This is a genomic window from Lysobacterales bacterium (genome assembly GCA_014946745.1).
Lineage (GTDB): Bacteria > Pseudomonadota > Gammaproteobacteria > Xanthomonadales > Xanthomonadaceae > Aquimonas.
On record JADCRD010000001.1, the window covers coordinates 2,868,406 to 2,983,748 of the forward strand.

The window sequence follows — 115,343 nt, forward strand, 5'->3', positions numbered from 1 at the left end:
GGCCACGCGCTTGACGTGACCGGCGAACCGATACGCGCTGCTCGCCTTGCGAGCGCGAGCCGCCGCCCACACACTTGGCCGATGGACACGACTCTGATTCTGCTGATCCTTCTGGGCCTCGGCCTCTACACGTGGGCCCGCGCCCGCGACGCGGCCGAGCTTGCACGTCGGCACGGGCTGGAGGCCTGCGAGCGCGCCGGCGTGCAGCTGCTCGATCACTCGGTCGCGCTCGTCAAGCTCGCGCTCAAGCGCTCCGAAGACGGACGACTCGGCATCGTTCGGCAGTACCGCTTCGACTACAGCCGCGAAGGCAACGACCGCGCCAGCGGCGCACTCGCCCTGCACGGCCTGAAGCTGCTCTGGATCACCGCCCCCGAGCCGCTGGCGCCGCCGCCAGCTGAAGTTCGCCCGGCGATCGCCCCGCGCAGCTTCGGTCACTGGGGTTGATCCTCAGTGAGGGCACCGCGCCGGGAGCCACCTGTCGACCGACAGGCACGCTCCCTACATTGATCAGCTCGAACGTCTGCTTTGGCTTCAACGGGATCCACGCAGACACGGCTGCCGAGACCTCGCGGTCGCGAGCAGCGCTCGCGGAAACACTTGCGTCGTCCGACAGCCGCCAGATTCACTTGATGACGCGGAGATGCGATCGCTTTGGCGGCGGTTCGTCGCCCTCGGGCGCAGATTGCGCGGTCGCGGCGGGGTCTTCGTCGGAAGGCTCGCTCAGGGCAGCATCGTCGGGGGGCAGCATCATCCCTTGCCCGTTTTCCTGGGCGTAGATGGCCTCCACCGCTGGCAGCGGAATCGAGAGCGCGTGGCTGGAACCCGAGAAGCGCGCCTGGAAGCGGACGCGATCATTGCCAAGGTCCAGTTGATCGACCGCGCGCATCGCGATGTTCAGAACCACCTTGCCGTCCTTGACGGCAAAGGCTGGCACCTGCACCCCCGGCTGCTGCGCATCCACCAATAGATACGGGGTCAGACCGTTATCGGTGATCCAGTCGTACATGGCTCGCAGCAGGTACGGGCGGTTCGAGCTCATGCGGGGCGTCGGCGGCGGGGTTGCGTGGTTCATGCAGGCAGTTCGCGGTAGTGGCGCTCCTCCGGCATCAAGCTGCGTGCGAAGAGGGGGCTGCGGAAGATGCGCTGCGCGTAGTCCTCGATCGGCTTGGCTTCGCGGGCGAGGTCAATGCCTGCCGCCGGCAGCCGCCAAAGAATCGGGGCCAAAGCGCAGTCGGCCAGGGAAAGCTCAGTGTTCAAGAAAAAGCGCGATGCCTTGAACAGAGGCAGCGACGCCAGCACCAGCTCGCGCATGCGTTTGCGAGCGGCTTCGGCCTCGGTCTTGCTGGAGGTGCTGATCGCTTCGAGCTCCGGCACCCACTCCTGCTCCAAGCGCGCCATGGCGAGGCGAAGCCGGGCCCGCGACAGCGGGTCGATCGGCATCAGCGGGGGATGCGGATAGCGCTCATCGATGTACTCGCTGAGCACAGAAGCGGAGTACAGGACCAGATCGCGATCGGCGAGCGTGGGCAGACTCAGCGTGGGGTTGAGGTCCAGCAGATCTTCGGGAGGCTGGGCGGGATCCACCGCGACCAGCTCGTAGCTCACGCCTTTGGCGGCCAGCACCAGGCGTATGCGGTGACAGGTCGCGCAATCGCGCGCCGAAAACAGGGTCAGCGCATTGCGCAGACGCGAACTCGAAGCCATCCCGTATCCCCCTTCCCACGCAGATCAGGGTTCGGCCGGTGCCGCATGCGACACCGGCCGCCGTACGGTCAGCTCACTTCAGTGGACATCCCGCCAGTACTCGGTCTTGAGCAGCCAGGCGAGGAAAGTGAAGACCGTGAGGAAGAGGATAACCCACACGCCGTAGGCTTCGCGCTTCAACGCCGCCGGCTCGCCGACATACGTGAGGAAAGCGCTGATATCGCGGATGGTGCGGTCGAACTCTTCCGGGCTCTGGCTGCCCGCCGGAGCCAGCTCGAAGCCGGTGACCTCGCCATGCTCGCCGTAGACCGCGCGCTGACTGCCCTGCAGGTTCCAGAGCACATTCGGCATTGAGGAGCCCACCAGCACGGTGTTGTTCCAGCCGGCCGGGCGGGTTTCGTCGACATAGAAGGACTTGAGGAAGGTGTAAGTCCAGTCCGGGCCACCGGGCTTGGCGCGCGCCACCAGGGACAGATCCGGAGCAGCCTTGCCAAACCAGGCAGAGCCGTCAGCGGGGTCCATGGCGGACTTCATGTGTTCGCCGAACTTGGCGCCGGTGAAGTTCAGGTAGGACATCACCTGCTCTTCCGTGAGACCCAGATCCTTGGCCGTTCGCGAGTAGCGCTGGAAGCCCAGAGAATGGCAGCCAGCGCAGTAGTTCATGAACAGCGCCGCGCCGCGCTGCAGCGAGGCCCGGTCGCTGATGTTCACGTGGCTTTCCAGAATCGGAGCGCCACCGGCAGCCTGGGAAACACCAGCCGCAGCCAGCAGCACGGCGCCGAGCGCCAGCGAGTAGAGACGCTTAATCATGGGTGGTCACCCGTTCCGGCACCGGCTTGTAGGAGTCCCATCTGGACCAAAGCGGCATCAAGAGGAAGAACGCGAAGTAGTAGATCGTGAAGATGCGCGCCATCAGCGTCTGCATCTCGCTGCCCGCTTGCAGGCCCAGCCAGGCGAGGCTGACGAAAGCCACCACGAAGATGCCGATGAGGATCTTGGACAGCGGGCCACGGTAGCGGACCGAGCGCACGGGGCTGCGGTCCAGCCAGGGCAGCAGGAACAGGATCATCACCGCACCGCCCATGATGATCACGCCAGACAGCTTGTCGGGCACCGCGCGCAACATCGCGTAGTACGGCGTGAAGTACCACACCGGCTTGATGTGATCGGGCGTCACCATCGGGTTCGCCGGGACGAAGTTGTCGTACTCCAGGAACAGGTCGCCGAAGGTCGGTGCGAAGAACACGATGAAGGCGGCGATGGTCAGGAAGAAGCCCGCGCCGAACAGATCCTTCACGGTGTAGTAGGGGTGGAAGGGGATGCCGTCCAGCGGCTTGCCGTCGGCACCCTTCTTCTTCTTGATGTCGACGCCGTCGGGGTTATTCGAGCCCACTTCGTGCAGGGCGCCCAGGTGCAGCACGACCAGCAGCAGCAGCACCAGCGGCAGTGCGATCACATGCAGAGCGAAAAACCGGTTGAGCGTCGCATCGGAGACCAGGAAGTCGCCGCGAATCCATTGGGTCAGATCGTCGCCAATCACCGGCACTGCGCCGAACAGATTGATGATCACCTGCGCACCGTGGTAGCTCATCTGGCCCCAGGGCAGCACGTAGCCGAGGAAGGCTTCGGCCATCAGCACGAGGAAGATCGCCACGCCGATCACCCACACCAGCTCGCGCGGTTTCTGCGAGCTGCCGTAGACGAGGCCGCGGAACATGTGCAGATAGACCACCACGAAGAACAGCGAGGCACCGGTGGAGTGCATGTAGCGGATCAGCCAGCCCCACTCGACGTCGCGCATGATGTACTCGACCGAAGCGAAGGCCTCGGTGGCGGACGGCTTGTAGTTCATCGTCAGCCAGATGCCGGTGACGATCTGATTGACCAGTACTAGCATCGCCAGCGAGCCGAAGTAGTACCAGACGTTGAAGTTTTTCGGCGCGTAGTACTGACCGACGTGCTTGTTGTAGGCGCCCTTCAGGCCGGGCGCGCGATCGTCGACCCACTGGGTGACGTTCTCGACGGTGCGATTGATCAGGTTGGACATCACGCAGCTCCCTTCGGATCGACGCCAATGATCAGCGTGTTGTCGTCGACGAAGTGGTAAGGCGGCACGCGCAGATTGGTCGGCGCAGGCACGCCTTCGAAAACGCGGCCTGCCATATCGAAGCGCGAGTTGTGGCAAGGGCAGTAGAAACCACCCTTCCAGTCGGCGTCGAAGGGCTCGGCCTGCACTTCAGGACGGAACAGCGGCACGCAGCCCAGGTGCGTACACAGGCCGACAAGCACGAGGTACTCGGGCTTGATCGAACGGTGCGGGTTCTTGGCGTAGGTCGGCTGCTGGTCGACCACGTCGGAATTCGGGTCGCGGAGACGACCGTCCAGACCCGGCAGCTGCTCGATCGTCTGCGGAGTACGCCGGATCACGAACACCGGCTGCCCGCGCCAGGTCGCGGTCAGACGCTGACCGGGCTCGAGCTTGGAGATGTTCTCAGTGACCGGGGCTCCGGCAAGCTCGGCGCGAGCGCTCGGCTGCCAGGAAGCGATGAAGGGCACGGCGGCCGCGATGGCTCCAGCGCCACCCACCACAGCGGTGGTGGCGGTCAGGAAGCGGCGGCGGCCTGGGTTGACGCCTTGGTTAGCCATACGGCTCTCCGCACTTGCGCAAAGGGAATCGGTAACAAGACCGGCGCAGCTGGCCTTGTAAAGCGGCGTAGTGTAGCGGATGGCTGAACCCAGCGACAACGCGGCCGGGCTGCGCAAGCGCCCTGCGCAGGGCACAATGCCGGCTGTCCACGCGCGCAGTCCGCCGATGTCCCGCCCTTTCCGAGTCCCGGTGTTTCTCCTGCAGAGCGCGGTCGCCGGTTTGGCACTGGCCTTCGTCGTGCTGCACTTCGCGCCGGGGCTCGTGGAGCCTTTGCGCGGAAGTGATCCCCAGGCCGCGGGGCCGGCACCGAGCAGCTACGCAGCGGCGGTCAAGCACGCCTCGCCAGCGGTGGTCAGCCTCTACGCCAATCGCATCGTGACCGAGCGTGTGCTGCTGCCGCCTGATCCGATCACCCAGCGTTTTTCGGGCCTCACGGTGGGCCCGACCGTGCGGCGCCGCGAGTCCATTCTGGGCTCGGGAGTCATCGTCAGCCAGGACGGCTACGTGCTGACCAACCACCATGTGATCACCGGCGCCCAGCAGATCCGCATCGCTCTGTGGGACGGTCGAGTGACAGACGCGCGTGTGATCGGCAGCGACGCCGAAACGGATCTGGCCGTGCTGAAGGTCGAAGGCAACGGGCTGCCGGCGTTGGGCCTGGATCCCGCGGTCACACTGGAGGTGGGCGACGTCGTGCTGGCGATCGGCAATGCCTTGGGACTCAGTCAGACGGTCACCCTGGGTATCGTTTCCGGCCTGGGGCGCACCCCGCTCAATCAGGCGATCGAGGAGGAGTTCATCCAGACCGATGCCGCCATCAACGAGGGCAACAGCGGCGGCGCCTTGATCAGCGCCGGCGGCCAGCTGGTGGGCATCAACACGTTCGTGCTGGGGCGGCGCAGCGGCGCCGAGGGCATCGGCTTCGCCATCCCGATGAGCGTCGCCGCCGACGTCTTCGCGCAGATCCGCGACACCGGCGTGGTCAGACGGGGCTGGATGGGCGTTGAGTACGGCGACGCGCCGGTGCTGCCGGGCAGTTCGGATGCGCTGAGCCCCCGCGGCGTGGCCCTGACCGAGATCTATGTGGGCGGCCCGGCCCATGCCGCAGGCCTGATGCCGGGTGACGTTCTGCTCAGCTTCGACGGCGAGTCCATCGACGACCAGGCGGCTTTGCGCGCGCGCGAGGCCGCCAAACCGCCGGGCAGTTCAGTGGAAGTGGCGGGGCTTCGAGCGGGCGTTCCCTTCGTCGCCCGTCTCGACTTGATCCAGCGTCCCAGCGCGAACCGCTGATCAGCCTTTGCCCTCGCGACTGGCCGCTGCGGCCAGCTCAGTGCGGTAGCGCGACAGCAGAACGCCCACCCGCTCGACGAAGACCTGAGTTTCGTCATAGGGCGGCACGCCGCCGAAGCGGTCGACTGCGCCTTCACCCGCGTTGTAGCCCGCCGCCGCCAGTCGGAAATCACCGTCGAAACGCTTGAGAAGCCACGCCAGATAGGCCGTGCCGCCGTGAATGTTGTCGCGTGCCGAGAACGGATCGACGACGCCGAAGCGCTCGGCGGTGGCCGGCATCAACTGCATCAGGCCTTGAGCCCCCTTGTTCGACAGCGCATTGAGCTTGAACGCTGATTCGGCGTGGATGACCGCACGCACGAAGGCTTCCTCGACCCCATGCAGGGCAGCCGCCGCGCGCACCTCGTCCGCGTAGGCGGTGAGGTTCAGGCCGACCGCATTGAAGTCGACGCTGCTGCTGACCGAGCAGGCGTAGCAGGTTTCCATGTAGCTGAAGAGCACTTCGGCGCGCTGACCCGCGGGCCGCCGATTGGTGTAGTGGACGACGCCATCGCGCTCGTAGCGATACACGGCCCCGCGCGAGACCCGGGCGCCGCTGGCCTGAGCATCGCGCGGCGCCGCGATGTCCGCACCGTCGCTGCGGGTGCGGAACTCGACCCGTCGCTCCGGATTGGGCGCAGGCGCGGCCGGAGACGCGCCGCCTGTGGCAGGCGTGCCGGCGGACGCGCCGCCCATGGCGGGCGGCTCCGGCGTTGCGGGCGGGCTTGCCGGTGTCGTCTGCGTCTGCGCCGGCGCGGCAGCGGGCGCCGCGCCGACCTGGCCCGAGTTCAGGCTGGTGGGCACATGCACGCGCTTGCAGTCGCGATAGCCCGCTGCGTCCGAGGTGAACACCGTCTCGCCCTGTTCGCCGACGCAGCGGAACAGGGTCGAAGCCTGCGCGGGGAACGCAGCGGCCAACGGCAGCAGCAGGAGCCCCCAAAGCACGCGGCGGTGACTGCCCTGCGCGCAGCGAGCGGGCGCAGCGATGAGCGGGAGGAAAGTAGTCAGGGGCATGTCATCAGTGTCAGCCACGCAGCCGGGGCTGCCAAGTCGTAGCGGGATTCGCTGCTCCGACTGCCAGCGCCGCAGCGGGTTCCATTAATTTAGACTTTTCTAATATTATGCCCCGTGCCCGCCGCAGGAACCTCCGAATGCTGCTCGCCCTTTTCGGCGCCCTTCTGATCGGCCTGGCCCTTGGGCTGCTGGGCTCCGGCGGCTCGATCCTCACCGTGCCGATCCTCGTCTATCTGGTCGGACAGCCGGAGAAACTCGCGATCGCCGGCTCGCTGGCCATTGTCGGCGGCATCGCCCTCGCGGGCGCCCTGCCCTGGACGCTGAAGCGCGAAGTCGATCTGCGCAGCCTGCTCTGGTTCGGTCTGCCCGGGATGGCCGGGACATGGGCAGGCGCCTGGGCATCGCAGTCGTTCTCCGGCGCGGCCCAGCTCGCACTGTTCGCGATGGTCATGCTGCTCGCCGCGGCGATGATGTTCCGCAGCCCCGCGTCGACGTCCGCCGGTGCGCGCCCGCCGCGCGGGCGTTTCGCGATCGTCGGCGACGGTCTCGCGATAGGCGCGATCACCGGACTGGTCGGCGTTGGCGGCGGCTTCCTGATCGTCCCGGCCCTGGTGCTGCTCGGTCGCCTGTCGATGCAGAAGGCGATCGGCACGAGCCTGTGGATCATCGCGATGAAGTCCTTCACCGGCTTCGCAGGCTACCTCCCGATGCTGGAGAAGCAGGGCCTGCAGCTCGACTGGCCGCTGATCGGCCTGTTCATCGCCATCGGCGCGGGTGGCACCCTGCTTGGCATGCAGCTGGCCAGCCGTCTGCCGCAGCAGACTCTGAAGCGCGCCTTCGCCTTCTTTCTGCTGCTGATGGGCGTCTACATCATCGCCCGCACGGCGCCGCAGCTGATCTGAACCGACCCGGAGAGCCCATGAATCCGCACATCCAGTCCTTCTTCGATAAGGACAGCTGCACCTGGACCTATCTGGTCAGCGATCCAGCCAGCGGCGCCGCCGCGGTCATCGACCCCGTGCTCGACTTCGATCCGAAATCGGGCAACACCGCAACCGCATCGGCGCAGAAGGTGCTGGACGCCGCTCGCGAGCGCGGGCTGCGCCTTGAGTGGATCCTCGAAACCCACGCCCATGCGGATCACCTCTCGGCCGGCCACTGGCTGCGCGCGCAGTACCCGGGCGCACGACTGGCCATTGGCGAAGGCATCCGCCAGGTGCAGGCGACCTTTCGCGAGATCTTCAATCTGGGCGAGCACTTCCCGGTTGACGGCTCGCAGTTTGATCGCCTGTTCCGTGACGGCGAGCGCTTCGCGCTCGGCGCCCTGGACGTGGAGGTCATCGCCACGCCCGGCCACACCAACGACAGCCTCAGCTATCGCATCGGCGATGCCGTGTTCGTGGGCGATACCCTGTTCATGCCGGACGGCGGCAGCGCTCGCTGCGACTTCCCCGGCGGCAGCGCGGCCACACTTTTCGGCTCCATCCAGCGCCTGTTCGCCTTGCCCGACGAGACGCGGCTGTTCGTCTGCCACGACTACTCTCCCGGCGGTCGGGCGGCCGCCTGCGAAACCAGCGTGGGCGCCCAGCGCGCCACCAACATCCACGTCGGCGGCGGTCGCAGCAAGGCCGAGTTCGTCGCCATGCGCGAAGCGCGCGACGCCACCCTGCCGATGCCGCGACTGATCCTGCCCTCGGTGCAGATCAACATCCGCGCCGGGCGGCTGCCCGACCCCGAGGACAACGGCGTGCGCTACCTCAAACTGCCGCTGGACCGGTTTCCAGGGGTACCCGTGTGAAGCCGGGATTCGGGATTGGGGATTGGTGTGAAGGGCGTTGGACGTCCTGGCACTGCGCTCCGAGCGCTGCAACAAGCCGAAGCGCATTGGCCTGGAAGTCTCCATGCAGAGCTCCGCGCATCGCCCAGCCCTAGCGTGCGCAGGGAATGTCGAAGTCGATGTGGTAGTGCTCGTCGTGGCGAACCCACGCCTGGCGCGGCATGAAGCTGAGGGTACGGCGCGCCCAGCGGCCGCGCTCGCTTCGCTCCAGAAGGGGCAGGTAGCGGGTGTCGAGAATGACCAGGCGGATGCCGACCCCACGCGCCTGCGCTGCGCGATGCAGTTCGTAGAGGTGCTCCGCCAAGGCCTCGAAGTCGATGCGCAGATCGTCCAGGCGCCCCGCGTCGTCGAACTCCAGGTCGTAGCCGAAGCGCGTGAACGGACTGGTCGGCACGGGCAGGCTGCGGCCGCGGGCATCGCGGACCGGCACGAAGAAATCAACCGAAGTGCCGTTCTGGTGGGTGCGGTGCGGCGCCAGTCGCCCGCCTTTCGGCCAGCTTGCCTCGCCGTAGACGAAGCGCAGCTCGGGGCGGCGGGCGGCCAGCTCGGCATAGGCCTCGACCACGATGGCTTCGACGGTGGAATGCGTATGGGTACGGCCTAGGCTGGCGGCGAGGCCGCTGAAGCTCTGGAAGTTCACCCCGCTGAGCGGCAGCTTGCGCGCGCCTTCCAGCCGGCCCGCGGCAGGCGTACCAAAGCAGCGGCTGGGCGCCTCGGCCAGCACCGGAAGCGACGCGGCAAGCAAGCCTCCCAGCAGGATGCGCCTCAGCAGACCCCGCATGCACGCAAGCGCACGTCCCTGCCTCACGGCGTCGGCACCGGCCGGCCGTGCACCTTGGCCCAGAACTCGGTGCTGATCCGGCCGATCGCCGGGCTTTCAGCGTTCAGCAGCAGGGCCAGACCGAGCTGATGCCGCGGCGACCATGCGATCTCGGCCACGTAACCCTTGACCCAGCCGCTGTGGTAGTTGAGCGGCGCGTCGCCAATGCGATACACGCGCCAGCCGAGCCCGTAGTGAGCCTCGTCCAACAGCTGGCCCCACAGGCGACGCTTCAGTTCGCGCGGCGTGCGCACCCGCGGCGTGGTCACGGCTTGGACCACCGACGGCGCGAGAACCTGCGGCTGCGCACCCATCTGCGCCAGCAGCCACTGCGCGAGGTCGCGGGCGCTGGCGTTGATGCCTGCGGCGGGTGCCAGCTGGTAGTAGCCAGGTTTGAGTTCGGCTTCGATCCAGCGGCCCGCCTCCCGGCGATGCGGACGCGCGTGGTTGGGCTCGGCGAGCAGGGCCTCCAGGCCGAAGCTGGCGCGCTGCATGCGAAGCGGCCGGAACAGGCGACGCTCGATCAGCTCGGCATAGCCGGCGCCACCGGCGCGAGCGAGGATCGGTTCGACCTGGGCGAAGGCGATGTTCTGATAGCTGTAGCAGCTGCGCGGCGCGCAGATGGCGTCCAGCTCACGGAAGCGCGGCAGGATGCGCTCCAGCGCCAGTCCATCGTCGATCAGGTTGTCGTAGGCGTTCGGCACCAGCCCGGTCGACTGCCCGAGCAGGTCTTCGACGCGCAGGCGCTGGCTCAGAGCGTCGCGCTTGAAGCGCAGCGTCGGCAGCTGCTCCGCAAGCGAGTCCGCCAGATCGATGCGCCCCTCCTGCGCCAGCTGCACCGCCAAGGGCCCAGCGAAGGTCTTGGACACCGAGGCCAGACGGAACACGGTGTCGGCGTCCACCGGCTGCGTGCCGTCCACCGCGCGCAGGCCATGGCCCTGCACCCGCAGCACGCGGCCCTGCCCGACCACCGCATAGGCGCCACCGGGTATCCCCTGCTCGACCAGCGTTTCGCGGAAGTGCTCGTCGAAAGCGTCGAGATCCGGCAATGCCGCCACCGCGCGCTGCGCGCCCACCAGAAAAAGGAACAGCAGTAGGACGCGTCGCAGCGGCTGGGCCATGGCTTCGGCTCAAAACGAATCGGGGCCGCGAGACTAGCAGGCTGTCGAAAAACAGCCTGCTAGTCAGGCCAGGGATGGCCGGGACGACGAAACAAGCGCGCAAGCGATTGATGTGTCGTGAGGCGGTACGGACCTGCGCCGGACCGCCGACTTGAAAAACTCCCCGGAAGGGAGCTTTTCAACAAGCTGCTAGAGCACGCCGACGCGCGCCGGCCCAACCGCGGATCCTGAGCGAGGACAGCGACAGGTGCGTCGCGCCGGACCCAAGCAAACGGTCACAGGGTGGGCCCCGGCCCACCGAGCGATGGACAGCGGGCTCGGTTCACCGCACTCGCGTTTCGTAGGCCCTCGCGGGGGGCGCTTTCGATTGAGCGGACCGCAGCCAGCGAGGCGCTCACGGTGGGCCCGGGCCCACCCAATGAGGAGGGGAGGGCCGGCCATGCCTCGCCTCTCGTCTCTTGCCTCTCGTCTCTTCCCTCTCGATTCCCGGCCCAAGCCCTCAGAACGCCCGGCGCGCCTCCAGCACGAACTCCACGCTCTCCAAGCGCGGATCGCTGTCGAGCGGCACCGCGATGTCGATGTGGATCAGGCGCGCGAAGGCGCTGCGGGTGTTGGACAGGCGCAGGCCCATGCCGACATTGGCAAGGCGCCCCGGATTGGGCCGATCCAGCGGGTCGCGGCCCCAGACGCGACCGACGTCGGCGAACACCGCACCGCCGACGCGGAACAGCCGCCAGGGATACCAGTCGGTGAAGTAACGCTGCTCGATGCTGAGCCGCGCAGAACTCTCGCCACCCACCCAGCGCAGCGGGTAGCCGCGCAGACCCGTATCGCCGCCCAGATAGACCCGGTTATCGAGGTCCAGATCGTGTCCGTACTGGCCCTCAAGCTCGGCAAAGAAGAGTCGGCGCGGCCCGGTCTGACGGTAGTAGCGCAGGTCGCCGGTGAGGCTGAAGTTGCGGGTGTTCCCCGCCTCCTGGCGCAGGCCGAAGTGGCTGGAGAACCGCAGCAGGTCGCCGCGCGCGAAGCGCCAGCCCCGGCTGCCCTCGCCCTCCAGCCACCAGGCATCACGATCCGCCCCCAACGACTCCTCCGAGCGGCCGAGACGCGCGCTGAGGCGAGTGCCCAGCAGCGCGTCCTCGGTAATGTCGATCTGATCGTAGTTGCGCAGCACTTCCCACTCGTCGCGGATGTACTCAAGCCCCACCCAAGGCCCCGCGAGATGGCGATCTTCCGGCACCGGGCCGAGCAGCTCGGGGTCGCGCGCCGGCAGGAAGTCGCGCTGCTGGTCGCGCAATCCCACGCTCCAGCGCAGCACGCGTCCATCGAGCAGACCGGCCGAGCGGCCCCACCAGACATCCAGATCGCGGTTGCGCTGACGGTACTCAGAGACCTCCTCGCCCAGCTCGTAGAAGCTCTCGACCTGGGTGAGGTGATCCACGCGCAGGCCCCAGGCCTCGCGGGCATCGAGGGCGTAAAAGGGCTTCTGCACTCCCACCAGAAAACCACGGCCATCGCTGTTGTTCTCGTAGGCGACGTCAACCCCGCGCCAGCGCCCCAGCTCATGGTCGTTGCGATAGCGCAGCGCCGTACTGTTGCGGTCAGCGTCGCCGCGTCTGGACAGCCGCAGCAGCGCGCCGCGGCCGGCGAGATTGCTCTCTTCCAGGTCGATGCCGAAGCTCGACTCTCCGCCGCGACGGCTGCCGGCGATGCCGGGGTTCAGCGACCACACGTCGCGGGTCTCGACTTCGACCGTGACCCGCCCGTCCACGCAGGCCACCGGCCGCAGCTCGGCCTCGCGCAGATACTCGGTGGAGCGCAGCAGACGCGCCGATTCCTGCAGCAGACGATGCCGGTACGGCTGCCCCTCTTCGATCAGCAGCGGCCGCCGCAGGGTGGACTCGCGACTCAGCCGGTGCAGGCGATTGGCCGCACGGAACAGCGCCTTGTTCTCTTCCGGCAGCTCGGTGTCGAACACATTGCGGCGCAGGAAGCGCAGCTCACCGATCACCGCGCCCGCGGCTTCCAGCGCGGCCGGATCCAGACTGCCATCGGCTGGACAGTCGGCCGCACTGGCCTGCAGCAGGGGCAGGCACGAGAGCAGCAGCGAGCAGAGCACACGTGAGGCCATCAGCAGGCGCATCCCTGATCGGAGGCGAAAACGGCTGTCGTCGTCGCCCCAATCCTGACAGATTCGGCCGCGTTGGCGTGACCCCGCCAAGCTTTACGCCGCAGGCAGCCCCGGCCCATGCAGCAGCGCGCCGGCGGCATCGACCACGCTGACCTCCACGGCAACGCCGGCGCGCACGCTTTCGGTGACTACGCAGAACTGCTCGAACTGCTGGAGGATGCGCTCCAACTGCTGGTAGCTGCCGGCCATTTCCGGCAGCAGGATCTGCGCATCCACGCGGGCCACGCGCATGCGGCCGGCCTCGTTGCGGCCCATTGTGGCGATCGCCTTCACCTGGACAGGCCCCGGGGCATTCTTGTACTTGCGCAGCGCGAACAGAAGGCTCGCGCCCATGCAGTTGGCGACTGCCGCGACCAGCATGCGCGAGGGGTTCGGGCCGCTGCCGCCGCCCAAAGGCTCGGGCTCGTCGGTCATCAGGTCGGGGATCTCGGTGCCCTCGAAACGCACGCGGAAGACGTAGTCCTGCTCCTGCTCGACGGTGATGCTGAAGCTCTGGGTTTCGCTCATGTCATTGGCCCTGGGCGTACTGCATGAAGGCGCTGCGCGCGAACTGGACGATGCCTGCAGCATTCAGCGCTCCCGACTGGCGGGCGACCTCGTTGCCGTGATGGAACAGCACCAGGGTGGGAATGCTGCGGATGCCGAAGTGCTGGCCCAGCGCCGGCTGCGCCTCGGTGTCGACCTTGGCCAGATGAAACTGCGGCTCCAGCTGCTGCGCCGCCTGCGCGAACGCGGGCGCCATCAGTCGGCAGGGCCCGCACCAGGGCGCCCAGAAGTCGACCAGCACCGGCAGCTGGGCGCGCCCGGCATGGGCCTCGAAGCTCTCGCCTGTGAGGTCGAAGGGCCGACCGGCGAAGATCGCGCCGCCGCAGCGCCCGCAGTTGGGGCCGTCGTACAGGCGCGCCTGCGGCACCCGGTTCAGGCCATGGCAGTGCGGGCAGGCCAGGATGATGCTGTCGTCACTCATGCGGCCTCCTTGCGGGCCAGAAACTTCAACCAGCTGTAGTACAGCAGCGGGATCACCACCAGGGTGAGCACGGTGGAGACGAGGATGCCGAAGATCAGCGCAATGGCAAGCCCGTTGAAGATCGGATCATCGAGGATGAAGAACGCACCCGCCATCGCCGCCAGCGCGGTGAGTGCAATCGGCTGGGCGCGCACCGCGCAGGCTTCGATTACGGCCTCGTCCAACGGCCGACCGTGGGCGATCTCGTGGTTGATGAAATCCACCAGCAGGATGGAATTGCGCACGATGATGCCGGCCAGCGCAATCATGCCGATCATGCTGGTGGCGGTGAACTGCGCGCCCAGCAGGGCATGGCCCGGCATCACACCAATCACGGTCAGCGGAATCGGCGCCATGATCACCAGCGGCACCACGTAGCTGCGGAACTGCGCGACCACCAGCAGGTAGATCAGCAGCATGCCGGCGGCATAGGCGATGCCCATATCGCGGAAGGTCTCGAAGGTGATCTGCCATTCCCCGTCCCACTTCAGGCTGAAGCCGGCTGTGCTCTCGGGCGCAGAGAAAAAGCGCTGCTCGATCGGCCAGGGCAGATCGCCGCCGTCGTTCAAGCGCGAAACCACCGAGAACATGCCGTACAGCGGGCTGTCGAGCGCGCCGGCTTCGTCGGCCATCACGTAGACCACCGGCAGCAGATCCTTGTGGTAAATCGCCGCTTCCCAGTCGGTGCGCTCGACCCGCACGACCTCCGACAGCGGCAGCAGACGTCCGTCGGCACTGCGAATGCGCAGGGCCAGCAACGCCTCCATCCGCGCCTGCTCGCCGGCCGGCAGGCGCAGGCGCACCGGCACCGGATACTTCGACGCACCGTCGCGCAGGAAGGTCGCATCGACACCGCTGACGGCGGCAGTCAAGGCCTGCGCGATCTGCGCCTGGCTGATGCCCAGCCTTGCTGCACGCTCGCGGTCGACCACCAGCACCTCACGCGAGGCCTCGGCCTCGACCGTGGTGTCGATATCGACCAGGCCTTCGGTGCCGCGGAAGACCTCGGCCACCTGCAGCGCGATGGCGCGCGCACCCCCTGCATCGGGGCCGTAGATCTCGGCGACCAGGGGCGACAGCACCGGTGGACCCGGCGGCACCTCGACGACCTTGAGCGCCGCGCCATAGCGCTGGGCGATCTGCTGCAGGGCCGGCCGAACGGCGCGGGCGATGTCGTGGCTCTTGCGGCTGCGCTCGGATTTGTCGACCAGGTTGACCTGCAGATCGCCGACGTTGGCGCCCTCGCGCAGGTAGTACTGGCGCACGAGGCCATTGAAGTTCACCGGCGCGGACGTGCCGGCATAGCCCTGCATGTCGGCCACTTCGGGCACCTGGGCCAGCGTCAGCGCCAGCTCCTGCAGCAGTGCACTGGTGCGCTCCACCGTGCTGCCCTCGGGCAGATCGACCACCACCTGGAATTCCGACTTGTTGTCGAAGGGCAGCATCTTCAGCACCACCAGCTGCACGACGGCGAGGCTCGCGGACAGCACCACCGCGCCGACGATGCCGGCGAACAACCACAGGCGTCGGCGCGCGCCGCGCTCGCGATGCAGGAAGGGCCGCAGCAGCCGCTCGAACAGACCGTGCAGGCGCGCCGCGATGCCGCTGCCGTGGGCCGCATGCCCGTCGCCATCACCGGCTGCACCGAGGTGCCGCGACAGCAGTTTGAGCGACAACCAAGGCGTGACGATCAGCGCCACGGCCAGCGACAGCAGCATGCCCACCGAAGCATTGATCGGGATCGGCCGCATATACGGGCCCATCAGCCCGCTGACGAAAGCCATCGGCAGCAGCGCCGCGATCACCGTGAAGGTCGCAAGAATCGTCGGGCTGCCCACCTCGTCCACCGCCGGCGGAATCGCTTCCAGCAATGATCTGCCGCCACGCGCCATGTGGCGATGGATGTTCTCGACCACCACGATCGCGTCGTCAACCAGGATGCCGATCGAGAAGATCAGCGCGAACAATGACACCCGGTTGATGGTGAAGCCCATCGCCCAGCTGGCGAAGAGGGTCAGAGCGAGGGTGATGATCACCGCCGTGCCGACCACCACCGCCTCGCGCCAGCCGAGCGCGAACAGCACCAGCAGCACCACCGCCATCGTCGCGAAGACCAGCTTCTGGATCAGCTGGATGGCCTTGTCGTTGGCGGTCTTGCCGTAGTCGCGAGTGATGTCGACCTGCACGCCTTCGGGAATCAGGCTGCCGCGCAGCTCGCCGATGCGGCGGGTGATCGCAGTGGTGATGTCGGAGGCATTGGCGCCAGGCTTCTTGGCGATCGCGATGGTGACGGCCGGGTGCATCGCCGAGAGCTGGCCCCGCTCGGGCTTGGCGTGCCAGACATAGCTCGCGGGCAGGTCTGCGCCACGGCGGATCTCAGCGACGTCCGACAGGTACAGCGGCCGGCCCTCGCGCAGGCCGATGACCAGCTCGGCGACCTGCTGGGCGTCAGCCAGGTAGGTGCCCGCGGTGAGCGGAATCTGCCGGCCGCCCTCGACGCGTTCGCCGGCCTGCATGACCACGTTGCTGGCCTGCAGGGCGCCGGCCAGATCGTTCATGTCGAGGCCATAGCTGGCAAGACGCTGGGCGTCGAGCTCGACCACCACCGCGCGCTCGGGCGCGCCAATCGTGTAGACATCGCGGGTGCCGGGAACGCGCTTTAGTTCCGTCTCCAGCGTGTGCGCGACCTCGGCGACTTCGACGCCGCCGCGGGCGGGGTCGTCGGTCCACACCGTCAGGCTCATCACCGGCACGTCGTCGATGCCCATCGGCCGCACCAGCGGCTGGCCGACGCCGAGGTTCGGCGGCGCCCAGTCGGCGTTCGAGTAGACCTGGTTGTACAGTCGCAGGATGGCAGCCGCCCGCGGCACACCGACGGTGAATTCGACCGTGATGACCGCCATGCCGGGCCGGCTGACCGAGTAGACATGCTTGACGCCCTCGATCTCCGACAGCACCTGCTGCAACGGATAGCTGACCAGGTTCTCGACGTCCTCGGCCGGCGCGCCCGGAAAGGGCACGAACACATTGGCCATGGTGACGTCGATCTGCGGCTCTTCCTCGCGCGGCGTGATCAGCACCGCGATCAGGCCGAGCAACAGGCCGGCGATCGCCAGGATCGGCGTCAGCGGATTGTTCTGGAAGGCCGCGGCCAGGCGGCCGGAGATGCCCATGTGCGTTGAGGCCTGCGGCTCAGCCATCGCCGCGCTCCCGGCGCTGCTGCTCCAGCCACAGGCCGGCGGCGACCGGATCGGCAGCCACGCGCTCGCCTGCACTCAGGCCGGACAGCACTTCGATGCGATCACCCATGCGGTGGCCGAGGCGCAGCTGGCGCAGAGCGAGCCCGCTCTCGCCGAGCACATAGGCCGCGGTCACCTCGCTGCGCTTGACCAGGCTGGAGGCCGGCAGCAGCAGGCGCTCGTCTTCGCCAACCACAAAGGCGACCTTGGCCGCCATGCCGGGCGAAAGGCCGGTGTCGGCCTCGGGAAGATCGACGCGCACGCTGAAGCTGTGCGTGGCGGGATCCGCGTACGGAAACACGGTGACCTTCTCGGCCTCGACGCGGCGGCCGTCGTCCAGCAGCAGCACGGCGCGACCGTTGGCGCGAATCGCCTCGACATCGGACTGCGGGACCCGCACCTGCAGGCGCAGGCGGTCCAGCGACAGGCCTGCGATCAGCGGCTGGCCGGGGCTGACCGTTTCGCCCACCTCGACGAAGCGCTGGGTGACGATGCCCGAATAGGGCGCGCGTACGACCGTGTAATCCAGGGTCTCGCTGGCCGCCTTCACCGCCGCCTGGGCCGACTCGAGCTGGGCGCGCGTGGCGTCACGGCGCGCAGTCGCCTGATCAAGCTGCGCGCGCGAGACCAGGCGACGCCCGTAGATCTCGGAGATCCGCTTGAACTCGGCCTCGGCCTCGCTGGCCGCGGCCTGCGCGGCCGCAAGCGCCGCCCGCGCCTGACGCTGCGCCGACTGTTGCTCGACGTCGGTGAAGCGCACCACCACATCGCCGGCCTTGACGTAGTCGTTGACGTCGAAGGGCAGCTCCAGCACGCGTCCGCCGGTCTGGGCGGAGAGCGTGGCCGAGTGCACGGCCTCGACCACGCCATCCCAGACCCGCTCGCGCACCGCCGTGTCGGGTATCACCGCGATCAGTTCGATATCGGGCGCCGCAGCAATGCGCGGCGCGAGCGGCGCCTCGCTGCCGCAGGCCGAGAGCAGCAGGCCTACAGCCAACGAAAGGCCAAACAAGGGCGGTGTGGTGCGCATGGCGAATTCCATCAGGCTGGACAGGGGGATCAGCGGGTGCTCTGGCCGAATGCACAGCCGGGCCTCAGCCCCAGCTTGCCCATGACGATGGCAGCGGGGCAGAAGCCGGTAAAAGCCGACTGCAGCAGGTTCAGGCCAACGAAGGTGGTGAGCAGCAGCCACCACGGCGAAACGAAGTGGGTCAGCAGCACGCTGATCAGGATCAGGCTGCCGGCGAAGACGAACATGGCGCGGTCGATGTTCATGGCTTTGCTCCGGGATTCGGGATTGGGGATTCGGGATTCGTTTCGAGCGCGTTCGGCGAAGCTCATGGGTGCGCTTCGGGCCCATGTCTGGAGCGGCTACTTCAGGCGTTCGATGCCGAGCGCCTTCAGGACGTACTTTTCGTAGACGGGCTCGGTGTTGCCGGACTTCATCTTCGCCAGGAAGTACTTCTCGAAAGCGATCTTGGCGACGTGCACCCACTTGCCGACCTTGGCCCAGGTGACATTGCGCGGCGGCATCTGCGGCAGGGCCACGAAGGCGGCTCCGGTGTCGCCCATGTCGGCGAGACAGATGGCGTTCCAGGTCGCCACTGCCTCCGGCGCCTTGCCTTCCAGCTCGGCGCGGATGTTCTCGACGATGGCGGTGACCATCGACTCGATCATGAAGCCGGTCTTGGGCGCGCCCGTTGGCACCGGAGTGACCTCGACCGGCGGAATCGCCACGCAGACCCCGGCCGAGTAGATGTTCGGGAAGGTCGGATTGCGCTGGTGGCGATCGATCTGCACGAAGCCGCGCGGATTGCACATCGTCTTGACCGCACGCACCGCGTCGACGCCGGTGAACGCCGGCAGCACCATCGAGTACTTGAAGGGCAGCGTGTGCTCGCGCGCCTTCTCGCCGGCTTCGTTCATCTCGTGCACCAGCATCTCGCCCGGCCGCACCTCGGCGATCTTCGCGTTGACGATCCACTTGATGTGGCGCTGGCGGAACTCGCTCTCCAGCAGGCCTTTGCTGTCGCCGACGCCACCCAAGCCCATGTGGCCGACATAGGGCTCGCTGCTGACATAGGTGATCGGCACGCGGTCGCGGATCTTCCGGCGGCGCAGATCGGCGTCGAGAATCATCGCGAACTCATAGGCCGGGCCGAAGCAGCTCGCGCCCTGGGCGGCGCCGACCACGATCGGGCCTGGCTCCTTGAGGAAAGCCTGGTAGGCCTCCCAGGCGGAAAGCGCATGTGGAGTGGTGCACACGGAGTGCGTGTGGCCGCCGTGCGGGCCCAGACCCGGAATCTCGTCGAACGCCAGCCGCGGGCCGGTGGTGATCACCAGATAGTCGTAGCCCAGACGTCGGCCGTCGCTGAGGATCACCGTGTTCTCACCCGGAACGATCTCGGCCGCGCCGCAGCTCTCGAAGCCAATCGACTTCTTGGCCAGATACGGCCCGATCTCGATCTGGATGTCCGAAGGCTTGCGCCAGCCCACCGCCACCCACGGGTTGGAAGGCGTGAACGAAAAACGCGGGCTGTCGCCCACCACGGTGATCGCGTGGGTCTTGCCCACGCCCCCGCGCAGCTCGTAGGCCACGCTGATGCCGCCGATACCGCCGCCCACTACGATGATCCTGGCCATGACGCGAGTCCTCCCGATCCGGCCTGTGGCATGCGTCGCGTCTCCGCCGGAGGGAGGCGTCAGCCTGGGTCTGCCGATGCAGGCGCCGAGCGTGGGCGCTTTGGCAGCGGCTGGACTTGACCAAGGGCAATTTAGATGTTTCTAATATTAGAGTCAACTTATATTTGCCAGGAGCCGTTCATGCCCAAGTCCCCCGCCGAACTGGTCGCAGAAGCCCGCGCTCGCATCGCCGAGGTCAGCGTCGAAGCCCTGGCCGCCGAAGCCCACGGCAGCTACGTGCTGATCGACGTGCGTGAACCCGGCGAGTTCGCCACCGCCCACATCGCCGGTGCGATTCCCATCCCGCGCGGCGTGCTCGAGTTCCAGGTCGAAGCCAACCCCGCCATCGCCTGCGTCACCGAGCCCGCGCTGGCCGTGCGCGAGCAGCCGATCGTCCTGTACTGCCGCACCGGCGGGCGCTCGGCGCTTGCCGCAGAAAGTCTGCAGCGGCTGGGATTCACCCGGGTGCGCTCGCTGGCCGGTGGCATCACCGCCTGGACTGCGGCAGGGATGCCGGTGACGCAGCACTGAAAGGCCGGGATTGGGGATTGGGGATTGGGGATTGGGGATTGAGAATTCGGGATTCAGGATTCGCGAGAGCCAGGGACTTCTGGCGTGGAGGGATGCCGGCTGCTCTACGGGCCGGACTCCACAGGCGTCGGCGAACCCTCTACTCTCACGCGCCGGACGTCCACGCTTCCAAGCCGGCGCTTCGGCAGCTTGGGCACGCACCGAGCCGGAATCCGCCGCGGCTCGCCCCCCCAATCCCCAATCTCCGCTCTCACGCCATGCCACCGATCGCCCCCACCGACGCCGAAGAGATGCGCGGCCACGCCACCGATGCAGCGCAGCTCCTGAAGGCCATGGCCAACGAGAAGCGCTTGATGATCCTGTGCATGCTGGCCGGCGGCGAGCAGGCGGTGTCGGACATCAACGCCGGGATGGATCTCTCGCAGTCAGCGCTCTCGCAGCACCTTGCCGTGCTGCGCGAGGAAGGCCTGGTGCAGACCCGGCGCTCGGCGCAGACGATCTTCTACTCGCTGTCACCGGGGCCTGTGCAGGAAATCATCGCAGTCCTCCATCGCATCTACTGCGGCAGCTCTGACTGACAGTGCACACAGCGCCCTCGGTCTCGACGAAACAATCCGGGCTCAGCGGACAGTTCCGTTCAGGTTGCTGCGGATCCAGACTGCAGCGAGGCCGGCGGTGCCTCAACGGCCATCGGCGCGCCGACGCCGGATTCGCGACAGGGCGACCGGCGTGATCCCAAGCCACAGCGCGATCTGCTTCTGACTCAACTCCGCCTCGATGTCTGGCCGCTGGTCCAACAGGTCCTGGTAGCGCTGCTCGGCGCTCCGGTGAACGAGGTCCGCCTCACGCTGCAGGCGCCGCGCGCTGGCCCGCAGCAGCAGCGTGAGCACGTAGTCCGCGCTCGCGGCATCGCTGCCGCGCAGCCGCTGCAACGCATCGACCTCCAGCGTCCGCACCTGACAGGCAGCAAGCGCCGCGAGGCCGGGGCCGGCTTCAACGCAGCAGTCTTCGGCACCCAAGCGCAAGGCTCCCCAGGCCCACTCGCCGGGCCCCACGAAATCGTGCGTGAACTCGCTGCCGTCCGCGCCGAGGGAAAAGCGGCGCAGCGCGCCCGATTGCAGCCACCAGACCCGGTCCTGCAGGGCCCCCGGATGCATCAGGACCTCACCCGCAGCAAGTCGTCGGAGCGGCGCGCGCTCGATGAGCTCGCGCAATCGGTCCGGCAGCTCTGAACCCGGGTTAATGCGCAGACGCTCTGGCGCATCGAAGCTGCCCGCGCCTCCGCTATCCGACTCGCTCGACATGCCTCTCCACCACTTCAATGCGCTCACCCACAGTGTGCTCCTGGCGGCACTGGCCGGGTGGCTGCTCGTCACGCGCGGCTGGACCGAGGAAGCACGACTGCTGCCCTGGCTGCTGTTTGCCTATGCGCTGCTGGGCCTGCTTGAGCGACTGCAACCGCACCGCGACGAGTGGGCTCCAAGAACAGTTGAGCTGAAGCGCGACGCGCAGGCGCTTGGATTGAATCTGCTTGCGGACACGGCGGTTGGCGCGGTACTCACGCTGGCGCTGATGAGCTTGGCCCGGCCCGCACTGGATCTTCCCCTGGGCATTCAGCTGCTGATCGCGCTGCCGCTGGCCGAGTTCGGCCCCTACTGGCTGCATCGCCTGAGCCACCGCGGCGGCTGGCTGTGGCGGGCGCACGTCCTGCACCATCGCCCGGACAAACTCAATGTGGCGAATGCACTGACCTCGCACCCGCTGAATGCCGCCTGGGACAAGCTGGCGCGACTGGCGCCGTTGCTGCTGCTGGGTTTCTCGACCGAGGCAATACTCGCGATCAGCGCATTCGCACTCACCCAGGGCTTGTGGGTACACGCCAACATCGCGCTGCCGCGGAGCAGCCGTCTCAGTCTGCTGATCGGCACGCCGGAACTGCATCGACTGCACCACAGCAGCGCCCCGGAGCAGGCGGGCAACTACGGCACCGTCCTGCCGCTCTGGGACCACGTGTTTCGCACCTACCGCCGCGGCGACGTGCAGGCGGTTGGCGTCTACGCGCCTGCGGCCTATCCGGAGGCCTTGGACCTCAGCGCACTGCTCGCCTCGCCATTCAAAAGGCGCGCGCGGCGGGATCACCACGGAAGTCTCCGCGACTGATCACCTGCCGCCGAACGTCTTCAGCCCGCGCGGCCGACGCCACCACAGCAGCAGCGCAATCGGCAGCAGGATCAGCGGCAGGGGATGCACCAGCTTCAGCCAGCCGCTGCGCTCGTCCAAGACTCGGACCCCGGCCAGGGGACGCGACTCGACGACTCGGAAGGGATCGTGGAACTGCGACTCGGCAAAGCGAGCGAGAGGCTCCTCGACGCCCAGCGCGCGGGCCGCCGCGTCACCGATCACGAGCCAGGTGTAGGCCAGCGGTGCCTGCAGCCGGATGGCATCGGGGACGATGGGCCCCAGCACCTTCGAAGTGCTGACGCCGCCCCAGAAGGCGAGATTGATCAGCAGCGAAGCGACCAGCAGCAGGAGGGCAACGACGTGCAGGGGAAAACGCATACTCGCTCCAGGGCCTAGGCGTTGCGGCCAATGCATCGATCGGATCACGGTCGGGCCAGCGCCTCGGTCGAGGACGGCCACGCCGCGCGAGGGTAGCGGAGCTCATCGAGCAAGACCATCCGCCGACAGCCGCAGGAAGGCGCAGCGCGGTCGATTGAGTCGGTGCGCGGGGCACGCCCAAGCCTGCGGGCAGTCGCGAGAATGTTCAGGCCGGCTCACACTTGTCAGCGCGCGCAAGCGTGTTACCCTCACGCCTTCATCACGCCGTGGGGAGACGGAGTGAGTCGAATCGCGAAGACCGCCTCGTCGCTGGGGTGGCTGCTGCTTGCAGCCTGTGCATCCAAACCCGTCGAGCCGCCGACGCCGATCGCCGCCGCGCAGTCGGTCAACGGGGTCGCCTATACGCTGGAGCGCTTCCGCGAAGAGCACAAGTTGCCCGCGGGACTGCAGCGCATTGTCCTCGACAACCCCTACGGCGACATCCAGCTTCGCCAGACCTCTGCCAGCGCCGTGGCTTTCGAAGGCGTCGAACAGCGCATCGGTGAACAGCCCCGAATCGCCCGCATCGAGTGGTACCAGGAGCAAGACGACAGCGGCGTGCGCGTTCGCTATCCGGGGATCGATCCGGACGCCCCCGCGGACCGCCGCAAAGGACGCGTCGATCTCTACGCCTTCGTGCCTGCGGGCATCCCTGTCTTCCTGCGCAGTGACTTCGGCGAGATCGTCGTGCGGCGTATCGACAATCCTGTGACTGCGCGCAGTCGCAGCGGTCGAATCACCGTGGCGGCGCATGGGCCGATGGATATCGAGAGTGCGACCGGCGAGCTGCGGGTCTATCCGATGTCGGCGCGCGGTGCCGGCCACAATCGCATCCGCAGTGCCGGTGGCATCGTTGTCGACGTGCACCTGATCGCGCCGCTCGAACTGAGCGCACGCGCCGCTTCGGGCGTGCGCGCCGACTTCGATTTCGACCGTCTTGAGCAGAACCCCTCCGGGGCCTGGGAGGCTGGTCTGAAGCTGCCGGACGGCAGCGGCTCAATGCCCCGCAGCTTCGATATCGAGAGCTATCGCGGCGAAATCCTGCTGCAGTCTGTGACCCCGCACCAGCCTCCCTGATCCAGCGCTTCGCGCTGAGCCCCACTGCAACCCTTTCCGATCCCGTCGGCTCACGCCGGCACCCACCCACTCCGGCACCCCCGGGAGGACGTTCAATGAAGCTCGCACCACGTGTTCTTGCCGCCGCGATTGCCAGCGGACTCGCGCTCTCCATGGCGGCGCCAGGGTATGCGGCGCAAACCAAAGGCCCGGGCCAGTCCCAGCCAGCCGACCCCCTGCATGCACCGGCAAGCACCGAGTTCCTCGGCGTGGTGCAGCCGGAAGTGCTGAGCGTGGATGTCCGCAATGATCCCGTCGGCCTGGAGTGGCAGCCTGGAGATCCCATTCGCGAGGTTCCGCGTCGACATTGGGACGACCCGGCCGTGCTTGCCGCCCAGCAGCGCGAACCGGTCAATCCGCCCGAGGCCGATCCACTGGCAGCCCTGCAGCAGGCGCTGGATGGTCTGCCGCCGCAGCGCGGCGCGGGCTTCACCACGCCGCTGCAGAATTTCGAAGGCGCGCCGGGGACCACCCTGCCGCCCGACCCGACAGGCGATATCGGCACCACCCAGTACGTGCAGGCCGTCAATGCCTCCGGCGGCTCGCGCGTTCGCGTCTACAACAAGGCGACCGGTGAGCTGCAGGCCAACTTCATCCTGGCGACGACCCTCACGGGCACCTCGCCCTGCGACAGCGGCCTCGGCGATCCCATCGTGCTGTTCGACGCCGTTGCCCGCCGCTGGGTGGTGACTGAATTCTCGCCCTCCGCCGGCCGCGCCCTCTGCGTGTACGTGAGCGCGACCGAAGACGCCGCCAACACGGCGGCCAACAACTGGTCTCGCTACACCTTCGTGATGCCGGCGTTCCCCGACTATCCCAAGTACGGCGTGTGGACGGACGCCTACTATGCGACCGCGAATGAAAACGGCACCGGCGGCGCGCGGCCCATCTACGCGTTCGAGCGCGCGGCAATGCTGCAGGGTCAGCCCGCCCGTTTCGTGCGCGTGACCGTCCCCAACCTGGCTGGATTCAACTTCCAGCTGTCGACGCCCGCGCACCTTGTCGGCGATACGCCGCCGCCAGCCAACGCGCCCGGGATCATCATGCGTCACCGCGACGACGAGGCCCACAACGCGGGGACGAACAACCCGAGCAACGACTTTCTGGAGCTTTGGCAGCTCAGCATGGACTGGGCGCCAGCCACCCCAACGGGCACGCTGACGCCGGTCCACCAGATTCCGGTCGCAGAGTTCAACTCGCGCATCAATGGCCTCACGGCGTTCAACGCCTTTCCCCAGCCCAGCGGCCAGCGTCTTGATCCGCTGCGCGAGCCGATCATGAATGTGCTGATGTACCGCAACTTCGGCACCTATGAATCGATCGTGGGCAACCACACCACCAACACCTTGACCGATCCGCAGATCCGCGGCGCCATCCGCTGGTTCGAGCTGCGGCGCACCGCGGGCACCGCAGCGACCGCCTGGCAGCTGCACGACCAGGGCACCTTCGCGCCCACCGACACCGGCGGCAACATCGATCGCTGGATGGGCGGCAGCGGCATCGACAGCGCGGGCAACATCGCGCTGGCCTATAGCGTGGTGCGTCAGGCCGGCACGCCTGCCGGCATCTTCCCCGGCCTGCGCTACACGGGTCGTCTGGCTTCGGACCCGCCGGGCGTCATGACCGGCGGCGACAACCTCATCGTCAGCGGCGAGCGCTCGCAGGGCAATGAGCGCTGGGGCGACTACCATCAGATGGGCGTCGATCCGGTGGACGGCTGCACCTTCTGGTTCACCGGCGAATACATGGGCCCCGCCGGCACCACCAACAACACGCGAATCGCCAGCTTCCGCCACGATGCCTGCGGCGAGCCTGGCTTTACTCTGAACTCCAGCCTGCGCCGTGAATCGGTCTGCGTCGCGGCGCCGCCGGTAGCCTTGCCGCCTGCGACCCTCACCATCGGCCAGATCTCGGGCTTTACCACGCCGGTTGCCTTGGCCTTCAATCCGGCCCTGCCGTCCGGCATCACGGGTGCGATCGGAACCAGCCCGGTGACGCCGCCGGGCACCTCAAGCCTCGCCTTGACCCTGGGTGCGGGCGTCGCTCCGGGCCTCAACACCGTCACGGTCCGGGGCACCTCGGGCAGTCTCGTGCGCAACCTCGACATCGAGCTCGACGTTGCGACGCAGACGCCCGGCGCGCCCGCGCCGGTGACCCCCGCGAACGGCGCCACCAATGTGCTGCTGCAGCCCACGCTGAGCTGGACTGCAGGTGCCCAGTCGAGCTCGCACACGGTTGAAGTCGCGACGGACACAGCCTTTACCAACATCGTGTTCACCGGCAACGTCAGCAGCGGCAGCAGTATCGCGGTGACTTCGGCGCTCGCTTCGAATGCCCAGCACTATTGGCGGGTGCGGCCCGCCAACGTGTGCGGCGCTGGCACCGCTTCGCCGGTGTTCAGTTTCCGCACCCAGCCGGCCCCGGGCGACTGCGCCGAAGGCTCCATCGCGAGCACCGTTTTCACGGAGAACTTCACCGCCGGCGCAGGCGGCTTCACCGTCGGCGGCACGGGCGCGCAGACCTGGGCGCTGTCGACCACCCGCCCCAGCCCGGCCTCAGGCGGCAACGCCATGCGCGCGAACGGCATTGCAACGGTCTCAGATCAGCAGCTGACCTCGCCCGCCATCAGCCTGCCGACGGGCCAGCAGCCGCTGACCCTGCGCTACCAGAACTGGCGCAATCTCGAAAACAACGCCGCCACCGGCTGTTACGACGCTGGCCTGCTGGAGATCTCCGTGGACGGCGGCGCCTTCACCCAGCTCGCGGGTACGGCATTGCTCAACGATCCTTACCGCGGCCCCATCAGCAGCAGCTTCGGCAACCCGCTGGGCGGCCGCAGCGGCTGGTGCGAGCCCGACCCGGGCCGTGCGTACGCCAACACGCTGGTGGACTTGAGCCCCTACGCGGGCAGCAGCGTCCGCCTGCGCTGGCGCGTGGGCACTGACAGTTCGGAAGGCCGCGAGGGCTGGTACGTCGACGATATCGCCGTGCAGTCGTGCGTCGCCGGGGACCCTGTCGATCTCACAGCCACGATGACAGCCCCCGCCAACGCCGTGGTCGGCAGCACAGCCAGCTTGACCGTGGCCGTGGCGAACCTGAGCACGGTTTCGGCCAGCGCGGTCACCGTGGCCCTGGCGATGGATCCCGCCTTCACGATCCAGACCGCCACAGGCACCGGCTGGACCTGCAGCATCGGCACGCCCCAGCAAGCCACCTGCACAAGGAGCTCGCTCGCCGGCGAGGCAACTTCGCCAGTCATCGCGATCGAGGCCAGCGTGAGTGCTGCGGCGATACCGGGCGCCAAGACCGTCAGCGCGACGGTATCGGCGGGCAACCCGGACCCTGTCGGCGCCAACAACACCGGCAGCGCGACGGTGACGGTGCTTGCCGCCCAGGTGTTCAGGAACGGCTTCGAGGCGACCGCCCCGAACCCGTAAACCATCCAGGGGCAGCCCTCGCGGGCCCGGCGCGCACCCGCGCTCCGGGCCCGCTTTGCTTTTCGGAGCGGCGGGCAGCGCAGATGACGAATGTCACCTGCACAAGCTGACAGCCTCCACTGCTTCGCCCTGCGGTGAATCGGGAACATGCGCCCTGCGGCAACCGCCGCCTCTGGAGATCTCGCATGCTCTCGCCATCCATCGCCCACCTGCGCTCCGCGCGAAAGACCTACGGCCCGGTCACTGCCCTCGACGGCGTCGATCTGGAACTGCGCCGCGGCGAGCTGCTCGCACTGCTCGGCAGCAATGGCGCCGGCAAGAGCACCGCGCTCGGGCTGCTGACCGGTCGCCTGGCCGCGGATGCCGGCGAGGTCAGTCTGTTTGGCGCCGACCCGCGCGAGGCCTCGGCGCGCCGGCGCATCGGCGTGATGCTGCAGGAAGCCCGGCTGCCCGAGACCCTGCGCGTGCGCGAGCTGGTGCATCTGTTCGCCAGCTACTACCCGTCGCCGCGCGCGGTGAACGAAACACTCAGCCTGGCCGGCCTGAGCGACCTCGCCGAGCGCCGCTATGCCGCCCTGTCCGGCGGCCAGCAGCGGCGCGTGCAGTTTGCGCTGGCGATCTGCGGCGCGCCCGAACTGGTGTTCGTGGATGAGCCCACCACCGGCTTGGATGTCGAAGCCCGTCGCGGCTTCTGGCAGGTGATCCACAGCCTGCGCGAGGCCGGCACCTCGATCGTGCTGACCACCCACTACCTCGAAGAGGCCGACGCACTCGCCGAGCGCGTGGTGCTGATCGAGCGCGGGCGCGTGCTGGCCGAGGGCACACCCGCGAGCCTCAAGGCCCGCGCCCGCGGCGCACGCATCCGCTGCGTGACGCGCCTGTCCGCCGCCGAGCTCGCCGCCCTGCCGGACGTGCAGTCGGTGGAGCCCGAAGGCAGCCGCATATCGATCCTCTGCAGCGACAGCGATGCCCTGCTGCGCCGCCTGCTGAATCTCGATCCGACGCTGTCGGGCATCGAGATCCGCCCGCTGAACCTGGAAGACGCCTTCCTCGCCCTGACCGGAGACGCCGCATGAACGCCCCCAGCCTGCATTCGACCCTGCCCATGTCGGCAGCGCAAACGCTGCGCCTGTACGCGCTGGAGGCCTGGTACGAGCTGCTGCGCATGGCGCGCACACCCGCCTTCGTGATTCCCACCCTCGCCTTTCCGGTGGCCTTCTACCTGATGTTCGCGGTGCTGATTCCGGGCCAGTGGGGCAGCTTCCAGAAAGCGACCTATCTGTTCGCGACCTACGGCGTGTTCGGCGTGATCGGCCCGGCCCTGTTCGGCTTCGGCGTCGGCATGGCGATGGAGCGCGAGAGCGGGCTGCTGGAGCTGAAGCGGGTGTCGCCGATGCCCATCGCCGCCTACTTCGCCGCCAAGATCGCGATGAGCCTGATCGCAGCGCTCTGCGTCGTGCTGCTGCTCAGCGCTGCGGCGATGGGGCTCGGCGATGTGCGGATGGCCTTCGCCGACTGGGCTTTGCTGCTCGGCGCACTGCTGCTGGGCGCCCTGCCCTTCTGCGCGCTGGGCCTGCTCATCGGAAGCCTGGTCAAGGGCCAGGCCGCAGTCGGCATCGTCAACCTGATCTACCTGCCGATGTCCGTGCTGTCCGGGCTGTGGATGCCGCTGTTCGCCTTTCCCGAGATCATCCAGAAGCTCGCAGTGATCTGGCCAGCCTGGCACCTCGCCCAGCTGGCACTGGGCATCAGCGGCCAGATCGAGGGCGTCAACGTGCTGCTGCACAGCGCGGTGCTGATCGGCTTCACCGTGTTCTTCCTGGCGCTCGCCGCGCTGCGGCTGCGGGGGCGCTGAAGCCATGGCACGCCTCTCCACCCCTGCCCTGATCGCCTCGCTCAGCGGTGTCGCCCTGGTCGCACTGATCGCGCTGAGCGACGGGCCGAAAGCCCCTGCGAAAGCGCCCGCCCATGACCCTGGCCCCGCGGCCTTCGTGATCCGCGGCGCGCGCGTGTTTGACGGCGACACGCTCTGGCCGCGCGCCGATGTCGCCGTGCGCGACGGCCGCATCGAAGCGATCGCCGAGTCACTGTCCACCGATGGGCTCAGCGTGATCGAAGCCGACGGCCAGACCCTGCTGCCCGGATTCATCGACGCCCACGTGCATGCCTACGGCGACGGCCGCCGCGAGGCCCTGCGCTTCGGCACCACCACCGTGCTCGACATGTTCGGCGATCCGAGCAACTTGCAAGGCGCGCGCGTCGAACGGGAGTCGCTTGAGCTCACCGACCGCGCCGACCTGTGGGGCGCGGGGTTTCTTGCGACTGCACGCGGCGGTCATGGCACCCAGTTCGGCGTGGTGGTGCCCACGCTGGACTCGCCGGACGCAGCCCCGCAGTGGGTCGCGGCGCGGCGCAGCGAAGGCTCGGACTTCATCAAGCTGGTGCGCGAGGACCTGTCCGCCTACCGCGACACCGAGCGTCTGCCCACCTTGGACGCTGCGCGCTCGCAGGCCGTGATCAGCGCCGCCCAAGCGGAGGGCCTGCGCGCGCTGGTGCACGTCTCCACCGTGGCCAATGCCATCGAGGTGCTGCAACAGGGCGCCGATGGCCTGGTGCACGTGCCCCAGGACGCGGGCGATGACCGCGCCTTCGTTGCGGCCGCCCGCGCGCGCGGCGCCTTCGTCACGCCGACGCTCTCGGTCATCGCCGCGTTCTCCGGCCGCGAGAACACTCTGGCAGAGCATCCCCGCCTGGCCGAGCGCCTGTCGGCCAACCAGCGCGGACAGCTGCGCGGACGGCCCAGCTTCGGGCCACTGGCGACCCAGCTGATCGATCGCGCCAAGGCCCGCGTTGCCGCCCTGCACGCGGCCGGGGTGCCGGTGCTGGCCGGCACCGATGCGCCGAATCCCGGCACGGCTTTCGGCGCGTCCATGCACGATGAGCTGGCCCTGCTGGTCGAGGCCGGCCTGCGCCCGATCGATGCCCTGCGTGCGGCGACGTCCGTGCCGGCACAGCACTTCGGCCTCGCCGACCGCGGGCGCATCGCGCCAGGCCTGCGCGCGGACCTCGTGCTCGTCGAGGGCGATCCCAGCGCGGACATTCGCGCCACCCGCGAGCTCGTGAACGTGTGGAAGAACGGGCGCCGCGTCGATCCGCGCCCGCCGGCCGAATCCGTGGCGAAGCTGGCCGCCGGCATGCTCGCCGATTTCGAGGAAGACGCCCTTCCGCAGACCTGGATGCCGGCGTCGGACCAGATGCAGGGCGGGCGCTCGACCGCGCGGATGGCACGCATCGAAGGCGGCGCGGCAGACAGCGCGGGCGCGCTGCGCGTCGAGGTCGAGCTCACCGAGCAGGGCGTCGGTGGCCAGCCGGCCTGGGCCGGGGTGTTCTTCAGCCCGGGTGCCACGCCCATGGCCGCGGTCGACGCCAGCTCAATATCCACGCTGCGGCTGCAGGTGCGCAGCGCGGCCCCGCTGCAGCTGCTGCTGTTCTCCGGCGAAGGCGCGCCAGCGGTGGTGCCGATCGCCGCCAGCGCCGAATGGCGAAGCGTCGAGATCGACCTGTCGACGCAGGCAGGCTTCGACCGCTCGCGCCTGCGCGGCATCAGCCTCAGTGCCACCGGCAGAGGCGCGCAGCAGTTCGATATCGACGAGGTTGAAGTCCGATAGGTGAGACATCGGCCCACGCGACCAGGGCCGTCCGCATAGGGTGGGTCTTGACCCACCAGAGCTCAACATTCGCCGCAGTCTTTGCAGCAATGCATTCACCGCACATCGTTTCGGACATCGGATTCCGCCACACCGGGGCGAGCCTTCGCTGCCACGGTGGGCCAGGGCTCGCCGCGTGAGTGCGGCGGAATACGGCGGGCCAAAGGGCTGACCGGAAGCGCTTGCTCTTTGCTTGAAGCGACACGACGACGAAGCAGAACCGAGGCGAATGTTGAGCTTATGGTGGGTCAAGACCCACCCCATGAACTCGCTTCATGCTGACTGCTTGAGGCGAGTGTTGAGCTCCGGTGGGTCAAGACCCACCCTATGGCCACGCAGCCGATCTAGGCTATCCCCATGAAACCCGCGCTCGCAGCTCCCCCGCCGCAGCACAGCCTCAACGAGCACGAGCCGCAGCGCTGGTGGGGGCTGCTGTACCTGGTGTTCGTCTTCCTGCCCCTGTTCTTCGTGCCGCAGCAGCTCGGCCGATTGCTGCTGCCCTCGCTGGCGGCCTGCGCGATCTTCCTGCCGCTGTGGCTGCGCTTCAGCGACCGCCACACTGGCGCCCGCACGCGCGACCTCTGCATCTACGGCAGCGCCGCGCTGGGGTATGCGCTGATGACGGTGAACCCGGGCGGCAACACCTTCGTGATCTATGCGATGACGATGGCGGCCACGGTGTGGGCGCCGCGGCGGGCGGTGCTGTCAGCACTGTTGTTCTGGGGGCTGATGACCGCGCAGTTCTTCCTGCAGATGCCGGACTGGCGCTATGCGCTGGGCGTGAGCATCGCGATGGCGATGATCGGCGGCATGGCCTGCGCGGGGATCCTCGCCAGCCGCACCCGCGAACGCCACCAGGCGGTGCTCAAGCTCAGCCAGGACGAAGTGCGCCGCCTCGCTGCGCTGGCCGAGCGCGAGCGCATCGGTCGCGACCTGCACGATGCGCTGGGGCATACGCTGTCGCTGGTGGTGCTGAAGACCCAGCTCGCGCGACGCCTGCTGGACCGTGATCCGCACGCGGCAGAGGAGCAGCTTGCCGAGCTTGAACAGGCCGCACGCGGCGCACTCGACCAGGTGCGCGAAGCGGTCAGCGGTATCCGCGCCGGTGGCCTGCAGTCCGAGATCGCCGCCGCCCGGCTTGCGCTGCTCAGCGCCGAGGTGAAGCTGGACGCGCAGCTGCCCGCGCTGGAGCTGCCGGCGCCGCTGGATCAGGCCTTCGCGATGGCGCTTCGCGAGGCGGTGACCAATGTGATCCGCCATGCGCGCGCCAGCCGCGTGGACATTGAGCTGCGCCGTGTCGGCAACGATGCGAACGCCGTGTGGCAGCTGCAGATCAGCGACGACGGCATCGGTGGCGCGCGCGCCCGCGACGGCCATCAGGGCGTGCCGGGATTCGCCGAGCGACTGCAGGCCATCGGCGGCCGCGTCGAGCTGGACAGCCCGCCCGGACTCGGTACACGCCTGCTGCTGAGTGCGCCCGCGACGCTACCGCAGGCCGGGTCAGCTTCTGCAAGAGGGGGCGCAATCAATGATTCGACTGGTACTCGCTGAAGACCAGGCCCTGGTGCGCGGCGCCCTGGCCGCACTGCTTGGACTTGAACACGACCTTGCGGTAGTCGCCGCATGCGCCGACGGCGATAGCGCACTCGCCGAAGTGCAGCGGCTGCAACCGGAGCTGCTGGTGACCGACATCGAGATGCCCGGCCGCACCGGGCTGGAGCTTGCGGAGGCCGTGCGCGCGCTGAACTTGCCGACCCGCGTGGTGATCGTCACCACCTTCGCCCGCGCCGGCTATCTGCGCCGCGCGCTCGATGCCGGCGTGCGCGGCTATCTGCTGAAGGACGCGCCGGCCGAGAAGCTCGCCGAGGCGCTGCGGCAAGTCCACCGCGGTGGCCGCGCCATCGATCCGCAGCTGGCGATGGCCGCCTGGGACGACGTCGATCCCTTGAATGAGCGCGAGCGCCAGGTCCTGCGTTTGGCCGGCGAAGGGGCGAAGAGCGCCGACATCGCCGCGCGCCTCCATCTGAGCCAGGGCACCGTGCGCAACTACCTGAGCGAAGCGATTGGCAAGCTCGGCGCCGAGAACCGCATCGAGGCCTACCGCGTTGCCCGCCAGCGCGGATGGCTTTGAAGAGATACGCAGCGAACTCAGACCGTTCTCCGATAAGCGCTCACCCCGGTGCGACGGGGGCATCGCTGCGTCTCGGCGGCGTTTCAGGCCAGCTCGCGACAACGGCCCCTGGCTCACGCTGATCCGCGCCTTGCTCCGCTTGAATCGCCGCAGCGTGCGTACGCTGCCGATCTGTCAGCCCAAGGCTCAGGCGCCCCTGCAGAGCGGCAGAGGGTCGTTCGGTGCATCGCGCCGGAGCGGCGAAGCTCAAGCCCGCAGCCGAATGCAGACTGGGCTGATCGCGTTGTCTGGCGTCCCAAAAAGAAACCCCGATGCCAGACGACACCGGGGCTGATGTTCTGCCGTGAGGCGACCGCGAAGTCGCCTCACGTGCGAGCTTGCAGCGCGACGCTTCAGACCACCGGAGCAGCCGGCGGCGGCACGAGCGGAGCAGCGGGCTTCTTCTTTGCCGCCGGCTTCTTGGCAGCCACCTTCTTTGCCGCAGGCTTCTTGGCAGGAGCCGCTTTCTTGGCAACAGCCTTCTTCGCAGGAGCAGCCTTCTTCGCAGCGACCTTCTTGGCGGGGGCCTTCTTGACCGCAGCCTTCTTGGCAGGAGCGGCCTTCTTGGCAACAGCCTTCTTGGCCGGCGCCTTCTTGGCCGCCACCTTCTTCACCGCGGCCTTCTTGGCCGGAGCAGCCGCCTTCTTCGCGGCAGCCTTCTTGGCCGGAGCAGCGGCCTTCTTAGCAGCGGCCTTCTTGGCCGGAGCAGCCGCCTTCTTGGCGGCAGCCTTCTTGGCCGGAGCGGCCTTCTTCGCAGCAGGTTTCTTGATAGCCATCGTCGGGTTCCTCGTCAGGGTTGATCGCAACTCTTTCAACACGCTTACTGCGGCGCGGACATCCGGTTCCGCCACCACTCCATTCCCGGACACCGCGTCCGGTTCCGCGTCTGAGCTCCTTCCCTGGATGCCCAGCCGATCACGCGCGCGAGACCACAAGTCCACGCGTCCAAACGCACGAGTCGAATGCCGCGGCGACCGCCGCGAGCAGCGTGATGCGGACCGGGTTCGGACCGCGGATCCGGCGACGTGCCGCAGGCGGCGACGTTCCGGGCGAGCGTGTTTTCCGAAGAGAACGCGGCTCCACCCTTTGCAGGGAATTGCAGAGAGTGCTCTGCCGGAGACCGCTTCGATGGCTCGCTATGTTCAACGCCATGTGTTCTGTTCTTGACACGCTGCGCGAAAACTAATCAGCGGTTTTCGCAGTGTCAACATAGTTGTCGCGCGCGCTTCGCGCAAAGCCTTCTCGCATGCGCGATTCGAAGCATCGAAAGCGCCCTGCAAGCCACTCGGGCGGACCCTATTCCGCTTCGATAAGTAGCAGAACCAAACGCCGAAAGCCTTGCGGCGCAATCGTCTTCGCGAATCAGCATCGAATGATCGCGATTTTCGCCAGCACCACTTCGTGCTGCGCCGCGAAAAGGATGCACGACCTGCTTCGGTTCATGCTCGCAGGGCCTTTAAGCGCTCCATCTGCGCGAAAGTGCGCGAACTTGCGCGAGCACTGCGCCTCGAAACGCATGCGTGTGCGAGCTGATGCGCAGCATCGACGCGGCAATCAGAGGCCTCTACGAAGGTCGCGCACCGCCACAGGCAGGCACCGGCTGGGACCTCGGACGCTGGCGACTGATCCGTGCAGATCCATGCGCCAGTTCGGACGACAGAAACGCGAACGGGGCGCTGAGCGCCCCGTTCTCTGAAGTGCATGTGACCGCCGAAGCGGGCGCCGAAGCCTCACTCTTCGATCAGCTCAGCGTACTCATCCGGGCCGAGCAGCTCTTCGAGCTGTGCGGGCTCGGAGGGCTTGAGCACGAACAGCCAACCCTTGCCGTAGGCGTCGCCGTTGATGGTCTCGGGCGCGTCGGCCAGCTCTTCATTGACCGCAACGATGGTGCCGGAGACCGGCGCATAGACGTCGCTGGCGGCCTTGACCGATTCAACCACCGCGACCCCTTTGCCGGCTTCGACTTCATCGCCGACGCCAGGCAGCTCGACGTAGACAAGGTCGCCCAGCTGAGCCTGTGCATGGTCAGAGATGCCAACGGTGACGCGACCGTCGTCCTCCAGCCGCGCCCACTCGTGGGATTTCAGGAACTTCAGGTCGCCGGGAATCTCGCTCATGGGTCTGCTCCTTGGCAGGCGGTGGTTCGGAGTGGGGCGATGCGCAGCGGCATTGCAGGCGGCGGGAGTTTATCAGTCGGATGTGTGGGTTCAGATGCCCTCGCGCGGCTTGCCCTCGCGCACGAAGGGCGGCGTCACCTGGCGGACCGCCACATCGCGACCGCGGATGTCGACGGCCAGCGGCCCGGGCTCGCCGGCCGGCACGCGCGCGAAGGCGATGGCCTTGCCCAGCGTCGGCGAGAAGGTGCCCGAGAGGATCTCGCCGTCGCCGCTCGCCGTGCGTACGGTCTGGCCGTGGCGCAGCACGCCTTTGTCATCCAGCACCAGGCCGATCAGCCGGCGCGGCGCGCCGGCAGCCTTCTGCGCTTCCAGCGCGCTGCGGCCGATGAAGTCGCGGCCTTCGTCCAGCGCGACGGTCCAGGCGAGACCCGCCTCCCAGGGCGTGGTGTCCTCGTCCATGTCCTGACCGTAGAGATTCATGCCGGCTTCCAGGCGCAGGGTGTCGCGCGCACCGAGGCCGCAGGGCTTCACGCCGACGTCGAGCAGGCGGTTCCAGAGCGCCACCGCCTCGCCCTCGGCAACGATGATCTCGAAGCCGTCCTCGCCGGTGTAGCCGGTGCGGGCGATGAAGAGCCCCTGCACCTCCGCGGCAGCGAACTTGCCGACCGGCTCGACCGCGGCACGGCCTTCCGCACTCAGCAGTCCGAGCACGCGCTCACGCGCGTTCGGGCCCTGCACAGCGATCATCGACAGCTCAGGGCGCTCGCGCACCTCGATGCCGAACGGCGCCGCCTTGGCGATGATCCAGGCCATGTCCTTGTCGCGGGTCGCGGCGTTGACCACCAGACGGAAGAAGTCGTCGGCGAGGAAATAGACGATCAGATCGTCGACCACGCCGCCGCGCTCGTTGAGCATGCAGGAGTACAGCGCCTTGCCGGGCTTCCTGAGCTTGTCGACCGAGTTGGCCAGCAGCTGCCGCAGGAAGGCGCGGACGTTCTCGCCGTGGAGATCGACTACGGTCATGTGCGAGACATCGAACATGCCGGCATCGCGACGCACCTGGTGGTGCTCTTCGATCTGCGAGCCGTAGGCGATCGGCATGTCCCAGCCGCCGAAATCGACCATGCGGGCGCCAAGTTCACGGTGGCGGGCGTTCAACACGGTCTGCTGGCTCATGAGCGGGGCTCCAATGCGGGGGGGGGTTTGGATGAAGAGGCGCGAACGGCCGCGCATTATCGAGCTTCGAACGTGCAGGTAAACCCTTCGCCGCCGTAGGGCATCCGTGCACGTATGCTCAACGCGACCCTGTCCTTGCCTGATGCGTCTGCCGTGACCGATGCCACCGTGCCCGCAGCCGATGACTGCGCGCCGTCCGATCCGCTGGCAGCGCTGGCGCGACGCGCGGCGCAGGGGGATGTGCTCGCGTTCGAGGCGCTGTACCGCGCCGAACATCGGCGCCTCTTCGCCGCGGTGTGGCGCTTGGTCGGCGGTCACGTCGCACGCGCCGAAGAACTGACCCAGGACGCCTTCGTGCGCGCCTGGAAGGCGCTGCCCGCGTTTCGCTTCGAAGCGCCGGTCGGCGCCTGGCTGCATCGCCTGGCGGTGAATACCGCGCTGATGGACCTGCGAGGGCGGCGTGAAGCCGAGGACCTCGAAGTCGACGACAGCGCGCTCACCCTGCAGGTGGCGCCGCGCCAGAGCCAGGACCATCGCATCGATCTGCAGGCCGCGATCCTCAAGCTGCCGGCCCGCGCCCGCGCCGTGCTGGTGCTGCACGACATCGAGGGTCTGACCCACGAGGAAATCGGCGAGTCGCTGGGCATCGCGCCCGGCAGCTGCAAAGCCCACCTGCACCGCGCGCGCCAGCATCTTCGGCGCGCACTTGGAGACACCGAATGAACTCCCTGCCCGATCACGACGACGACCTGGCCTGGCGCGAGCGTCTGCGCGCCGACGCGCCGGCGCCCCAGCGAACACCGGATCTGTGGCCCGGCATCGCCGCGCGGCTTGCGGTCCAAGACTCGGATGCGCGCGCCAACGCGGGCAGCGTGCCGGCGGCGGCGGTGCGCTCGGCTCGCGCCGGGCGCTGGCGGCGCCGCCGCGCCATCGCGGCCTCGCTGCTGGCCAGCGCCTGCCTGCTGGCGCTGATCGTGCTCGGCCTGCCGCTTCAGGAGCCCGCGCGAGTGGCGCCTTCGCCAATGGCGCAGACGCATCCGCTCGACACCCTGCTGCTGCGTGAGGCCAAAGGACTTGAACGCGAGTACGCCGCCGCCTTCGCCCAGTTTGAAGGCGCGCCGCTGCCGGCCGCGCTGCAGCCGGGCCTGCAGGCGCTCGATGTCGAGAGTCAACGCATTCATGCCGCGCTGGCCGAACACCCTCGACAGTCGCGTCTGCTCGACGAACTGCGGCGCCTGCACCAGCGCCGCCTCGATCTTCTGCTGCGCGGCATTGAACGCAACGCCTGAGCGCTCCGCCTGCGCGCGCCGCGCGGGCAAGACACACCGAACACGAACTGTGAGAGACCCCGCCATGTACACGCCCATCGTCCGCCGTCTCGCCCGCGCCACGCTGGCCCTGAGCCTGCTGAGCGCCCTGCCCTGCGCCTTCGCGCAGACCGCCATCGACGAAACCCGCACGCTGTCGGCCGACGCGCGGGTGTCGATCAGCAACATCAAGGGCAGCATCCGCGTGGTCGGCGGCGAGGGCGACACGCTGCGCCTGCGCGGCCAGCTGGGCGAGAACGCCCAGCTCAAACTGTCGGAGGAAGATCCGCAGGCGCTCAGCATCGAGATCGAGTACCCCAGCAGTTCGGGCTGGGGTTGGGGAATGTCCTCGGGCGGCGACACCGATCTGGAGATCGAGCTGCCAAGCGATGTCCGCCTCGACATCGAATCGGTCAGCGCCGGCGTCGACGTGCGCGGAATCAACGGCCGCAGCCTGAAGATCAGCGCGGTGAGCGGCGATATCGAACTGCGCGACAGCGCGCCGCAGCAGCTGGAGCTGGAAACCGTCAGCGGCGCGCAGCGCATCAGCGCGGGTGCGGCCGAGCTGGACGTGTCTTCGGTCAGCGGCGCCATCACGATCGAGGCCAGCGCGGCCGGCAGCCTGCGTGCCGAAGCCGTGTCGGGCGGGATCGACATCCGCCTGCTGCAAGCGATCGACGAGCTGCGTGTGGAGACTGTCTCCGGCGAGGTGCGGGCCAGCGGCGGTCCGAGCGCGAGCGGGCTGGTGCGTATCGAAACGCTGAGCGGCGCGCTGCGCCTTGAGCTGCCGGCCAGCACCTCGGCGCGGATCGAAGCCGACAGCTTCAGCGGCCGCATCCGCAGCCCGGTGGGCGAGGTCGAGCGCGAAGAGTACGGCCCCGGCTCCAGCCTCGACGCCACGCTCGGCGAAGGCGCGGCGCGGATCCGGCTGGAGACCTTTTCCGGCGCGATCGACCTCAGCGTGCAGGGCCGCTGAGGTTGCTCTTCCGGTCCGGGGACTGCGGCCTCAGCGCGGTCGCTGCGCGCGCTGGCGTCGGCACCAGGCCAAGAGGGCCATCGAGCTGGCGGGCCAGAGCAGCAGCCAGAACGGCCACCAACCGATCAGCGGATCGCTGCCGCGCAGCGGCGGAAACAGCAGGCTGGCGATCAGGCCCGTGCAGAGCCACATATAGAGCAGCGGTGCGAGCAGGTCGCAGGCGGCAGGCAGGCGCGCTGCACGCCGCGGCACCGCGGGCTCCAACGGAGAGGGCAACAGAACGCGCTGGCGCAGCAGGGACATGGCGAACTCCGGATCGCTCGGGAGCCTGGACTCTGTGTGGCCTCCATCTCAGGAGCTGAGACCTCGTCGCTGCTCCCTGGGCGCCCCGCACGTCGCCGCGCCGGGCTCAGCGCTCGCGCTGCCCGGCCTCGAAGGCATCCAGCGCGCGCTGGGTGCACTGTCGGCCCAGCTCGATCAGCTCGGCGGCGCGCCAGAACTCGTAGAAGGTGCAGCGGTCGCGCGGCATGCGGATCAAGAGGTCCGGGGGATCCAGCGCCAGCTGCATGCGCGCGATCTGCGCCTGCATGGTGTCCAGCGAACGCCCCATCAGATCAATGAGGCCGGGCTGGGCCTTGGCCTGCTCCACGCTGGCCTCGCTGCGCTTGGCATCCGAGAAGCTGGCGCTCAAGGATTCGATAAAGGCAGCGATCCGGGCGCGGTAGCCGATCGCGTCCTCGGCGGCGACGGCGGGCGCCGCAGCGGCCACGGGCTCTGCGCGCGCCATCCGCGCCGCCGGCGGGCCGTTCACATCGATGGCGATCACCAGATCCGCGCGCACCTGGCGCGTCGCCGCGATCGGCACCGGCGCCAGCAGGCCGCCGTCGACCAGGTCACGGCCTTCAAGCCGGTAGGGCGTGAACACCATCGGGATGGCGATCGAGGCGCGGATCGCATCGAACAGCGGACCGCGGTTCAACCAGACTTCGCGCTGGCTCTGCAGGTCCGTGGCGACTGCAGTGAAGGGAATGGGCAGGGACTCGATGGCGTGCTCGCCGACGAGATCGCGCAGCGCACCAATCACCCGCTCGCCGCGGATCAGGCCGGGAAAACCGAAGCTGAAGTCGAGCAGGCGCAGCACATCACCACGCTCCAGCGCACAGGCCCACTCCTTGTAGTTCGGCAGGCGACCGGCCGCGTGGATGCCGCCCACCAGCGCCCCCATCGAGGAACCGGCGATGCCGACGATGCGATAGCCGCGCTCCTGCAGTACTTCGATGGCACCGATGTGGCCCAGGCCGCGGGCCCCGCCGGCGCCCAGCACCAGCGACACGCGCTTGGCGCTGGCGAGCGCGCCCGGCTCAGTCGCCATAGGCCGAGGCCGCCAGCTTGAGCAGGATGCGGGCTTCCTGGCGCAGCGCGGGTGGCGCCATCACCTCGGCGTCGGGGCCGTACTTGAGCACATCCATCAGCAGCTCTTTCGGATTGCTGTAGGGCAGCTTCAGCTCGTAGCTGCCGTCTTCGAGAAAGCGGCCTTCCTGCTTGGAGTGCCAATGCTCATCGGCCACCCAGCGCGCCGCGTGCGGCGAGAAGCGGATGGTCGCCACCGCCTTGGGCGTGCCTGAAAAGATCCCGTAGCTGGAGGACAGCTGCTGATCCAGCTCGGCCTCGGCCATGTCGATGGCGGTCTCCTCCTGCAGGCGCGGCGCGCGGATGCGGTCGAGCGCGAAGCTGCGCAGGCCCTCGCGCTCGTGATCGAAGGCGTCGAGATACCAGTGATTGCGGTAGTGCGTGAGCCGCTGCGGCGAGACCTGCCGCCGGGTTGGCGTGTCGGTGGAGCGCGCGCGATAGTCGAAGCTCAGACGCTTGCGTTCGAGCACGGCGCTGGCGACGCCGCGGAAGCTCTGCTGGTCGAGCGGCCGGTTGCCGTGGCCGAGCACGCGCACGCGCTGCAGCGGCCAGCGCTTGCCGCCGCTCTGCTCGGCCAGCAGGGCGTCGATGCGACCGCGCAGCGGCTCGATCGCCTCGCTGAGCACGCCGGCGCCGGTGCGTTCCAGCAGCTGCTGCGCCGCCAGCAGGGCATGCAGTTCGTCCGACGTAAGCCACAGCCCCGGCAGCTCGAAGCGCTCGGCTTCGTCATCGCCATAGCGGAAGCCCGAGGGGTCTTCGCTGGATTCGATCGGCGCACCCAGGCTGTCGCGCAGGAAGGCGATGTCGCGGTACAGCGTGGCGCGCGAGCACTGCAGCTCGTCCATCAGGCGCTGCGCCGAGACCGGATAGCGCGCGACTTTCAGGATGCGGTGCAGGGTGAGGGTGCGTTCGTGTCGGTCCATGGGCGGCTATTGTGCCGCAGCGGCCGGCTGCGGCGATGCAGCGCGCGCGCGGCGCGCGCCAACGGTATGCTCCGCGCCCTGCACTTCGTCCTGAGCCGGAACAAGCATGCGCACCGAAGCTTCGCCCCGTCTGCACGCAGCGATCACGCTGGCCCTCTGCATCGGCCTTCTGCCCGCAGCGGGCGCCGCTACCTTCGTCGTCGACTCGGCCGAGGACAGCGGCGAGGGCAGCCTGCGCGCTGCCATCGGCCTCGCCAACGCCACTCCCGGCCCGCACACCATTGCGATCCAGGTGCCCGGCAGTGCGGTCACGCTGAGCCTCGGCTCGGCCCTGCCGGCGATCGCCGTCAATGACCTCACCATCGACGCCAGCGCCAGCACCGGCTTCCGCATCGACGGCCAGGACCAGCACCGCGTGTTCGAAACCGCCGCCGGTAACCAGCGCCTCACGCTGCGCGGCATCGAGCTGCGGCGCGGACGCGCCAGCAGCGGCGGCTGCCTGCAGATCGCCAATCGCGCCGACGCCGAGCTGCTGCTCGATGGCGTGCTCTTCGAGGCCTGCACCGCGGCGCGCGCCGACGGCCCCGCCCTGGGCGGCGCGGTCAACATGCCCGCGGGCGCCTCGCTCGAAGTGATCGGTTCGAGATTTCTGGGCAACAGCGCCAGCGGCACCGGCAGCGGCCAGCGCGGCGGCGCAATCGCCGCGGGTGCAGCCTCGGTCGATCTGCGCGACAGCCGCTTCCAGAGCAACCTGGTCAGCGGCGGCGGCGCCAGCGATGCCCGCTCCGGCGGTGCGGTGTCGATTGCCGGCACGGCGGTGAACATCGTCTTCGCGCGCGGCAATCGCTTCAGCCAGAACGGCGTCACTGCCGGCAGCGCCGGCTTCGGCGGCGCGCTCGAAGTCAACTGCGCTGGCTGCGTGGTCAATCTCGATTCGGGCTATTTCGGCCAGAACTCGGCCGGCCTGGGCGGTGCCATCGCGCTGCGGCAGGGCTTCAGCGGCATCGGACTCAGCGCCGCCTTTTCCAACCTCACGATCGAGCGCAACCTGGCGGACAGCGGCGGCGGCCTGTATCTCGCCCAGACCGGCATCGACGCCCGCAATCTGAGTCTGCAGAACAATCGCGCTACGAGCGGCGCCCACCTGCGCACCGGCCCCGGCTTCGCGCTCGACCGGCTCACCAACAGCGTGTTTGGCCGCGTCGACCCGGCCGGCGGCAGCAGCAGCTGCCAGCTCGCCGAAACCGTCAGCGCGGGCGGACCGCTCGGCGGCAATCTGTTCACCGAGTCTGCGAGCTGCGGCGGCCTCGCGTCCGCTGGAGCGACCGCCTTGGCCGCCGGCGTGACGGCGACCTTGGACAGCGCCGCCAACCTGATGCCAGTGCTGGTGTTCCCTGCAGGCAGCGGCGTGATCGATCGCGGCGGACGGCAGTTCGCCTGCACGCTCTCCGACGCGCGCGACACCGAGCGGCCGATCGACGGCGACGGCGATGGCGAAGCCGAATGCGACGTCGGCGCGTTCGAACATGCGGCCTCACCACTGATCTTCCGCAACGGCTTCGAGACCACGCCTTGAACGTAGGCAAGGTGTAATCCACGCCATCCTGGCGTTGATCAGGCGTCGCGAGCCGGGCGCGGGTCCGGACTCACCCCTGCGGGATCAGGCCCCTGGGTGCTCGATCCGCGAGCGCGCCGACCCGCAACGCGCGGCAAGCTCCGAGAGATCAGAGCTTCCCTGTGCGGCGGATAACGGCGGTTTGCTCTCCGGCTAACCCGCACTTAATGCGGACCTCACCAGCATGCGCGCTGCTTTTCCTCCGGCCGCCGCATGCCCCGCATCGCCGACGCTCTGTCGCATACGCCCAGCCCGCCGCCGCGCTCGCGATTGCGGCGGCCCGCACCGGTCTGGCTGCAGCGCCCAGCCAGTGCCGCCGCCATCACCTTGGGCGTACATGGGCTCATGCTGCTGTGGCTGCTGGCCGGCGATCGACAGCGACTGCCAGCGGCGGACGACACGCCGCTGCAGGTCGAGTGGATACGCCGCGCGTCTGAGGCGCCGCCGATCCCGCCCATGCCCGAGGCGCCGCGGCGAGCAGCGTCCGATCCGCGCGCGCGCCCGGCAGCAGCCGATCGCCCGCCCTCGCCGCCGCTCGCGACTGCTGCCGATGCATCGGCCGCTGAGGACGCGGCCAGCGATAGCGAGTCGCCCAGTGCGCGCCCGCTGTCGGCGCAGATCGGCGCCTTTGTTCGCGAAGGCGCACCGGCAGCGCAGTACCAGCGAGGCCCGCTCGATCGCCCTGCACAGGTGCTGCCAGGCCGAGACCAGGCCTTCGTAGAGGGCTTCCACGTGCGCGAAGAAGTGAGCCCCGCAGATCGCGTGCAGGCCGTGCTGAGCCTGGTCGGCCTGGGCGCCGGCGGCGGCGCTACCTGCGCCGATCTTCGCCGCAAGATGGTCTCCAACATCAGCGACGCCGAACGCCGCAAGCTGATCAACGACGAGCGCCGGATCTGCCGACGCGGGCAAGCCGGCACCTTCCGCTGAGCACGCCTGCACGGCGGATCGGGCGACGCGGGTGCGGACCATCCAATCGGGCTTTGGGCCTTGCCGATGGAAGCTTGCGGCGGATTGCGGTGGGTCAAGACCCACCCTATGGGATGGGTGGGATTTGGGCCTTGCTGATGGAAGCTTGCGCTGCGTTTCAGTGGGTCAAGACCCACCCTATGGGTTGGGTGGGCTTTGGGCCTTTCTGATGGAAGCTTGCGCTGCGTTCCGGTGGATCAAGACCCACCCTATGGGTTGGGAGGGATTTGGGTGCGTCCGATGCGGGAGGGGCGGGGTTTGCGGCGCAGGCGGGACTGCCGGAATCCGCGTCGCCGCGCGCACTCATAGGGTGGGTCTTGACCCACCGAACCGTCGCCTCAACGCGTCCACCCGGATCACCGAACCGGCGCCTCCACCCGGCTCCCGGCGACGCCGCCCACGGCGGGCCGCTTCAACGCTCCAGACGGTAGTTGACCGAGCCGCGCGTCTCGCGCTGGCTGGCTTCGATCTGCAGGTCCCACTGCTCGGTCAGGAGGTACTTGATGCTGAACACCTGGCCCTCGCCGAACAGCGCCACGCCGTAGGCCACGTACAGGCGCGGCGACAGGAACTTGCCGAGCATGAGCGCGGCACCGCCCAGCGCGGCGGAATCCTCGACGCTGGCCTGATCGAAACCGAAGCGCGCGCCCAGCCGCTCGGCGATGTAGCTGCCCCCCGCGCCCAGTGCCGCAGCCGCGGCATTGAGCTGCTGGCCCTCGCCGCTGCGCACCGACCGCACCGGTCGGCCCAGCATCAGGTAGCTCAGCACATCGGCCTGATCCAGGCTCGGCTGCGACCACAGACCGAGCACCGGTGCTGCCGCGGTGCCGGTGACGCGGATGCCGACCGTCACCTCATCGAGCCGGCGTTCGGCGCGGATATCGAGCCCCGGGTTGTCGAGCGGCGACTGCGCGAACGCCAACCGGCCGCGAGTGATGTCGAGGTCCTGACCGTAGGCCTTGTAGCGACCGCTGACATCCAGGCTGCCGCTGGCGCGGGTGGCGCGCCCGGGCCGATCGCGCACGCGCAGCTCCCCGCGCACCTTGCCTTTCAGGCCGAAGCCCTGCAGCGCAACGTCTTCGCCCAAGGCCACGCGGACGTCCGCGTCGACCCGCCGTGCCGCCTCGACCACGCCCTCGGGCTGGGCAGGATCGAGCACGACGACATCGGCGCTGACCTGCTGACTGCCCTCGAAGCGATCCAGCCGCACCTCGGCGCGCGGCACCTCGACCCGACCGCGCAGGCGCAGCAGCCCATCGCGCTGCTCCAGCTCAAGCGCAGGCGATGCGATCAGGCGCAGCTGGGCGGTGTCCGACAGCAGCACCTCGCTGCCTTCGATGCTGAGGCGCAGGGGCTGTTCGGCCGCCTCGGACACGTCGATCCGGCCGCGCCCGCGCAGCTCGCCTTCCGAGCGCAGCGTGAACTCCAAATCCGCCGCGTTCGCGCCCTCGAACCGCAGCTCGACGCGGCCTTCGCTGGGGCGAATGCCCAGCGCCGGAAGTTCAGCGCTGAAATCACTGAGCCGCACGCCACCGCGCAGGTTCGGCGCCGCCAGCGGCCCATTGATGTCGATCTCGGCGCTCAGTCGGCCGGAGGGCGCGATCAGCGCTGCTTCGCTGAGCAGCTCCAGCGCGCCGAGTTGGTCGAGCTGCAGGGCGAGTTGGCCTTCGATGCGCGCGTCAGCGCCGCCTGCCTCGAACGCACGCAGCTCGCCCTGCAGCAGGCCGTCCGCGCCGAAGCGCGCGCCCAGCCCCACGCGCAGCTGCTGTGCGTCGCCCGCGATGTCCAGCGCGAAGTCCTGCCAAGCCAGCAGCTCGCGATCCTCGCCCTGGCCCAGAGACAGCGCACCCTGCGGCGAGGCCAGGCGGCCCTCGACCTGCCAGTCGCCGCCTTTCGCTACAAACTCGAGTGCGCCGCCCAGCTCGCCCTGCCAACGCGGCCGCACGGAGCCTTCGCGATCGAGAAGAAAACCCAGCGGCAGCGCCAGGGGCAAGGCATCCAGCTCGACGCGAGCGCTCAGCGATTCACTGCCAAGGCCCTGCAGCGAGGCGCAAAGCCGACCGAGTGCGCCGGGCACGCCGGCGCCTGCGAGCGCCGCCTCGCGCTCGCCCAAGCGCGCGGCCGACGACACCCTGCCGCCTGCGTCAGGCGGCACGGCCAACGGGCTGCGCACATCGCGCTGCACGCCCTCCAGACAGAAATCATCGACGCGGAGGCGCTGCGCGCCCAGCTCGACCGCCACGGGTTCAGCGAGGGCCCAGTCGCCGCCGCGGCCGCGCCGATCCGGTGCACGCCAGGCCAGCTGCTGCAGACGTCCCAGCCAGCGCTGCTCGTCCGCGCGCCAGCCGCCGGAGACTTCCAGCGCGAGTCCGCCGCCGTCGACGGGCTGTCGCAGCGACAGCGCATGTGCGGACACGGCGCCGCGAAGCTCCAGGGCGAGCGCGCCAAGCGCGCGCCCCGCGATGCGCGTCGCTGCGCTGTCCAGCTGCAGCCGCAGCGGCGCATCGGGCGCGAGGCCAAGCTCGCCGCGCAGCTGCAGCGCATCGAGCTCGGCGCCCGCCGCGCTCACGCGTTCCGCGCGCAGGTCGAGGCCGAGGCGGGGGGCGGCCGGCGTGCCCGACAGGCGGAGCTCGCCGCGCAGCATGCCCGCGAGGCCCGCTGCCAGACTGTCGAGCTGCAGCGGCGCGAGCTGCAGCTCGGCCGCCAGAGAGTCGCCCAGGCTCGCGCTGCCGCTGAGCGCACTCTCGCCCCAGCGCAGATCGAGCTCGGCCTCGCCCGCAGTCACCGGCAAGGAGGCCTCCGCGGGCGCAGGCGCACCGCTCCAGCCTGCGCTGATCCGACCGCGCAGGCCCTGGCCGCGCAGACTGCCGTCGAGGTCTTCGAGCTGCAGCACGCCCTCGCGCACCGCGGCCGTCTCGCGGCCCTCGCTGCGCAGATGCGCGGAGACGCGGCTCGGCCACTCGGGCGCGAGCAGGCTGGCGTCCAGCTCGGCCAGCTCGGCCTCGATGCGCCAGCGCAGGCCCTCGCGCCAGTCGAGCTCGCCGTCGGCGCGCAGGCGGCCCTCGTCGGTGCGCAGCTCCAGCGCCTGCAGCAGGGCCTGCTGGCCCTGCACGCGCAGGCCGCCACTGAGCGCACCCGCAAGCTCGCCGCGGGCCAGCTGCAGGGCCAGGCTGAGTTCGGCATCGTCGAACGCACCGCGCGCTTCGAGCGTGCCATCGATGCGCAGCGGCGGGGCTTCGGCCAGCGGCAGCTCGAAGCGCTCGAAGTCCCACTGCGTCTCGAAGCGCGCCGGCTGGGCGGCGGACGGCAGCTGCAGCCAGCCGCGCAGCGCGGCACTGCCTTCGCCCTGGCGCAGGCGCAGGGCTTCGATATGCAGGGTGGCGGCCTCGGTCCGCAGGCTGGCGGCATCGAGCACATAGGCGCGGCCGTCGACCGCGAAGCTGCCGGAGAACCCGGCGCGATCCAGCCCACCCTCGGCCTGCAGCTGCAGCGCGCTGAGCCCGAGCGGCCACAGCGCGAGTAGGGCCGGCGGTGCCGCCGGAGCGCGAAGATCCAGCCGCCACTGCGGGCGCGGCAGGGCCTCGCGAACGTCGACCGTCAGCGCGAACGCCGGCGCATCGGGCAGCCGCAGCTCAAGACGGGCAGCCTGCAGCGCGCCTTCGAGGCTCGCCTCGAAGACCTGCGCCGCGTCAAGCCCCGCGCGCCATTCGCCGCTCAGCTGCAGCGCCGTGTTCCAGTCGCGGGCCGTGTCCACTTCGCCCTGTGCGCGCAGCTCCACCCTCGGCGATTCCAGGCTGAACTCGGCAACGCGCAGCTGGCCTTCGGCCAAGGTCAGCGACGCAAGCGCGATGCGTTCGGCCTCGAACAGCAGGGTGTCGATCGCCGCGGCGGGCGCTGCGACAGATGGATCGGCGGCGGCGGCCGTCGATGCGCCCTGCGCGGGGGCCGCGGGCGCTGAGGCCACCAGCACGACCGGCGCGCGCTCGATGCGCAGCCCGCGCAGCTCAGCCGCATCGATCGCAACAGCAATCGGCAGAGCAAGCTTGGGCAGCGTGTCGGGCAGGGTCAGCGCGAAGCTCGGCGAGGGCGGAGCGGGCGCATCCGGCGGCAGCACGATGCGAATGCCCTCGGCCTCCAGTTGCTCGATGCGCAGCCAGGCGCTCGGCAGCGCGCCCAGCGCTGCGCGCAGCTGCAGGCGCTCGACCTCGATGCTGACGCCATCCTGTCGATAGCGCAGGCCCTCGAAGCTCAGCCCCCGCGCGAGGCTGCCGCTTTGCGCGCGCCACTCGAGGCTGTCCGGCAGCAGCAGGGCTTGCGTCCGTGCGAGCGCGACGCGCGCGCCGGTCTCGGTGGCCAGCAGCCAGACGCCGACCAGCCCCGCCAGCAGCAAGACTACGCCCAGCGCGAGGACCGCCCGCAGCAGCCAGCGGCGCGCGCGGCTCACAGCTCGGGCCCCAGGCTCAGATGAATCTGGAAGGACTCGCGCGGCTCGTCCAGCCCGCGCGCCACGTCCAGCGAGACTTGGCCGACCGGCGAGCGCCAGCGCAGGCCAAGGCCGGCGCCGCGCCGCAGATCGACGCCGCCGTCGTTGAATGCGCTGCCCGCGTCCGCAAACACGGCCGCGCCCCAGGTGTCGGTGAACAGGCGCTCGTACTCGAGGTTCAGCACGGCGAGGCTGCGACCCCCGATGGGGTTGCCGCCGAGGCCCAGCGGGCTGATCTCCTGATAGCCATAGCCGCGCACGCTGCGGTCGCCGCCGGCGAAGAAGCGCAGTGAGGACGGCAGGCGCAGGAAATCGCCGGAGAAGGTGCGGCCCAGCTGGCCGCGCAGCAGCACGCGGTTGCGCTCGCCGAAGCCGCGGATGTAGCGGGCGTGCACCAGCAGCTGGGTGAAGTTGGCGTCCGAGCCGAGCGCGCTCAGGCCCTGCTTCAGTTCACCGGTGAAGCTGAAGCCACGGGTCGCGTAGTTGGCATCGTCGTAGCGCTGCCAGCGCGCGCGCAGGGCCGGGTACACCAGGGTCGAGATCCCGCTGGTCTCGAGATTGCGCTCAACGCCGATGGCATAGCGCTCACGCAGCGCATGCAGGCCGAGTTCGAGGTTCCAGTCGCCGAGACGGCCGATGCGGCTGGCCGACAGCTCGGCGGTCTCGCTGTCGACCAGTTCGCTCTGGTCCTCGCGGTAGCTGGCGCCGAGCTGGTACCAGCCCTCGATCGGCGCGAAGGCAGGGATGCGGTACAGGCTGTTCAGCGCGCTGCGGCGCTGGGCGAGATCCAGGCTGGAGCTGAACTTGTGCCCGCGCGTATTCACCCAGCGGCGGTCGAGGCCAAGCTTGAGGCCCGCGCCCGAATCGGTGCCGAAGCTCACGCCCGCGCTGTAGATGTCGCGCTTGGCCGGCGCCAGTTCGACCTGCACCGGCGCGTCGAGCGTGTCGGGTTCGGGCTCGGGGCGGATGTCGATGAAGCCGAAGTAGTCGAGATCCCCCAGACGCTGATGCAGCTTGAGCAGTTCGGCCTGGTCGAAGTCCTGACCGGGCGCGATGTCGACCCAGCGCTCGACGAGCCCCGGATCGAGCTGACTGGCGTCGATCGAGACCGTGCCGAAGCGGTAGCGCGCCCCGCTCTCCCAGCGCAGGCGGATGTCGGCGCGGCTGTCGGCGCGGGTCACCTCCACTCGATTCTCCGCAAGCTGCGCATCGAAGTAACCGCGCGCCGACAGCTCGCGCGCGATGGCCGCCTTGCCGCCTTCGTAGCGGCCGTGATTCATCAGGTCACCGACGCGCGGGCGAAAGCCGGCGATGGCGGCCGCGACGCGCGCGTCGTCCGCGGCAGGGCCCTCGATGACGACATCCACTTCGCGCACGCGCACCGGCGGCCCGCGCTGCACGTTCAGCCGCACCGCGAGACCCGCGGCGGATTCTTCCACCTGCACGTCAACATCCACCGCGTAGTAGCCGAAGGGCTCCAGCGCGCGCCGCACTTCGGCCGGAGCGCGCCGCAGCAGCAGGGCCATGCGGCCGCGGCCGACGTCCTCGCGATCGGCCTCGTCGAGCTGGAAAAGCCCGACCTGGGCGCGCACGTTGGCGGCCTGACTGGCACTCAGTCCGCGCACCCGCACGCTGGCGAGGCGCACCGGCGTGCGCTCGCGTTGCTCGTGCTCGTCAGGCTGCAGGGGTGTCGCCGCGGCAGCATCCAGCTGAGCACGCACGGCGGCCGCAGGGCTCAGCAGCAGGCACAGCCACAGGAGAGCGGTCAGTCGATCCAAAACGCCAGAGGCTCGCGAGAAAGGTCGCGGCAGGATACCCAGTCCCGACGCGGGCCGAGTCAAGCGACCGTTCCGCCGCGCAGCGCGCGCCGTATCGATCGACACTTGGGATGCACGCGCCGCTCTAGGACAATGGCGGCCCCGCGCCCTGCGCCGACTCTCGAAACCCACGCCCATGAGCCTCAACTCGCGCCTCGCTACAGAACTCGACGACATCCGCGCCGCTGGACTGTTCAAGTCCGAGCGCATCATCGTCTCCCCGCAGTCGGCCGAGATCGAGCTCGCCGACGGCCGCCGGGTGCTGAACTTCTGCGCGAACAACTATCTCGGCCTGGCCGACGACGCCGGCGTGATCGATGCGGCCAAGCATGCACTCGACACTCACGGCCACGGCATGGCCAGCGTGCGCTTCATCTGCGGCACCCAGGACCTGCACAAGCAGCTGGAAGCGAAGATCGCCGAGTTCTTCGGCAAGGACGACGCCATCCTCTACGCCGCGTGCTTCGATGCCAACGGCGGCCTGTACGAGCCGCTGCTCGGCGAGCAGGACGCGGTCATCTCCGACGCGCTGAATCATGCTTCGATCATCGACGGCGTGCGCCTGTGCAAGGCCAAGCGCTACCGCTACGCCAACTGCGACATGGCGGACCTCGAAAAGCAGCTGCAGCAGGCGCGGGCCGATGGGGTGCGCGACATCCTGATTACCACCGACGGCGTGTTCTCGATGGACGGCTTCATCGCCCCGCTGGATCAGATCACCGCGCTGGCGGCGAAGTACGGCGCGGCCGTGCACATCGACGAATGCCACGCCACCGGTTTCTTGGGCGAGACCGGCCGCGGCTCGGCCGAGGTGAAGGGCGTGCTAGCGCAGATCGACATCATCACCGGCACCCTCGGCAAGGCGCTGGGCGGCGCGCTCGGCGGCTTCACCTGCGGCTCGCGCGAGGTCATCGAGATGCTGCGCCAGCGCTCGCGGCCCTACCTGTTCTCGAACGCACTGCCGCCCTCGGTGGTGGCCTCGGGCCTGGCGGTGTTCGAGCGCATCGTCGCCGCCACCGAGCTGCGCGCCCGCCTGCGCGACAACACCGCGCGTTTCCGCGCCAAGCTCGCTGCCGCCGGCTTCGATCTCAAGCCCGGCGAGCACCCGATCGTGCCGGTGATGCTCTACGACGCCCCGCTGGCGCAGCGCTTCGCCGCCGAGCTGCTGGAGGAAGGCGTGTACGCGATCGGATTCTTCTTCCCGGTGGTGCCGAAGGGGCAGGCGCGTATCCGCACGCAGATGAGCGCCGCGCACACGCCCGATCAGATCGAGCGCGCGGCCGATGCCTTCATCGCCGTCGGCAAGCGGCTGGGCGTGATTCCGGCCTGATGCGCCACTGACCCGCGAATCGACGACGCGACATGCGCCCGGTGCTGAAGCGGCTGTTCCTGCTGGCGCTCGCCCACGATGCGCAGGCCGAACAGTTGCCGGACCTGCGCTGGCGCACGCGTTGCCTGCACTGCCGCGCGCGGCTCGAGTTCAAGCCCGACGGCGAGCCCCTGGGCGCGGGCTCGCTGGAGCACGTGGTGCCGCAGGCCTGGTTCGGCAAGCGCGCGGCGCACGCCCTGTGCGCGCGGGTCGATCACGCCCCGAACGATGCGCGCAATCTGGCGCTGGCCTGCGCGACCTGCAATCAGTCGAAGGGCAAGGGGCCGGATGCGCGCGGGCCGCAGGATGCGCGGGCGCTGGAGGTCACCGCACAGGCGCTGGATCGGCGCCTTGCGCGCTGGCGCGAGGGGGAGCTTCCGCGCGGGCCCCGGGGCGACGTCTGACAAGGTCTCCAAGGCAACACGGATGCACTTCATGCGGGACGTGATCACTGATCGCGAGTCCGGCGCGCGTCCTGCCTTCTTGCTGCCGGATCGCGCACTGCGTGCCCGATCGGCGGCTGCGCTCGCCAGCACGCTCTGAGACCTTTCGAGCGGCCTCGCGCTCGACGTGACCGCGGCCGGCTGCGCCCAGGCCCGTTCTCGCATGGTCCTTGCAGCGGCTCTGGGGCCATGCCTGCGGGCAGTGCGATCCGCGAGCCCCTCGGGACGGTCCGAGCATCGCCCCCCACTCATCGCCACGCGCATACTCTGCGCCAGCGCCATCGTCGAACCCGCCATGGACTTTCCGGATATCCCCACGCTGCTGCTGCTGACGGTCTGCAGCAATGCCCTGGTGGCGGTGTTCATGGGGCTGATGCACCGCGCCAAGCGGGATGCGGGCTACTTCCATTTGCTTGCGCTGGGCGCGGCTGGCATGGCCGCGGGCTGGTCGCTGTACGCCTCAAGAATCTGGGAGTGGCCGCCTGAAGTCTCGTATCTCCTCGCCCACCTGCTGATCGCAAGCTACCCCGCCCTGCTGCTGCTTGCGCTGCGGCGCGCGCTCGACCTGACGGAGTCTCGGCGCTGGCGCTGGGGCGTGGCCACCGCGCTGCTGGCCCTGAGCCTCTGCCTGTGGTGGGCGATCGGCTCGCGCTACTGGATGACTCTGTGCGCCACCGGCGGCAACGCGGTGCTCTTTTCGGCGTCGCTGTGGGTCTTGCTACGGCATGGCCGCCCCTTCGACCTCGCGCGCTGGACCATCCTGGCCGCCGTGGCCGCCTGCGCCCTGATGCTCTGGCTGCGGCTGGGCTCGGTGCTGATCCGGGACTTTCCACTCGCCGGTGGCGATCCGCTGCTGGTCAGCCTGGGCCTGATTGTTCCGCTGCTCTCCGGGCTGATCCTGGCCATGGCGTTTCCGGTGTCCGAGTTCGTGCGCGATGCTCAGCGACTGCAGCAGCAGTCCGAGCGCGATGAACTGACGGGGCTGCCCAACCGCAGCCAGGCGCAGCGCCGGATCGGTGAGTACCTGGAGGGGCGTCGTGGGCCGCTGGCGCTGGCCTTTCTCGACCTGGACGGCTTCAAGCGGATCAACGACAGCCTGGGCCACGCCACCGGCGATGCCCTGCTCACAGCCATCGCCCAGCGCCTGGAGCCCCTGTTGAAGCCACAAGAGCTGCTGGCCCGCTTCGGCGGCGATGAATTCCTCGTGCTGCTGCCGTATCCGCCGACGCCCGCCGAACGGCGCGCGCGCGAGCTGCTCTCGGCGATGGCGGCTCCGTTCGAGATCGACCTGCGCGAGGTCCATGTGGCGGCCAGCGCGGGCTTGAGCGCGTTCCCGCTGGATGCGTCCAGCGAGCGCGAGCTGCTGCGCCTCGCCGATATCGCCCTCTATCGGGCCAAGTCGGAAGGCCGCGGCAGTGTGGTCCGCTATCGCCCTGACATGGGCGAAGCCGCCAACGCTGAGCTGGAGATCGAGCTCGCCCTGCGTCTCGCGCTGGAGCAGTCACGCATCGCCCTGGTGCTGCAGCCGCGGCTGAGCCTGGACAGCCTGCGCTGCGAGAGCGCGGAGGCGCTGGTGCGGATCCGCGGCACGGATGGCAGCCTGCAGATGCCCGATACCTTCATCGGTGTGGCCGAACGCTGTGGCCTGATGCCTCGACTCGGCGACCAGGTGCTGGGACTGGCCTGCGAGGCGCTGCAGCAGCTGCGTCAGCGGAATCCCGAGTTCAACCTGTCGATCAATCTGTCGCCGCTGGAGCTGCGCGACCCCAGCCTGAGCGCACGGATTGATGCCGCGCTGACGGCGTGGGCGCTGCCGTCCGACAGCCTGGAATTGGAGCTGACCGAATCGGCCCTGATCCAGGATCCGGTACTGGCCGCGGAGCGCCTGTCCGAGCTCAAGGCGCGCGGCCTGCGCATCGCGCTCGACGATTTCGGGGTCGGCTTCTCGGGGCTGTCCCACCTGCTGGAGTTCCCCATCGACGTGCTGAAGATCGATCGCAGCTTCGTCTCACGCATGCTCAGTGATGCCACTGCCAGCGCCCTGGTGGAGGGCTTGATCGCGCTTGCGCGCCGGCTTGGTCTGCGCGTGGTGGCTGAGGGCGTGGAAGATCAGGATTGCCTGGCCAGGCTGCGTGCCCTGGGCTGCGAGGAAGCGCAGGGCTACGTCATCGCCCGCCCCATGGACGCGGCAGCGCTGAGCGCCTGGCTGCGCGATGCGGCGGATGCGCGTCCGCGGGAATCTTCTGACTGAATCGCGGGCTGATGGCATCACAGCGGCTTACGCAGTCGAGCAGCCGGGCGGGCGTGTCGGTGAACAGCGCGGTCGCATCGGCGCCCTGAATCAGCCGCGTCGATCCACTCGAAACGCGGGTCGCAGCGCATCAGCACACCCTGCGGCGGCCGCGACTACACGATCACGAATCCGCACGCGCATCGCCTCAGCGAGGATCGCGGGTATAGACCACCCCGGCTTCGATCTGCACCGGAAACACAGCGATGGCTTCATAGGCGGGCGCGCACAGCGCCTCTCCGGTACGCAAATCGAAACGCGCGCCGTGCCGCGGGCATTCGACCACGCAGCCGTGCACCGGACCACCGGCCAGCTCGGCGCCATCATGCGTGCAGACATCCTCGACCGCGAACCAGCCTTCGGCGGTGCGGTACACGGCGATCGCCGTATCGCCATCCCACACCACCTGGAATTCGCCCTCGGCCATCTGCGCCTCTCCACAGACTGCGATCCAGCCCTGCATTCGATGTTCTCCCGTCTCTGATGACGCCCCAAAAAAGAACGGCCGGCGCATCGCTGCGCCGGCCGGGCAAGTGTCGCATTTCAGGCGCGCTGCCGGGCCCGAAGGCCCGACAGCTGAGGACATCAGAAGCGATAGCGCAGCGTGACCTGGGCAGCCCACTGCGACTCCCCGCGAGCCTGACGCGTCACGAAGTCTTCGACGGTGTTGTTGAGGCTGTAGATGTAGCGGCCCTGCGCGTCCATGCCATTGAAGTTCACGAAGCTGCGGGCCTGCGCACCGCCGCCCTGGAACGCGATTTCGTCGACGCGGCCCCAATCCTTGTTGATCAGGTTGCCGATGTTGAGAATGTCGAGCGCGATCTCGGCCTTGTGTCCATCCATGAAACCCGGCAGCTGCTGGGTGATGCGAACATCGAAGCTGTTGGTCCAGGGAGAGAACTCGCTGTTGCGCTCAACCACCTGACCCGCGTAGCGGTCGAGGCCGTTGTCGCGCACGATCTGCCAGAAGGTGGCTTCTTCCGCCGCACCGCCGCGGAACACGACGTCGCTGCTGCCCGGGCCGCGCGGGATGTACATCAGGTCGTTGCCGCCGACGCCATCGCCGTTCATGTCGTTGTTGAAGGTCCAGCTGTAGGGCTTGCCCTTGCGGCCTTCGTAGAACAGTGAGAAGTCGGTGGCGTTGTCGTTGAACAGGAAGGCGCGGTAGCCCAGGGTGGCGACGAAGCGGTCACGCACGACGTAGGGCGAACGGGCCGAGATTTCCTCGTTCGGATTGAACACCGAGCGACCGTTGAAGTTGGAATTGGCCACCGACGAGGTCAGCGGACTCACTTCGGTGGCATCCGAGTAGTTGTAGGCCACCGACCACGACCACGGATCGTCCTGGCGGGCGCGCGACAGCGACAGCGTGAGGTTCTGGCCCTCGCCCTTGGTGGTGTTCTCGGCCACCAGAACGTTGTTGAAGCCGGCATTGTTGAGCGCACGGACGCGCACACCGCAGGTGCCGCCGGTGGTGAAGTTCGCACCGGTCCAGCAGTTGACGTTGTAGCCACCCGGCGTCCAGAACAGGGCGCGGCCGTCCGGACCAAGGCGGGTCGCATCACCCAGGTTCAGGTGCTTGTAGTAGATGCCGTGCTCGGTCTGCGTCAACAGCAGTTCGGCGCTGAACACCGCACCCCAGAACGGAGTCTCGTGATCGAACGCGAAGTTGGCCTTCCACACGGCCGGCATGCGCAGCTCAGGCGACAGGAAGTCGACGTTCGCGGCCGGGACCGAGCCGGTGAAGTTGGACACCTGGTTGTTCGGATCGACGCGGAAGATCGGACTGGTCGTGCACGCGGCGAACGCACCCGTACCGCAACCGACCACCTGGGTGGCGAGACCCGTGTTGGAGTAGGGGTTCGACAGCCAGACATTGGCGGCTGAGCCTTCGAAGAGCCCGATGCCCGCGCGGAACTGGGTCGCGCGCTCGGTATCGAAGGTGTAGTTCACGCCAAGGCGCGGCTGGAACAGACGCTTGCCGTCGAGGGTCACGCTGTTGTTGAGGCCAAAGCCGCCAGTGGCGCGACCGTTGACCAGCGCGCCCGGGACAGCAGCGGCAGCGGCGTTGAACAGCGGGCTGTCCGGCATCTGGGTCTCATCGACACGGAAACCGAAGACCAGGGTCATGTTGTAGTTGACCGCCCACGTGTCCTGCAGGAAGAAGCCCTGGTTGCCCAGCTCCCACTGGGCGACGCCGTCGTTAAGGGTCAGACCGGCGCGCGGCACCTGCACCTGGTAGGACAGCGGGACGCCCGCTTCGAGACTCTGGCCGCACTCGCTCGCCAGAATGCAGGCGAAGGTGTAGTTGCCGCGGGTGTTCTGCAGGAAAGCGTTGTACACGTCGTTGCGCGTCCAGTCGAAGCCGGCCTTGATCTCGTGATCGCCGACAAACCAGTTGCCGGCGAAGAACACCTCGTCGGTGTCGGTGCCCAGGACGTTGAAGTGGCGCGACTGCTCGGTACCGAAGTTCAGGAAGCGGTTGCCTCCCTGCACGCCGGCCGGCGGCGTGCCGCCCGTGAAGCGGACCGCGATCGCCGGCAGGAAGCTGTTGTTGAGCGGTTCGCTGGAGTACTCACGGCGGCTCACGCGCAGTTCGGTCGAGAAACTGTCGGTCCAGTCGGCGTACCACTGGCCCACCACGCCCTCGATCGTCTTGTCCTGGGTGTACCAGTGCGAGCTGTACGACAGCGATGTGGTGCTCGAGCCCGGGAAGATCGGATTGGACTCTTCGGTCTTGGTGTAACGCAGGTTGGCGCGATGGAAGTCGTTGATGTTCCAGTCGAACTTGACCAGCACGTCCTCAACGGAGAGCTCCGACTGGCTCGGTGCCTCCACCGTGCCGATGTCGACGCCGTAGCGGCTCTGCATGATGCTGCGGACGCTGTCGATCTGGGCCGGCGTGATGAACACCTGGCTGCCGTTGCCGCCAAGCGGCACGAACTGGGTGCCGACGCGCGTGGACTTGTAGTCTTCGTAGTTCACGAAGAAGAACAGGCGGTCCTTGAGGATCGGACCACCCAAGGTGAATCCGACGGTTTCGTCCTCAGACTCTGGCGGAGCGAAATAGCTGTCGTTGGTGCGGTTGTAGCGGTCACCTGCCAGCTGATCGTCGCGCCACACGTAGTAGACGCTGCCGCTGAATTCGTTGGTGCCCGACTTGGTGACGGCGTTGATGTTGGCGCCGGTATAGCCCTTCTGAGCGACATCGACATTCGAGATGTTGACCTGCACCGCATCGATCGCGTCGATCGAGATGGGCTGCTTCTGGGTCGGCAGGTTGTTGGCTTCAAGACCAAAGGTGTCGGAGATGCTGACGCCGTCGATGGTGATGCTGTTGAAGCGGCTGTTCTGACCGGCGACGGAGATTTCGCCGCGCTCTTTGTCGCTCTGCGACACGCGCGGATCGAGACGGGCGTAATCCTGAAGGTTGCGCTGGATCGACGCGAAGCTCTCCAGCTGCTCGCGATTGATCTGCGTGCTGGTGCCCATGCGCTCAGGCGAGAACACCGAACCGGCCGAACCCACCACCGTCACGGCCTCCAGCTCGGCGGCCTCGGAGGCCAGATCGACGTTGACAGCCGTGACCTGGTTCAGCTGCAGGAACACGTTCTCGGTGGTCTCGGGCTCAAAGCCGGGGCGCAGCACGGTGACGGTGTACGGGCCGCCGACGCGCAGACCGCGGGCGGTGTAGCGACCCTCGGCATCGGTGGTCGAACGCACGGTGGTGCCGGAGGGGGTGTGGACAATCACGACCTCGGCGCCGGCCAGGGCCTCGCCCTGCTCGGAGGTCACGCGTCCGGCCAGCTGGGCCGACGTGGTCTGCGCGAACACCGGGGTGGAAGTCGCAAGCACCAGCGCCAGGGCGCCGGCAAGTCGGGTGACCCGCAACTGCTTGTTCATCGTGCTGAGTTCCTGCGTTTGGAGGGGGAGCTTGCTGGGCCGGTGTCCGGGGCCCGGGGACGGGCACCGCGCGCCGGCGGGGTGTCGCCGCGGTGACGGCGACAGGCCGCCCAGGGGCAGCCCGTTGAACCGCGCTTCGAAAGTGTTCACGCGCCCACCGCCTCGGCCACCATACGCAGGCGTAGTGGCAAGCGCGCATTAACTCAAGTTTAACCGGACTATATGACAGTTTTGTAGCTTGGACGTCAGACGGTCATGTCGGACGTGCCGCCATTTCAAGGCGGCCAGCGCGCCATGCAAGATGCGTTCAATGGGCGGCGACGCCGAGGTAGCGCCCGCGTTTTGCCGGTTTCAGGCAGCCCAGGTCGATGCGGATCAAGCCGTCGACGCAGTGACCAAAGTCCGGATCCAGCCCGAAGTCGAGAAAGCGCACGCCTTCGGGCTCGCACAGCTCGACGTACTGGCGGTAGAGCACGGGCAGGCTGCAGCCCAAGGCGTCCAGCTCGGTGCGCATGCGCGCGAGACCGCCCTTCAGATCCAGACCGTGCAGCGCGGCTTCGATGCGCGCAGCGTGAGCCGGCTGGGGCCGATAGGGGTTGCGCGCGCAGGCCAGCCCCTCGCGGTCACCCAGAAAGTGCCGGTGGGTCTGGACGATCCAGTCGCGCGCGGGTTCGGGCAAACGCGCCGACAGGCTGACCGGGCCGATCAGGTAGCGAAGCTGCGGATGCTGCCGCAGGTAGGCGCCGATGCCCTGCCACAGGTAGTCGAGCGAGCGGCTGCCCCAGTAGCGCGGCTGCACGAAGCTGCGCCCCAGCTCCACCGCATCACGCAGGAAGGTCTCAGCGTGCGGGCGATAGTCGAACAGGCTGGCCGAGTAGAGTCGCTCGCGCAGCGTGCCGTCGACGAGGCGCCCCACCTCGGCCAAGCGGTAGGCGCCAACGATCTCCAGCTGCTCCTCATCCCATAGGACGATGTGCCGATAGTGCGCGTCGAAGCGGTCGAGGTCGCGACGCAAGCCCGTGCCCTCGCCGACCTTGCGGAAGGCCAGCTCACGCAGTCGGCCAATCTCTTTCAGTGCGGGGCTCTCGGGCTGCGCATCCAGCAGCAGGATGCGCCGACCGTCGGTGGTCGTTCCCAAGGGCTCGGCGCAGCGCAGGGCCGCCCGCACTTCGCGGGCCGGCTGCGGATGGGCGATCGCACTGGAGGTGGCAAACACCGGCGGTTTGCGCAGCCCCACCCGATAAACGTGCATGCGCATGCGCTGGGCGACCTGACGCTCGTTCAAGCCGTGGGCGATCAGAGCTTCGCTGGGCACCGGCGCGCCCACCGTCAGCGTGATCCGCTGGCTGCGGGCGAGAAAGATCTCGCGCGGCAGCATCAGGGTCGCCAGCGGCTTCGAAAGCATCGACACGCCGTAGAAGGCCGGCGAGTTGTGCGCTTCGATGTGCACCGGCACCACCGCCGCGCCCGCTTTGCGAGCGAAGCGCAGGAAGCCTTCCGACCAGCGTCCATCGCGCACGCCCTGCGGGCGGATGCGGCTGACCTCACCGGCCGGGAACACGATCAGCGCCTGCTCCGCATCGAGCGCTCGGTAGGCTTCGCGCAGACCCGCTCGCCCCTGCCCGCCGAACACATCCAGCGGCAGCAGCAGTTCGCGCAGCGGCGCCAGCTGGGTCAGCACCTCGTTGGCGAGGATCCGCACATCGCGACGGACCTGACCCACCAGATGCAGCAGACTCAGGGCGTCGAGGGCACCGAGCGGATGGTTGGCGACGATCACCACGGGCCCTTCGCTGGGCAGATTCTCGATGTCGCTCGGCGCCACTCGATAGCTGAACTGCAGGTGCTCAAGCGCCCGCTCGACGAAGTTCAGACCACGTAGCCCGCCAAGCGCGCCCAAGGTGTCGTTGACCTGCGCCTCGCAGGTCACCCGGCGCAGCAGTTCGACCACCGGACGACTGAGGCTGCGCCCCGCGCCCTGCGCGAGGGCCGGAAACGCGCGGTAGAAGCTGTGCTCGACGCTGATCATGCAGTGACGCCTGAGGCTTGGGTGACCAGCATCCTCACCGCCCCGCTTTGCGCGCCGATGACAGGCCCGGTGTCGCGTTGCCTACGCAGGCCTAGGCGCCCGCGGAGCTGCCAGCGACAGCCCACTCGGTGCCCGCACTCCCCTGTTGTGCTTTCTCCAGGCAGAGCAGCGCGGCGCCAGCGACAGCCGCGAACTGCGTGAGCGGAGAGCGTGCGAGCTCCACGCGCGGTGAGACTCAGCGCTCCAGCATCGCGACCAATGCATCCAACCAGCCTGTCTCAACTCCCAGCCTTGCCCTGGCACCGCGCACGGCGGCGTCGGACAGACTCTGGCGACCGCCCGCGGCGACCCAAGCGGCGACCGCCCGCAGCAGCGCCACGCATTCCACCACCGGCTCGACCGGCCCGCCACGACGCGGCTCAAGCTGGCGACCGAGGAGGCTGGCGCATTCGCGCCAGCGCGGACGCGATTCAAGAAACGCCGCAGCGATCGCGGCATGTCCACGCCAGACCGATCCGCGCGCTTCTTCTGCCGGCGCTCGCTCCAGCAGCCGCAGATCGGCGGGCAGCTGCGCTCGCCCCACGTTCCAGAGCAGCGCTGCGCCCTGCACCTGCATTGGCGCCATGGGAATGCCGCTTGCGGCGTGCAGGCGCGTGGCGATCTGCTCTCGCCAGAGCGCCGCGTCCGCCTCGCGCTGCAGGCGCACGTCTGCTGCGCCGCCGATGCGGCGGAACATGTCCAGATCGGCCTGCAGCGAGGTTTCATCGGCGCGACCGACATCGGCGCTCCACGGGTCCAGCAGCATCTGCAGAACGGCGAGCTGCTCCTCACGCTCGCGACCGCCGGGCGCCAAACGCTGCAGGCCACGCGTGACGGGATCGAGGTCCAAGGTGTAGGCCGACGCTTGCAAGCCGTGGCCGTGCAAGCTCTGATCGAGCAGGCGGCCGCTGCGCTTCAACAGGCTTTGCAGGGCATCATCCAGCGGCAGGCGACCCTCGCGCACGGGCTGCAGCACGTCTTCAAGGGCATGCACAAGATCCGCTGCGGCATCCAGCCGCAGCATGCGCAGCCCGCTCTTCTGCGAATGCAGGGCGCGGAACAGCGCGTTCAGCGCAGCCGGCGCGCTCGGGTCATGCTCGCACTCGGCCAAGGCACGCAGCAGCTGTCCACGCGCCTGCGCCCACTCGATCAGGAACTCGGCGAACAGCCGTTCCTCCGCGGTGGCGCTGTCGATGCGGGCACGCAAGGGGTCGATCCACATCGAGGCGGCCTGCGGGTCGGCAATCAAGGAAAGTCATCACCACGGCAACTGCTGTGGCGCACCAGGGGCTGGATGATCGCAGGAGCGGGCGGGCGCGGTCCATGCCAGGCCGCGACGCGCATCGCGGTGACAGGGGGCTATTCCGCTCCGGTCACAATGCGGAGGATGGCCGGCACGTCGCTGTCCAAGACCCCGCGTCGAGCCCGGGCAAGGTGAAGCTGATCGGCAAAGGCCTGCGCATCGGCCGGCAGCGCCCCGACCAGCTGGCTGTCATCGCCGCGCAGAAGCAGCGCGCCCTCGCCCACCGAGCTGTAAAGATCGATGCGGCTGCGCTGGTCGCCGCGCACGTGCACCACCAGTGACGGCGGCTGCGGATCAGGGCGCAGGAAACGCCCCTGGTCGCTGCGGTGACAGGCCTCGGCGGCGACCAGCTGGCGCAGCGAGGGCAGCAGGTCGGTCTGCTGGAAGGGCGCGCTGATCTCGCCGGGCGGCAAACCGCTGGCACCTGCGACGAGCATTGGCACCCGGGCCAGCGCGCGTTCGCCGAAGCGCTCGCGCTCCTCAGGCCACAGCGGAGTCATGCTGCGGTGGTCGCCGAGCACGATCAGCACGCCGTCTTCGAAGAATCCGCGGGCTTCAAGGGCGCGGTAGAACTCGCCGAAGGCGCGGTCAGCGCGACGAAAGGCGGCCTCTTCGCTGAGCGCGCCGGTGTCGCGATCGAGAAAAGGCGGATGCGATTCCACGTTGAGGAGGAAGCTGACCCAGGGCTGGGCGGGGGCATCCCCCAACCACCGCAGCACCCGGCGGTACAGCGCGGCATCGTCCGCTGCCGCAAACGGCCCGCGCGGCAAGCCCTCGTAGAACGGATGCTCGGCGCCCTCCCAATAGTCGAACTCTAGCGACTTGAACCAGCTTGGCTTGTCGAGAAAGCCGAGGTCACCGGTGGTGAAGAAGCCGCTCCAGTAGCCGTGCTCGCGCAGCTGCCTCGGCAGCGCCGTCGCCGGGTCCTCGAAGCCGGCGAAGGCCTTGAGGCTGGCATAGCGGCCCGGCTGCGGCAGCGGGTAATCGCCAGCAATCAGCGCGATCAGGCCGTGATCGGTGGTAAAGCCGTTGGCATGAAAGGCGCTGAACCAGGTGTTGGCGCGCGCTGCGGCGTCGAACTCCGGCACCCAGCTGTCAGTGAGATTCCCGGTCTCACGGCCCAGCGCGCTGTGGTAAGTCGACAGCGACTCCCAGATCAGCACGAGCACGTTGGACCGTCGCGATTGCCCAGCCTCGCAGTGCAGCGTCGGTGCCTGGACGCGCTGTTCGAGCGCCTGCACGAAGGCGGGGCTGTAGGTCTGCGACACGCCCTGTTCGCGATGCAGCTGCCACAGATTCATGAAGGAATCGCCGTTGACGTGGGCCGGCGCGGTGCCGCCCAGCGCGGCGCCAAGCCCCAACATCAGCGCGCTGCCCACCCCCAGCGTCGCAGCCCTGCGCGGATGCCGTGGCTGCGGCCACAGGCTGAGCGCGAGCACGGCGAGACCCAGCGCAGCCAGGCCCGGAAGCAGCACCGGCTGCTGCTGCAGGATGGCGTGAGCGAAGCGCTCCGTGGCATCCCACTCGGCGCCGAACTTGAACACGTCAAGCAGATACAGACGCGTGTTGAGCACGCTGAGGATCGAGAAGTCGGCCAGCATCAGCAGCAGCAGACACACGGCCAACAGCATCGCCGCTCCGCGCAGCAGGCCGCGCGGCAGCCACAGGCCGAGCGCCACGCCGCCGAGGCCCAGGGCCAGCAGCCAGGCGTCTTGACCGAACGCGGCGCGGCCCATGCAGCCGCCGCAGTTGGCGTTGGGCCCGAACACCGCCTCGACCTTCAGCGCCCGCAGCACAGCGACCAGCACCAGCGCCGTGGCCAGCAGGTAGGGCGCCAGTCGATGCAGGACTTTCAGCAGATGGCTCAGCGACAGGGAGGGCGATGCGAACACGAAGGCGTGGGCTGGGGGGCGAGGGCGCCACATGATGCGCTTACCCGGCTTCGCCTGCAGAAGCTCCTGCTCGCCCGCTCCGCCTGACCGGGCTCAAGCGCTTGGGGCTGGCTACACTTTGCGCATGCCACGACGCCCGCCACTCCGCCTGTCTCTGCTGATCTCGCTCGCGCTCGCGCTGACCCCGGCTGCCAGCGCGCAGACGGTTTACAAGGTGGTCCGCCCCGACGGCACGGTGCACTACACCGACCGACCGCCCGACAGCCTGGAGGGCGTGGAGAAAATCCAGGTGCGCGCCGAAGTGCAGCAGATCGCCCGCCTGCGCGTCGAGACCGATCGCGAACTCCGGCATGCGGTGGTCGGCAACGTCCTGCACGGGCCGCTGGAGATCCAGCTGATCGCCGCCGAAGCGAGCAATCTGCAGAGCGAACCCGCCCTGCCCCTGCGGACCGTGCTGACCGGTGAAGGCGAGCAGCGGGTGGCGGTGTTCGGGCCTCAGAACCCCGCGCAAGGCTGGGGCTTCTCGCTGCAGCTGCAGGCCATGCCGGGTGACCCAAGCGCCGTGCATGACGACGTCGACTACACCGTTCCCATCGAGGGCAGCGCCTGGCGCATCGATCAGAGCTGGGGCGGGCGCTTCAGCCACACCTCACCCGAGTCCAGGCACGCGGTTGACTTCAGCGCCGCTGAGGGAACGCCGGTGCTCGCCGCGCGCGAGGGCGTCGTGATGCAGATCGCCGACGACTTCCGCGGTGCCGGCCTTGATCTGGAGAAGTACGGCGCGCGCGCCAACTTCGTGCGGGTGCTGCATGCCGACGGCAGCATGGGCCTGTACGCGCATCTGGCGCCGGAATCGGCGCGCGTCGGGCCTGGGGCACGGGTGCGCGCCGGCCAGGTCATCGGCGAAGTCGGCAGCACGGGCTATTCCACCGGCCCGCACCTGCACTTCGCGGTGCAAGTGAACCGCGGGCTGAAGCTGGAATCGGTGCCCTTCCGCATGCAGGGCCCGAGCGGCGCGCTGCGGATTCCGGGCGCGCCCTGAATCAGCGACTGAGCTCGGATCGGATGAAGCCACCGGGCCGGAGTCAGGCGCTGCGGTAGAATCCGCGCCCCTTTGCTGCCCCGAGCGTCGCTGACGGCGACTGCCTGCCCATGATCACCGAAGCCGCGAAAGAGGCGCTGCGGCGCCGCACCTTCGCCATCATTTCCCATCCCGACGCCGGCAAGACCACGCTCACCGAGAAGCTGCTGCTGTTCGGCGGCGCGATCCAGATGGCCGGCTCGGTCAAGGGCCGCAAGGCCGCGCGCCACGCGACCTCCGACTGGATGGCGCTGGAAAAGGAGCGCGGCATCTCGGTGACCAGCTCGGTGATGCAGTTCCCTTACGAGGGTCACATCGTCAACCTGCTGGACACGCCCGGCCACGCCGACTTCGGCGAAGACACCTACCGCGTGCTGACTGCGGTCGACTCCGCACTGATGGTGATCGACGTCGCCAAGGGCGTGGAGGAACGCACCATCAAGCTGATGGAGGTCTGCCGCCTGCGCGACACGCCGATCATGAGCTTCATCAACAAGCTCGACCGCGAGGGCAAGGACCCGATCGAACTGCTGGACGAGATCGAGCAGGTGCTGGGCATCGCATGTGCGCCGATCACCTGGCCGATCGGCATGGGCAAGCGCCTCAAGGGCGTGGTGCATCTTGTGACCGGCGAAGTGCACGTGTTCGAGTCGGGCCGCAATTTCACCCGTCAGGATTCGACCATCTTCCCGAGCCTGGACGACCCGGGCCTGGCCAAGCTGGTCGGCGCCGAGCTGCTGGCCGAAACCCGCGAGCAGCTGGAGCTGGTGCAGGGCGCGGCCCAGCCCTTCGTGCTTGAGGACTATCTGGCCGGCAAGCAGACGCCGGTGTTCTTCGGTTCGGCGGTGAACAACTTTGGCGTGCAGCTGCTGCTCGACTTCTTCGTCGAGCACGCGCCCTCGCCCCGCCCGCGCGCGACCAGCAGCCGTGAGGTCGCGCCGGGCGAGGAGCCGCTCACCGGCTTCGTGTTCAAGATTCAGGCGAACATGGACCCCCAGCACCGCGACCGCGTGGCCTTCATGCGCATCTGCTCCGGCCATTTCACCGCCGGCATGAAGACCTTCCACGTGCGTACCGGCAAGGACATGAAGATCGCCAACGCACTGACCTTCATGGCCTCCGACCGCGAGATCGCCATCGAGGCCTGGCCAGGCGATGTGATCGGCATCCACAACCACGGCACCATCTCGATCGGCGATAGCTTCACCGAAGGCGAGCCGCTGTTCTTCACCGGCATCCCGAACTTCGCGCCTGAGCTGTTCCGGCGCGCGCGCCTGCGCGATCCGCTCAAGCTGAAGCAGCTGCAAAAGGGCCTGGCCCAGTTGAGCGAAGAAGGCGCCACCCAGTTCTTCAAGCCGCTGATGAGCAACGACCTGATCTTGGGCGCGGTCGGCGTGCTGCAGTTCGACGTGGTCGCCTATCGCCTCAAGGACGAGTACAGCGTCGACGCCAGCTTCGAGCAGGTCAGCGTCGCGACCACCCGCTGGATCCGCTGCGACAACGCCAAGAAGCTCGAAGAGTTTCGCGAGCGCAACGCCAACAACCTGGCGATTGATGCTGCCGGCCATCTGGTCTACCTCGCGCCCTCACGCGTCAATCTGCAGCTCACCCAGGAACGCTGGCCGGACGTGCGATTCGATGCGACGCGCGAGCATGCGCAGGCGGTGGGGCTCGACTGAGCGCCTGCCGACACGCTTCGCCTGCCGCGACGGCTGCCGGACGCCTGTGCCGACCGCGCGACCCGCAGGCATCGAATCAGCTAACGCCCTTGCAGTTGGGCAGCGCGCTTGCTTTCGCCGTTCCCGCGCGCCCTCGGCAAGGCGTCGGCAATCTCAGCGCCCTCCGAGCACGGGCGAGACGGCCCACTGCGGGCTCGACGGCCGCCGGTCGCGAAGCCGCCGAAGGCAAGGTTGATCAAGTCCATCCGGGCCTTGATCAGTGGTCGCGAGCCCGGCACCTGTCCGGACTCGCTCGCGCTGGATCAAGCACCGACGTGCTCGATCCGCGGGCGCGCCCTCCAGGTCGCGCGAGAACGCTGGAGTCTTCAGCCTCGTCGCAATGCAAGCGCTCTGGTTGCCTTCAGTTCAGGTTTGCCGCACTGCACCATAAGCAGCCGCTGCTAGCATGTCGCGCCCACGCACCGACTGGATGAGCGGCTCCGGTTTTCTGAGCCGTCCGCTCTCGGGGTGTGGGCACGTCGGCTCGCCCGCGCCTCGCCGTGGCGCACGCCGAACCTTGGAATGCCGCAGACAGGGCGCAGCCCGCCCGGGATCCGTATGTCCGACAGTTCAGTCACAGCGCTGCTGCACGCTTGGCGGTCGGGCGAGCCCGGCGCGGCCTCGGCTTTGATGTCCACGCTCTACCCGATCCTGCGCGAACTCGCCCAGAGCCAGCTCGCGCGCTTTCCCGGCGCACGCACCCTGCAGCCGACCGAGCTCGTCCACGAGGCCTACGAGCGCCTGCATCGGCAGCAGCAGGTCGACTGGGAGAACCGCAGCCACTTCTACGCAGTGGCCGCCACGGCCATCCGAGCGATTCTGGTCGACCATCTGCGTCAGAAGAGCAGCCAGAAGCGCGGCGGCGATGCCGTCCGCGTGGATCTGGACGCGCAGATCGACCGCGTCGAGTCCGCCCAACCCGCGCCGCTGGACTGGCTGGAGCTCGACTCCGCGCTGCAGACGCTGGCCGCGATCAATGCCGACTGCGTCCGCGTGGTCGAGATGCGCGTGTTCGGCGGCCTGAGCGTGGACGAGATCACCGGCGTCATGGGCAGCTCCACCGCCACCGTCGGCCGTCAATGGCGCTTCGCGCGCGCCTGGCTGGCCGAACATCTGAGCCCGTAAGGCCATGAGCACCGAAACTCCTCGCCCCGCCTCAGCGGCGGACCGCGACAGCGCGAGCTTGGGCCAGCAGCTTCTGGCCGCTTTCGACGCCGTTGCCGATGTGCCGCCCGCGCAGCGCGAAGCGGCGATTCAGGCTTTGGGCCTTGAGTGCCCCGAACTCGAACGCGAGCTGCGCGCCCTGCTCGATCGCGACGCCCAGACAGGCCCGCTGGACGCCACCCTGTCCGCGCAGATCCAGCCCCTGCTGCAGGAAGCCCTGCCCGAGCTGGATCCGGCCCCTGCACAGATCGGCCCCTACCAAGTGCTGCGCCTGCTCGGCGAAGGCGGGATGGGGCGCGTCTATCTCGCGCGCCGCAGCGACGGCCCGGTCAGCCGCGATGTGGCGATCAAGCTGATCCGTCCGGACCGCGCGGGTGCAGGACTTCTCGCCCGCTTCGAGGCGGAGCGCCGCCATCTGGCCGCGCTCGACCATCCCGGCATCTGCCGCTTCATCGACGCCGACAGCCTCGCCGACGGCACGCCCTATGTGGTGATGGAAGCGGTGCAGGGCGAACCGATCATCGACTTCTGCCAGCGCCACAGCCTCGGCCTGCGCGCCCGCGTCGAGCTGCTGCGCACGTTGCTGGCCGCGGTGGCCCACGCCCACGATCGCCTGCTGCTGCACCGGGACATCAAGCCGCACAACGTGCTGGTCACCGCCGACGGCCAGCCCAAGCTGCTCGACTTCGGCATCGCCAAATCGATCGAAGACGCGCAGGCCAGCGTCACCCGCACCGCCGAGCGTTTCTTCACGCCCAACGCCAGCGCGCCGGAGCAGCTGCTGGGCGAGCCGGCCGGCGTGGCCTGCGACGTCTACAGCCTGGGCGCACTGGCGTACGAGCTGCTCAGCGGCGCCCTGCCCTTCGACTTTCAGGGCCTGCGCGCTGCCGAGATCGAGCGCCTGGTGCTGCAGGTGGCACCGCCGCTGATGAGCGAGCGCAGCGCACTGCCCTGGGCCCGCGAACTCAAGGGCGACCTCGACGCCATCGTCGCCACCTGCCTGCGCAAAGCCCCCAGCGAGCGCTACCGCAACGTCGACGCGCTCGACGCCGAACTGCAGCGCTGGCTGGAAGGCCGCCCGGTCACGGCGCGGGCCCCCAGCTGGGCCTACCGCAGCCGCCTGTTCATTCGCAGGCACCGCGTGGCGGTGGGGCTGTCAGCGGCCCTGGTGGCCGCCATCGCCGTCTTCGGCAGCGGCCTCGCCCTGCAGGCCATCGAGCTGCGCGAACAGCGCAACCTCGCGGTGATCGAGCGCGATCGCGCGCTGCAGGTGGTGGAGATTCTGGAGTCGGCGTTTCGGAATGCGGATCCGGGGCGGACGGCGGGGGACAAGGTCACCGCGCGGCAGATTCTGGATGCGGCGGCGCCGCGCATTGAATCGATCAAGGGATCGCAGCCCCAGGTGTTTGGCCGACTTTCCGCTACGCTCGCAAAGGTCGAGTTGGATTTCGGAAATCATGAGAGAGCGGCCGCGCTTATAGAGAGCGCCCTAGAAGCGCATCAACCCAACACCCCCTACTCCGAAGAGCTTTTGCTCGTTGGCTCACTCGCGAATTCGCGGTACGGAAACTTGAAGAGAGCCGACGAGCTGCTTGTCCAGGCCGAAAGTGCACCGATTACGAACACGGCGCTTCACAGCCTCGCGCGAGCACGATATAGCTCCGCGATGAGCGACCATGCCACTGTCTTGGCGATTACCGCTCGTGCCATAGAACTGGATGGGAGCAAAGGCCTTGCGGATCCATCCATACTGATTTCGAATGAGATTAGATGGCTGCGTGCAGTCTCGATAATGAGATCCGTCAGCGTCGAAGCTGCACTCAGTTACCTTGGGACGATTATCGATTGGCAGCGCACGGCTCTTTCAGATAGTCACCCCTATCTGCTCAGATCCCGACACTACGCACTTCGCTTTCGAACCATTAATAGCCCTGCTATCGAATTGTTGGAGCCCACAAAGGATCTCTTGGAGGAGATGCTGCACATCCTCGGCCCCAACAGCTCCGAAAGCGCGTCCGCACGAATGCTTCTGGCAGATCTCTTAAACAAGGTCGGGCGACGCGAAGAGAGCCTGCCCCACTTTCGACAAGCCTTGGCCGTCCAGACTTTATCCAAAGGCGCCGAGCATGTCGATACCGTTAGGCTCAAAATGATCCTCTCAGGAGTCCTCCACAATGATCGGACAAAACCAGCTCCAGACGAATCTGTTGAGTTGTTAACAGAGGCGTATGCGACGTGCTCGAGCAGCTACCGCCCTTGGAGTCCAATCACAATGACTGCCGAGAGAAGCCTTATTAACGCCCACCTATCCAGAAAGGAGTGGACTAAGGCATTCGAAATTGGAGAAAATGCAGCCAATAGAAGCTCAAACGATGCAATCGACCCCTCCAGCCTTGCAATTTATCGCAGCTCGCTTCAAGATCTTATGGCAGCCTCTCCGTGCAGCTCGATGGATCCCCATTGGATGGGCGAGTGCGAATCAATTGCGAAGGCATTTTCCCGCACGGAAGTCCGCCCCCTCACAAAAGGAGAGCCAGAGTGAAACTCAGATTGTGCGCGCTTTTTTCTGCGATTTTTTTCGGCCAGATCAGCTTTGCCGCCGACTGTAACATTAACACCGTCGAGATAGACGATGGATGTTCCGATCCCGGAGATTCATTCCTCGTGCCGCTCATAACCGGCGATGTCATTTTTTCCGGGAGCACCCCTGGAGAACCAGGCGGCGAGGGCGATCGCGAAGGCGGCGCTGATTGCCGTATGGAATGCCCGGAAGATGGTGCTCCCCCCCACCCTACGCTCGAGTGCGCGCAACACGGCCGTCAACTCGCATGCGTTGTTTGGCCGCAGGGCGCAGGTCTGACCTACATCTGGTCACACACTCCGGGACTGACCCTGCATCAGCCACTCGTCAGCCAATCTCCCACTCAGTTGATTGATTGCGGGAACTATGTTGGCGAGGCTGTAGTCCATCTTTCTGCCCAATCGCGTGGAGGCCTGCGCTCGCACGGCGAGCGAATCGTAAGCTGCTCTGCCACAGGTCTCGTGATTGGCACGGTCGAGGACCCGAATCTTCCAACCCTGCCGACTCCGACGCCCCCGGACCCCCAGATGTAAGCGAACCGGGTCAGATCCAGCTTCTTCGCATCGAGGCTTACTCACTAGAGCTTGCCAGCCCAACGCACCACCCGCCCCACCGTGGTGAAGTGGACACCAAAGTACCGAGCGATTTCTGCGTAGCTGCACTCCCCGGTTCGATGAGCGGCGCGTATGGCGGCGCCGCAATCGGGCTAGGCGTCAGCAATCGCCTCCAGGGACGGAGGCGGTGGGCGCGGGGGACGTTGACGTCATCAGCGTCCCCCGCCTTGTCCCGCATCCGCTGCACACAGCCATCGCGGGCCGGATGGAGCAGACAGTTCAGGTGCTTCCTGAGCGGAGCTGCACCCACGCCGGCAGCTACGAACTGCTTGTGGCGCCGCCGTGCCTCTGCGCGCGCCTTGGCGAGGGCAGCTGGGGAGTCGAGGTTTTCCAACTGGCAGCACGCAGAACCGGGTTGCATGCGCCGTCGTCTCATGTATCACTCCAGCGAAGCGGTGACGATTCGCGTCGTCTTGTGGATCGTCCCAACGCAGATTTCCTGCACACCATGACCGAGCTGCCCGCACCCTCAACGACTACGCCGTCAGGCTCGCCTACGTCTCAACTCGCGGCCAGTTTTCACTTTCTGTCCTCGATCTCGGCGATTCACCTCCATCGAGCCCGCCCAACCCGCACCCCTGGACTGGCTGGAGCTCGACTCCGCGCTGCAGACGCTGGCCGCGATCAATGCCGACTGCGTCCGCGTGGTCGAGATGCGCGTGTTCGGCGGCCTGAGCGTGGACGAGATCACCGGCGTCATGGGCAGCTCCACCGCCACCGTCGGCCGTCAATGGCGCTTTGCACGCGCCTGGCTGGCCGAACATCTGAGCCCGTAACGCCATGAGCACCGACACGCCCCGCCCCGCCTCCGGGGTGGACTGCGACAGCGCCACGTTCGGCCAGCAGCTTCTGGCCGCTTTCGACGCCGTTGCCGATGTGCCGCCCGCGCAGCGCGAGGCGGCGATTCTGGCCTTGGGCCTTGAGTTCCCCGAACTCGAACGCGAGCTGCGCGCCCTGCTGGACCGCGACGCCCAGACGGGCCCGCTCGACGCCACCCTGTCCGCGCAGATCCAGCCCCTGCTGCAGGAGGCCTTGCCCGAGCTGGACCCCGCTCCCGCACAGGTCGGCCCCTACCAGGTGCTGCGCCTGCTCGGCGAAGGCGGGATGGGGCGCGTCTATCTCGCGCGCCGCAGCGACGGGCCGGTCAGCCGCGATGTGGCCATCAAGCTGATCCGTCCGGACCGCGCGGGTGAAGGACTTCTCGCCCGCTTCGAAGCGGAGCGCCGCCATCTGGCCGCGCTCGACCATCCCGGCATCTGCCGCTTCATCGACGCCGACAGCCTCGCCGACGGCACGCCCTATGTGGTGATGGAGGCCGTGCAGGGCGAACCGATCATCGACTTCTGCCAGCGCCACAGCCTCGGCCTGCGCGCCCGCGTCGAGCTGCTGCGCACGTTGCTGGCCGCGGTGGCCCACGCCCACGATCGCCTGCTGCTGCACCGGGACATCAAGCCGCACAACGTGCTGGTCACCGCCGACGGCCAGCCCAAGCTGCTCGACTTCGGCATCGCCAAATCGATCGAAGACGCGCAGGCCAGCGTCACCCGCACCGCCGAGCGTTTCTTCACGCCCAACGCCAGCGCGCCGGAGCAGCTGCTGGGCGAGCCGGCCGGCGTGGCCTGCGACGTCTACAGCCTGGGCGCACTGGCGTACGAGCTGCTCAGCGGCGCCCTGCCCTTCGACTTTCAGGGCCTGCGCGCTGCCGAGATCGAGCGCCTGGTGCTGCAGGTGGCACCGCCGCTGATGAGCGAGCGCAGCGCACTGCCCTGGGCCCGCGAACTCAAGGGCGACCTCGACGCCATCGTCGCCACCTGCCTGCGCAAAGCCCCCACCGAGCGCTATCGCAACGTCGACGCGCTCGACGCCGAACTGCAGCGCTGGCTGGAAGGCCGCCCGGTCACGGCGCGGGCCCCCAGCTGGGCCTATCGAAGCCGGCTGTTCATTCGCAGGCACCGCGTGGCGGTGGGGCTGTCAACGGCCCTGGTGGCCGCCATCGCCGTCTTCGGCAGCGGCCTCGCCCTGCAGGCCATGGAGCTGCGCGAACAGCGCAACCTCGCGGTGATCGAGCGCGATCGCGCGCTGCAGGTGGTGGAGATTCTGGAATCGGCGTTTCGGAATGCGGATCCGGGGCGGGCATCAGGTGACAAGGTGACTGCCCGCGACATTCTGAATGCCGCGACAGCGGGCGTCGAAGCACTTGAAGCTCAGCAACCGCAGCTTTTCGCGCGACTAGCTGCGACGTTGGCGAGAGTCGAGCTCGACCTGTCTCAGAACAATCGAGCGTCGACCTGGGTAGATCGAGCTCTCGCTGTAGAAGCGACCAATAAACTCCCGGATGAAATTCTTTCAAGCATTCTTTTCACAGGCGCCATGGCCATGGCAAGGCATGGCAACGCAAGCAAGGCAGAAGAACACCTCGAGCGGCTCGGCAGCCTGCAGACCACATCGCGACTGGAATTCCAGCTGGCTCACGCTCGCATCTTGATGACACGATCCAAGAACAACGAAGCGATCTCGATCCTGAATTCAGCAATTAGGGAATCACAGGTTCTCAACCTCGGCCCTGAATCGAGCATTGCGACCGAATTGCGCTGGACCGAAGCTGCAGCACTCGGACTGGCAGGCCGTCACAGAGATGCCGCAAACCTGATGGAGAACGTTATCGCGTGGCAACACAGCCAACTGCCAAGCGATCATGCTCGCATAGCCAGATCTCGACTGATCCGACTAATTCAGCTTAGCGACGTATCAGCAGATGAGTCAGTGGTGAATCATCTCGAAAATGAGCTAAGCGAACTCAAGAGAGTGTACGGTGAGTCCAGCACGCTTGTTGGACTCGGCACTGCAGCCAAAGCCAAATCCCTGTTGGGTCTCGGACAAGTTAATGAAGCGGCCCACGCGTACCAGAATGCCCTGGCAATTCTCGAGGGCTCGCTAGGCCGGGAACACGCACTAGTAAGCCAGCACAGGCTCAACTACGCCCACGTCCTGCAGAAAATTGGCAGCACCGAAAGTCTGAATTTGTCAGAGTCAATACTGCAGGAAGTTTACGAAATCACTAGACGACTTTACCCGAGGCTGGCACCAATTACACTGCAGACCCAAACCCAGTTGGCAATAGCAATGATGTCCAGCGGCAAGACCGATCAGGCCTTAGCCCTGCTGTCAGCGCCGGAATACAGGGACGCCCATCTTACGCGAAGCCGGGCGAACCTGAGTAACCAAATGCTCGCACTTGGCATGGCAATCAAAAGCAGGGAGTGCACCTCCAAAACCGAAACCTTCAGAGAAAATTGCTGGCACGTCGCCGAAAGGCTGCGCAACGCGAGAATTCTGATGGATCTTGACAACTAGAGAGAGAGTATAGGAAATAATCGCGCAACCGCCAGGAACACGAATGCTTCCCCTTGCGCACCACACAGAACCGGGGCACAAAGCCAATCGACCGCGCTGCGTTTTCGCCGAGACCGCTTCGAACGACCTGTCGACACTCCACACCACAAGACACCAAAGGCAGAATCCATGACTATTCACAGAACGGCGCTCAGCGCGCTCATTGCATTCGGATCGATCTTGGTCGCACCCCCTGCACTCGCAGAACTAATCAACTGTTCTGAGGGTGGGGCGGGCCAAGGGTCGTGCGAGAATGGCGAGTTCCTATTCGCCAATGAACCCGGGGAGGGAAACACTGCGGGAACCTGCTCACTAGAGTGTTGGAGCATGCTTAGACCTCCACCAACCCCAACCATAACCTGCATGAGCGACGGTCTCGAACACTATTGCGAGGTTTGGCCACGGAGCCCGTTCTTCACCTATATCTGGGAGTACTCGGGCCCGTTCTTGATGACGCTGCCCCAGCATTCGACGTTCCCCTTCCAAAGATTGTCTTGCCAACGACATCCGGCCGAAGGGACCGTTAACGTTTCGATCATCAGCTCTTGGGGACAGCGCTCAAGCGACAGCGCGCGAATCCACTGCCAAGAAGTTCTCGTGAATCAAACCCCATCACCAAACCTTCCGACGCCACCAGTACCCGTACTGCATTAAGTGGGGCCCTGAGGAAGCTGCGTTGGAGCTTGCCAGCCCCGCGCACCACCCGTCCCACGGTTGTGAAGTGGACGCCGAAGTGGCGGGCGATTTCCGCGTAGCTGTACTCCCCGGTGCGATGGGCGGCCAGCATGGCGGCGTCGCGGTCGGAATAGGCGGCAGCAAGCGCCTCCAAGGACGGAGGCGGTGGCCGGCGATGGGCGCGGGGGACGTTGATGTCATCAGCGTCCCCTGCCTTGTCCTGCATCCGCTGCACGAAGGCATCGCTGCCCAGGTAGACCTGACGGTTCAAGTGCTTCCGTAAGCTCTCCCGTCAAGCGGACAAGGAATTCCTAGAACCTTCGGTTGCTTGGGCTTTGCGCTCGGCGGGTGTCATCCCGTCGAGGGCGTCATGGGGTCGTTCCTCGTTGTAGTCGAGCATCCACCACCACGCCGCCTCGCGGACGTCGTCCAAGCGAGAGAACAGGTGCGGGTCCAGGACCTCCTCGCGGAATGTCCGGTTGAAGCGCTCGATGTAGGCGTTTTGATTGGGCTTGCCGGGCTGGATGTACTGGATGGCCATACCTTGGGACTTCGCCCAAGCCACGAATGCTTCGCCGAGAAACTCAGGGCCGTTGTCGGTGCGCAGCACCTGCGGCAGCCCACGCTCGCGCTGCAGGCGCTCGAAGACGCCGATCAGGCGCTGCGCGTTGATCGAGGTGTCGACCTCGATGTGCAGCGCCTCGCGGTTGAAGTCGTCGATCACGTTGAAGGTGCGGAAGCGTCGGCCGCAGGCGAGCGCGTCGCTCATGAAGTCCGCCGACCACACGCTGTCGGGCAGTCGCGGCACATACAGCGGTACGCGCTCGCGTTTGGGCAGACGACGCTTGGCGGGGCGGCGCAGATTGAGCTTCATGGCCTTGTACACGCGATAGATGCGCTTGGGATTCCAGTCGGGACGCCGGCGCCGCAGCAGGTCCGAGCACTTCCAGAAACCTCGGCTCGGCCGCTCGCGCACAGCCTCTGAAAGCGCTGCGATCAGTTCGGCATCGCGCACCGTCCAGTCCAGTGGCGGGGCGTACCAGGCCGAGCGCGACAGCCCGATGCAGGCGCAGGACCGACGCAGCGGCAGGCGATGGGCTTCCGAGAGGAAACGCACCGCCTCGCGCTTCTGCGCCGGCGCTACAACTTTTTTGCGATCAGGTCCTTCATCGCCGAGTTCTCCAGCGCGAGGTCGGCGTACAGGCGCTTGAGGCGGCTGTTTTCCTCCTCGAGCTCGCGCACGCGCTTGAGCTCCGAGGCTTCCATGCCACCGAACTTCGACTTCCACTGGTAGTACGTCGCCACACTGATCCCGGCCTGCCGGCAAACGTCCTTGACCGGCATACCCGCATCGGCCTGCTTGAGGATCGAGACGATCTGCGTCTCGCTGAACTTTGACTTGCGCATCTGAACCTCCTGGCTGGGAAACCTTGCCAGAAAGTTCTAGAAACCTGTGTCCGCAGTACCGGGGAGCTTACGAGGCCTGCGCCCCGACCATCGCGCCGTAGCTGCTCCAGGGCCAATCGCCAGCGTCGGCCACCATGCAGGCGCGCACCGGGTTCAGCACCACATAGCGCGCGAGTTCCAGCAAATAGCTGTCGGCATCGACCAGGATCGCCTTGTAGCGCCCCTGGAACAGATGCCCGCTGCGGCGGTGCCGGCGGTTGCTGTACTGGGTGAACACCCCGTTGAGCTGGCGCATGCCCTTCGACAGATTGCCGTCGGGCGTCTCGATCAGCAGGTGGTAGTGGTTGCTCATCAGGCAGTAGGCATGCACCACCCAGTTGAATCCACCCGCCACCTCGCCCAACAGCTCAAGAAACCGCGCGCGATCACCATCGTCCTCATAGATCGCCTCACGCCGATCCCCACGCGAGGTCACGTGATACAGCGCCCCTTCGAACTCAATGCGAATCGGTCGAGCCATGCCGCCGAGCCTAACCCCGGCGGCACCCCGATGCTACTTTGCTAGACCTGAAGACTCATCGCGCCGCCCCCGACTGCTGACAGGACAGTCCAAGGTGCGGAACCTAGCTGGCTCATGTCCAGCAGCAGTAGGAGGCGGCGATGACACTGTACGCAGCGATTGATCTTCATTCCAACAACGGGGTGCTGTCCGTCATCGACGAGCAGGACGAAGTGGTGTTCGAGCGACGTTTGCCGAACAGCTTGGAGCACGTGCTGCAGGCGCTTGGGCCCTTCCTCAATGCGCTGAAGGCGCTGGCGGTGGAGTCGACCTACAACTGGTACTGGCTGGTCGATGGCCTGATGGATGCCGGCGTTGATGTTCGTCTGGTGAACACGGCCGCGATTCCGCAGTACGCAGGCCTGAAGCATGGCAATGACCACACGGATGCGCGGCATCTTGCCCATCTGCTGCGCCTGAACCTGCTGCCCGAGGGCTACATCTACCCGCGTGAGCGACGCGGCGTGCGCGATCTGCTGCGACGACGCTTTCTGCTGGTTCGCCAGAGCGTGACGCTGACCAATTCGCTGCAGAGTGCGTGGTCGCGGCGTATGGGCCACGGCATCCGCACCAACGACCTGCGGCAGCTGACCGGCGAGGCGATCGAGAGCACGTTCATGGACGTTCATGAGCGCCTGGCGGTGCTGTCAGAACTCAAGCTGTTGCAGTGTTTGCACAGCCAGGTCGACCAGATGGAACGCTGGGTGCTGGAGTCGATCCGTTGCACGCCCGAACTGCAAGCGCTGCGCAGCGTGCCGGGTATCGGTGTTGTGCTCGGTAGCACCATCCTCCTGGAGACGGGCGAGATCTCACGCTTCGAAAGCGTCGGCGACTACGCCTCGTACTGCCGCATGGTCGAGAGCACGCGGCTCTCCAACGGCAAGAAGAAGGGCAGCGGCAACGCCAAGTGCGGCAACCGCTACCTGAGCTGGGCGTGGATCGAAGCCGCGAACTTCGCGATCCGCTTCAGCCCCGAGATCCGCCGCTGGTTCGATCGCAAGGCGAGCAAGAAGCCGCGCCCGGTGGCGATCAAATCCGTGGCCCACAAGCTGGCACGCGCCGGCTACCACCTGATCAAAGACGGAGGCCACTTCGATGTGAAGCGGGCGTTCGGCTAAGCACACCGGCGGCGCCTGAGGTCGGAACATGGGGTTGGTTTGCAACCACCAGATCTGAATGATCCAGGCGTCGTCGGACCCGATTCAAAGGCAGGGGCCGCCTGCCCGGCGAGCCAACGAAGGGTTGGACGCGCACCGCGCGAACCACGTTACCTGTGCAGCCAAAACCGGCCACATGGACGCCAGGGCAGAACCGATGAGTGTTTGGGGCAGCGATGCCTGGGGCTCCCGAAGGAGCCTAGATCCAAAATGGTGACTGGTGCGGCCAAGAGCCGCAGCCACACGTGAACACAGGCGGGGACGGTCAAGCCAAGAGCGGGTCAGCAGGAATAGAGAGAAGCCCGGGAAGCGGGAGGAGTTTTGTCAGCCCTGTTGACACGGGCGGCGCAATGGTGACCCCGGATTCTCCTCCTGAAAGTTCAGCGCGGAGAGAAGCACTCTTTCACTTCGGTCAGAGGCGCCGGCGTTTGGGTGCCAAGGAAGCTGCGCTGGTTGGAGATTACGAATCTCCATTCGCTCCCGCTGCGATGGAAAACCAAATCCTTCTGCACGATTCCACCACCAAGAGCCAGCCCCGTTAGACGCACGCAGCCGACTGTCGTTGTGCCGGAAGCTTGTTCCAATATCGAAATCTCGAAGTCGGACCCGAAACACCCGCGAAATCGAAAGACCCCACAGTCCTTTTTCAGACCGTCCGGAGAAATTCCGCCGTCGCGCAGCAATCGAGAATAGTACTGATTCATCTCATCCTCCAAATATGGCGAGAGCTTCATCAAGTACTCCTCTGCGGATTCAACGGAGGAGAACGCCTCGACAGCGCCTTCAAATCTGGAGAACGCGGCACCGAGCGATGTTTCCAGTGGGTTGCCGCCAGTTGATCCGGCCCCCGAGAGAACCCCCGAGAAAAGCAAGCCAGATGCAACACATATTAGTGCAGCCATCTTCTCCCTCCTGCAAACGAATCAGGTATCACAGCCCTGCCCTCTTGAATCTTTCAGCTTGGTATCGCGGCAGATTCTTGAGATGCTCTGGCATGCTTTGATCAGGGGTTAGCATTCGGGCAGCCCTACCCAACGCCCCCGTATTTTGACGCACAAGATCAACCGGATTTGCCTCGAAGCTATAAGTTACACCCAATTCAAAATATTCCTCCAAGAACTGGGGAACAAACCTCTGCGCGCTTAGCCCCACAGTCAAGTCCATCATTCCATCACGCCTAATACCGATCTCTGCAGAGAAATACCCTACTTCAATTCCATTGGAGTACCGCTCCAACCCAGCGAAGGCCGTTTTAGGGTCAACACTGAATCCGTAAGACCCCCCGCCGCCCAAGCTAACAGTCCCGCTTCCATCCTGTGCGACCGTGAGCGATATCGCGTCCGTCGCCTGAAGCTTCGCTGAGAGCTCGGCATTTTGATCAACTGCGATCTCGATAAAGTCTCCAACTTTCGCCTTCATAGCAAGCTGAGTGCGGAACGCTGAAGCAGCCTCGTTAAACGCAAACGCCATCGCCGCAGTAATCGCACCATTCGCAAACTTCCCACCGCTAGCCGCCGAAGCCGTTCCACCAATCAGCGCGTGCACCCCCGCCCTGACAAAATCGTTGGGCGCATTCGCAGTAGCAGGTCCCGCGGCCTTTGATATTCCAGCACTCGCAAAGCCATGTCCAAACTTCCCCCCCTGCATCACACTGATCACACCGCCAGCAGTCGCGTGAGACAAGACTTGTCCAGCGAACTGGGGGCCTGTGAGGTTGGTGTTGAACACACCATCGAAGTTCGCGCCGTTGCCTGCGCCCACACTTTCAAAACCTATACCAATCCCGTGAAAAATACCGGCACCGAAGGCCCCCCACAATCCACCTTCCAGACTGCCCGTAGCCACAACACCGGACGTGAACCCGATCGCCACCGCCCCCCAGAAGGATGCCGCAAAGGTAGGCGCCAGGACCGGCACGAAGACTGAGATGGCAATGGCGACAATCTGCCTCCAATACTTCTTAACAAAACTCAACCCCGAAGGATCCGTATAGCTCAACGGGTTGTTGAGCACATACGAGTACCGGTTCAGGTTCTGCGCGTTGTACGGCTCCTGCACGATCGGGTCGGGGGAGAGCATACGCCCCAGCAGCGGGTCGTACAGCCGCCCGTTCATGTGGATCAGGCCCATGCGGTCCACGTGCTCGTGGCCGGTGAAGCCGCGGGTGGTTTCGGCGTTGACCTGTGGGTTGATGTCGGTCGGCGCCACCGCAGGCAGCAGGCTGGCCCACAGGCCGGTGCCCGACGCCGCAGCGCGACGACTGCCGTGGGCATCAAAGGACATGCGCTCCACCACCACGCCGTTCTCGTCCACCAGGGTGTCGGTCGAGCCCAAGTGGTCGGTGAGCAGGTAGCGGTACTTGCGGGTGGGCGTGGGCTGCTGCGCGGTCACGGACTCGGTCAGCAGCAGGAAGCCGCCGATGCTGCGCCGGCGCTCTTCGGCACCGCCGCTGCGCAGGATCCACTCCACGCCGCCCAGGTAGCGGGTCAGCTTGGCCGGGGCATCGCTCGATTCGTCCAGACGCAGGTAGCGGCCGCCGCCGGCGTACCAGAAGCTGGTGCTCTGGTTGCTGATCGACAGGCGATCGGCGTTGCCGGCGCCGTCGAAGCGCACATCGCGCACGGTGCTGGTGAAGCCGGGGCCGGCGTTGTGGCCCGTGGTGCGCGTCATGTTGCCGGCGGCGTCGTACTGATACGCCTGAGCGCCGCGCGCGGTGACCGCGTGCGGGCTGGCGCCGCTGTTGCTGCCGCCACCCGACAGGCCATTCAGACCGCAGCCCGAACGTCCGGCATAGGTGTAGCCCACGCCGTTCTTGCTGCAGATGTTGCCCAGCTTGTCGTAGCTCAGCGTCAGCGTGGTCGTGTTGGCACCCGGCGTGAGTGAGATGCCACTCAAGCGCGCCTCGATCAGGCGGTTCAGACGGTCGTAGACGAACACTTCCTCGCGGCCTTCGGCGCGCTCGTCCTTGCGGCTGAGCAGGTTGCCCTGGGCGTCGAACACGTAGGACAGGTTCTGCACGGCGCTGTGGATCTGGTTGTTGGACCAGGTGCCGGTGACGATGCGCGCCAGCCGCCCGGTGACCTCGTTGTATTCACGCTTCTGGGTCAGTTCGACCTTGCCGTGGCGGCGGTCCAGCGTGGTCTGTCCGCGCACATCGGTTTCCAGCAGCTCCCAGAACACCAGCGAGGGTTGGCCGGCATCGCGCACGCGACGCAGGAAGCCGTGGGCGCTGTACATGTTCTCGACCCTGCCGCCGGTGGCGTCCTGGGTGGTGGCCACTCGGCCGATGGCGTCGTAGGTCGTGCTTTGGGTAAAGGTGCGCTGGCTCAGGCCGCTGCCGTTCAAGTTCGGCTCAAGGAAGCGTGTGGTGACCTGGCTGGGGCGACCGAAGCTGTCGTAGGCAGAGGTCTGCTGGAACTCGCCCTGGTCGGCGGCCACGCCACGGTAGCCCGCGTAAGTGCTGCCGACGCGGTGGCGGCGCAGGGTGCTCTCGATCTGCCCCACGCCGTTGGCGGCCAGGTCGTAGATCGTGAGGTCGACGCTGGAGTGCTCACCCGTAGCGGCTGTCGGCAGGATCGACGCTTCTGCGTTCGATGGTGTCGTTGCAGCGTTCGTGGTCGAGGCACAGGTCGAGCGCAGCGTCTGGCTGCGCCAGCTGCGACCGAGCGCATCGAAGTCGGTGACCGTGGCGTAGCCACGCGCGTCCTGGCTGCAGATCAGCTCACCGGCGGCGTTGTAGGCATAGCTGGCGGTGCCGGCGTCGGGGTCGTTCTGGCTGATCTTGCGGCCAAGCGCGTCGTAGCCGATGCGCGACACGATATCGCCGTTGCCGGCGTTACGCTTCAGGGCGACCAGGTTGCCCGCGGCATCGTGGGCGTACTTGGCTTCGAGGCCTTCCGCGTCGGTGACCGTGAGGACGAGGCCCGTGGGATCGTGCAGCTTGACCTCGGACAGGGTGACCACCGTCGGCGTCGCAAAGGGCGTTGTCGCGCGGCTGAGATGGGTGCGGGTGGTGGTGCTGAGGCCCTGGTACTCCATTTCGGTGCGAGCCACGGTGGTGCTGCCAGTGTCTTCCGGCAGACGAATGGTCAGAGCGCGATCGAGCACGTCGTAGGTCGTGCGGGTGCTGGGCTTGGACGCGCAGCCAACGGCCGTCGACAGCTCCGGGCGCAGGCCGCTGATCGCGACGTTGCCCACGAAGAAGGGTTCGGTCACCGCCACCGTACGACCACGGCCGTCGTAGGTCTTGCACACGCCGATCCAGTCGTTGGCAGCGTTCTCGTCGTAGCGGTTGAAGCTCTCACTGAGGGCAAACACCTCGCGACCCAGACGGTCGAAGTAGGTCACCGAGCGGGTGCCGCCCAGGGCATAGGAGGTTTGCCGGAACACCGCGCCGATGTCAGAGGGGCAAGCAGCGACCTGGCCGCTGGCGCCACCGCCGGCGCACCAATGGAACTCGCTGACCGTCTTGGCGCCGGTGCTGTCGGTGCTGGTCTGCTGACGGCCCAAGGGTCCATAGGTCGCGGTGGCGCTGCCGCCATTCAAGCGGTCGGTCTGCAACACATTGCCCAAGGCATCGCGCAGCTGCACGGTTTCGAGCGCATAGAGCCCACCGTCGGGCGTGCCGTCGAAGTGCGGCGACAGCGTACGCACGGGGTAGCGGCCCTGGCTGTCGTACTCCGTGCGGGTGTGGCGATGCACGCGCGTCAGCGGCAGACCACTGCTGCCCGCCGGGCGCTGCAGCAGCAGACTCGGGTCCCGACATGTGGAATCGGGGACGTCTCCGCTGCACACGAAAGTATCGGTGACGTTGCCATAGGCATCGCGTAGTCGAATCGTCTTCAGTTCAGACGGACTGTCATTGGGGGCGATGGCGCTGGTTGTGGTGGACAAGCCGGCCACGCGCTCGACCGTAAGGGCGCCGGTGCGCGTGACACTGCTCATGTCGTACTCGAAGCGCGACTCGCGGTTCAGGCTGCTGGCCGGCTCAGCGTGCGCCCCCTGGCGCCAATGGGTGACCCTGCTCTTTTCCAGTCGGCCCAGACGCCAGTAGTTGAGGTCGCTGGTGGTCGTTGGCTGGGAGCTGGACAGCCAGGTATTGACCGTGCTGACGCGAGTGACGCAACGGGCTGACGGGCAGCGTGCCTCAGGAGTTTGCGCGGAGACGCGCGCGACGGCCTCGGTACGCAGAGCGGCAAGCCCGCTGTAGCTGGCGCCATTGGCCGTGCTGACCTCGCTGTTCGCCAAATCACCCCAGGCAGTCTGGTAATTGAACAGGTTGACAGTCTCGGACAGGCTCGCAATCCCTGTGGCTTCCGGGTTGCCCTTGGCTTCGAACGAGGCCTGGATGTACGGGAACACGCTGCGCTCGCCCGCGATGCCGGTAACGGTCACTGCATGGGCCAAACGGTTGCGGGCGTAGCTCAGCAGGGTGCCGGCAGGCTCATCGAAGAACGTGTTCGAATTGCCGGGGAATCCGCTGGCATTGAAGCAATGACCGGACGTCTGCTCAGGCCCGGACAGCAGACAGTTGCGTAGTCCGCTGGGAACAGCACCGCTCACGCGGTACTGCCGGGACTCGCGCGGCATGCCGATGTAGGGGAAGCCGTAGCGCACGACGCCGGTTTCCGGATCGTTCGCTGCCAGCCCGTACTCGGTGATCGAGACGATGTGGTTCAGCGCGCCGCCCGCACCGGGATCAAAGTTCGCATCGATGGTGCGGACCTCGCGGAAGCCCAGCATGCCGCGGCCACCGGCCTGCATGCGTGCGCCGCGGTACTGGTACAGAAGCTCGCTCCTGCGAGCGGAATTGCCCAGGCTCGGCGCGTCACTTGCGACGCGGGAAACCACGTACATGCCGCCCAGCAGATCCTGCACCGGCGAGCCATTGCCGATGGAAGCCGACTGCGCGCGCGAGCCCGGCTCGCGCAGGTAGACCGCGCCATTGGTCAACGGCTGATAGGTGATCTCGGTGACCGCACCGTAGCCGTTGGTGATGGTGTTGACGTGGGCCAGCGGCCTGAAGCGACCGGCGCCACCAAGGCCGTTCTGGCTGGTGCGCAGTAAGCGGGCACGGTCACCGCCATCCGGCCCCATTGGCACATCGAGATAGTCGGTACGGCCATCGCCATCGAGGTCCGCGAAGAAGAAGGCACCGTGCCTTGGATCGAGGGTGAGGATCAAGCCGGAAACACCCACGCGTTCGAGAAGCGATGGGGTGACAGCCGAGGTCGACACGCCGCCATCGGCGAGTCCGCGGCGCATCTGCCAGGACGACTGCCGGCCAGAGCCGCTGGGATAGACCAGATCGGCGCGTCCGTCGGCATCGAAGTCGAGGACACGGAGATAGTCGCGGCCGTGGATACCCGTCAGGGACTGCACAGGGATGAATCCGTCACCGGTGTTCAGCTCAATGTCGAGCTGTCCGGAGGTCTGCGAAGACCAGACAAGATCCATGAGGCCATCACCATTGAGGTCGGCAGGAGACGGGTTGAGCTGATCGCGCACCCCGGTGCCAGTCGGCTGCCACTCGTGATACGGCGCCAGCTGCACCTGTCGATTGACCGGGTCAATGCGCTGGACCACGGCAGCCAGGTGGTAGTTGCGAACGGTTGTTCGGGTCTGAACGCCGCGCCGCACAGTCAGCGCGTTCTGGACGAGAGCATCGAGCTGCTTTCCGGACGACGGGATCCAGAAGCTGGACGCCTGCTCACCCGCTTCGACGGGGCGCGGCAGCGAACAGTCGGGGCACAGCTCCTCGTAGATCTTGTCGACCATGAGCAGAAGATCGCCGCGACCATCGCCGTTCAGATCCATCGGGTTGGGCGCTCGCCCCCAACGGCTGGACGGATCCTCGAAGCGAACACGGCACTCCCGAAGGGTGGGCTGGCCGAGCACCGGGCCGGGGCCCTGACCGGCAGTTGCACATTCCGCAAGCTCGCCGTCGAAGTCCAGCCGTACGCTGTACGCGCGTGAGAACGCGTATCCGCTGGCGGAGCGCTCCATCAGCTTGATACGGATGACGTTGCCCTCGGGCGAGCTGACTTGGCTGCTCGGCGAGCCATACACGGCATCGAGCAAGCCATCGCCATTGACGTCAGCCAGCTGCACCAGCAGGTTGTTGCCAAGGTTCACGGGCAGGCAGTTGGCGGCATCCGGGTCGTTTTGCGGGCAGGTGCTCAGCAGCCCGGCCGACTGGTTGAAGACCTGCGCCGTCGTGCTACGGCCGTTGGAGGGATAGATCTGCCAGCTGTGCACCTGCCCCGCTGCCGGCGGCCTGTCTGCAAGCCAGAGGTCGTCGCGCCCATCGCCGTTGTAGTCCTGCAGAAACCAGGCGCCCGGCAGATCAGAGTAGGAGCGGAGACTGCAGGCATGCCGCTGGGTGCCGACCTCGAGATCGAAGTGCTGCTGTCCATCGATCGTCTTGGGCGTACCAAAGCCCGTCCAGATGCGCTGAGTCCCCCAGGGCAAGCCGGCAGGGCAGTGTCCCGGTGTGGCGGTCCGATTGTCGAACCACACCAGATCCATCAGACCATCGCCGTCGATGTCACCGAGCTGGTGACCCTTCACATCTTCACGGGTGTAGTTGACGAGGTTCGGGTTGAAGAACTGATCCATCGATAGCGAGCCGGGGTTCCAGCCGAAGCGGGTCGGCTGATAGCACACGGCGTCGGTTGCCGCGCTGCTGCACTCGCGCAGTTCGCTGAGAACGCCCTCGCCAGAGATCGGAAGAGTTGCGCCGTAGGTAAGCCGATACTGGCGGATCACCTGACCCGAGGACAGGCTCGCAAGCGAATCGACAGACACGAGGCGCTTCGTGCTGCGCACCCGCATGCCCGCCTGCCAGCCGGCACGCTCCTGGGTCACAGGCAGGTTCTCGTAGTTGAAGCGGAGCGCCGCGAACGCCGGCTGCGCTGCCCCAGCTTGACCGTTCAACTGCACCTTGCCGGTGTACTCCACCCGGCTGAGCACCTGCTCGCCCTGGGCTTGGTCAGTTGCGTACTGGTAATCGATAAAGTTGCCGAACGAATCCATCCGACGCGTCAGCGCGAAGGCAAGCACTGGCGCGTTGGCGGCCGGCGCCACCGCGCTGCCGTCATTGCGCCGCAGCGCTGCGTCAGTCCTGGGCACCGGAGCGAAGTTCGAGGGCATGAACGGCAGCCCCTGACCGCTGATGCTGTCGCCGTACCAGGACGTGGTGCCGTCTTTGGCTTGGACGACAAAGTAGTTCGGGCCGTTGACGCCGTCGGTATTGAAGGCACGAATGCGCGCGAGGCTGTCAATCTCTGTGCGGAACTCCATGCTTGCTGCATTCGGGGCATAGCTGCCCGCGACCAGCATCAGGCGCTGGCCGTCCAAGCAGTAGCGGTCACTCTCGCCGAAGCTCAGCGGCGGGCTGCCGGAGGCGCTGGCTTCTGCATCTCCCGCCTCCGCCGTCTGCCGGCAGCGGCTGATGGAGGACGCGCCCGCGATCGACCAGCCGCGCCCCATCACCCCCATGCCGCCCTGCGAGCTGTAGGCCAACGCCATCTCGGGCGCCACGCCTGCACGCCCCGGCACGACCGCCAAGGGAATCGAGTACGTCGCCGAGCCGGTTTCGTCCACGCGGAACGTGCCGGCGGTGGCGCCGACGCCGTCAGAGGCGAAGGCGACGGTGGCCGGGACTTCTGTGGGCGCTTCGTGCGCCAAGCCAGGGACGGACTGAACGGTCAGGTCGACCCTCGCGGACTCGCCGACGGCCGAAGGCGTGGCCGAGTCAATCGCGCGCGCTCGGACCTGATAGCTACCGGCTGTGGCTGGAGCCGTCCAGCTTGCCCTCCATTCGCCCGAAGCGCCCGGAATGCTGGCCGCCACGATGGGCCCACCAATGTCCGAGCCGTTCCGGCTGACCTGGAACTCAACCCGCGCAGTGTTTCCGTCGGGGTCGACGGCTCTGGCTCGCAGCGCAACCGTCGCGCCAGTCGGCTGAGGGCCTGACACCGGCTCCAACAAAGTTACCTGTGGGGACAGATTCGGAGGCGCCGTGCTGACGCGGATGTTTACCGGCGCTGACGGCAGGCTACGCGGCACACCGTTGATCGTCGAGAAAATCCTCGCAGAGAGACGATAGTCGCCCACAGCCGGGGGAGTCCAGGCCAATTCGAAAGGCGGGCTTGTGTCGCCGCCCAGGAGAACCTCGCCCCAATTCGTCTGTGCACTGCTATAGAAGAACTGGACAAAGGTATTCGATCCTGCCGCTTGAGTCTGAGTCTGAATTCGAATGGGCTGTGCCAACGGGAAGGGGAAGGCGGCGCCTTCCAGGGGCTGTGTTATAGCGACGGCCATGGAATCGTTTGCCGAGGCTTCCGGGAGCAGCGCCACCCAGTCGAGGCTGAAGTACTCCGGGAAGAAATCCGCATGCGGCACATAGAGCGTCATGCGACCAGCGTAATCCGACTGGAAGTTGTAGGGCAGTTCGACTGACTCCAGTTTGTAGCCGTTCTCCGCTGCGCACGCAGGCAACGAAACGCTCTCCAGTCCCGCTGCACCACGCAAAGAGAGGGACTCGACATCGACCACAGGAGTCAACTGCAGAGAGAAGTTAATCGGACCTTCACCGCCGAGACCTTCGAATCCGACACCTAGCGCGTGCGAGAAGGGGCGCCCCTGCAAAGCTTCAGTCAAACCAGCGCCTGCGGCAGAACCACTGAACTCCTCCTTGTAGCAGGCGAAGAAACGGTAGACGCCACCCTGATTGAAACGAACCCTCCATCTTTGCCACTCGGCTGGCTTGCGCCCAGCGATAACGCAACTATCCGAAATCTGCTGGTTGCTCCAGCCACAGTGGATGGTATCGACATCGTCATTCCTGGGGTTGCCATGAAATCCGCCTATTGCTGCAGGAATGATATAGGGGTCGGTGTCAAAGTAAGAAATACCGGCACCACGGAGATCGTAGCGCTCAGCCTGAATCACGCCTGGAATGGAATGACCCGTGCCCGCCGGAGAACAGTTGGGAGTTCCCGCAGGACAAGACTCGATCTGCTGCCAGTCATAAGGCGCGTGTATCGCAACGGGCGCACTGCTGGTCTGGACTTCTGCACCACTGGTGTCATAGGCGACAGCGAACACCGTCTGCATGCGCTCACTCTGAAGCGCAGGACTCAGCGGCAGTTCGGCGCGTGCGACGAAGTTCGTGCTTCCGGAAGTGGTCGGACGCACGGTCGCCAGCAAGTTCGAAGCGACACGGGTGTTGCGATAGAACTCGACGCGGTCAAAGTTGCCTTCGCTGTCCTGGAATCGGGCCTCCAGACTCATCAACTGGTTGCTGGAGAAGATGTTGTCGCTGTAGCGAAGGGAGTTTGGTACACCGTCTGCGGTGACCGTCTGCGGTTGTGGGCTGGGTCGAACCAAGGTGGCCGAGCGCGGCGCTGTGTTGGTTCGAACCTGAAGGGTTCGCGGCGCCGAGTCGACTACCGCACCGTCGTTGTCACGCACGCGCGCGATCACCTGATAGTCGCCGACCGGGACTCCAGCCCAATTAAAGGTGAAAGCGTTGCCACCCGCCGCGACGCCGCTTCCAATCAGTGTGGCGCCGCCGGCGCCGTGCCGGAATTCAACGGACGTGATCGACCCGTTATCGGTCGCGGTGGCGCGAAGCTCGATCGCTCCGGGCGCAGTGATCAATTGGTTCTGCGTCGGCGACGTCAGAGCAACGACTGGCGGGGGATTCGTCGATACGGTGATGTCGCGCGTAGCCTCCCGCCAACCGTCCTGATTGTCAAAGGCCCACGCCCGCATTCGATAGCTGGCCGCGGTCAACCCGTTGGCAGGGTGTGTGTAAGGCGGGAGGCTATCGCTGCTTCGGGTCGCTTGCCCGCTGACAGTATTGATGAGCTCGAAATCCACGCGCTTGATCGACCCATCCGAGTCCGCGGCAGACACCTCAAAGACTACATTGGCCGGCGCAGTGAAACTGGACGCAACCGGCTGCACGAATGTAATCGTTGGCCTCGCATTCACCGAAAAATGAACGGAAGTTTGGGTTTCGTTGCCCTCGTTGTCGAGCGCTCGCGCGGTCGCCACGTAGTTTCCCGGAGCAGTCCAGGGCAAATTGGCGCCGTAAGGGGCGCTGCTGTCCACTTGCGTGAAGATCTGCGCCTGGGTGCTGCGGTTGCGGACTTGAAACGTGACGCTCACGACCGAACCGTCGCTATCCGTCGCAGTCGCCGACAGCTGGACCAGGTTGCCCTCAACGATTGCGAGATCGGGTGTTGGCCACGTGAAGGCCACGCTCGGCGCGGTGGACACCACCGGAACGGACAGCTTCGCTTGAAGGCCCAACGACTTGCCGCGCATTTGCTGGTCACCGGCCGTCACGATCAACTCGCAGGTGCCTGCACCAGAGGGCGTGATCTGGACCAGCCTTTCTGAAGTGGTCAGGCTGACCCCAGGGCAAGTGACCGAAAGATTGGTTGGATCCTCGTTGCCCAAGCCAAGCGCGAATAAATCGCAGGCAAAGACTTCGACGTTTGCCGCCTCACCAGCGCGAAAGGTATCGCCCTCGACCGGGGTGATGAAGCCGACCCTGGGCGTCGGAATGCAGTCGAACCCGACAGGACAGCCGCAGGGACCCGGATCGGCGACCAGCTCCTTGCTTTCAGCAGGTTCCTGCCTTGCTTCCGACCCGGCACTGCCAGAGTCAGGCGATGAGAAAGCCTCACCCCACATCGCGAAGGCTGTTCCGGCCACTAAGGCCGCGAGTACGAAGGTAAGCCGCATCCAGATCTTCATGTCGTTCCCAGGGATTAGCTGACGAGTCCCGGCCGCAGCACGACCCGAAAGCTCCCGCGATGGGAGGCTTTGTGGTCGCGAAAAGGGCCGGACCTACGCCTACTCGGAAAACGGCAACGAAATCGATCAGCGCCCTCGAAGCAGCGACAGCGCTGCCCACACGAGAGCTTTCAGCCCAGCCTGGGCAGGCCTCGAATGCAGGGGCCAAGCTGTCTAAAGGCGTCGGACTGCCGGCCTGGGCTCGTATCCATGGCCCGGCGGTGCCGCGTGCCATGGAGGGCGAGCGCGCGGGTTGCGCGCGTCTTGGTGGGTTCCGCGCAACGCAGCGCAGGATGGCAAGGGCTTGCGGCGGCCACGCACCTCTGCGCCGCGACCGGAGTCGCAGCCGCTGATCAAGGGAAGATGGTCTGGATCAGCCTTGTCAGGTCACGGCGGCAGCGTACCCCTGAACTCCCGGTCCAGCAGCTCCGCCGCCCACGCTTCGCGCCCGTCGGTGAGCGCATGCACGACCACTCGCAGCCCTTCCTGCTGCCAGGCGCCCGTCGATCGGAGGTAGCCGAGGGACGGGGCGCGGTAGATCAGCAGATCACCGTTGACCAGGAACGGCGCGTAGGCGAAGGGCAGATCGAGCGTGACATCCAGCAGGCCCTCGCGCCGACTTGCCAGCTGCCAGCGCCAGGCGGTGCCAAAGGTGGCATCCGGACGAGCCTCCGCCGCCATGGCGTGGGTGTCGTCGGCGGAGCGGAACTGGCGCGCGCCAAGGTCCGCCAGCTGCTCGTCCGCCGCTAGATCGGGCGTTCGCAACGATGCCATCGAGGCCGCTTCCGGCACCGACTGCACCGCTGGATTCGCGGCGCTGATGTCCACGTCGAGCACGCCTTGGAGCTCAAGCCCTTCGCTGGCGACGGCACCGCCGTCAGTCGTGAGCAGCGCTCCGCGAAAGGGATAGGCGATGTAGCTCCAGTGCAGTCTGACGCGCTCGCCACGTGCTTCGGCGCGCACATCGAAGCGCCGCAAAGGCTCCGCACTGACGGCCGCACTGACGCCTTCCGGCAGATTGAAGTCGATGCGCTTCTGCACGGCCCCTGAAAGGGCGTCGATGACCAGCAGGCGACCTTCGCCGCGCTTGCCGGCTTGGCCCAAGGCGAGCCAGCGCTTGTCCACCGGCGCGAGCAGAAGCGCCGGCTCTGGGGACGTCCACAGAACTCGACCGTCCTTCAGATCGCGCGCCTCAGGAAAGCCTTGCGGGTTGGAGAGATAAACGCGCTGATCCTCGGACTGCACCCACAGGCCTTCGCCCAGTTCGACGCTGGCGGACTGTGCGCGGGCCAACGCGGGGACGCCGCAGGCCATGACGAACCCAAACCCGAGGCTCGATGCGATGCGGCAGACGATGGATGAGGCGCTCATTCGAAGCTGTCCTTGAAGATCTCGTTAGGCTGCGGAAGATCGAGCACCCACGCGCCACGACCCAAGGTGCCCGCGACCAGCACGCGGTCGGTGTGGTCGAACTCCAGTTCGTAGATCACCACGTTGGGCAGGCCGGCGCCGAGCTGTGACCAGGTGGTAAAGCCGCTGCTCGCATAGGCCACGTAGACGCCGCGGTTGGCGCCGACCACCAGGGCGGGGTCGATCCCCGGAATGAACTCCATGGTGCGCAGCCGTCCCGGCGCCAGTCCGCTCACCAGATTGCCTGTGATCAGGCTGAAGTTGCTTCCGCCATCGGTCGAAAAGTGCGCGGTGGTCTGCGTGATCGCGAACAGCCTGCTTGGGGTATTCGGGTCGACGCTGACGTCAACCACGGTTGCGGGCAGCGCGGCGACTTGATTCAGCGTTGCGCCGTCCTCGGCGCGCAGGTGAAGACCGGTGCCCGCGCCCAAGAAAAGAAAGCCCGGATTGCCTGAAACGCCGTAGACGACGGGATCGCCGTTGAACGGATTGATGCGCACGGTGGAGATCCGATTGATGCTGTCGGCGCGATCCAAAGACTCGTAGACGCCGTTGGCCGCACCGATCACCAGGCGGGTACCGTTGGCGAGGTTGACAGCCAAGGGCGTGTAGAACTGTGCGACCACGGCTGGGCTGCCGTTGAGCAGGGCGCGGGCCGGCGAAGTGCTGGCGGTCTGCACGTTGCTGGCGTTGAACGTGCGGCGCCGGAACGAGCCCAGGTTCTGGAAACTGGTGTAGCGGATGGAGCTGGTCGTCGACGAGCGGTCGTCGACCGCCACGTCTCCACCGTCGCCGGTGGAAAGGCTGTCGAAGATCGGCGAGCCGGGCGTGCGCAGCTGGGTGGTACCCGTATCCTGCGCGCCGCCAATGACGCGGTCGGAGAGCGAATCCCAAGCGATGCCGTGGTACTCGGTCGTCTGGAGATCGCCGTTCAATGAGAGCCAGGTACCCGCCGTCGAGGCCGCCTGGGTTCGCTTGTAGATGCCGCCATCATCGACCTGGACCAGATCGCCGGCAGCATCGAAAGCCATGTCGCGTGAGTCGGCGTGAGGCGAGGAATTGTTGGGTGTACCGCTGTGCGTAAGCGGTGTCCAGCGCGATCCTGCAGCCTGGCTGGCATCGCCGCGAAACAGGCGCCCGCTGTAGTCGTTGGCTCCAATCGAGTTCGGGAAGAAGCTGGTACTGCCGGACACACCCTCACCGAAGTAGGGCTGGCGGTCACCACCGATATAGACCAGCTGCGGGTTGCCCGGGTCGGCCGCAATGGACAGATGGATGCCGCCTTGGCCGCCCGGATGTGCGCCGAAGGCGACGCCGTTCTGCTCGGTGGTCACCGGCACACCCAGATCCGTCCAGGGCGCGAGACCATCCGCCGAGCGGAACACCGCGGAAAGGCGGCCGGTGTCGTCGACCACGGCGACAAAGACCTGTCCAGCCGGGCCGACCGCGAGTTCGGTGCGGCGCGTGCCGACCGTACCGACGTTCATGCGCGCCTCGACGCCAGCATCGGATACGCGCGTCCAGGTCACGCCGAGGTCGGCGCTGCGGAAGATGCCGCGCGCACTGCCGCCCGTGACGGCCGCATACAGCACATCGGGGCTGGCCCGATGCCCAGCGAGATCCAGGGTGGCTCCCGCGGGCAAGCCCGAACCTGCCGCACCCGAAAGCAGGGTGAACGCGCCTCCGGTGTTGGTCGAGCGATGAATGCCGTTGTCGGTAGCGGCCACGATCACGTCACCGCGCGGAGCCACACCGTGGATCTCGCGGTTGGCGAGTGCACTCAGGACGCTCCAGGAGGTGCCTTCGTCGGTGCTGCGCAGCAGTCCGATCAAGGCGCCGCCGTCGCGGCCCAGGCTGGACGTTCGCGAGACGCCGGCGACCACGGTACGCGACTGGGCGTCGGTCGGGTCCAACTCAATCGAGCCGATCGAAAGCGAGCCCAGGGAATCGGTCAGGCGGGTCCAGTTCGGCGCCGCCGCCGTGGCATTGGCCGTCCGCCAGACGCCGCCGTTGACCGAGCCGACGTAGACGATGCCAGCGCTGCTGGGATGGGTAGCGACCGCATTGACCGCCCCCACCACCTCGCGATTGATGATGTTCTCGACCTGGCCGTTGTGGGACGGGCCAGGGCCAATGGCGCGCCACTGGGGCGCTTGACCGGCGTGTGCGCTGAGCACAACAAGAATGAGCGGCAAGGCTGCCGCTCGCGATACACCCCTGAGACCCATTTGACCCACCCTGTGCCACCCCACCGACCGGGAGCCCGGATCGTGGTGCGCCCCATGGCTCATGTCAATGCATGACTTACGAGCTATCGACCGCCTGCCGAATGATCGGAAAGGCCGCCAACAGCGGAGGGCGTCATGACGCACAGAAACTGCCAGCCCGATAGGATCTCAGGCCAAAAAAGTGGGCGGCCGGACAAGCCTGCACCGCCCACGTTTCACCTAGAACTCTTGGCTTCAGTTGGACTCAAAACCGTTCGAGAACATCAACACTCCAGGCGGGCCCGTGTCGTTCCAACCAATGTCGCGGAACAAGGCCAATGCGAGGTCTACTTCCTCAAAGATGTCGCGATTGAGCGAAGGCTCCATGAGCAGGTTGGGCGAAGCATCGACCGTGAAATGGGACACCGACGAGCCCGGTGCCAACACAGCGGGGGCATGCATTCGCACAAAGCCCCGGTTGGTTCCCGCCAGCTCGCTATTGAAGCCGAGTGTGACGGTCACGGGTGCGGTGCCAAGTTGACTGCGGATCGACTGACCAGCTGCTTGGAGGATCCCGTAGGACGGAATCGTGATGGTGGGGTCTGCCCCCCCCATGCCCGGCAGTCCAGTGGCGGCGTTGTTGGCCACAACGACGGCAATCGCACCCGCTGCTTGGGCGTTCGCAACCTTTATCGAGAAATTGCAGGTGCCGCGATCGACCAATGCGATCTTTCCCGAGATTTCCGTCGGGTTCGTGAGCGGATCGCACGCGAGCGCTGGCAGAGCAGCCGCCACCTCCCCGGAAACGCCAGGGGCAGTGACGGGAGGGCCGAAAAGGGCAGGGTTAGCAGGGGAGTTGCCTGCGATTGCTGCGGGCGCCGAAATGATGAGGGTAGGAGAGAATCCGAGGAAGCGCTCTTTGTCCGCAGTCACGTTGGGGCCGATCCAAACCAGGTTGGGATCGCTGATGGCCGATGCCGCTCGGTCAGCGTCGGACGCCATGGCGCGCCAGGTGGTTCTTGTCCGCGCGTCCGCAAGGAAGTTGGTCCAGGCGTCCGGCACGCCCTGAAAAAACGCTCCTGTGGCGTTGTTCGTAAACGTCTGGAAACCAAGCCCGTGCGCTAGCTCGTGGAAGACCACCGGAAGGAGCGGCGTTCGGTCAGCGGGAACGGGGTCAAGGGCAGGATCCAAGCCGTAATACCAACCGGCTACTCCCGAGAGGCAGCCGGCGTCGATGCTGGTGTTGAACTGCGTGTTGATGTCCTCGGTCGTCGGCGCCAGATCGACGCCAGCCAGCGAGTTCGCCAAAGCGATCGAGTAGTGAACGTTTGCTTGGGGAGCATTGGGAAAATCGCGTACGACGCTGAGCGCACCTGCGGACCCCAGCGTGGCCGAGGTAGCGCTACACGTCAGCGGATTGAAGGCAGCGCGCACGAGAATCTCGACGTCGCTGGTGAGCAGCGCACCCCATTGCTCTGCTGCCTTCTGGAAGACTGCAAGTCGCTGGCCGCCCAGGGTCGTGGCGGGGTTCGAGTTGAGTGGGGCGACGGGCGTAGGGTCATTGAGGCCCTCGTCGGGCCCGTCAATGTTGACGATAGTGATGGTGGCGCCCTGCACGGAAGCAACGGCCACCGCCGACACTAGCAAGCTCTGAAAAAGAACGCGAAGCGAGGAAGAAAGGCGCACGGACTATCGCTCCTCGGCCTGTGTTTGCGGAAGCACATGGGTGTGGCCTGGCAGGCCCGCGTGATCGGCGAGGGTGCACCGAGCAATCCGCCGACCGTCCGGCCCAACATCCACCTGGCTGGCCACCTCGAAACGCCCGTTGAGATGAGTGACCACGGTGCCGTCGGGATGACGGATTTCCTCCACGGGAGAAAGCCCTTTCTCCAGTCCGGAGATCTCGTCTTCGACCATCTGCTCCGGTGTCACCGGCACAGACGAAAGCTTACCCGTCTCCGGATCCACATAGACACGCATGCCTACCTCGCTAGGAGATTGCTCCTGCGTCTTGGCATCACTGCCGTCTGCCGGGAGCGCTGAGGTACATGCAGCGATCACAAGACCGATCGCAGCCACGGTTGGGTTACACAGTTTCATTAGCTTCCCCTAGGAATTCTTCGAGAACACCGCGGTCGGCGAGGCCCATCCCGCCGCCGCGGTCGGAGTGTTTCTCACAGATCGTGCAGGGAACGCAACGACATCTGCAGAGCGCAGGAGGGGCCGACCGATGAATCTGCTGATGGCCGGCCCCTCGTCTCACCTCAGAACCTCAAGCTCCAGCTGTTCAAGCTGCCGGTGTCTGCGTTCGCGTTGTCGTTCACGCGCAGCCTCCACGTGCCGTTGGCGACTTCGGAGGAGGCGTTCACGGTGTAGGTCTGGACGATGTTGTCAGCGCTGCCGCCGGTGCGATTGTGCAGCACATAGACCGAGCCATCGGGCGCGAGCAGGTCCACCTTCAGATCGCCTTGATAGGTGTGCGAGATGTTGACTGCCACCTGCAGGGTCGACGGCGCGTTGCCGCTGCGGCCGCTGACCGTGATCGGGCTTTCGATGGTGCTGTTGTCGGCGATGGCGAACACCGTGGTGTTCTGGAAGAAGCTCGGCTGCGTGCCGCCGCCGCTGGTGAAGCTTCCGGTGAGGCTGACGCCGGAGAAGGCCGAAGAGCCGCGCACCAGGACGTGGTAGGTGCCTGCCTGCGCCGTCGCGATGTTGCAGGTTTCGGCGTTACCACCGAGCAGCGGACGGCAGTCATAGGTCGCCGTGGTCGGGGCGCTGCCGAAGCGGACGTAGAGATCGGCGTTACCCGTGCCGCCGCTCGTCACAAAGCGCAGATTGGTGGCGCCGGTGGGCACGCTCAAGGTGTAGCGCAACTCGGCGTTGGCCGCGCCGGCCAGACCCGTGACCGGTACGCCGTTGCTGAGCGCGACACTCGGTGGGGGTGGCGGCGTGCTGCCGCTGCGATAGCCACCAATCGCGGTCTGGCCGCTGCCGCTCGGGTCGAGCCAGTCGCGCAGTCGCGTAGCCGCGCTGCCACCGCCGTTCCACGAGACCGACAGCCGGCCGTAGTAGTCGGAAAGATCGTTGCCGCAGGCCGCCGAGCCGCCGTGCAGCTGGCCGACCAAGCGCTTGTTCTGGTCCCACAGACCCGAACCCGAGCTGCCGCCTTCGGTGGTGCCCTGGTCCCAGTCGATGACGCGCCAATGGGTGCTGCCGCTGCCGCCGCCGTAAGCGGTGATGGCCAGCGCCTGGTTCTCGACGGCGATGCGCTTCTCGTGGCCGGCCGGATGGTGGATGCCCACCGCCGAACCCGGCGTCGCGCCGCTGGCGTCCCAGCCGCTCCAGTAGGCGTCGGCGCCCGCGGCCACGTTGGCGTTAAGGCGCAGCAGGGCGAAGTCACTGGCCGCATTGGTCGCGATCAGGCTGGCGCCGGACTGCGTGTGGGTGGCGATGGTCTTCGACAGCGGCGTGCCCGAAGCGCTGGAACCCGGCGTGCGGCAGGTCGAGCTCTGGTAATTCCAGTACACGACAACCGTCGAGGCCACGGTGGCGGTGCTCAGGCAGTGATTGGCCGTCAGGAAGTACGGCACCGAGGTGCCGGCGGTGTTGGCCATCAGCGAGCCGGTACAGACGTAGGAGCTGCCGCCCTGGCTGAAGGTGTAGTGGCCGACCGAATCGATCTGGTCGTCCCAGCCGGTGCCGGCGGGACACGCGACATCCACGTTGCAACTGCCCGACTTCTGCGCCGGGTCGACCGACTCGAACAGGCCGCGGTAGCCGTGGGTCACCGAGGCCAGCTCGACGCGCGCGAGGTGGCGCCGCGCGCTTGGGACATGCAGTTCGATCGACACCTTCTCGCCGGCGATGTAGGGGGCCCAATAGCCCTCGCCGCTGCTCAGGCTCTCGGCGGTGATCTTGCGCAGGTTGTCCACGCCTTCACCCCGCAGAATCAGGGTCGCGCCCTCGGGCAGCACCAGCTGGCTGAAGTGGAAGTCCAGGGTGCGCGCACCGGGCGCCGCGATGTCCCAGCTGAAGCGGGCGACACCGTCCTTGCCCTCGGTCCAACCCGCCTTGGACAGGCTGCGACCATTGAAGCGGAATCCCTTCACCGGGATCTGGATGCCGTAGCGGTAGGCGCCGCCGACCGACTTGGAATCCTCCATCTGCAGCTTCGCGAGATCAGGCGCAGGCAGCAGATGCAGTTCACCTGCCGAAGCAGCAAAAGGCAGAACGCAGAACAGCGCGGCGCTCAAGCGCCGGATCGAGTGATGCATTGGAACTCCCCGTTCGAGTGTGGTGGCGCTCTGAGGCGCCCTTGAGTGATGTGCCGGGTGGATCCGGCACTCTGCGATGCAAGCGAGCAGGTCCCCCGACCCGCGACAGCGCGCTTGCAGGGGCCGACGCTAGCAGCGCAACTCGGCAGCGATGTTTGCGTTGTTTCACAAATCCGTCACCCCATACCGCTGTGCGGATCGCCTGCCGCTGCCAACGCGTCCGTGCGTGTTCAGGCTCTGACGAACACCTCGGCGGCGAGCGACGGGACGCCCTCGGGCAAGGCTGGAGAACTCGGCGGTGTCGCGCGCCGTCGCTGGTGCGCGGGAAGCTCCGACAGGTCTGAGCTTCCCTGATGCGAAGACGCCTGACGATCACGCTCACACTCGACCGCCGCACAGCTGACACGGCTGACACGGCTGACACGGCTGACACGGCGACACGCCAACAGCATTCACTTGGCGCACCAGCGGGCCGGAACGGCGCGAACGCGAAGCTGTTCAATGCTTGACAGTGATCAACAAGAAGTCGCCAGCGCGGCCGCAGACTTGCCGCCACAGAACAACCCCACCCAAGAGGACAGCCCCATGAAGAAGTTCGTCGCCCCGCTGTTGACCGCTGCCGCACTCACCGCCGCCGCTCTGCCGGCCCAGGCGGAGGATTGGTTCGTGCGCTTCGGCGCCGTGCAGGTTTCGCCGAAGTCCGACAACGGGACACTCGCCAACGGCGCGCTGAAGACCGATATCGACAGCAACACGCAGCTCGGCCTGATCCTGGGTCGCCACCTGACACCGAACCTTGCAGTCGAAGTGCTGGCCGCCACGCCGTTCTCGCACACCGCCAAGCTCAACGGCGCCAAGGCAGTCGACTTCAAGCACCTGCCGCCGACCGTCAGCCTGCAGTGGTACTTCAACCCGGAAGGCCGGGTGAATCCTTTCCTTGGCGCGGGCCTGAACTACACCTTCGTGTATGACGAAGAAACGGTGGCAGGCGGCCCGGTGGCAGGCGCCAAGGTCGGCCTCGACAACAGCTTCGGCATCGCCGCCCAGGCGGGTCTGCAGTTCAAGCTGGGCGACGCCTGGGATCTGGTGCTGGACGCACGCTGGATCGATATCGATTCCGACGTCAAGGTCAACGGCAGCAAGGTCGGCACGGCCATTGTCGACCCGCGCGTGTATGGCCTCACCCTCGGCTACCGCTTCTGAGCACCGCTGGCGTCAAGCCCTGCTGAGCCATCGGAACAGGTGGCAGGCGACCCACAACCGACCCGCGCGTTGCCTCCCTGGCGCGGGTCGGTTTTCTTTTCCGGGCATTCGGGATTCGGGCGTGTGGGCTCTACCCGCCCGGCAACTCAATCGCTCTGACGCACACGCTTCGCGCGCGGGTGCGCCGCGTCATACACGCGTGCGAGATGCTGGAAGTCGAGGTGCGTGTAAATCTGGGTGGTGGCGATGTCGGCGTGGCCCAGCAGCTCCTGCACGCCGCGCAGGTCGGCCGAGGACTCCAGCAGGTGACTCGCGCAAGAGTGCCGCAGCATGTGCGGATGCACGCGCTTCCACAGACCCTGCCGCTGGGCCGCCTGTCTGATCCGCTGCTGCACAGTGCGCGGAGCGATCGCCGCACCTCCGCGACCGGTGAACACCGGCGACTCGGGTGACGCGCCCTCGCCCGCCAGCGTCTTCAAGGCGTCCACCGCATGCCGTCCGACCGGCACCAGACGCGTCTTGCGGCCCTTGCCGAGCACGCGCGCGCTGCCTTCCTGCAGATCGAGATCGATCCAGCGCAGGCCGCACAGCTCGGAGAGGCGCAGGCCGGAGGAATAGAACAGCTCCAGCATGGCGCGATCGCGCAGGCTGAGCGGGTCATCGCCCTGCAGCTCGACCAGGGCCTGCGCCTCGTCCGCATCGAGCACCTGCGGCAGGCGACGCGGCGCCTTGGGGCCACGCACGCCGGCGCTGGGGTCGCGCTCGATGCGGCCGTGCTTCAGCAGAAAGCGGAACAGGCCGCGGCAAGCCGACAAGCGACGCTGCAGGCTCTTCGGCGACAGCCCGGCGCGATGCGCGGCGGCCAGATACAGGCGCAGGGCTTCAGCATCCAGCGCGCCGAAGTCTTCCACGCCGCGCTGCGCACACCAGGCCAGCAGGGTGTCGGCATCGGCGCGGTAGGCGTCGAGCGTATGCGGCGAGGCGCCGCGCTCCACGCGCAGCGCGCCCAGCCAGTCATCGACCGCGCGCTGCAGCGCCGGCGCCGGCGCGCGCGAGGTCTCGCGGGCCGCAGCCGGCGCGCGCGCCATCAAACCGGATGCCTCGACAGCGCGGCAGCGAGCGCCTCGCCCATCATGCGCAGGAACAAGGTGCCCATACCCGGATAGAAGCGGTTCGGCTCGCGCGAGCCAATCGCCAGCAGGCCGCGACCGGGCAGCGGGATCAGCGCGCAGCTCTGCACCTGCGTGGCCTGGGCGCCGAACAGGAAGTCCATTTTCTGCGGGGCGAGCCGGCCGCACAGTGGCTCGTGGCCGCGCAGGAACTCGGCGAACTGGCCCAGATCGCCCGACTGCGGCGGGCGCTCGATCAGCCACTCGGCAGCCGGCAGCTCGAAGCTCTGGCCAATCAGCACCACCCGCACCAGCTCGCTGTGGAAGTCCTCGATCAGGCTGGCCACCATCGCCTGCAGCGCCGCCAGGGGCGAGCCGGCGCGCAGCAGGGCCAAAGTGAGCTGATGCGTGCGCAGAGTCAGGCGCTCGTTCTCCTGCGCGGTGGAGTACAGCTCCTGCAGGCGACGCGAAAGCTCGCGATTCTTGTCGCGCAGCACATCGAGCTGATACGCGGTCAGCGAGGCTGCTCCGCCCGACTCGCGCGGCACCGCCAGGCTGGCCGCGAGCTCCGGATGCAGCTGCAGGAACTCCGGATGCGCGCGCAGGTAGGCGGCCACCGCCTCCGGGGCCAGGGTCGTCTCGCTCATTCGCAGAACACTCCTTCAAACACGAACACGGCCGGCCCGCGCATGCGCACCGCATGACCCGGGCCGTCCCATTGAATTTGCAGTCGCCCACCGGGCAGATCGACGGTCACGCCGCGTGCAGCGTCCACGCGGTCACGCGAATGCAGCACCGCCACCGCCGCACAGGCGCCGCTGCCGCAGGCCTGGGTTTCGCCGACGCCGCGCTCGAACACGCGCAGGCGGATGCGGCCTGCGTCGAGCACGTGGGCAAAGCCCACGTTGACGCTGTCAGGAAAGCGGCGATCGGCCTGCAGGGCCGCACCCACCTGGGCGACTGGCGCGCTGAGCACGTCGGGCACTTCGATCAGCGCATGCGGATTGCCCATCGACACGCCACGGTACTTGTAGACCTCGCCGCCGAACTCGAGCACGCCATCGGGCGCGCCGACGCCTCGGGCCGGCAGTGCACCGGCACGGAAGTCGGGCACGCCGAGGCTGACCTCGACGTCATCGGCCGCATGCATCCGCACCTCGACCGGACCGCTGGGGCTGTCCATGCGGAAGCCCGATGCGTCGACCATGCCGGCGCGCATCGCCCACGCCGCCACGCAGCGGGCGCCGTTGCCGCATTGGCCGGCCGCGCTGCCGTCGGTGTTCCAGATACCGTAGTACAGCGCCGAGCCTTCGCTGCGCGCGGGCTCAACGGTAAGCAGCTGATCGAAGCCGACGCCGGTGCGGCGCTCGGCGATCCAGCGCATGGCGTCCGGCGAGAGCTCAGGCAGACCCGCGCGAGCATCCAGCACGACGAAGTCATTGCCGGCGCCGTGCATCTTGGTGAAGCGCAGACCGCGCAGGGCGGCGTGCGGGTTCATTGCCCGGACCCGTCCTTGCCGGACTGCGCCTCGGCGGGCGTGGCGGGCTCGGCCGGCACCGGCATCGGCATCGGCGGCGGCGCATCTTCAGGCAGCACCAGCGGGCCGCGATTGCCGCAGGCGGTGAGAAAAAGAGAGGCGCACAGGGCGCAGGTCAGGGCGAGCAAGAGAGGTCGGTTCATAGCGCCGAAGTATAGGCGCGGCACCGGCCGCACGGGTTCAGGCCTCATCGCGACTCAAGTGTGCGATGCCGGCGGCCTGGGCTTCCCAGTCCTCGCGTCCGTTGAAGGGCGTGGTGTGGATCGAGGCGATGGTCGCCGGGTCAAGGCAGCGCAGGTTGACGTCGAAGCCGTCGGGGTTCGAGCGCGGCACGTACCAGCTCTTGATGCCGCAGGTGCTGCAGAAGAAGTGCCGCGCGGTGCCCGTGCCGAAACGGTACTCGGTCATCGCAGCGGTGTCGGTCAGCAGACGAAAGCGGCTTGCCGGCACGATCAGGTGCAGGAAGCCCGTCATCGCGCACAGCGAGCAGTTGCAGTCGACCGCTTCGATGTCGGCCGGCGCGTCGACCTCGAAGCGCACGGCGCCGCAGTGGCAGCCGCCGGAGTGGGTGACCAGTGCCTCGTTCATGTCGCGCGTCCCTGTGAAGTCCGCCTCGACTGTACTGCTGCAGTGCAGCTTGCCCCAAGGGCCAATGGTCGCGATTCGCCGCACATGCGCTACTGCCGGCGGGACGAGCGTCCGCAGCGCGTGCGGGCACCAGGCGTCGGAGACGCCGCTGGGCACTGCCGCACGGAACGGCAGGCCAAGGGAGGGGCAACACGATGAAGCGCTTGATCAAGTGGGCGGCCTGCGCCGCCCTGCTGGCGGGTCCGGCTGCGCAGGCTCAGACGCTGACCGAAGTCACCGGCTTCGGCAGCAACCCGGGCAACCTGAGAATGTTCAAAGTGGTTCCCAGCGGGCTGGCGGCCAACCGGCCGCTGGTGGTGGCGCTGCACGGCTGCGCCCAGAGTGCGGCGGCCTACGACGCCGAAACCGGCTGGGTGGCGCTGGCCAGTCGCTGGCAGTTCGCCCTGCTGCTGCCGCAGCAGCAGAGCGGCAACAACAGCAACGCCTGCTTCAACTGGTTCGAAAGCGCCGACATCAGCCGCGGCAGCGGTGAGGCGCTGTCGATCCGGCAGATGGTGGCGCGTATGGCCAGCGATCACGGCCATGATCCCTCCAGGGTCTACGTGACCGGGCTGTCCGCGGGCGGCGCGATGACCTCGGTGATGCTGGCGACCTACCCCGAGGTGTTCGCCGGCGGCGCGATCATGGCCGGCCTGCCCTACCGCTGCGGGATCGGCACCAGCGCGGCGTTCTCGTGCATGAACCCGGGCACCGATCTGAGCCCGGCGCAGTGGGGCGATCGCGTGCGCGCGGCGAGCACGCACGGCGGGCCCTGGCCGATCGTCTCGATCTGGCACGGCGATGCCGACTTCGTGGTGCGGCCGATCAACCTGACCGAAGCCCTGGAGCAGTGGACGAACGTGCACGGCGTCGATCAGGTCGCTGACGTGCAGGACAGCCTGCTCGGCTATCCGCGTCGGCAGTACCGCGACGCCAGCGGCCGCACCGTGGTGGAAACCCTGAGCATCACAGGCATGGGCCACGGCACACCGGTCGATCCGGGCACCGGCGAAGCGCAGTGCGGTACAGCGGGGGCCTACATCCTCGACGCCAATATCTGCAGCAGCTACTGGATCAGCCGATTCTGGGGTCTCGATGGCGGCAGCAGCGGTGGCGGTGGCGACCCGCCGCCGCCTCCTCCGCCACCTGGCACCACCGTGCTCAGCCTGGGCAGCGTCGCGCTCGAAGACGGCTACACCAAGGCCAATGCCCAGGGCAGCGCGGCCGAAGTCGGAACCCTCGAATCGCTGTACGGCCTGGCGATCGGCCGCGGCTCGGATTCAAAGTTCAACCGCGCCCTGCTCAGCTTCGACACCTCGGCTCTGCCGGCCGGGGCAGAAATCGTGTCGGCGCGGCTCGTGCTCACCCACCGCGGCGGCTCGGGCGACCCGTGGGCAAGCCCTGCCGGCAACGCGCTGAAGGTGGACCTGCGCCAGGGCTGCTTCGGCGGCGACTGCGCGCTGATCGCCAGCGACCACGGCGCAGCCAGCAGCCTGGACGACGTCGCCGAGGTGCCGCGGTTCACAAGCGGCACGCAGGACAGCACGGCGTTCTCCATCGCCGCGCTGGCGGCCATCAACCGCAGCGGCCGCACCCAGCTGCGCCTGCGCTTCGCCGCAAACCAGACCGCGGCGCGCTACCTGTGGGTCGGCAGCGGCGCGCAGGCGACGCTGAGGATCGAGTACCGGCTGCCTTAGGGCAAGACTGAAGAACCCAGCGTTGTCGCGCCCATGGAGGGCGCGCCCGCGGATCGAGCTCACAAGTGCTTGGTCCAGCGCAAGCGAGTCCGGAGCTGCGGCGGACTCGCGACCACGGATCAAGCCGAGGAGGAACTTGATCCGTGTTGCCTGGGGAACAGGATTTCAAGCGCATCCGCTGGCCGCAGCGCGTCGGCGCCCGCGACCGGTGGCTACACAGCTCAGTCGAGCAGATGTCGCAGCTCGGGCAGGTACTTCTCGGCCGAGCCGGTGTTGACGAGCACTACCCGCTCGCCGCGCTGCAGAAGACCGCGGTCGAGCAGCTGCGGAATCGCAGCCGCACAGGCTGCGCCCTCGGGGCTGATCCACAGGCGATGACGGCGCCAGATGCGCTGCAGCTCGGCGGCAGTGTCGGCTTCGCTGACCGCAAGCGCCGCACCGTTCGACGCGCGAATGATCTCCAGCACGCGGAAGAGGCCGACGCCGCCCGGTACGTTCAGGCCGGTCGACAGCGTGTGGCCGGCCTCGACCGGCGTGGTGTCGAGCGCGCCCGACTCGAAGGCGCGCACCAGCGGTGGCGTGACTTCACTCTGCACGCAGTACATGCGCGGGCGCCGGCTGTCGATGACGCCCAGCGCTTCCAGCTCGGCCCAGGCCTTCCACATGCCGAGCACTCCGGTGCCGCCGCCGGTGGGATAGATCACCGCATCCGGCAGCTGCCAGCGGGTGTCTCCGTACAGCGGCTCGGCCAACTCCAGGCCCAGGCTCTTCTTGCCCTCGATGCGCCAGCCCGGCTCCTGGAAGGTCGCGACCAGAAAGAAACCCTGCGGAACGATCTCGGCCTTGAGAAATGCACCGGCCTCGCGGATCGTCGGCCCAACCAGGCTCAGATGCACGCGCCCCGGATGCTTCACCGCCGCCGCGGCCACGCTGCCGAGGATGGGCAGGGGCGTGTCGGGCGGCATCGCCACATGCACCTCGATGCCGGCTTCCAGCGCGTAGCGAACCAGTGAATCGCCGGCATTGCCCTGGGTCGGCACCGCGAGCCTGGTCAGACCCAGCCGCCGCGCCTGCGCCACCACCATGGCCATGCCGCGGTCCTTGAAGCTCTGGGTCGGGTTGGCGCCGTAGCCGGGCACTGCGCGGCCTTCTTCTTTCAGCTGCAGGTGGAGCCCGGCGGACGCTGCCGCTGGGTGCTCGAAGGGCAGCAAAGGCGTTGCACCTTCGCCGAGGCTGAGGATGTGCCGGGCATCGTGCGGGTCGTTGATGTCCAGCGCCATCAGCCCGCCAAAGCGCCACAGGTCGCGGCGCTGCGGTCGGTACCAGGCGAAGTCCGGCTGCTCGAAGGCCAGCCTTTCCAGATCGAACACCATCTCGACCGGCCGGCCGTCGACCGGGTCGAGGTTCATGGGAACATCGGCGGAGTATTCGCGACCGGAAGCGAGGCCGCGCAGGCAGCGGACGTAGGACATTCGAGAGTCGGGATTGGGGGTTGGGGGTTGGGGATTCGAAGCAGGTAGTGTGCAGGGTGCAGCGAACAGCGCAGCCGCGGCGCAATGAGGCTTGCGCATCCTTCGGGCCGAAACGTCGCAAGCGGTGCTGGCGACGTCCGCCAGCGCCCCTTCCTGGCCCTCTCTCTACAGGAGCCTGCTCGCAGGCGACCGCAGCCTGCACCCGCTTCACGGCCTACGCCTCGCTCCAACTCACACGGGTCGCGAGCAAGCTCGCTCCTACATACAGCCGATGGTGGCGCCGTCTACCCGCACGCCCTCCGGGCCCTTTCCTTGTAGGAGCCTGCTCGCAGGCGACCGCAGCCTGCACCCCGCCTCACGGCCTACGCCTCGCTCCAACCCACAGGGGTCGCGAGCAAACTCGCTCCTACACGCAGCCGACAAGGCCGGAAGACTCGGGGCCTCCATGCGGCGCCGCAAGCTCGGAGGCACAGGGCATACCGGGATCGCTTGTCTCGGATCTGGTATCTCTGCTGACCCACGAGCCCACGCACTCAAGGAACCCCTGCCCATGCGCCTGCTGCACACCCTCGCCCTCGCCCTGCTGCTTTCACCGGCGGCGCATGCGGCCTTCGATGTCGAAGCGCTGTCCTCTGCGGTCGATGCCAAGGTCGTCGACTGGCGGCGCGATATCCACCAGCATCCCGAGCTCGGCAACCGCGAGTTCCGCACCTCGGCCAAGGTCGCCGAGCACCTGCGCGCGCTGGGCATGGAGGTGCGCACCGGCGTTGCCCACACCGGCGTGGTCGGCCTGCTGCGCGGCGGCAGGCCGGGGCCGAAGATCGCCCTGCGCGCCGACATGGACGCGCTGCCGGTCACCGAGGCCACCGGCCTGCCCTTCGCCAGCACGGTCACCACCGAGTACAACGGCCAGACCACCGGCGTGATGCATGCCTGCGGGCACGATGCCCACGTCGCCATCCTGATGGGCGTGGCCGAAGCGCTGGCCAGCGTGCGCGAGGAGCTGCCGGGCGAGGTGCTGTTCCTGTTCCAGCCGGCCGAAGAAGGTCCGCCGCCGGGCGAGACCGGTGGCGCCAAGCAGATGCTGGCCGAGGGCGTGTTCGACGACTTCCAACCTGAAGCCGTGTTCGGCCTGCACGTGTGGGCGCAGCTGCCGGTCGGCACGATTGGCTTTCGCGGCGGGCCGATCATGGCCAGCGCCGACCGCTGGGTGCTGAAGGTGCGCGGCAAGCAGACTCACGCCTCGCGGCCTTGGGGCGGGGTCGATCCGATCACCATCGCCGCGCAGGCGCTGATCGCCAGCCAGAGCATCATCGCCCGCCAGATCGACATCACCAGCTCACCGGTGGTGCTCACCGCCGGCGCGGTGCGCGGCGGCATCCGCTTCAACATCATTCCCGAGACGGCCGAGATGGAGGGCACCCTGCGCACCTTCGACATGGACGTGCGCGCGGATGTCATCGCCCGCTTCGAGCGCACCGCCAAGGCCATCGCCGAAGCCGCCGGCGGCGAAGCCGAGCTCACCGTCGAGAACACTGCGCCGGTGACGGCGAATGAACTCGCGCTCACGCAGCGCGTGCGGCCGTGGCTGCGCGAGCTGATGGGCGCAGACAACGTCAAGGAGATGCCGCTGCAGACGGTGGCCGAAGACTTCTCCCAGTTTGCCAACCGCGCGCCGGGCTTTCTGTTCTTTGTCGGCAGCACGGGCCCGGACATTCACCCGGCCCGCGCCCCCAACAACCACTCGCCCGAGTTTCTGCTGCACGAAGCCGCGCTGAAACACGGCACCCGGGCGCTGCTGACCTTGGCCTTTGGCGTGCTCGAACAGCGCTGAGGATTGCCACGGAGCGCTTGTGGAACACGGGCTGCCGCAGCGACCGCCTCGCTGCCGGCTCGGCGGCGACGTCCGCCGCACCTATTCCTGACTCCCGGCTGCGCCCAGGCGATCGCGGACTGCGCGGCGCGCTGCCGTCACGGGTGCCCCGCAGCCGCTGCAGGTTCTCGCTGGGTCTCAAGCAGGGCCAGGCCCGTCCCGACTGTGTGCGGAAACGCACCGATGCGCTTGGCGGTGTGCGACAGCATGGCCTGCTTCGCCATGGAGCCCGCCATGCATCGCTACCTCAGCGTCACCCTGCTGTGCGCGTGGGGGCTGTGCGTGCTGCTGGGCATCCGTTTGCTGGGCGGCGTGCATCTGCTGCCGGTGATGGCTGGCGTGAGCGAGCTGATGCGTCTCCTGACTGCCGGCGGCCCGCTGCCGCGTCGGCCACTGCGGAGCGCTCGGTTCGCCAGCGCACCGACGCCGGCAAACAGCGACGGGAGACTCGCTGCGTCCGGTGAGGCACATCGCCCCGCCACGAACGCGGAGATCTCCCATGTCGAGGTTGAGTGATCGATATCGTTTCAGTCTGCCGGAGCCGCTGAGCCCTTTGCCTCGGCACCTCGCGCCTTGGCAGAACGGCCCGACAGCCGAGGGCAGCGCAAGGCCCACCGCCGCCACCGAGCGTTTCGGCAGCCCCCCCGGGGCGGCGCACTCAGCCGTGCTTCCGCCAGACGCCAGCGCGCTTGCAGACGGCGACGTCGCTGCCGCGGACGCTCTCGATGCTGGCTCCGTGGCGGCGCGGGCTGTGCCGACCAAGGGCGATGCGCTGCACACGCATTCGCCGGCGGCCGACGGGCACGCGATCAACCGGGCGGTGAATGGCACCGCGGGCGGTGGTTGGAGCGACAGGCTCGATCATGCGAAGGCGGTCTGGCGCGAGCTGACCGTACAGGAGCTTGCCTGGAGCGGCGGCGATGCGGTTCGACTCGCCGGGCTGGTCCGCGAACGCTACACCCTCAGTCGACGCGAGGCCGAACAGCAGGTCAAAGCCTTTCTGCTGGACCTTGATGCGTCCGACGTGCACTGAGGGCATGTGAAACGCCATCCGCCTGCTGAGGCAGCGGCCCGGCGCCTGCAGCGGCGGCGCGCTGCACGAGTTCTACGGCCGTTTGGCGCGCCAGACTCCCCTGAATTCACCTGCCGGGCTTTGCCACGATCGCGCTGCGACGCCCTCGCTACGGCGCCTGGGTTTTTCACTCGCTCTGAGCGCGCGCGAAAGCACTGCGCGCAGTGTGGCAGCGCGGCAGCGGCTGCAGCGGCAGTTGACGCGGGTCCACGACGCGCCTGTGCACGGGGAGCTCCCGAACGAATGCGCCGCGCCACACAAGGGACTGAGCGTCCGCCCCGCGCGCATGCGCATGGCTCGCCGACGCCCTCAAGGAAATGCCTCTCAGCGTCACTTCACCATGTACGGCAGCAGGCGATCGCTCTCCTTGCGCACGACGGCATAGCACTCGCAGGACAGGGCTTCGAGGCGCGGACGATCGCGCACGCTGATGTGCCCGCGGTGGTACTCGATCACGCCCATCTTCTGCAGCCGCCCCGCCGCCTCGGTCACGCCTTCGCGGCGCACCCCGAGCATGTTGGCGATCAGCTCCTGGGTCATGCGCAGGTCGCTCGATGGCAGCCGATCCAGCGACAGCAGCAGCCATCGGCACAGCTGCTGATCGACGCTGTGGTGGCGGTTGCAGACAGCCGTCTGGGCCATCTGGGTGATCAGCGCCTGGGAATAGCGCAGGGCGAGGTGCAGCAGCTCGCCATGCCGATCGAACTCCTCGCGGAAGCGATCACCAATCAACCGGTAGCCATAGCCCGCACTCTGCACCAGCGCACGACTGGTGGTGCTGTAACCGCCCATGAACAGCGCCACGCCGATCATGCCTTCGTTGCCGACCACGGCGATCTCGGCCGAGGCCCCGCTCTTCATCACGTAGAGCAAGGAGACGATGGCATCGACCGGAAAGTACACGTGCCGCAGCAGGCCGCCGGATTCGTACAGCACCTTGCTCAGCGGCAGTTCGACGCGCTCCAGATACGGAAAGAGGCGCTGCCTCACTTCGTCCGAGAGCGCATCGAGCAAGCGGTTGCCGCAGGCAGAATCGATCATGAGCAGCGCTCCTGCACCCGGGCGATGGGCGCACAGTCTTGCACGTGAACGTGACGCGTCGGACGCGCGCCGACCGATCGCGGCCGAGAGGCGCAGCGACTTGCGCGGCCGCGCCTTGGAATCTCCGCGCGGCTGTCGCGTCCACCTGCGGCGGCGCCCGCGCATTCCGCGGGCCCGCGTTCGCAAGCCTCGGCGCGAGACCGCAGCGCAGGCGCTGCGGGTGGCGAATCGCGAGCACCCGGCACGCAGGCGGGAGGCGCCATGAAGCAGGCGCTACCGGCGCGCCCTGCTGCGCGCGCCGACTCATGGCCCTGCGGGGCCGAGCGGGCTGAACTCATTGGCGAGCCACGGAAGCGTCGGACACGCTGAACACCACTTCGACCCGCCGATTCATCTGCCGGCCGGCGGCGGTTTCGTTGCTGGCGCTGGGGAACTCCTGCCCACGCCCGCGGCTGACCATCTGCCCGGCGGGCGCACCGAAGGACATCAGCGAGCGCATCACCGAGTCGGCCCGACGTTCGGACAGCAGGTAGTTCGAACTGGCGCTGCCGACGTTGTCGGTATGTCCTTCGATCACGGCGTGATAGCCGGGGTGCTCGCGCAGCACGTCGGCGATCCGCCGCAGGTTGGCGTCGCCCTCCGGCCGCACCTGGAACCGTCCGGTGTCGAACAGCACATCTCCCAAGGTCACCACCAGGCCGCGCTCGGTGCGGCGCGCGTTGAGGCTCGACAGCTCGGCTTCCAGGCTGGCGATTTCGCTTTGCGCGGCGTCCGCATCGCGTCGCGCGCTTCCGGCCTCCGCGCGGCTGCGCTCCGCGTCGCGGCGGGCGCTGTCGGCCTCGCGCGTCCGCGATGACAGGCGCAGACGATCGCGTTCGGCGGCCGCGCCCTCGACAATAGCCTGCGAGGCTCGGCTTTGCGCCGCGGCTTCGGCGATGTCGAAGCGCCGCGCGGCCATGTAGGCCAGATGGTCCACCCGTGCGGCCGGGGCGCGGTCAGACCAGGCGCGTTCGGCGAGGGCCAGCTCGGCATCCGCCTTGGCCAGTTCATCCATCGCATAGCGACGCACATCCTCGTTGGACTGCGAGCGCTGGTGCGAGCTGCGCGCCTCATCCATGGCCAGATTGCGCCGCGGCGTGGTGGTGCAGGCGCCAAGCGCGAGCACGACGGCGAGCGCGAGCGCGGCTTGGGGTATCGGTCGAGTGTTCATGGGGTTTCCTTGGGGTGAAGCGGATGGGCGCCGGAACACGGCGTCCGAAGGGAAAAGCGGATCTGCGCAGGCAATCGAAGCAACCGCGTGCTCTCGGCCCGGCGCTGGCGCATGCGGCCGAAGCCGCCGACCTGGCACACAGCTCAGCGTCCGCCGGCGCGTTCGATCTCCTCGCGGAGCGCGCGCGCGGCCTGCTGCGACTCTTCGGCAGCGCGCTGGCTGCGCTGCGATCGCGCGGTGATCACGGCGAGCTGCGCATCGACCTCGGCCTGCTGCGCCAGCTGCAGGGCGCGTTCGGACTGATGGCGCCGCGCCGCCTGATGGGCGCTGGCGAGCTTCTCCGTGGCCACTCTCAACTCGGCACCCGCATCGCCCTGGGTACTGGCGTTGTTGGCGTTGGCCACCGCCGAATCGGCAGCCGCCAGCTGCAGCTCGTAGCTCGGCGTACTGGCACAGGCGGCGGCAAGCAGGCCGATGCAGAGGGCGACGAGTGCGCGCAGGGCGAGGCCGGGCGCAACAGGCGTAGCGAGTGAGGTGAGCATGTGCGTTCTCCTTGGGGGTGCGCCCCACCCTGCCGCAGCGGCTTGCCGCTGTCTGTCTGCCAGCGAACAGATCAGCCACCAGCGCACTTGCGCATTGACTCGCCTCAGACGGCGCTGTGTTCGTCAGCGCACAGAGAGAACGCAGGCGAGCAGCGCATGCTTCTCTCAACAGGACGCGAGGCCCCCCTCGCCCGAAACGACTGCGCTGCGAGAGCCGGAGCTGGACGCCGGAAGGCTGTGGGCATGGACGCTCATCCCGCGCCGCGCGGCGGACCTGGCGAGAACGTCTGCGATGCCTCTTCAAGGATCTGCTGACGCGCCGAAGAGTCGAGGCCGCATCGCTTCGGCTTCCACGCTCGCTTCCCGTTCGTGCAAGCGATGGAGCGGCCGCACTCCCCGACGGCCGACATCGAAAGTTCACCCCAAGGAGAACACCGTGCTCGAAACGCTGATCGTCATTCTCATCGTGCTCTGGCTGCTCGGGATGGTGTCGTCCTACACCCTCGGCGGCTTCATCCACGTCCTGCTGGTCGTTGCCTTGGTCATTCTTCTGCTGCGGGTGATCCGCGGTCGACAGGTGATCTAGAAGCCTGTCGGACGTTGGATGCCCGGGCTGCAAATCCGGCAGCACGGCCCATTCTTCCGCCGGTTCTTGGCCAATGGCGCCGACTGTGGGCCTGCGAACCGTCGAAAAAACTGTCCTCACGCCGTCGACTATCGCCTCGACCCCCAAAGCCCGACAGGCGCCCAGGGAAGCTCTGATTCGTCGGAGCTTCCGGCGCACCACGGATGGCGTGTACGCCGATCGAGCACGCAGGTGCTTGATCTGGGTTCAGCGAGTCCGGACTCGCAGCGGACGCGCGAGGTCTGAACAACTCCCGGACGGAGTTGTTCAGACCTTCGCTGGAGCAATACGGATCCAGCCCATCGTGGATGCGATCCGTGGTCGCGAGCCCGGCGTCGCCGGACTCGCTTGAGCACAGCCCGGCCAAGCGCTTGGCGCTCCCGCTCAGGTCGAAACACGAGCGCGCGCTCGATCTGCGGGTCTGCCCTGTACGAGCCGCACGAAGCCCGCACAGCTCAAAGGGTTGCCGGAGCCAAGCGAGGCGCCACGCCGTCGTGTTCGCGGCGTGCGCACGCACGCATGCACTGCTTGGCCCGGGGTCGTGGTGGGCTCACGCGACCGGAGGCGATCTGAACTGCGCCGCCGCGCCTGCCCCCCAGCTCAGCGCGCTCACGCCCGCAGCCAAGCACCGGCGAACGTGCGCGACCCGGCAACAACGCGGCGGAAGTCGGACGTCGGCACCGACACATGCAGGTCCGCTGGTCGTGGCGGGTAGGCGATCCGCGCATCCACCCCTTCCCTCATCCATCCCCACCAGACCCGGAGTTCGCAATGAACAGTCTTCGTCTCGCATCTATCGTTCTGATCATCGGCGGCGTGCTCGCTTTGGCCTACGGCGGCTTCGACTACACCCGCGAAACCCATCAGGTGGACCTCGGCCCCCTGCAGGTTCAGGTGCAGGAGCGCAGCCGTCTGAACATTCCGCTCTGGGCTGGCATTGCCGGTCTCGTCGTGGGCATCGGGCTGCTCACCTTCAGCGCTCGCCGGGTGCGCTGATCCACCCCATGCCCAGTTCCGGCGCACATCGGCGGCAGGCGTGAGCCGCTGTCGCCTACCCCCTGCATCGCAAAGGAGTTTCCCCATGCACAGTCAATCCATCCGTCGCGCGTTCGCACTCGTGGCTGCACTGGCCCTGGCCGGCCCGCTTCTTGGCCTTGTCGGCTGCGCCTCTACGCGCACCAGCGAGGGCACCGGCGAGTACATCGACGATGTGGTCATCACCACCAAAGTGCGCTCGGCGATCTTCAACGAAGCGGATCTCAGCGCCGCCGAGATCAATGTCGAGACCTTCAAGGGTCGCGTGCAGCTGAGCGGATTCGTCAGCACGCGCGAGGAGATCGAGCGTGCCGGGCGCATCGCTCGCGGCATCGCCGGCGTCACCTCGGTGGTCAATGACATCCGCATCAAGTAGACGCTGCGCCTGCGAAGCGGCGGCCTCGCCCGCGGTGTGCGGCGAACTCACCGCATCCCGTTGATGGAGGCGCAGTTCAAGGGCCTGTAGGTGCCCTACCGCACCGACGGAATGGCTCAGAACAATCAAGCTGCACAGGCCGGGCACAGCGTACTCCGCGCACAGCCCAGCCCAGGAGCCACACCATGAAAACCCATAACGATCGTCCGTCGAACCACAAGGGCGCTCCGACGCCGCCCAACCGTGCCCCCTCCGATCCGATCCGGCTCAGTCCGACGGGCGCGAAGGATGCCAAGCCACCTACCCCCGGCAAGCCGATCCCGGCGAATGACACAACGAAGAGCGCGGTCGATGTGCGCGCCGGTGGCGCGGCCAGCCCCAGCGTGGCCAAGCCCGGGACCCACGCGGACGGCAAGAGCGGCAGCCCGCGGGCCGACACCGAAAGGAAGGCCACGTGAGCCTGCCCAGCAGCGACACCCTGAAGGCCCGATGGAAGCAGCAGGTCGGCGCGGCAAAGGTCGCCTGGGGCAAGCTCACTGACGATGAGCTGCTGCAGACCGAGGGCCATGCGCAGAAGCTCAGCGGCCTGGTCGAAGAGCGCTACGCCCTGACTCGCGACGAAGCGAGCCGGCAGGTCAAGGCCTTCTTCGACGCCCACCCACCAAGGGATTGATCCCAAGGAAAGATCTGGACAACTCCGTCAGGGCGTCGTCCAGGCGTCGCGAGTCCGGCGCCGGCCCGGACTCGCTTGCGCTGGATCCCTCTCGTGCGCGTCTGTTCTGCGGGCGCGCCGCTCATGGCGCGCGGCAGGCCTGAAGTCGTGCGCGTTGCTTCGACCCGCCCACCTGCGATCAGGCCCCAGGCCTGCCTTTCCTTCGCGCCACCCCACTGCCAGCGCAAGCCCGCAGGTGCGTCCGCCGCAAGGCGGGACGGAACGTGTCCCGCGCGGGCATGCCGCTGTCCGCCACACCACGCACCACTGTGTTCCGAACCTTCAGCGCATCGACTTTCCACTCTCCAGGAGAACGCCATGAGAACGCCCCCCCCTTCGTCTGCTGTCCTTCGCCATCGCCGCGCTGCTCGGTGGCCTTGCCTCAACCACCCTTTCGGCCGCCGAGCCGGCCCACACCCCGCTCACCGATGCGCGCGCCGAAGCGCGCATCGAGACGACGTATCGACTGAGCCCCTACCTGCGTGCGGATCAGCTTGACGTGCAGGTGAGCAACGGCGTCGCCACGCTCCGCGGCAGCGTCCCTGAAGAAGTCAGCAAGGAGCTGGCGGAGGCGATCGCCGGCGGGATCGAAGGGGTCAGCAAGGTCGAGAACGCCCTGACCGTCGACGCCAAGAGCGGTCCAGCCACGCCGCGACGCTTCGCCGAGGTGCTGGACGACGGCACCATCACCACGGCCATCAACTCGAAGCTGGCCTGGAGCCGATTCGCGAACGACCTGCAGGTGACAGTCGCCACCCGCGACGGCGCCGTGACCTTGACCGGAAACGCGCGCTCGGCGGATGCGCGCGCCGCCGCGAACCGCCTGGCGGCGACCACGCGCGGTGTGGGTGAGGTGGATGACCGTATCGTGGTTGGCGACGCCGTCGGTGCCGGCATGCTGAAGCCAGCGGCCGCGCAGCCGGCGGGCACCGCGATGAGCGACACCTGGATCACCACCAAGGTCAAGTACACCCTGCTCTACTCGAGCAACGTGGCGGGATCGGACGTGGAAGTCAGCACCGCGGCGGGCGTGGTCACCCTCAGCGGCAGCCTGCACAGCGGCGCCGAGCGGGCGCTGGCCATCGAACTCGCGCAGAACATCGGCGGGGTCAAGAGCGTCGATTCCAACGCGCTGCTGGTGGCCCCGATCGCGGGCCCCACGGTCGCCGAAGCGTCCAAGCGCTGAAGCGCTCAGGCAACGCTGAACTCGACCGTCTTGAACTGGATCAGTGGTCGCGAGTCCGGCGCGGGCCGGACTCGCTCCCGCTGGATCAGGCGCTCTGGATCGGGCGCTCTGTATTGGGCGCTGACGCGCTCGATCCGCGGACGCGCCCCCCGAGGCGCGCGGCAACGCTGAATTCTCCAGCCTTGCAGGCTGCGGCGCGGTTGCTTCTGCCGCGCAGGGGCTCCTGGCCCTCCTCCATCCGGGTGCGCTTCGCAAGGTGCGCGCGGCGCCCGCCTTCAAGGCCCACTTCGGTGGGCCTTGCGTTTGGCGGGCAGGGCAAGGGGTGAGCCGGCGCTTCGGCGAACTGGTCGCCTTTGCCTCGGCCACCGTCCTGCGGCGCTGATGTCAGGGCCCGCCTCCGGCGCGAGGAAACGCCGCCGCACGGGCGAGGCGATCCGCCTGATAGCAGGGGCAGGCCGCGAGCTTGAGGCCGGCGAGGTCGAGAATGCGGATCTGTCCGCGTCGATAGTCGATCAGCCCCTGGGCCTGCAGGCGACCTGCGCAGACGGTGACGCCGCTGCGGCGCAAGCCGAGCAGGTGGCCCAATCGTTCATGCGTGACTGGCGGCAGCGCCTCGCCGCTGCGCTCGGCCGCGTCCAGAAGCCAGCGCGCGAGACGCTGCTGGCCTTCGTGGAACCCAAGGCACACGGCCGAACGCGCGAGCTGCCCCAGCTGCAGGCTCTGGTAGCGCTGCAGCAGTGGGCCCAGGCGCGAGGCAGCCAGCAT

General features: G+C 67.5%; 89 protein-coding genes and 1 pseudogene (1 of these 90 running past the window's edge). 40 read left to right on the forward strand and 50 right to left on the reverse strand.

Going from position 1 to position 115,343, the window contains the following annotated elements:
- Positions 1–81: 81 nt before the first annotated feature.
- A complete protein-coding gene (locus H4O13_11515; GenBank protein ID MBE5316013.1) occupies positions 82–447 on the forward strand; it encodes a DUF3301 domain-containing protein in 366 nt (121 codons plus the stop codon).
- A 178-nt stretch (positions 448–625) separates the two neighbouring features.
- Here H4O13_11515 and H4O13_11520 read toward each other — a convergent pair whose 3' ends face one another.
- The 5 genes from H4O13_11520 to petA all read right to left on the reverse strand — a co-directional run bounded on the left by H4O13_11520 (position 626) and on the right by petA (position 4,353).
- Entirely contained in the window at positions 626–1,042 is a 417-nt protein-coding gene (locus H4O13_11520; protein MBE5316014.1) for a ClpXP protease specificity-enhancing factor, read from the reverse strand.
- A gap of 29 nt (positions 1,043–1,071) precedes the next feature.
- Positions 1,072–1,707 carry a glutathione S-transferase N-terminal domain-containing protein gene (locus H4O13_11525; GenBank protein ID MBE5316015.1) on the reverse strand — a complete coding sequence of 212 codons (636 nt, stop codon included), beginning with the start codon at positions 1,705–1,707 and terminating at the stop codon, positions 1,072–1,074.
- Between the two features lie 78 nt (positions 1,708–1,785).
- Complete coding sequence (locus H4O13_11530) at positions 1,786–2,517, reverse strand: cytochrome c1 (protein ID MBE5316016.1); 732 nt, start codon at positions 2,515–2,517, stop codon at positions 1,786–1,788.
- Entirely contained in the window at positions 2,510–3,754 is a 1,245-nt protein-coding gene (locus H4O13_11535) for a cytochrome bc complex cytochrome b subunit (GenBank protein MBE5316017.1), read from the reverse strand. The genes H4O13_11530 and H4O13_11535 overlap by 8 nt, the downstream gene beginning before the upstream one ends.
- Positions 3,754–4,353, reverse strand: a complete 600-nt coding sequence (petA, locus tag H4O13_11540; GenBank protein ID MBE5316018.1) for a ubiquinol-cytochrome c reductase iron-sulfur subunit — start codon at positions 4,351–4,353, stop codon at positions 3,754–3,756. The genes H4O13_11535 and petA overlap by 1 nt, the downstream gene beginning before the upstream one ends.
- 166 nt (positions 4,354–4,519) lie before the next feature.
- Here petA and H4O13_11545 point away from each other — a divergent pair, with 166 nt between their 5' ends.
- Positions 4,520–5,644, forward strand: coding sequence for a trypsin-like peptidase domain-containing protein (locus tag H4O13_11545; GenBank protein ID MBE5316019.1), 1,125 nt, complete (start codon positions 4,520–4,522; stop codon positions 5,642–5,644).
- On the opposite strand, the gene H4O13_11550 is transcribed toward H4O13_11545, so the two are convergent.
- Positions 5,645–6,697 (reverse strand): lytic transglycosylase domain-containing protein, encoded by a 1,053-nt coding sequence (locus tag H4O13_11550; GenBank protein MBE5316020.1) that lies wholly within the window; start codon positions 6,695–6,697, stop codon positions 5,645–5,647. It abuts the gene before it with no gap.
- A gap of 137 nt (positions 6,698–6,834) precedes the next feature.
- Here H4O13_11550 and H4O13_11555 point away from each other — a divergent pair, with 137 nt between their 5' ends.
- The gene (locus H4O13_11555; protein ID MBE5316021.1) at positions 6,835–7,599 is read left to right on the forward strand and encodes a sulfite exporter TauE/SafE family protein; all 765 of its coding nucleotides are present in this window, start codon (positions 6,835–6,837) and stop codon (positions 7,597–7,599) included.
- Positions 7,600–7,616: 17 nt separating this feature from the next.
- On the forward strand, positions 7,617–8,495 hold the full coding sequence (locus H4O13_11560) for an MBL fold metallo-hydrolase (protein MBE5316022.1): 879 nt from the start codon (positions 7,617–7,619) through the stop codon (positions 8,493–8,495).
- A gap of 130 nt (positions 8,496–8,625) precedes the next feature.
- Here the strand turns inward: H4O13_11560 and H4O13_11565 are convergent, their stop codons facing one another.
- The 9 genes from H4O13_11565 to H4O13_11605 all read right to left on the reverse strand — a co-directional run bounded on the left by H4O13_11565 (position 8,626) and on the right by H4O13_11605 (position 19,554).
- Complete coding sequence (locus H4O13_11565; GenBank protein MBE5316023.1) at positions 8,626–9,315, reverse strand: penicillin-insensitive murein endopeptidase; 690 nt, start codon at positions 9,313–9,315, stop codon at positions 8,626–8,628.
- 23 nt (positions 9,316–9,338) lie between these two features.
- Positions 9,339–10,475 (reverse strand): beta-lactamase family protein, encoded by a 1,137-nt coding sequence (locus H4O13_11570; protein ID MBE5316024.1) that lies wholly within the window; start codon positions 10,473–10,475, stop codon positions 9,339–9,341.
- Between the two features lie 499 nt (positions 10,476–10,974).
- Positions 10,975–12,618, reverse strand: coding sequence for a BamA/TamA family outer membrane protein (locus H4O13_11575; protein ID MBE5316025.1), 1,644 nt, complete (start codon positions 12,616–12,618; stop codon positions 10,975–10,977).
- An 81-nt stretch (positions 12,619–12,699) separates the two neighbouring features.
- A complete protein-coding gene (locus tag H4O13_11580; protein ID MBE5316026.1) occupies positions 12,700–13,173 on the reverse strand; it encodes an OsmC family protein in 474 nt (157 codons plus the stop codon).
- 1 nt (position 13,174) lies between these two features.
- The gene (gene trxC / locus H4O13_11585) at positions 13,175–13,633 is read right to left on the reverse strand and encodes a thioredoxin TrxC (GenBank protein ID MBE5316027.1); all 459 of its coding nucleotides are present in this window, start codon (positions 13,631–13,633) and stop codon (positions 13,175–13,177) included.
- Positions 13,630–16,872 carry an efflux RND transporter permease subunit gene (locus tag H4O13_11590; protein ID MBE5316028.1) on the reverse strand — a complete coding sequence of 1,081 codons (3,243 nt, stop codon included), beginning with the start codon at positions 16,870–16,872 and terminating at the stop codon, positions 13,630–13,632. The genes trxC and H4O13_11590 overlap by 4 nt, the downstream gene beginning before the upstream one ends.
- Positions 16,865–17,953, reverse strand: a complete 1,089-nt coding sequence (locus H4O13_11595) for an efflux RND transporter periplasmic adaptor subunit (protein ID MBE5316029.1) — start codon at positions 17,951–17,953, stop codon at positions 16,865–16,867. Before H4O13_11595 ends, H4O13_11590 begins: the two co-directional genes overlap by 8 nt.
- A 17-nt stretch (positions 17,954–17,970) precedes the next feature.
- Positions 17,971–18,186 carry a DUF2892 domain-containing protein gene (locus tag H4O13_11600; protein ID MBE5316030.1) on the reverse strand — a complete coding sequence of 72 codons (216 nt, stop codon included), beginning with the start codon at positions 18,184–18,186 and terminating at the stop codon, positions 17,971–17,973.
- 96 nt (positions 18,187–18,282) lie between these two features.
- On the reverse strand, positions 18,283–19,554 hold the full coding sequence (locus H4O13_11605) for an FAD-dependent oxidoreductase (protein ID MBE5316031.1): 1,272 nt from the start codon (positions 19,552–19,554) through the stop codon (positions 18,283–18,285).
- A gap of 180 nt (positions 19,555–19,734) precedes the next feature.
- Between H4O13_11605 and H4O13_11610 the strand changes: the two genes are divergently transcribed.
- Both H4O13_11610 and H4O13_11615 read left to right on the forward strand, forming a co-directional pair.
- On the forward strand, positions 19,735–20,124 hold the full coding sequence (locus H4O13_11610; GenBank protein ID MBE5316032.1) for a sulfurtransferase: 390 nt from the start codon (positions 19,735–19,737) through the stop codon (positions 20,122–20,124).
- 290 nt (positions 20,125–20,414) lie between these two features.
- Positions 20,415–20,702, forward strand: a complete 288-nt coding sequence (locus tag H4O13_11615; GenBank protein ID MBE5316033.1) for a winged helix-turn-helix transcriptional regulator — start codon at positions 20,415–20,417, stop codon at positions 20,700–20,702.
- A 102-nt stretch (positions 20,703–20,804) separates the two neighbouring features.
- Here H4O13_11615 and H4O13_11620 read toward each other — a convergent pair whose 3' ends face one another.
- On the reverse strand, positions 20,805–21,428 hold the full coding sequence (locus tag H4O13_11620) for a Crp/Fnr family transcriptional regulator (GenBank protein ID MBE5316034.1): 624 nt from the start codon (positions 21,426–21,428) through the stop codon (positions 20,805–20,807).
- On the opposite strand from H4O13_11620, the gene H4O13_11625 reads away from it, so the two are divergent.
- The gene (locus H4O13_11625) at positions 21,427–22,284 is read left to right on the forward strand and encodes a sterol desaturase family protein (GenBank protein MBE5316035.1); all 858 of its coding nucleotides are present in this window, start codon (positions 21,427–21,429) and stop codon (positions 22,282–22,284) included. The two genes, H4O13_11620 and H4O13_11625, sit on opposite strands and share 2 nt — an antisense overlap.
- Here the strand turns inward: H4O13_11625 and H4O13_11630 are convergent, their stop codons facing one another.
- Entirely contained in the window at positions 22,285–22,683 is a 399-nt protein-coding gene (locus H4O13_11630) for a hypothetical protein (GenBank protein MBE5316036.1), read from the reverse strand.
- 279 nt (positions 22,684–22,962) lie between these two features.
- On the opposite strand from H4O13_11630, the gene H4O13_11635 reads away from it, so the two are divergent.
- From H4O13_11635 to H4O13_11665, 7 genes are all read left to right on the forward strand, one after another.
- Entirely contained in the window at positions 22,963–23,799 is an 837-nt protein-coding gene (locus H4O13_11635) for a hypothetical protein (GenBank protein MBE5316037.1), read from the forward strand.
- A 95-nt stretch (positions 23,800–23,894) separates the two neighbouring features.
- Positions 23,895–27,275 (forward strand): hypothetical protein, encoded by a 3,381-nt coding sequence (locus H4O13_11640; protein MBE5316038.1) that lies wholly within the window; start codon positions 23,895–23,897, stop codon positions 27,273–27,275.
- 185 nt (positions 27,276–27,460) lie between these two features.
- Positions 27,461–28,351 (forward strand): ABC transporter ATP-binding protein, encoded by an 891-nt coding sequence (locus H4O13_11645; protein ID MBE5316039.1) that lies wholly within the window; start codon positions 27,461–27,463, stop codon positions 28,349–28,351.
- Entirely contained in the window at positions 28,348–29,130 is a 783-nt protein-coding gene (locus H4O13_11650; GenBank protein ID MBE5316040.1) for an ABC transporter permease, read from the forward strand. The genes H4O13_11645 and H4O13_11650 overlap by 4 nt, the downstream gene beginning before the upstream one ends.
- Positions 29,131–29,134: 4 nt before the next feature.
- On the forward strand, positions 29,135–30,943 hold the full coding sequence (locus tag H4O13_11655; protein MBE5316041.1) for an amidohydrolase family protein: 1,809 nt from the start codon (positions 29,135–29,137) through the stop codon (positions 30,941–30,943).
- A gap of 396 nt (positions 30,944–31,339) precedes the next feature.
- Positions 31,340–32,533, forward strand: a complete 1,194-nt coding sequence (locus H4O13_11660) for a sensor histidine kinase (protein ID MBE5316042.1) — start codon at positions 31,340–31,342, stop codon at positions 32,531–32,533.
- Complete coding sequence (locus H4O13_11665) at positions 32,511–33,113, forward strand: response regulator transcription factor (GenBank protein ID MBE5316043.1); 603 nt, start codon at positions 32,511–32,513, stop codon at positions 33,111–33,113. The genes H4O13_11660 and H4O13_11665 overlap by 23 nt, the downstream gene beginning before the upstream one ends.
- Before the next feature lie 392 nt (positions 33,114–33,505).
- Here H4O13_11665 and H4O13_11670 read toward each other — a convergent pair whose 3' ends face one another.
- From H4O13_11670 to gcvT, 3 genes are all read right to left on the reverse strand, one after another.
- Positions 33,506–33,928 (reverse strand): hypothetical protein, encoded by a 423-nt coding sequence (locus H4O13_11670; protein MBE5316044.1) that lies wholly within the window; start codon positions 33,926–33,928, stop codon positions 33,506–33,508.
- A 954-nt stretch (positions 33,929–34,882) separates the two neighbouring features.
- Positions 34,883–35,269, reverse strand: coding sequence for a glycine cleavage system protein GcvH (gene gcvH / locus H4O13_11675; protein ID MBE5316045.1), 387 nt, complete (start codon positions 35,267–35,269; stop codon positions 34,883–34,885).
- 90 nt (positions 35,270–35,359) lie between these two features.
- Positions 35,360–36,445 carry a glycine cleavage system aminomethyltransferase GcvT gene (gcvT, locus tag H4O13_11680; protein MBE5316046.1) on the reverse strand — a complete coding sequence of 362 codons (1,086 nt, stop codon included), beginning with the start codon at positions 36,443–36,445 and terminating at the stop codon, positions 35,360–35,362.
- A gap of 153 nt (positions 36,446–36,598) precedes the next feature.
- On the opposite strand from gcvT, the gene H4O13_11685 reads away from it, so the two are divergent.
- The 3 genes from H4O13_11685 (at position 36,599) to H4O13_11695 (ending at position 38,728) form a co-directional block, all read left to right on the forward strand.
- Positions 36,599–37,168 (forward strand): RNA polymerase sigma factor, encoded by a 570-nt coding sequence (locus tag H4O13_11685; GenBank protein MBE5316047.1) that lies wholly within the window; start codon positions 36,599–36,601, stop codon positions 37,166–37,168.
- The gene (locus tag H4O13_11690; GenBank protein ID MBE5316048.1) at positions 37,165–37,734 is read left to right on the forward strand and encodes a hypothetical protein; all 570 of its coding nucleotides are present in this window, start codon (positions 37,165–37,167) and stop codon (positions 37,732–37,734) included. Before H4O13_11685 ends, H4O13_11690 begins: the two co-directional genes overlap by 4 nt.
- Positions 37,735–37,798: 64 nt before the next feature.
- The gene (locus H4O13_11695) at positions 37,799–38,728 is read left to right on the forward strand and encodes a DUF4097 family beta strand repeat protein (GenBank protein MBE5316049.1); all 930 of its coding nucleotides are present in this window, start codon (positions 37,799–37,801) and stop codon (positions 38,726–38,728) included.
- Positions 38,729–38,758: 30 nt separating this feature from the next.
- Here H4O13_11695 and H4O13_11700 read toward each other — a convergent pair whose 3' ends face one another.
- From H4O13_11700 to H4O13_11710, 3 genes are all read right to left on the reverse strand, one after another.
- Positions 38,759–39,031 carry a hypothetical protein gene (locus tag H4O13_11700; protein MBE5316050.1) on the reverse strand — a complete coding sequence of 91 codons (273 nt, stop codon included), beginning with the start codon at positions 39,029–39,031 and terminating at the stop codon, positions 38,759–38,761.
- Between the two features lie 106 nt (positions 39,032–39,137).
- Positions 39,138–40,100: a patatin-like phospholipase family protein gene (locus H4O13_11705; GenBank protein ID MBE5316051.1), complete on the reverse strand. Its 963-nt coding sequence runs from the start codon at positions 40,098–40,100 to the stop codon at positions 39,138–39,140.
- Entirely contained in the window at positions 40,090–41,061 is a 972-nt protein-coding gene (locus H4O13_11710; GenBank protein ID MBE5316052.1) for a YafY family transcriptional regulator, read from the reverse strand. The genes H4O13_11705 and H4O13_11710 overlap by 11 nt, the downstream gene beginning before the upstream one ends.
- Before the next feature lie 106 nt (positions 41,062–41,167).
- On the opposite strand from H4O13_11710, the gene H4O13_11715 reads away from it, so the two are divergent.
- Together H4O13_11715 and H4O13_11720 are read left to right on the forward strand one after the other, a co-directional pair.
- Entirely contained in the window at positions 41,168–42,637 is a 1,470-nt protein-coding gene (locus H4O13_11715; protein ID MBE5316053.1) for a hypothetical protein, read from the forward strand.
- Positions 42,638–42,889: 252 nt separating this feature from the next.
- Positions 42,890–43,603: a hypothetical protein gene (locus H4O13_11720; protein ID MBE5316054.1), complete on the forward strand. Its 714-nt coding sequence runs from the start codon at positions 42,890–42,892 to the stop codon at positions 43,601–43,603.
- 451 nt (positions 43,604–44,054) lie between these two features.
- On the opposite strand, the gene H4O13_11725 is transcribed toward H4O13_11720, so the two are convergent.
- Together H4O13_11725 and H4O13_11730 are read right to left on the reverse strand one after the other, a co-directional pair.
- Positions 44,055–48,086, reverse strand: a complete 4,032-nt coding sequence (locus tag H4O13_11725) for a translocation/assembly module TamB domain-containing protein (GenBank protein MBE5316055.1) — start codon at positions 48,084–48,086, stop codon at positions 44,055–44,057.
- Positions 48,083–49,903 carry an outer membrane protein assembly factor gene (locus tag H4O13_11730; GenBank protein MBE5316056.1) on the reverse strand — a complete coding sequence of 607 codons (1,821 nt, stop codon included), beginning with the start codon at positions 49,901–49,903 and terminating at the stop codon, positions 48,083–48,085. The genes H4O13_11725 and H4O13_11730 overlap by 4 nt, the downstream gene beginning before the upstream one ends.
- A 175-nt stretch (positions 49,904–50,078) precedes the next feature.
- On the opposite strand from H4O13_11730, the gene kbl reads away from it, so the two are divergent.
- From kbl to H4O13_11745, 3 genes are all read left to right on the forward strand, one after another.
- Positions 50,079–51,272 carry a glycine C-acetyltransferase gene (kbl, locus tag H4O13_11735; protein ID MBE5316057.1) on the forward strand — a complete coding sequence of 398 codons (1,194 nt, stop codon included), beginning with the start codon at positions 50,079–50,081 and terminating at the stop codon, positions 51,270–51,272.
- A gap of 32 nt (positions 51,273–51,304) precedes the next feature.
- Complete coding sequence (locus H4O13_11740) at positions 51,305–51,715, forward strand: HNH endonuclease (GenBank protein MBE5316058.1); 411 nt, start codon at positions 51,305–51,307, stop codon at positions 51,713–51,715.
- Positions 51,716–52,049: 334 nt separating this feature from the next.
- Positions 52,050–54,005: an EAL domain-containing protein gene (locus tag H4O13_11745; GenBank protein MBE5316059.1), complete on the forward strand. Its 1,956-nt coding sequence runs from the start codon at positions 52,050–52,052 to the stop codon at positions 54,003–54,005.
- 187 nt (positions 54,006–54,192) lie between these two features.
- On the opposite strand, the gene H4O13_11750 is transcribed toward H4O13_11745, so the two are convergent.
- The 5 genes from H4O13_11750 to H4O13_11770 form a co-directional block, all read right to left on the reverse strand.
- A complete protein-coding gene (locus tag H4O13_11750) occupies positions 54,193–54,507 on the reverse strand; it encodes a non-heme iron oxygenase ferredoxin subunit (protein MBE5316060.1) in 315 nt (104 codons plus the stop codon).
- A 122-nt stretch (positions 54,508–54,629) separates the two neighbouring features.
- Positions 54,630–57,947 (reverse strand): carboxypeptidase regulatory-like domain-containing protein, encoded by a 3,318-nt coding sequence (locus H4O13_11755; GenBank protein ID MBE5316061.1) that lies wholly within the window; start codon positions 57,945–57,947, stop codon positions 54,630–54,632.
- Between the two features lie 307 nt (positions 57,948–58,254).
- The gene (locus H4O13_11760) at positions 58,255–59,976 is read right to left on the reverse strand and encodes a lysophospholipid acyltransferase family protein (protein MBE5316062.1); all 1,722 of its coding nucleotides are present in this window, start codon (positions 59,974–59,976) and stop codon (positions 58,255–58,257) included.
- 235 nt (positions 59,977–60,211) lie between these two features.
- Positions 60,212–61,264 carry an Hpt domain-containing protein gene (locus H4O13_11765; protein MBE5316063.1) on the reverse strand — a complete coding sequence of 351 codons (1,053 nt, stop codon included), beginning with the start codon at positions 61,262–61,264 and terminating at the stop codon, positions 60,212–60,214.
- Positions 61,265–61,374: 110 nt separating this feature from the next.
- The gene (locus H4O13_11770; protein ID MBE5316064.1) at positions 61,375–63,210 is read right to left on the reverse strand and encodes an LTA synthase family protein; all 1,836 of its coding nucleotides are present in this window, start codon (positions 63,208–63,210) and stop codon (positions 61,375–61,377) included.
- A gap of 124 nt (positions 63,211–63,334) precedes the next feature.
- Between H4O13_11770 and H4O13_11775 the strand changes: the two genes are divergently transcribed.
- The 6 genes from H4O13_11775 (at position 63,335) to H4O13_11800 (ending at position 73,722) form a co-directional block, all read left to right on the forward strand.
- Positions 63,335–64,252 carry a M23 family metallopeptidase gene (locus H4O13_11775; GenBank protein ID MBE5316065.1) on the forward strand — a complete coding sequence of 306 codons (918 nt, stop codon included), beginning with the start codon at positions 63,335–63,337 and terminating at the stop codon, positions 64,250–64,252.
- A gap of 113 nt (positions 64,253–64,365) precedes the next feature.
- Positions 64,366–65,970: a peptide chain release factor 3 gene (locus H4O13_11780; GenBank protein MBE5316066.1), complete on the forward strand. Its 1,605-nt coding sequence runs from the start codon at positions 64,366–64,368 to the stop codon at positions 65,968–65,970.
- Positions 65,971–66,567: 597 nt separating this feature from the next.
- Complete coding sequence (locus H4O13_11785; protein ID MBE5316067.1) at positions 66,568–67,134, forward strand: sigma-70 family RNA polymerase sigma factor; 567 nt, start codon at positions 66,568–66,570, stop codon at positions 67,132–67,134.
- A 4-nt stretch (positions 67,135–67,138) separates the two neighbouring features.
- A complete protein-coding gene (locus H4O13_11790) occupies positions 67,139–69,715 on the forward strand; it encodes a serine/threonine protein kinase (GenBank protein ID MBE5316068.1) in 2,577 nt (858 codons plus the stop codon).
- Positions 69,716–70,922: 1,207 nt separating this feature from the next.
- On the forward strand, positions 70,923–71,144 hold the full coding sequence (locus tag H4O13_11795; protein MBE5316069.1) for a hypothetical protein: 222 nt from the start codon (positions 70,923–70,925) through the stop codon (positions 71,142–71,144).
- A gap of 4 nt (positions 71,145–71,148) precedes the next feature.
- Positions 71,149–73,722 (forward strand): serine/threonine protein kinase, encoded by a 2,574-nt coding sequence (locus H4O13_11800; protein ID MBE5316070.1) that lies wholly within the window; start codon positions 71,149–71,151, stop codon positions 73,720–73,722.
- A 577-nt stretch (positions 73,723–74,299) separates the two neighbouring features.
- Here H4O13_11800 and H4O13_11805 read toward each other — a convergent pair.
- The 3 genes and pseudogenes from H4O13_11805 to H4O13_11815 all read right to left on the reverse strand — a co-directional run bounded on the left by H4O13_11805 (position 74,300) and on the right by H4O13_11815 (position 76,363).
- Positions 74,300–74,707, reverse strand: a complete 408-nt coding sequence (locus tag H4O13_11805) for a hypothetical protein (protein MBE5316071.1) — start codon at positions 74,705–74,707, stop codon at positions 74,300–74,302.
- A 21-nt stretch (positions 74,708–74,728) separates the two neighbouring features.
- Positions 74,729–75,843 (reverse strand): IS3 family transposase gene (locus tag H4O13_11810; protein ID MBE5316072.1). Its coding sequence is split into 2 segments (ribosomal slippage): positions 74,729–75,591 and positions 75,591–75,843, totalling 1,116 coding nucleotides; the frame shifts between segments, so codons are not numbered across the junction.
- An 82-nt stretch (positions 75,844–75,925) separates the two neighbouring features.
- A pseudogene (locus H4O13_11815) lies at positions 75,926–76,363 on the reverse strand (transposase).
- A gap of 140 nt (positions 76,364–76,503) precedes the next feature.
- On the opposite strand from H4O13_11815, the gene H4O13_11820 reads away from it, so the two are divergent.
- Positions 76,504–77,520 carry an IS110 family transposase gene (locus H4O13_11820; protein ID MBE5316073.1) on the forward strand — a complete coding sequence of 339 codons (1,017 nt, stop codon included), beginning with the start codon at positions 76,504–76,506 and terminating at the stop codon, positions 77,518–77,520.
- A 419-nt stretch (positions 77,521–77,939) separates the two neighbouring features.
- Here the strand turns inward: H4O13_11820 and H4O13_11825 are convergent, their stop codons facing one another.
- The 7 genes from H4O13_11825 to H4O13_11855 form a co-directional block, all read right to left on the reverse strand.
- On the reverse strand, positions 77,940–78,461 hold the full coding sequence (locus tag H4O13_11825; protein MBE5316074.1) for a hypothetical protein: 522 nt from the start codon (positions 78,459–78,461) through the stop codon (positions 77,940–77,942).
- Positions 78,462–78,489: 28 nt separating this feature from the next.
- On the reverse strand, positions 78,490–89,331 hold the full coding sequence (locus tag H4O13_11830; GenBank protein MBE5316075.1) for a VCBS repeat-containing protein: 10,842 nt from the start codon (positions 89,329–89,331) through the stop codon (positions 78,490–78,492).
- Positions 89,332–89,757: 426 nt separating this feature from the next.
- Positions 89,758–90,741: a hypothetical protein gene (locus tag H4O13_11835; protein MBE5316076.1), complete on the reverse strand. Its 984-nt coding sequence runs from the start codon at positions 90,739–90,741 to the stop codon at positions 89,758–89,760.
- Positions 90,738–92,975 (reverse strand): RTX toxin, encoded by a 2,238-nt coding sequence (locus H4O13_11840; GenBank protein MBE5316077.1) that lies wholly within the window; start codon positions 92,973–92,975, stop codon positions 90,738–90,740. The genes H4O13_11835 and H4O13_11840 overlap by 4 nt, the downstream gene beginning before the upstream one ends.
- Before the next feature lie 267 nt (positions 92,976–93,242).
- Entirely contained in the window at positions 93,243–94,673 is a 1,431-nt protein-coding gene (locus H4O13_11845; GenBank protein ID MBE5316078.1) for a peptidase, read from the reverse strand.
- Positions 94,674–94,676: 3 nt separating this feature from the next.
- Complete coding sequence (locus tag H4O13_11850) at positions 94,677–95,087, reverse strand: hypothetical protein (GenBank protein ID MBE5316079.1); 411 nt, start codon at positions 95,085–95,087, stop codon at positions 94,677–94,679.
- 164 nt (positions 95,088–95,251) lie between these two features.
- Positions 95,252–96,181 carry a proprotein convertase P-domain-containing protein gene (locus H4O13_11855; GenBank protein MBE5316080.1) on the reverse strand — a complete coding sequence of 310 codons (930 nt, stop codon included), beginning with the start codon at positions 96,179–96,181 and terminating at the stop codon, positions 95,252–95,254.
- A 1,665-nt stretch (positions 96,182–97,846) separates the two neighbouring features.
- On the opposite strand from H4O13_11855, the gene H4O13_11860 reads away from it, so the two are divergent.
- Positions 97,847–98,464, forward strand: a complete 618-nt coding sequence (locus H4O13_11860) for an outer membrane beta-barrel protein (GenBank protein ID MBE5316081.1) — start codon at positions 97,847–97,849, stop codon at positions 98,462–98,464.
- 146 nt (positions 98,465–98,610) lie between these two features.
- Here H4O13_11860 and xerC read toward each other — a convergent pair whose 3' ends face one another.
- The 5 genes from xerC to H4O13_11885 are packed head-to-tail and all read right to left on the reverse strand — an operon-like array spanning position 98,611 to position 101,698.
- On the reverse strand, positions 98,611–99,552 hold the full coding sequence (gene xerC / locus H4O13_11865) for a tyrosine recombinase XerC (protein MBE5316082.1): 942 nt from the start codon (positions 99,550–99,552) through the stop codon (positions 98,611–98,613).
- Positions 99,552–100,220 (reverse strand): DUF484 family protein, encoded by a 669-nt coding sequence (locus H4O13_11870; protein MBE5316083.1) that lies wholly within the window; start codon positions 100,218–100,220, stop codon positions 99,552–99,554. Before H4O13_11870 ends, xerC begins: the two co-directional genes overlap by 1 nt.
- Entirely contained in the window at positions 100,217–101,029 is an 813-nt protein-coding gene (gene dapF / locus H4O13_11875; GenBank protein ID MBE5316084.1) for a diaminopimelate epimerase, read from the reverse strand. The genes H4O13_11870 and dapF overlap by 4 nt, the downstream gene beginning before the upstream one ends.
- Before the next feature lie 38 nt (positions 101,030–101,067).
- Positions 101,068–101,253: a hypothetical protein gene (locus H4O13_11880; GenBank protein ID MBE5316085.1), complete on the reverse strand. Its 186-nt coding sequence runs from the start codon at positions 101,251–101,253 to the stop codon at positions 101,068–101,070.
- 37 nt (positions 101,254–101,290) lie between these two features.
- Entirely contained in the window at positions 101,291–101,698 is a 408-nt protein-coding gene (locus H4O13_11885) for a GFA family protein (GenBank protein ID MBE5316086.1), read from the reverse strand.
- 194 nt (positions 101,699–101,892) lie between these two features.
- Between H4O13_11885 and H4O13_11890 the strand changes: the two genes are divergently transcribed.
- On the forward strand, positions 101,893–103,434 hold the full coding sequence (locus H4O13_11890; protein MBE5316087.1) for a PHB depolymerase family esterase: 1,542 nt from the start codon (positions 101,893–101,895) through the stop codon (positions 103,432–103,434).
- 221 nt (positions 103,435–103,655) lie between these two features.
- Here H4O13_11890 and H4O13_11895 read toward each other — a convergent pair whose 3' ends face one another.
- Positions 103,656–104,906 (reverse strand): threonine synthase, encoded by a 1,251-nt coding sequence (locus H4O13_11895; protein MBE5316088.1) that lies wholly within the window; start codon positions 104,904–104,906, stop codon positions 103,656–103,658.
- 550 nt (positions 104,907–105,456) lie between these two features.
- Between H4O13_11895 and H4O13_11900 the strand changes: the two genes are divergently transcribed.
- The 3 genes from H4O13_11900 to H4O13_11910 all read left to right on the forward strand — a co-directional run bounded on the left by H4O13_11900 (position 105,457) and on the right by H4O13_11910 (position 107,812).
- Positions 105,457–106,740, forward strand: a complete 1,284-nt coding sequence (locus tag H4O13_11900; protein MBE5316089.1) for an amidohydrolase — start codon at positions 105,457–105,459, stop codon at positions 106,738–106,740.
- Between the two features lie 273 nt (positions 106,741–107,013).
- Entirely contained in the window at positions 107,014–107,295 is a 282-nt protein-coding gene (locus tag H4O13_11905) for a hypothetical protein (GenBank protein MBE5316090.1), read from the forward strand.
- A 304-nt stretch (positions 107,296–107,599) separates the two neighbouring features.
- Positions 107,600–107,812, forward strand: a complete 213-nt coding sequence (locus H4O13_11910) for a hypothetical protein (GenBank protein ID MBE5316091.1) — start codon at positions 107,600–107,602, stop codon at positions 107,810–107,812.
- Positions 107,813–108,181: 369 nt separating this feature from the next.
- Here the strand turns inward: H4O13_11910 and H4O13_11915 are convergent, their stop codons facing one another.
- The 3 genes from H4O13_11915 to H4O13_11925 all read right to left on the reverse strand — a co-directional run bounded on the left by H4O13_11915 (position 108,182) and on the right by H4O13_11925 (position 110,644).
- The gene (locus tag H4O13_11915) at positions 108,182–108,892 is read right to left on the reverse strand and encodes a Crp/Fnr family transcriptional regulator (GenBank protein MBE5316092.1); all 711 of its coding nucleotides are present in this window, start codon (positions 108,890–108,892) and stop codon (positions 108,182–108,184) included.
- A gap of 334 nt (positions 108,893–109,226) precedes the next feature.
- Positions 109,227–110,102 (reverse strand): OmpA family protein, encoded by an 876-nt coding sequence (locus tag H4O13_11920; GenBank protein MBE5316093.1) that lies wholly within the window; start codon positions 110,100–110,102, stop codon positions 109,227–109,229.
- Between the two features lie 143 nt (positions 110,103–110,245).
- Complete coding sequence (locus tag H4O13_11925; GenBank protein MBE5316094.1) at positions 110,246–110,644, reverse strand: DUF4398 domain-containing protein; 399 nt, start codon at positions 110,642–110,644, stop codon at positions 110,246–110,248.
- A 436-nt stretch (positions 110,645–111,080) separates the two neighbouring features.
- Here H4O13_11925 and H4O13_11930 point away from each other — a divergent pair, with 436 nt between their 5' ends.
- The 6 genes from H4O13_11930 to H4O13_11955 all read left to right on the forward strand — a co-directional run bounded on the left by H4O13_11930 (position 111,081) and on the right by H4O13_11955 (position 114,578).
- Positions 111,081–111,230 carry a lmo0937 family membrane protein gene (locus H4O13_11930; GenBank protein ID MBE5316095.1) on the forward strand — a complete coding sequence of 50 codons (150 nt, stop codon included), beginning with the start codon at positions 111,081–111,083 and terminating at the stop codon, positions 111,228–111,230.
- 810 nt (positions 111,231–112,040) lie between these two features.
- Entirely contained in the window at positions 112,041–112,265 is a 225-nt protein-coding gene (locus H4O13_11935) for a hypothetical protein (protein ID MBE5316096.1), read from the forward strand.
- 85 nt (positions 112,266–112,350) lie between these two features.
- Positions 112,351–112,680, forward strand: coding sequence for a BON domain-containing protein (locus tag H4O13_11940; protein ID MBE5316097.1), 330 nt, complete (start codon positions 112,351–112,353; stop codon positions 112,678–112,680).
- Between the two features lie 185 nt (positions 112,681–112,865).
- Positions 112,866–113,138, forward strand: coding sequence for a hypothetical protein (locus H4O13_11945; protein ID MBE5316098.1), 273 nt, complete (start codon positions 112,866–112,868; stop codon positions 113,136–113,138).
- On the forward strand, positions 113,135–113,353 hold the full coding sequence (locus H4O13_11950) for a CsbD family protein (protein MBE5316099.1): 219 nt from the start codon (positions 113,135–113,137) through the stop codon (positions 113,351–113,353). The genes H4O13_11945 and H4O13_11950 overlap by 4 nt, the downstream gene beginning before the upstream one ends.
- A 379-nt stretch (positions 113,354–113,732) precedes the next feature.
- Positions 113,733–114,578, forward strand: coding sequence for a BON domain-containing protein (locus tag H4O13_11955; GenBank protein ID MBE5316100.1), 846 nt, complete (start codon positions 113,733–113,735; stop codon positions 114,576–114,578).
- A 384-nt stretch (positions 114,579–114,962) separates the two neighbouring features.
- Here H4O13_11955 and H4O13_11960 read toward each other — a convergent pair whose 3' ends face one another.
- Positions 114,963–115,343, reverse strand: the 3' portion of a protein-coding gene (locus H4O13_11960; GenBank protein ID MBE5316101.1) for a Crp/Fnr family transcriptional regulator. It continues 357 nt past the right edge of the window; only the last 381 of its 738 coding nucleotides appear in the window; the start codon falls outside the window, past its right edge; its stop codon occupies positions 114,963–114,965.

What these genes read in the sequence shown, in the direction of transcription:
- H4O13_11610 (MBE5316032.1), top strand. Translation starts at nt 19,735, where the DNA reads ATGCCCAAGTCCCCCGCCGAACTGGTCGCAGAAGCCCGCGCTCGCATC.
- H4O13_11525 (MBE5316015.1), bottom strand. Translation starts at nt 1,707, where the DNA reads ATGGCTTCGAGTTCGCGTCTGCGCAATGCGCTGACCCTGTTTTCGGCG.
- H4O13_11900 (MBE5316089.1), top strand. Translation starts at nt 105,457, where the DNA reads ATGCGCCTGCTGCACACCCTCGCCCTCGCCCTGCTGCTTTCACCGGCG.
- trxC (MBE5316027.1), bottom strand. Translation starts at nt 13,633, where the DNA reads ATGAGTGACGACAGCATCATCCTGGCCTGCCCGCACTGCCATGGCCTG.
- H4O13_11705 (MBE5316051.1), bottom strand. Translation starts at nt 40,100, where the DNA reads ATGGCGACTGAGCCGGGCGCGCTCGCCAGCGCCAAGCGCGTGTCGCTG.
- H4O13_11640 (MBE5316038.1), top strand. Translation starts at nt 23,895, where the DNA reads ATGAAGCTCGCACCACGTGTTCTTGCCGCCGCGATTGCCAGCGGACTC.
- H4O13_11895 (MBE5316088.1), bottom strand. Translation starts at nt 104,906, where the DNA reads ATGTCCTACGTCCGCTGCCTGCGCGGCCTCGCTTCCGGTCGCGAATAC.
- H4O13_11530 (MBE5316016.1), bottom strand. Translation starts at nt 2,517, where the DNA reads ATGATTAAGCGTCTCTACTCGCTGGCGCTCGGCGCCGTGCTGCTGGCT.
- H4O13_11550 (MBE5316020.1), bottom strand. Translation starts at nt 6,697, where the DNA reads ATGCCCCTGACTACTTTCCTCCCGCTCATCGCTGCGCCCGCTCGCTGC.
- H4O13_11940 (MBE5316097.1), top strand. Translation starts at nt 112,351, where the DNA reads ATGCACAGTCAATCCATCCGTCGCGCGTTCGCACTCGTGGCTGCACTG.
- H4O13_11870 (MBE5316083.1), bottom strand. Translation starts at nt 100,220, where the DNA reads ATGAGCGAGACGACCCTGGCCCCGGAGGCGGTGGCCGCCTACCTGCGC.
- H4O13_11535 (MBE5316017.1), bottom strand. Translation starts at nt 3,754, where the DNA reads ATGTCCAACCTGATCAATCGCACCGTCGAGAACGTCACCCAGTGGGTC.
- H4O13_11630 (MBE5316036.1), bottom strand. Translation starts at nt 22,683, where the DNA reads ATGCGTTTTCCCCTGCACGTCGTTGCCCTCCTGCTGCTGGTCGCTTCG.
- H4O13_11690 (MBE5316048.1), top strand. Translation starts at nt 37,165, where the DNA reads ATGAACTCCCTGCCCGATCACGACGACGACCTGGCCTGGCGCGAGCGT.
- H4O13_11945 (MBE5316098.1), top strand. Translation starts at nt 112,866, where the DNA reads ATGAAAACCCATAACGATCGTCCGTCGAACCACAAGGGCGCTCCGACG.
- H4O13_11785 (MBE5316067.1), top strand. Translation starts at nt 66,568, where the DNA reads ATGTCCGACAGTTCAGTCACAGCGCTGCTGCACGCTTGGCGGTCGGGC.
- H4O13_11850 (MBE5316079.1), bottom strand. Translation starts at nt 95,087, where the DNA reads ATGAAACTGTGTAACCCAACCGTGGCTGCGATCGGTCTTGTGATCGCT.
- H4O13_11620 (MBE5316034.1), bottom strand. Translation starts at nt 21,428, where the DNA reads ATGTCGAGCGAGTCGGATAGCGGAGGCGCGGGCAGCTTCGATGCGCCA.
- H4O13_11860 (MBE5316081.1), top strand. Translation starts at nt 97,847, where the DNA reads ATGAAGAAGTTCGTCGCCCCGCTGTTGACCGCTGCCGCACTCACCGCC.
- H4O13_11665 (MBE5316043.1), top strand. Translation starts at nt 32,511, where the DNA reads ATGATTCGACTGGTACTCGCTGAAGACCAGGCCCTGGTGCGCGGCGCC.
- H4O13_11835 (MBE5316076.1), bottom strand. Translation starts at nt 90,741, where the DNA reads ATGAGCGCCTCATCCATCGTCTGCCGCATCGCATCGAGCCTCGGGTTT.
- H4O13_11715 (MBE5316053.1), top strand. Translation starts at nt 41,168, where the DNA reads ATGCGCACCGAAGCTTCGCCCCGTCTGCACGCAGCGATCACGCTGGCC.
- H4O13_11935 (MBE5316096.1), top strand. Translation starts at nt 112,041, where the DNA reads ATGAACAGTCTTCGTCTCGCATCTATCGTTCTGATCATCGGCGGCGTG.
- H4O13_11880 (MBE5316085.1), bottom strand. Translation starts at nt 101,253, where the DNA reads ATGAACCGACCTCTCTTGCTCGCCCTGACCTGCGCCCTGTGCGCCTCT.
- H4O13_11755 (MBE5316061.1), bottom strand. Translation starts at nt 57,947, where the DNA reads ATGAACAAGCAGTTGCGGGTCACCCGACTTGCCGGCGCCCTGGCGCTG.
- H4O13_11790 (MBE5316068.1), top strand. Translation starts at nt 67,139, where the DNA reads ATGAGCACCGAAACTCCTCGCCCCGCCTCAGCGGCGGACCGCGACAGC.
- H4O13_11595 (MBE5316029.1), bottom strand. Translation starts at nt 17,953, where the DNA reads ATGGAATTCGCCATGCGCACCACACCGCCCTTGTTTGGCCTTTCGTTG.
- H4O13_11565 (MBE5316023.1), bottom strand. Translation starts at nt 9,315, where the DNA reads ATGCGGGGTCTGCTGAGGCGCATCCTGCTGGGAGGCTTGCTTGCCGCG.
- H4O13_11890 (MBE5316087.1), top strand. Translation starts at nt 101,893, where the DNA reads ATGAAGCGCTTGATCAAGTGGGCGGCCTGCGCCGCCCTGCTGGCGGGT.
- H4O13_11800 (MBE5316070.1), top strand. Translation starts at nt 71,149, where the DNA reads ATGAGCACCGACACGCCCCGCCCCGCCTCCGGGGTGGACTGCGACAGC.
- H4O13_11555 (MBE5316021.1), top strand. Translation starts at nt 6,835, where the DNA reads ATGCTGCTCGCCCTTTTCGGCGCCCTTCTGATCGGCCTGGCCCTTGGG.
- H4O13_11645 (MBE5316039.1), top strand. Translation starts at nt 27,461, where the DNA reads ATGCTCTCGCCATCCATCGCCCACCTGCGCTCCGCGCGAAAGACCTAC.
- H4O13_11830 (MBE5316075.1), bottom strand. Translation starts at nt 89,331, where the DNA reads ATGAAGATCTGGATGCGGCTTACCTTCGTACTCGCGGCCTTAGTGGCC.
- H4O13_11520 (MBE5316014.1), bottom strand. Translation starts at nt 1,042, where the DNA reads ATGAGCTCGAACCGCCCGTACCTGCTGCGAGCCATGTACGACTGGATC.
- H4O13_11700 (MBE5316050.1), bottom strand. Translation starts at nt 39,031, where the DNA reads ATGTCCCTGCTGCGCCAGCGCGTTCTGTTGCCCTCTCCGTTGGAGCCC.
- H4O13_11600 (MBE5316030.1), bottom strand. Translation starts at nt 18,186, where the DNA reads ATGAACATCGACCGCGCCATGTTCGTCTTCGCCGGCAGCCTGATCCTG.
- gcvH (MBE5316045.1), bottom strand. Translation starts at nt 35,269, where the DNA reads ATGAGCGAGATTCCCGGCGACCTGAAGTTCCTGAAATCCCACGAGTGG.
- H4O13_11745 (MBE5316059.1), top strand. Translation starts at nt 52,050, where the DNA reads ATGGACTTTCCGGATATCCCCACGCTGCTGCTGCTGACGGTCTGCAGC.
- H4O13_11625 (MBE5316035.1), top strand. Translation starts at nt 21,427, where the DNA reads ATGCCTCTCCACCACTTCAATGCGCTCACCCACAGTGTGCTCCTGGCG.
- H4O13_11515 (MBE5316013.1), top strand. Translation starts at nt 82, where the DNA reads ATGGACACGACTCTGATTCTGCTGATCCTTCTGGGCCTCGGCCTCTAC.
- H4O13_11670 (MBE5316044.1), bottom strand. Translation starts at nt 33,928, where the DNA reads ATGGCTATCAAGAAACCTGCTGCGAAGAAGGCCGCTCCGGCCAAGAAG.
- gcvT (MBE5316046.1), bottom strand. Translation starts at nt 36,445, where the DNA reads ATGAGCCAGCAGACCGTGTTGAACGCCCGCCACCGTGAACTTGGCGCC.
- H4O13_11590 (MBE5316028.1), bottom strand. Translation starts at nt 16,872, where the DNA reads ATGGCTGAGCCGCAGGCCTCAACGCACATGGGCATCTCCGGCCGCCTG.
- H4O13_11570 (MBE5316024.1), bottom strand. Translation starts at nt 10,475, where the DNA reads ATGGCCCAGCCGCTGCGACGCGTCCTACTGCTGTTCCTTTTTCTGGTG.
- xerC (MBE5316082.1), bottom strand. Translation starts at nt 99,552, where the DNA reads ATGGCGCGCGCGCCGGCTGCGGCCCGCGAGACCTCGCGCGCGCCGGCG.
- petA (MBE5316018.1), bottom strand. Translation starts at nt 4,353, where the DNA reads ATGGCTAACCAAGGCGTCAACCCAGGCCGCCGCCGCTTCCTGACCGCC.
- H4O13_11720 (MBE5316054.1), top strand. Translation starts at nt 42,890, where the DNA reads ATGCCCCGCATCGCCGACGCTCTGTCGCATACGCCCAGCCCGCCGCCG.
- H4O13_11545 (MBE5316019.1), top strand. Translation starts at nt 4,520, where the DNA reads ATGTCCCGCCCTTTCCGAGTCCCGGTGTTTCTCCTGCAGAGCGCGGTC.
- H4O13_11560 (MBE5316022.1), top strand. Translation starts at nt 7,617, where the DNA reads ATGAATCCGCACATCCAGTCCTTCTTCGATAAGGACAGCTGCACCTGG.
- H4O13_11650 (MBE5316040.1), top strand. Translation starts at nt 28,348, where the DNA reads ATGAACGCCCCCAGCCTGCATTCGACCCTGCCCATGTCGGCAGCGCAA.
- dapF (MBE5316084.1), bottom strand. Translation starts at nt 101,029, where the DNA reads ATGCACGGCGCCGGCAATGACTTCGTCGTGCTGGATGCTCGCGCGGGT.
- H4O13_11905 (MBE5316090.1), top strand. Translation starts at nt 107,014, where the DNA reads ATGCATCGCTACCTCAGCGTCACCCTGCTGTGCGCGTGGGGGCTGTGC.
- H4O13_11660 (MBE5316042.1), top strand. Translation starts at nt 31,340, where the DNA reads ATGAAACCCGCGCTCGCAGCTCCCCCGCCGCAGCACAGCCTCAACGAG.
- H4O13_11775 (MBE5316065.1), top strand. Translation starts at nt 63,335, where the DNA reads ATGCCACGACGCCCGCCACTCCGCCTGTCTCTGCTGATCTCGCTCGCG.
- H4O13_11615 (MBE5316033.1), top strand. Translation starts at nt 20,415, where the DNA reads ATGCGCGGCCACGCCACCGATGCAGCGCAGCTCCTGAAGGCCATGGCC.
- H4O13_11655 (MBE5316041.1), top strand. Translation starts at nt 29,135, where the DNA reads ATGGCACGCCTCTCCACCCCTGCCCTGATCGCCTCGCTCAGCGGTGTC.
- H4O13_11760 (MBE5316062.1), bottom strand. Translation starts at nt 59,976, where the DNA reads ATGATCAGCGTCGAGCACAGCTTCTACCGCGCGTTTCCGGCCCTCGCG.
- H4O13_11825 (MBE5316074.1), bottom strand. Translation starts at nt 78,461, where the DNA reads ATGGCTGCACTAATATGTGTTGCATCTGGCTTGCTTTTCTCGGGGGTT.
- H4O13_11710 (MBE5316052.1), bottom strand. Translation starts at nt 41,061, where the DNA reads ATGGACCGACACGAACGCACCCTCACCCTGCACCGCATCCTGAAAGTC.
- H4O13_11925 (MBE5316094.1), bottom strand. Translation starts at nt 110,644, where the DNA reads ATGCTCACCTCACTCGCTACGCCTGTTGCGCCCGGCCTCGCCCTGCGC.
- H4O13_11575 (MBE5316025.1), bottom strand. Translation starts at nt 12,618, where the DNA reads ATGCGCCTGCTGATGGCCTCACGTGTGCTCTGCTCGCTGCTGCTCTCG.
- kbl (MBE5316057.1), top strand. Translation starts at nt 50,079, where the DNA reads ATGAGCCTCAACTCGCGCCTCGCTACAGAACTCGACGACATCCGCGCC.
- H4O13_11820 (MBE5316073.1), top strand. Translation starts at nt 76,504, where the DNA reads ATGACACTGTACGCAGCGATTGATCTTCATTCCAACAACGGGGTGCTG.
- H4O13_11695 (MBE5316049.1), top strand. Translation starts at nt 37,799, where the DNA reads ATGTACACGCCCATCGTCCGCCGTCTCGCCCGCGCCACGCTGGCCCTG.
- H4O13_11740 (MBE5316058.1), top strand. Translation starts at nt 51,305, where the DNA reads ATGCGCCCGGTGCTGAAGCGGCTGTTCCTGCTGGCGCTCGCCCACGAT.
- H4O13_11605 (MBE5316031.1), bottom strand. Translation starts at nt 19,554, where the DNA reads ATGGCCAGGATCATCGTAGTGGGCGGCGGTATCGGCGGCATCAGCGTG.
- H4O13_11750 (MBE5316060.1), bottom strand. Translation starts at nt 54,507, where the DNA reads ATGCAGGGCTGGATCGCAGTCTGTGGAGAGGCGCAGATGGCCGAGGGC.
- H4O13_11915 (MBE5316092.1), bottom strand. Translation starts at nt 108,892, where the DNA reads ATGATCGATTCTGCCTGCGGCAACCGCTTGCTCGATGCGCTCTCGGAC.
- H4O13_11920 (MBE5316093.1), bottom strand. Translation starts at nt 110,102, where the DNA reads ATGAACACTCGACCGATACCCCAAGCCGCGCTCGCGCTCGCCGTCGTG.
- H4O13_11885 (MBE5316086.1), bottom strand. Translation starts at nt 101,698, where the DNA reads ATGAACGAGGCACTGGTCACCCACTCCGGCGGCTGCCACTGCGGCGCC.
- H4O13_11580 (MBE5316026.1), bottom strand. Translation starts at nt 13,173, where the DNA reads ATGAGCGAAACCCAGAGCTTCAGCATCACCGTCGAGCAGGAGCAGGAC.